The sequence below is a fragment of the Polynucleobacter rarus genome, assembly GCF_003072505.1.
Taxonomy (GTDB): domain Bacteria; phylum Pseudomonadota; class Gammaproteobacteria; order Burkholderiales; family Burkholderiaceae; genus Polynucleobacter; species Polynucleobacter rarus.
In genome coordinates this window covers 1,154,659-1,270,001 of the sequence record NZ_NTGB01000001.1, presented here as the reverse complement: position 1 = coordinate 1,270,001, position 115,343 = coordinate 1,154,659, and the positions used below count along the sequence as shown (strand labels likewise).

The following is a 115,343-nucleotide window of genomic DNA, read 5'->3' as shown; positions in this document are numbered from 1 at the left end:
TTCAGCCGACGAGGTGATGGACATCACACTAGGATGAACATACTTGTTAAAGTAAATGTAGAGTAGACCAGAAATCGCACCAAAAAAGCTTGACAGTACAAAGCTAATCCAGCGAATTTTCCATACGTTAAAGCCGAGCGCACTCATTCGTTTATCCTGATCTCTTGTGCCTTTTAAGCTAGCCCCAAAAGGTGAGTTCACAATCCGTGCAATAAAAAATAAGCAAACAATCGTAATGATTAAAGTAAACCAATAAAAATTAGTACTGTTCTCTAAATCCCAACCAAATGGAGTAGGGCGAGTTAAACCGGACAAACCATTATCGCCGTTGGTTAAACCTACCCAACGATAACCGATCCCCCAAACAATTTGAGATAGAGCTAGTGTCAGCATTAAAAAACTGAGACCAGAAGCGCGTAGAGAAATCCAACCAAAGATGGCTCCCACAAAAGTGGTAAAGGCAATCGCGATAATTGCGGTATAACCGTGATCTAAGCCTGTTTTCAAAAATAACCAAGCAGAGGTATAGGCAGATAAACCTAAATAGGTGGCATGACCTAAAGAGGTAAGACCACCGTAACCAACTAGGATGTTCAGACTTGCAGCAAAAACTGCTGCAATCATAATTTGGCTACCTAAGTTGACGTAATACTCCCCAAAAAACATTGGGGCAATCGTAAGGATTGCAGCAACCGCCAAATAAAAATAATTGTTTTTCAAAATCATGCTTTCATCGTCCCAAATAGCCCTGATGGTCTAAAGGCAATTACAAAAACCATCGGTAAAAATAAAATAACATAGGCAAGATCAGGAACTAGAGCAATCCCAAAGGTATATACGAAACCAATGATGAAACTCGCAACAAAAGTACCAATCAAACTACCAACACCACCCAGAATTACCACAATTAATGCAAGTGGCAACATATCAGCATCAAGCCCAGGGTAAGCATTTAACATCGGTCCGCCAACTGATCCACCGAGACCGGCTAGTAGAGCGCCTAGACAGAAAACTACAGTAAACAGTAGTGATGCAGGGATGCCAACTGCGCGAGCCATTTGCATATCATCGACCCCAGCACGAATCATAGCCCCTAAGCGTGTTCTTTCCATTAATAAATATAAGCCAATCGCAATCACAACCGAGATAGCTACTACTACTAATCTATAAGTTGGAAACATAAAGCCAAACATTTGAAGAGGGGAGCGAAACATTTCCGGAGCATTAATTGGAATCGGATCACCACCCCAAATCATTAAACAGGCATCAGCAGCAACAAATGAAAGGCCGAGTGTTGCTAAAACTTGCCCTTGGGAATTGTTACTCAGAGCACGTAAAATAAAGCGCTCAATTAAACCACCAATGATTGCAACTCCCACCATAGCAACGATAGCAGCAACCCAAAGACTATATCCTTCTCTTAAAGTCGCGGCGGCTAGATAAGCGCCGATCATAAATAACGAACCATGCGTCAGATTCGCGATACGCATTAACCCAAAAATCAACGCAAACCCAGAGGAAAGCATAAACAGCAATCCTCCGAGTGCGAGACTATTAAGGGTTTGAATTACCCAAAATTGCATAAAATTACCTAATTACCTATTGTGATGAACTGTGATGCTTAAGACTCTAAATTCTTCGCTGGTGGGAAGTCTCTTGAGTAAACCGGATTTGCTAAGAAGGCCTTTTGATCATATGTCCAAAACTGGCTTACGTTTGTATACGTTTTAGTAACAGTATTGACTAAACGACCATCCTTACGTTCTACTTTTCTGATATAAACGTCACCAACAATATTGCCAAGGCTATCAAACTTTACAGGTCCACGTGCAGTTGGTATGTTGGATTTTTTCAAAGCAGCCATTAAAGCTTCTTTATTTGCCACATTACCATTAACTGCTCTAATAGCTGCATCGAGAACAGCGGCATTTGTATAGGTAGCAGCGGCGTAGAAGCCTGGGTCATATTTATTAGCAGCGCGGAATGCAGGAGCGAATTTATTATTGATTGGGTTGTTAAGTTCAGCAGAATACCAGCAAGCAGTTTCAATACCTAAAGCTTCGTTACCCATATTCTTTAACACAGCTTCATCAATTGCTGTCATACCACCAACAATTGCCATTTTGCCATTCAATCCATATTCATTAAATTGGCGAATAAATCTAAAGCCATTTGAACCAGCAAAGCCCAAGAAAATAGCATCAACTTTTGGATTTAATTGAGCCAAGAAGCTACCGTAATCAGGCACTGCTAATGGTGAGAAAAGTTTTTGAACGATCTTGCCACCGTTTTCTTCGAATACACGCTGGAAACCAGCATTCATTTCATGGCCATAAGCGATATCGTCAGCAATCATGATCATCCGCTTGTAACCTTTTACCTTGGCACAATACTCAGCCATTGGGTGAGCACACTGTGAAGAAGTGGACGTTGCTCTTACGAACCATGGATTTGGTTTGCGTTGAGTCATGTCTTCTGCTGCGGCAACTGATAAGGTTGGGATTTTTTGAGCTTTGATGTAATCATCTACAGCTAGCGCCTCAAACGCAGCTAAAGGACCCATCACTGCATGTACTTTATTACGCTCGTATAGTTCTGAAATCTTGGTTTTGGTGTTGGCAGGAACTCCACCAGTATCAGCAACGGTTAGCTCAACTTTTCTACCGCCCATCATATTATTATTTTCAGCTAGCCATTGCTTCAAACCTAATTCCATATCGATTCCGCCGGACGCGAGAGGACCAGTTTTTACAGTTAATAAACCAATTCTTACTGGTTCATTCGTTTGTGCTCGCAGAATACTTGGGGCAGCTAATGTTAGACCTGCTGCAGCAGTGCCTTGTATAAAAGAACGACGATCTAAACTCATGGTGTCTCCTCCAATGTTAATTTAAAAGTAGTGCATTAAAAAAAGTAGTACATTAAAAACGCATAAATACTTCACTAATGATTAGTTGATCAGTAAAAAGTTTTAGACTTGGTTTAACAATTATATAAACATATTAATAATCACAACATGGAGATTAAAGGATTCTACGGCTTTAAAATATAAGGGTATTTACCTATTTTTAAAGAATTCAAATATTAGAGATACCCTCCTGGGAAACGAATAAGTACTAATACCTGATAAAAATAGGATTAATTCCTTGTTCTTTATTGATTATTTGATCACTACTAATTATTATTGGGAATTCAGCGATAATCGTTGATTGTGGGTAAACTTTTGTAAATATTATTTTTCGGAGATGATGATGAAACTTGGATTAATTGGTACCGGCAAAATGGGTAGTGCAATGGTAGAGCGCCTCATTGAATGTGGTCATGAATTGGTAATCTGGAATCGGTCAATAGAAAAAACCGTTCCTTTAGTTGCTCTTGGCGCAACCACAGCCAAATCACCAGCAGATGTCATTAGTCAAGTTGATGTCATGATTTCTATATTAACGGATGCCGCAGCGATTGATTCAGCTTATCGTGGGGAGCAAGGCGTGCTCAAAGCAAATATTGCTGGCAAATTGATGATTGAAATGAGTACTGTTCGTCCATCTACGTCAATTGCTTTAGCTGATGAAGTGAAAGCTTTAGGTGGTTCAATTGTGGATTGTCCGGTTGGCGGCACGGTAGCTCCTGCTAAAGCTGGTAAATTATTAGGACTAGTTGGTGGAGATGAAGCTGCAGTTGCTAGGGCTCGCCCAATTTTGGAACAATTATGTCGTCGGGTTGAGCACGTGGGTAAAAATGGTGCTGGGGCGACTTTAAAGTTAACGGTCAATTTACCATTGTTGGTATTTTGGCAATCCTTTAGTGAGGCATTATCAATTTCCTCAAAATTAGATATCTCTCCAGAGCGTTTGATGGATATTCTTTCTGATACATCAGGCGCTCCAAATATGATGAAGGCTCGCGTTCCAGCCTTAGTATCCTGCTTAAAAGGTGAACCACAACCCCCAGCGGCTTTTACTTTAGATAATATTCGTAAAGATTTAAGAACGATGATCGAAGAGGCTCAATCCCTAGGTTGGAACGTGCCTGTTACGCAAGCAGCACTTTCTGAACTGGATAAAACATCTGCTGCCGGTTTGGGCAATTCAGATGGCACCGCTGTTCCAGCTTGGTTTATTAACACCTATTGCAAGTAAATCTTATCAACTAATCTATTTACAAAAAACCTATTTTTCTAACTTATGTCAAACTCAACTCAATTTCAACTCAACGGAAAGTTATGCGAAGTAACGACCAATGAGAATACTCCCCTGTTATATGTACTCAGAAATGACCTGGACCAAAAAGGTTCCCGTTTTGGTTGTGGTACCGGTAACTGTGGTGCTTGTACTGTAATCGTCGACGGTACCGCGACACAGTCTTGCAACACCCCATTATGGTCTGTAAGTCAAAAGAATATCTGGACAGCAGAAGGGCTTGCTTTGGATCCGATTGGTAAGTTAGTTCAAGAGGCATTCGTTAGAGAACAAGCTGCCCAATGTGGTTATTGTATTAACGGCATCATGATGAGTATTACTGCGCTATTGAAGAAAAATCCGAATCCTAGTAGAGCTGAGCAAAATGCTGCTCTAGATGCTAATTTATGCCGTTGTGGCACCCATGTTCGAATTTTCAAAGCCCTTGCTAGTGTGGTTGAGACTCTGTCGAAGGAGGCAGTAGCATGAGTAACGTCCAAACAAATCCATTGCCAACTTATATTCAATCCCATCCAATGCTCAACCAATGGTTTGCATTGGATCAATTGCCTTTATTAACGGTATACAGTGGCAAAGTAGAACTAGGCCAAGGTATTCAAACTGCATTACAACAAATTGCTTGCCAAGAGCTGGGTATTACACTTGATCAAATTCATTGGGTTGCTGGTAATACTCAGCATTCACCGAATGAATGGTATACGGCAGGTAGTCAATCGATTGAAAATGGTGGCGCATCTTTACGCTGTGCACTCTCTCATGCGCGTTGGCTCTTTTTGAATGCTGCCGCAAAAGCCTTGAATGTCAATGTGCATGATGTGCAAATTAAAGCGGGCATTTTTTCCTGCTCAGGTGTATCAAAAACGGTGACATATGCAGAATTAGCCTCCCAAATTGATATTCATATTCCAATCGAGGCGCTCCCTGAAGCAGCAGCATCCTCATCTCAGGTAAAAGAAGCAATTATCGGTCAAAGTATTCCAAGAAAAGACCTACTTGATAAGTTATCTTCTGGTGCATTTATTCACGATGTGGTTTTACCTGAAATGTACCACGCTAGAATGCTGCGCCATAGTCATGCTCAATCAACGATCCAATCTGTCGACCTCGATGCAATCAAGGCATTAAACGGAGTAGAGCAGGTAGTTTTGAGCGGTAGTTTTTTGGCAATTCTTGGTAAAAATGAAGCAGCCTTAGTTGCTAGTTTGCCAAAGGCCCATCAATGTGTTCAGTGGCAGTTGCCCTCGTTTGTTGAACGTCAACGGCCCATCGAAGAAATCTTAACGACTCTTCCTGCCAGCGATAAGATCGTTTTTAACAAAGGTGAGGCAAGTGCTTCTGCGTCACAAATGACTGCGAGATACACAAGACCTTTTATCGCCCATGCCTCCATTGGTCCAGCTTGTGCTTTAGCTCAAATGGTTGATGGACATTTAACTGTGTGGTCCCACACCCAAGGTTCCCATTTATTGCGCGATCAAATTGCAGTTGGACTTCGTCAAGATGCATCCACAATTGATGTGATTCATTTGCACGGAGCAGGTTGTTATGGTCATAACAGTGCCGATGATGTTGCTTTTGATGCCGCTTTTATTACCCAACAAACAGGTTTGACTGTTCGCGTGCAGTGGACCCGTGAGGAAGAGTTATCAGCAACCCCATTCGGTTCAGCTAGTATGATGCAAATTGATGCAGGACTTGATGAAAATGGCAGAATTGTTTCCTGGCAATCTGAAGTTTGGTCTCCGACTCATATCGCAAGACCTGGTTGCTGGCAAGGTACTATTAATTTATTAGGTGCATGGATGATTGATCCACCGCATCCTGTCGATGCTACTCAGGATGTGCCACTGCCAAACGGTGGGGGATTACGCAATGCGGTTGCAATCTATGATTTTGCTCATCAAGAAATCCGTCACCATATGTTGCCTCAGGTACCTGTTAGAACTTCAGCTCTTCGTAGTTTAGGGGCTTACTTAAACGTCTATGCGATCGAATCCTTTTTGGATGAATTAGCGGAGTCTATTGGGCAAGATCCAATTGACTTGCGCCTGTCTTACTTATCCGATCCTCGCTCGATTGCTCTTATTCAGCGTGTTGCACAAATGTCGAATTGGGCTCAGCGTGATCAATTACCGGAAGGAACTGCTTTAGGGATTGGTTTTGGACGTTATAAGAACTTCGGGGCTTACTGCGCAGTCGTGGTTCAAGTACGCGTTGAAGAAAAAATTCATGTTGAGAAAGTTTGGTCAACTGCTGATGCAGGCAGAATTATCAATCCAGACGGTCTTCTTAACCAAATTGAAGGTGGGATTATTCAAGCAATTAGTTGGACTCTCAAAGAACAAGCGACTTGGGATGATCTCAACATTACTTCTAACACCTGGGATACTTATCCAATTCTGAATTTCTCCGAAGTTCCTGAAGTGATGGTGGAGTTACTGGATCAGCCGAATGCCCCAAGTCTGGGTGGCGGAGAGGCAGCAGCGGGCCCAACTGGTGCGGCGATTGCGAATGCACTGAATGCGGCGCTAGGTGTACGTGCAAGACACTTACCATTAAGTCCAGATCGTTTGGCTCAGCTCATCGCTAGTTAATTTGATGTCGATTTAAAGCAAAAAAGCCCTGAATTAGAAATAATTCAGGGCTTTTACAATGAAAAGGGTGACTTGTTTTTACTTGTCGCCGGTATCTGCAACTAAGCCAGCAGCGGTAATACCTGCTACCGCACAAATCTCGTCATTAATCGAAGTATCGCCAGTAATACCGACTGAACCAATAATTTGTCCCTCAGCATTACGAATGAGAACGCCGCCAGGTACAGGTACCATTTTTCCACCTGACATAGCGTTTAAGGCAACGAAGAAACTTGGCATCGCCTCAGCACGTCTTGCTAGTTCGCGACCACCAAAGCCCATACCAAGCGCACCCCATGCCTTACCCATGGCGATATCTTGTCTTAAGATACTGCAGTTGTCTTCACGCAATAGTGCTTTCATTTGACCGCCAGCATCTAAAACAATCACCGTTAGGGGGTGAAATTTCATTTCGCGGCCTTTTTCTAAGGATGTTTTTGCAATTAAAAGGGCTTGCTCTAAATTAACATTTGACATGGTGATCCTTCAAGATTGAGATATAAGTAATTGAGAAATAAGTGAAATATTATGCTGTATGATCTGCTGCTGAGTGATACTTTCCCTTCCAAAAGAAAAGTGGGGCAGTATTTTCAGAAGTGTTATAAGAATAGCTTAACACTTTTCCGATGAAGATTAAATGGTCACCACCTTCAACTTCATTTTCCTTGGTACAAACGAAATGGCCAAGGGTGCCATCCAAAATCGGAATGCCATGTTCATTTAAATGATGGGGAATGTCTTTAAATTTATCTTCACTAGGTCTTGCAAAGTGATTAGAAATATCCTTTTGATCTTCTGCCAATATATTGACAATAAAATAGGGCGATTCAATAAATGCTTGATGACTCGGTGCACCTCTCACCTGTGACCATAATACAAGAGGCGGGGAAAGAGAAACAGAATTAAAGGAACTTACGGTAACCCCGAATACCTTACCATTTTTATCAATAGTCGTAATTACGGTGACACCCGTTCCAAAGTGTCCTAAAGCGTTACGGAAATCTCTTGAGTCAAACTCTGGACTTTGTTCTTGGGTATCTTTTGCACGATCGACTGGGCTCATCTTTATCTCCATTAATTTTCTTAAATAGTAATCGCTTGATCATTAGAAGTCAATCTGAAGTGATAAAACATTTAATCAATTTGTTTCCTACCCATTTTTAAATTGATAAAAATTGATCTTTTATTAGGGAAAACCCATACTCTTGCTGTGGATTACCTTCATTATTGAGGTAGATACTTGCCAATTGAAGTTGAGTATATTAAAGTGATCAAACGATCCTTATTTTTAAAACAACATACATAAAGAGACAGTTATGACAATTACTTCATTTCAATTAGAAGGGTGTAGTAATGCACCAGTATTAGTGATCGGCAACTCCTTAGGAGCAAATTACTCCATGTGGGACGATCAGATTGAAGTCTGGAAAAAGCACTTTTTAGTTTTGCGTTACAACTACCGTGGCCATGGCGACACCCCTGCCATCGGCGCAGTTGCCTCAACAGAAGATTTAGCTAAAGACATTATTGAACTCACTGACCGATTAAATATTCAGAAATTTCACTGGTTAGGTTTATCACTTGGCGCAATGTTGGGCTTATATATGGCAGCGCATTATTCTGATCGGGTATTGAGCCTGTCAGCAGCTTGCTTTAGACATTCACAAACAGATGAAACAAAAGCGCAGTGGTTAACACGTATTGCAACCGTAAATGAAAAAGGTATACAAGCAATTGTGGATGGTACTGCTGATCGTTGGTTAACAGAAGGTTATCGTGTGGCAAACCCTGCCGATGATCAAAAATTACGCAAAATGATTGCCACCACAAGTAATGATGGTTATATGGCATGTGGTACGGCTGTGATGACCTATGATGCGAGACCGTATGCTGCAAAAATTCAATGTCCAACATTACTAATTAGTGGCGAGTTTGATATGGGTGCACCGACAGCTGAAGTTGCTTCTTTGACAAATGTGATTCCAAAAAGTCAACATGTGATGTTGCCAGCTGCGCATATTGCTAACGTTGAATGTAAAAGAGAGTTTGAATCATTAGTCGTGAATTTTATTAATACTATTTCTGCATAGAACGAGATAAAAATGAATCCTGTAAATGTTGCTGTTATTGGTTATGGTTGGTGGGGGAAAATTATTACTGCCACTTTGCAAGCGAGTGAGTTTTTAAATGTAGTGATGGTCATTGAAAATGATCCAAATGTTGCTTCTCAAGCTACTGCTGACGGCCTAAAAATGGGCTTTGAAGTGGCTAGAGAATTTACGAATGCCATTGAAAATCCCAAAGTTGAAGCGATTGTTTTATGTACGCCACATCAATTCCATGCTCAGCAGATTCAATTAGCTGCCAAGGCTGGTAAGCATGTGTTTTGTGAAAAGCCACTTTGCCTTACTTTTGCGGATGCGCAAGCTGCGATTGAGGCTTGCAACAACGCTGGTGTCAAATTAGGTATCGGTCACGAGCGTCGTTTTGAGCCCGCAATCGTTGCCTTAAGAGAGGAGATTGCAAAAGGAACTTTAGGTACTATTTTACAAATCGAGGCAAATTTCTCCCAGGATAAATTCTTTGCATTACCAAAGGATAATTGGCGTCTGTCGAATAAGTTTGCTCCGGTTGGACCTTTAACTGCAACGGGAATTCATTTAGTGGATCTCGCGATTGCTATTTTTGGACCAGCTAAAGAAGTTTGGGCAAGACTAGCTACTCGTGGAAGTGATTTTGAAAATGGCGATACATTGGGCATCATGCTTGCCTTTGAAGGTGGTGCAAATGCTTTGATTAGTGCAATTTTAGCCACTCCATTTGATGGTCGGTTTTGTGTTTATGGATCGCATGGTTGGATTGAAATCAGAGATAACACCCATCCTGAAAACCCAACTGGATGGAATGTAACAACCCAATTACGCGGTCAAGAGAGAACTACTCATTTCATGCCGCCAGCTCCAACGGTTCGTTTTAATCTTGAGGCCTTTGCAAAAGGGATTCGAGGCGTTAGTGACTATCCAGTGATGCAAGCTGAAATGCTTGCAAACGTCGCTGCACTCGAAGCGATTATGCGTTCTGTGGAGACCAAGCAATTAGAAATAGTGAAGCATTAATTTCTGAATAAGTGAGTCTTGAATGATGAAGTCGAATGATCTTGTAGTCAACAAACCTATCAATTCTGCACCTCGCAAGCGGCTGAAACGTGAAGAGCGTGATCGTGAGATCGCTGCTGCTGCTGTGGCGTTTTTTGCAGAGGTTGGGTTTGATGGTGATACCCGTGAGCTTGCTCGTCGCTTAGGAGTTACTCAATCCCTCATTTTTCGTTATTTCCCAAGTAAAGCAGCTTTAATCGAACGTGTCTATCAGGAAGTATATGTTGGTAGATGGAATCCTTACTGGGAAACCATTATTGCTGATCGCTCAGTACCTTTAAAAGATCGTCTTATTAGATTTTATAAAGACTACTCGAAAATTTCTCTAACCTATGACTGGGTTCGAATTTTCATGTTTTCGGGTTTAAAGGGTGAAGATATTAATACAAGGTATTTAAAGTTTTTGCGCAGCAGAATCCTCGAGCCGATCGCTATTGAGGTGAGAGCAGAACTTGGCTTGCCGACAATTCAAGAGATACCCCTTAAAGAAAGTGAAGTTGAATTGGCCTGGGGTATCAATTCACGGACTTTTTATTTAGGACAACGTCGGTGGATTTTTAATATTCCTTTATCTTTAGATATTGATGAGATTGTTGAACATACGATCATTACTTATTTGGCAGGAGCTAAAACAGTGGTGCCAATGTTGATTAAACAAGATTAAGTAATTGTTTTTATTGTGATTTTTATAATTTATTGATAGTTTTTTATAGTATCTTAATTTGTAAACATCCCCCTGAGTTAGGGTATTTACTGATTGAGTAGATCTTTTTTAAGTCTTATAAATGATCAAGTGATTACTTTGTTTTATAATTCATTAAATTAAATTGTTTTACAAACCACTTTATGCAGTTCAATTACAGATACGGACAAGCAAATGAAAATTAGTACCTTTATGATGCCGATTCACCCACCAGGAAGAAATTTGGTGGAGACTTTTAATGAAGATAGAGAAGCTGTCATCTTAGCTGATCAATTAGGTTACAGCGAAGCTTATGTTGGCGAGCACGTCACTGATGCTGCTGAAACCATTACCAATTCGATGATCTTTTTAGCGACCTTGATTCATGCGACAAAACAAATCAAATTAGGTACTGGAACGATTAACTTGCCGAACTCTCATCCAGCTGCCATCGCTGCTCAGGCTGCGATGATGGATCATATGTTAGAAGGTCGTTTCATTATGGGTATTAGTCCGGGTGGATTGATGTCTGATGCTGAAGTATTTGGTAACTTTAAATCAGATCGTAATGCAATGTTTGTAGAAAGCATTAATACGATTTTGAAAATTTGGGACGGCGAAGCACCTTACAACATTGAAGGTGAATATTGGAAAATCTCCACACAAAATACGATGATTCCAGAAATTGGTCAAGGTTACATCATGAAGCCTTTCCAAAAGCCTTATCCTTTGATCGTAGGTACTGCCGTAGCGCCATATTCTAAAGGTGTTACAGAAATGGCTAAGCGTGGCTGGCAACCAATTTCTGCAAACTTTTTAATGCCTGAGTGGGTTGCAACGCATTGGCCAAAGTATGTAGAAGGCCGTGAAGCTGTTGGTGCAGTAGCTCACCCCGATGAATGGCGTGTGGCAAAGAGTATTTTTGTGGCTGATGATGATGCTACTGCTCGTCGCTATGGTTTAGAAGAGGGTGGTCCTTATTACGCATACTTTAAATCGCTGAGTCGTAAATTAGTGAATGGTGGTCGTAGTAATTTGTTTAAAGTTGATCCAAACATGCCAGATTCTGAAGTGACTCCTGAGTTTGTGACGAATCGCTTAGTTCTCGCTGGAACTGTGAACTCTGTAGTTGATCAACTACTGAAGTTTAGAGAAGAAGTGGGTGATTTTGGTAACTTACTCTATGCATGTCACGACTGGATGGATCCAGCTCTTGCTAAGCGTTCGATGGAATTGATGGCAACTGAAGTGATGCCGCGAGTTAACGCTGCGATTGGTAAGTAAAACAGTTACTTGTTCATAACAAAAAGGCCGATAAATCATACGATTTATCGGCTTTTTCAATTTTGGCAATGATTCCTAATCATTTTTCAAGGTATTGCCTAGTTGAAATGCAATCTTAATGAAGATGTGGCTTTGCCATCAATTGGCTAAACGCTTGAGTATTGTTTGCCGTATTGGCTAGTTTTTGTAGACATGCTTCGGAGTCAATACAAGAGTTTGTTGGATTCGCTGTTTTAACCGAGCGATCATACACAATTTTGTCTTCCTTAATGGTTTTTAAGACTTTAATCTCTTCAATTTTTAGACGATCTATTGTGATGGGATTATCAGACAATATGGCAAAGTCAGCGAGTTTACCCACCTCAATGGATCCTTTGGATTTGCCTTCGTTGTATTGCATTGCAGGCCAAAGAGTAATTGCTTTAAGTCCAACGATAGGCTCTACACGTTGATTTGGGCCCAGAACTTGGCCGCTTCGCGTAACACGATTCACAGTTGCTGAGAGTACGCGCATCATATCAGGAAATGCCACGGGCGCATCATGATGAGAAGAAAAAGGTATACCTGCATCTTTTAGCCATTTGGTTGGAGAGATATTAGCAGCGCGCTCTGGACCTAGCACTGATTCACGGTGCCAATCACCCCAGTAGTAGGTGTGCATTGGAAAAACGGATGGGAAGATGCCTAACTTTTTAAGTTCTGGAATTTGATCAGCCCGCAGGGTTTGACCATGAATCATGACAGGTTTCATCTGTGAATTAGGGTATTTTTTTTCAGCTAAGGAAATCCCACGAATCAATTGATCGATGGCAGCGTCACCATTGGTGTGAGTAATGATTTGCCATTTTTTAGCATAAGCTTGTTTGATAAATAGATTAGCCATTTCATCAGTCATCGAAGGATAGCCATTGTAGTCATCTTTTTGACCTTCAGGAACTATAAAGTAAGGCTTTGATAACCAGGCTGTTTTACCCTGAGGTGAACCGTCGAGCACCAGTTTTACTCCACCAATCCGTAAGTGATTTTGATATTTTTTACCTACAAAAGGGCTTTCCATTCGTTTTTCAATACCTGGGAGCATGATGGGAGGATAGGCTACAACATCAATATCTAGCTTGTTATTTTTGGCAAGTTCGGTCAGGCCCAATAAAAACCCATCAATCGCTAAACCTTCTTGGGCGGTGGTATGTCCAAAACTTTTATATAACTCTTGTCCAGCTAAGGCTAAATTGACCATTTCTTCACTACCAACTTTAGGTAGGATTTTTGAATCCACTAACATCATTGCCGTTTCTTCAAAAACACCATTTGGTTCTTGGCTACCTTTTTTGCGCTGAATAATGCCACCAACAGGGCTCACAGTTTCGCTAGTAATTCCGGCTATTTCTAAGGCTTTACTGTTGTAGGAACGGATATGTCCACTTTGATGAAAACACATGATGGGGATGTCTTTTGAGACCTCATCTAGTTCTTCTTTCGTAGGATGACGTTGCTCTTTGAGTTGAGAGTCGTCATAACCAAAGCCAATAATCAGTCCATATTTTTTTGGAACTGGTGAGTTATCTACCCACTCTTTTAAGACTTTTTGCAAAGCGGGAATAGAGTCCACAGTACCGTCAGGAGGGGGAAGTAGGTTTGCTGAAATGGCTTGGAGGCCTACATTAACCATATGACCATGACCATCAATAAAACCAGGCACTAAAGTTTTTCCGTCCAAGGATACTTGTTTGGTTTTCATGCCCGTGAATTGTTTCATCGAATTCTCAGATCCAACCGCGATGATTTTGCCCTTTTTAACTGCTACAGCTTGGGCAGTTGGTTGCTTATCGTTCACCGTAACGATGGGACCATTGTAATAAATCGTATCGGCAGCTTTCGTGTCACTGACAAAAGTTGTTGCGAAGCTAGCTGAAGAAAACGTCATGACTAGAAGCGTTAAAGATGTTGCAATTTGGATACGCTTTGACATACTTACTCCCATCAAAATAAATTGTGATTTTTTAGTTTATTTACGAATTATGACAATTTGCTCTACTAGAAAATTTGAGAATTTAAACTTTTTGACAATTGTGCCGCCCAAATTGTGAAGCGCTTGTTTCTTGAGATTTACTAATCCTATCTTAGATAGTGATTTTCCCCGCTTGAATTACTTCTTTCCATCGCTCGGTATCTTCTTTAATCCATTTCATGGTTTCTTCAGGAGATTCACCGATGGGCTCAGCACCCATTTCAGCAAGTTTCTTTTGCATATCTGGTGTTTTTAAAATACTACCGATTGCAACGGAAATTTTATTGACGATACTTGATGGAGTTTTAGGTGGAGCGACCATGGCAAACCAAGTGGTTGCAATCATTCCCGGGATGAACTCATTGAGTGTAGGTGTGTTCGGAAATGATTTGTTTCTTTTTTGGGTTGTGAGAGCAATGAGTTTTAATTTGTCAGATTTGACATACTGCATTGTCGCGCCAATATTTCCAAACATAATATCGACGTGTCCAGCTAATAAATCAGTAATCGCTGGGGCGTCGCCTTTGTAGGGAACATGCAGCATTTTGAGACCAGTTTTAAGTTTAAAAAGTTCCGCAGTTAAATGCGCCGTTGAACCACTTCCTTGAGAGGCGTAAGTTAATTTATCCGGATTTGCTTTTAAATAATTTAAAAATTCAGGAACGGTATTAAATGGTAAAGATGGATGCACCATAAGGGCATTAGGTACTGCGGCCATCACGGTAATCGGGACAAATTGTGAAGCTTGATAATTTAACTTAGGATATAAATTAGCGTTAATTGAAAGGGCAGGTGGCGGAGAAGCAAATAGTGTGTAGCCATCAGCCTCAGCATTAAAAATGTATTCAGCGGCGATATTGCCAGCTGCTCCTGGTTTATTTTCAACAATAATGGATTGACCTAGAGCTTTGGATAGTGGCTCTGCAAGTAAACGCGGTAAGGCATCTGCCGTGCCACCAGCCGGGTTCGGAACTATTATCCGAATTGGCTTTTGTGGCCAATTGTTTTGAGAAAAAACAGATCCAGACATGACAAGGCCAGATAACGCCACCGACTGTTTAAGGAGAGTTCTGCGATCAATTTGTAGTTTTGACATAGGTTTTAAACTTCCTTAAATTGGAATAACAAGTAATGTTTCAATGGCTCTTGAGTCAAATACAAGATGTCTTCTTGTAAAAAGAATCGTTTGCTGATCAATCAATATTTCGTCTCTCGCTTGACCTGTGAAGATGATTTGAATTTGTCCATCTAATTCCATCGTTCTAATGATAGAAAAGTTTGACACTACTTCAAGAAGGTTATTTTCTTTCTTTAGTATTTGAATCCCCGAAATCATATGTCGATAGTGATGCGGTTCATAAATATTAGCGATACGCATGGATAAGATTCGATCTCTTAACTGCGCTGGGCTATGACAGTCAATGGAGCAATGCGGTAAGTTTCTATCAAGGTTGAAACGAGACTGTACTGTATATCGGCCATTGGGAACTAATAAATCAGCAATTTCTTCGACTCGATTTTCATCGATGCGACGGGCCCATTCAAAAATTAATTGTTCAACGAGACGGTAATCAGATTCGTTGGTATAAAAAGTATTCATGATTAAAATTCTTTGACTTAAAGGTTCATATCTTGGCGATAGTTATGCCAAAAATTACGAATTGCTCGTTCGGATAACTTACTAGATCCGCCGGAAGTCAAATCTGTCCCGCCCATTTCTATAAAGGAGTTACCGACCTGACCATCTGCAATGGCGCGGTAAGTCATTTCACATACCGCTGCATCCTCAACGGAAATCATGCCTGCCGAGCCGGCTAAGTTAATTTGGATTAGGCGTCTTTGGGTGGTTTGTTCATCGTCGTCGGCAAAACCAAAATACGTCCAAACTAAATCACATTGGTTTTGTCCTTTGGGCAGTAATTGTCTGGTGGCTAAGCTATTTGCGATTTGATGTAGCACGAAAGAAGGGTAAGCAGATAAAATTTGAACACTAACACCATCACCTATTTCATCGACCCACTTTAAGATGGAAGGATCTTCTAGCTTGAGTTGATCATTATGTGATCTTAACTCTGAGGTGGTATTTTGATAGTTGGCATCGTTCTTTTCTGTCCCCGCTTTAGTGTAGAAGCAAGAATGACGGCCCAACTTATCTAGCACCATCCCCGACTCTTGAGATTGTCTTGATAAGCCAAATGTCCCGTAAAAGGTATGCAAGATATTGGCATGATAGGAATCCCTGGGGTTTTCATGATAATTTTTCCAGTTCGATTTAATTCTCTGCGTGTCATAACCTAAGATTTTTAAGGGTCTTGTTAGCAATCGTTTAATACCGTAAGCAACATCACCAAGCCATTCTTCTAGAGGTTCGATTGTTTGGCTAAATGTAGCAAAAACGAGGCCACAAATAACCTCGGTACGAAGTTGGGTCAGACCATGGTTGGCTTTATCAAAATCTTTCGGTAAACCGCCTTCACCACGAATTCCACGGCTAAAGGCAGCATTTTTTAAATTTCCCTTAAGGTCATAGTTCCAAGCATGGTAGACGCAGTAGAGAGATTCAGCTTTACCGAAGGCATCCCTGCAAACCATGTTGCCCCGGTGAGCACAGCGGTTCACCATACCGTTAATTGAACCGTCCTCAGCCCTGACCATCAGAACAGAGGTATCACCAATATAGGTGGTTTTGTAGTCGCCAGTCTCAGGAACCTCGGCATCGATTCCTAAATAATGCCACGCGTTACCCCTGAAAATATTGGCTTGTTCTAATAAATAAATATCTGGATCAGTGTAGATCCAATAAGGAGCTCTGCTGATTCCTTCAATCGGCCAAGTTTTATCAGCTTTTGGGGAACTATCCAAGCCTTTTATCATTGAAACTGTTCGTGTTGTTATCATTTTTTGTTAGTTATTATGTCTTTATAGAATTTTAGCAGTGAACGTTGTTGATTTTTGTAGGTTGGGGTGGAAAGTAGGAGGCATATTAAAGATTCATACATTTAATTTTTTTTAAAAATTCTAATCAAATCAAAAAATTAAATTTACAGAAAATTCTGATTACGTAGTTCATGGAACAATTCTTTTTAATTTTTCTATGCTGTCAATCTGAAAATTTGAAGTTAAAAGATTATCTAAATCATCAAACAAAAAAAGACTGAAACTTTTTCCAGCCTGTAGATTGAGGGAAAGCCTCAATCTGTTCGTTGCAGATGAATCGATGAGTGATACAGATATATTAATTGGGTTGACAGCTATTGATTTGGATGAACCTTGATTAATATCTTTGAAAATAGAAATTTTCCCCTCTGAAGTTTCAAGGTCAAATTTATCAATTAATTTTGTGAGATTATACGCACTCAGTTGGGATTTCATTTGGTTTATATTTGCAAGATCCTTAAACAGGACTTTTTTGGAATTTTCTGTATAGTTTATGAAAGCATAAGTAAAAAAATAGCCAGGCATTATGGTCAAGGAAGACTTAATATCTTTACTAGGATTACTTTGGTTTTTCAATTGAATGCGATGAATTCCTGATGAAACAACGAAATAATCTGTGACATTCCCTGCTTTCAAGACTTGATTTTTTTTGATGCCGTCAATAAGCACTTCGTAAGTATCATTTGAGCCGACTTGAATCAGTCTTAAAAAAGAGGAGTTTAATGGAGGTTCCGGATCATATAATTCTCTATTGTCTGCTGCAAAAGTAATGGGACTTAGTACAAAATAAAAACCAATAATGCTTAAGCTTATGGGAGATTTTAAAAATATTTTTTTTATTGAAAAACTCATAAATCTTTCCTATATGTTTTTTTTGGTGCATTATTTATCTATTGTAATTAAATCATTAAAAATTAATCACAATAATTTAAACTCAATTTAATATATTTTGAAAATCACCTTTTAGTTAATTCTTGAATTTGATATTACTTTTGATAAATCATTATTTTATGATCATGAATAATAGTAATAAGTAAGATTTGGTGGCTCTAAAACACAACACATAAGCATTAATCAGTAAGTTGATATAAATATATTACTATCTATTTTTTTCGTGTTTTTAACAATAGTGAAATTTATTACGATGATCTTCAAATTTTTTCTCAGTATTCTGACTTTACTCTTATCATTTCAAGTTTATGCTGTAACAACTTCTATCGTGGGTAAGGAAGATTGGTTGTTTTACAAAAATGAGATTTTTGATAACTCTGCAAAACTAGATATTTCTCAAAACATAGACCTTGTTTCAAAAATTAATAAACTACTAAAAATGAATGAGATTGAATTGCTCGTTACTTTAGTTCCATTGAAGATGCGTATTTATTCTGAAAAATTAGAACCTAATCGAGATTTATTGAATCCCTTTATGGAGGATAACTATGAAAATGTGACACTTAAGTTTTCACAAGAGGGTATAAATTTCGCAAATCTTAATGAGGCCTTTTTAAAAAGTTCTGAAAAAAATAGTACTACACCTCTTTATTTTAAGTATGACACTCATTGGTCACCTTCAGGAGGTATGCTCGCAGCACAGACTCTGAAAAGTACGATTGAAAATACTCCAGCTTTAAAGGATGCTTTTGAAAAAACTGCAATTACTGAATATATTTTGTTCAAGGGAGGGATTATCAATTGGCCTAAAGGTGATTTGACTTCTGCTGAGTCATTGCCACCAGGTTATGTGTCAAACGGTATTGAGCGCGGGGAGAACTATTCAGCTGTTAGACGAGATAATAAAAAGGTAGGGTTATTTGACGGCGAAGATATTGCTGATTTAATAGAGGTTGGCTCAAGTTACAGCAAGCCATGGACTCTCTTTCCAGAAGCTCTACAATTTACTTTGCAACGCAATCCTGCGTTTTATGCAATTACCGCAGATAAAGGATCTTGGTACGCAATGCTTTCTATGTTGCAAGATAGTCCTTTTCAGAAACAGCGGCCGAAATTGGTGATTTGGGAAATACTTGAGCGCGAATTAAAAGTATTACCAGACTATCCTTACAGAGAGGATCGCTATAAATTTAATAATCAAGAATGGCTTTATCGAGCATCTGCTTTAATCGAAAAAAAATGCCGTCCATCAAACTTTGAACTTAGTGTAGTTAACAAAATCAATGGTAGGCAAAGTAAAGAAACAGATTTTGTCGAAGTTGTTTTCCCAAAAGGATCAAATAAGATGAATTACTTATCATTTTATGAAAAAGGCACATCCTTGATAAAAGTTCAGCTTTTTACATCAGAAAAAAATGTAGCTACGATGACATTTGAGTTACCAGCTAGCAAAGAAAGTATCGTTAAGGTTCCTCTTTACTCCACAAAAGGTTTCGTTTCAAAAATACGTATTTTCCCCGGAGTAACTCCAAGTTTCAAAGCTGAAAACTTCCAAATATGTAACCAGCCTGAGGCTATTTTCTAAAGATATTTCATTTCACAAGAAGTTGATAGGAGGGCTTTTTGTACTTTTAATTTAGCCTCACATGTTTTATTTAGTAATCTTTATAAGGTCTTTCAAATTATGTTGCTTGTTTTCTTTCGAACCGTAGCTAAACCATTACTATCATTAACTATTTTAACTATGTTAGTCGCAGCAACTTGCAAAGCACAAACTCTCCTAAATCCTATCGAATCGAATCCTCGCTTATTAATCGTTGAAGACTCTCTAGTCAGTATTTTTGAAAATAGTACATTAACTATTCAATATGAATTTATTGGTGACATTAATGATGGAAATGGCTTTACAGCAGGGCGTGCTGGTTTTACATCAAGGACAGGTGATATGTTGGAAGTATTACTTGAGTATGAGCGCTTGTCCCCAGATAATGTTCTAAAGCCTTATATCAAGCCTCTGCGAGGAGTATACGGATCTTCAAATACCAATCCGATTAAAGGTCTCAAAGAAGATTGGTCTCGCGTAGCGAAAGCTGATCCATTATTTCGGAAAGCTCAAGATAACGTAAATGACCGACTTTATAGGAAGCCAGCTCATCAATTAGCTAGAGAACTAGGATTGGTCCTGCCAATTTCTTATGTTGCATTATATGAAGCAGGAATCCAACATGGCTTTGGTGATACCTATGACTCTCTACCGACAATTGTTGATCGAGCAAATAAAAAAGTAGGTGGAACCCCTAAAAAAGGGATTAATGAAATTGAATGGCTAAAAACCTTTATTGCTGCTCGAGAAGATGATTTAAGGAATCCAAAAAATCTGGAATATAAAGAGCTTTTTCAATTTGCTTTAGACCGTCCTAAAGCAATACGGACAATCATTGATCAAGAAAATGAAAACTTAAACAAACAGATTAGTGTGAAAGTGTATGGAGATGTATTCACTTTCTGAGTTGGAATTCTACTAGTCCTCTACAAGAAAGCTCCCATGAGAGAAACTCGTGTATTTTAGTGCGAGATTTCTATTCGCTTCATTCTGAGTAACTTAAATATGTTAATCAAAAGTAACTTCATATTGATAATTTTCTGGACTCATTAAAGGGAAAAGAATTTTATACCGAAATGCATCTAATTTTTCTACTTTTGCCTTTGGAATTCCTACTTTTAAAGCATTTATACTTGGTGCTAAATCACGCTTAGGAACCATCATAATCACTGCAAAGTTATCAATTGCATCATTACCTGACACAGTTAAATTTAAAAGCATGTGTCTAGATTTAGCATTTGTGCTAATTGTCACACGAGATCGATCTAGCCACCACTGTGCAATTGCACCACTTGTTGCAATCCAAATTTGATCTTTCTTCTTGAATAAGGTATCTAAATAGGATTCGACTGCTCTCTCTAAGGGGGAGTTAGGGGTAAAGTTTTGACTATGAATATTTAAAACTCCGAGTCCACGATTGTTAATTACCATCTCTAAATCTTCTTTAAGCATGATTGTTAATTGTTCAGTTTGATCCTGATTATTATTTATCGACTCACTCAAAAGATTAAAATCATCACGTTGAGTTCGAGCGAGAACCACTAATCCACTGGATTTATCGAATATAGGTACTTGAGTTGTGGAGGGTAATCTAGATTTAGTGCTAGCTGGATCTACCAATTCATATAAAAAACCGCTTCTATAGAGTGCTTCTTCAGTAGATGAGTCATATTGCTCAAAAGGGGGACGAAAGCCTTTAACAACTTGATGTTTTTCTATAGTAATATCCAAATCTGAACGCATCACTTTAATTCGTTCAGATTGTTCTTTAAAGGTTTGTCCTTTAAAAGCAGTATGGATATCCCCATGAAAACCAAGCTCAAAATTACTATTTAAAACTTTTACAGTCTCTGGAAATTCTTTGGCCTGTGAAGTTAAGATAAAAAAAGTAGCAGGCATCTTTCGGTCTTGCAGAAGTTTAGCAAAGCCTAGAGATCCATTAAACCCTTGCTCTGTGTCCATGGAAAGTAGGTGAGCAGACTGCATTGCATTAGGCCATGCAGATCGTATAGTAATCGGGATTCTTTTTAACCAATTGAAGGTGTCGTCAAGAATTGGATAAAGAATTATTGGATTATGTTCCCAAACAGTTTCAGGGAAACCAAAACATACAACACGACCACTACCATTTTGTGGTTCATTGAAAACAACTACAGTGTCTCCAGGGCTTTTTCTATCTGCAATACGATCCCAATTTAAAAGCAATCCGGCTGAGGACTCAGAATTTTTAAACCGTAAAATTGGTTCATCACTTGAATGCAATTGAATACGAAATCCAGCAGGTAAGGAAGACGTAACGGGGGTTTCACCACGAGTTACAATGAACCCAGTTTTCTTTGAGGTACTTTCGCCAACATACTCTGCTCCCAAATCCCGCAGAAAGTCCCAACCAACCCATGATGCTTTCTCATCCAAGGTTGCAGTAGACCAACTAGTTAAAATTGATCCACCCGCTTTATGAAAGCGCATAATTTTGTCTCGGTCTGATTTGGTTAGCGATACTGCTGATGCTAAAACCAATACCGAGTTGGAGTTTACGTCTAGATTATTTAAGTTATCAGTTCTTTCATAAAGTAATTTGTTAACTCGAAAATAATCTATCCATGGCTTAAGCAGTATTTCGTAATTGCCACCTGAATCACTAAAATATTTAATGGTTTCTTTGGGCGCATAAAGAATAATCTTCGGGGGACGCACTCCAAATGATTTGGCTATTACATCTGATAAAAAACTCACTTTTTTTATCATTGGATAGGATGAGTAAATGCTAAAAATTAAGATAATACAACTCAAAAGTACCAATATATAAGATCTTGAATGGGACTTTTTAATACTATTGGAGTTATTCATATTTTGATTGAAGTTCATTTGCTAAAAAGTTCTAAACCATCTTGTACTTCATCAGATTAAGTTTGTTGAATATTATTTTCTGTTTTGTTCAAACCCATTGGACTAGAGTTCAATGAATGCAGAGAAAGAATATTTTGCTGTTCAGGTACATAAGGTTTTAGAAACATAAGTTCATCTACTGGATTATCATAGCCATGAACAATCGGCTTTGGACCGCGAGCTGAACGCACTTTAAATGCTATATAAGCTGCAACTCCAATCATTAATGTACCAATTGAAATTAACAAAATGACTATTGCAAATATTGAAACAATATCCATTACATTTTCCCTATTCTGATAAGCTTACCCCAAGTCATACTAAGGCCAAGAAATTCCTCTATGATTCCGAAAACTTTACAAATATCAATTACTGTACAGTAAACCATCCGAAATAATGGAACATAAAAAATCAATCTTAGATCTTCATCCTCAACTAAAATGCAATATAAGGCCGCAATAACATCCAAAATAGTCAATTGCAGCCACCAAAAAAAAAGTAGATTGACTAAACCATGTTGAAGACCAATATAAATGAAAAATATGGTTCCAAAAATAGAAGAAAATGGCCAAATTAATGTTTCAAAAGCCATGTACCACAAAATAAAGAAGTTTGTTTTGGACTGCTTTGGATTAAAAAGGTGCTTGGAATGTTTAATTAAAGCTTGCAACATACCACGAGTCCAACGATAACGTTGCTGAAGCAAATCTAATAGTTTGGCGGGTGATTCTACGTATGCAATCGAAGTTGGCTCATAAACAATGCGCCAACCGCTGAATAAAATCTTTAAAGTTAAATCACAATCCTCTGCATACGTATCATAGTCATACCCACCAACTTGCGATAAGAGTGATTTTCGAAACATGCCGAATGGACCTGGTACGATATTTACCATATGCATAAAACCTTGCGCAGAGCGTACCATCGCCAAACCTTCAATGTATTCCAAAGCTTGCAAATTAGTTAATGTGTTTTCACGGTTTAATACTTTAATATTTCCCGCCACAGCTCCTACTTTAGGATCATCAAAGTGTTTTATTGCATTGAGTAATGAATCTTTGGATAGTTTAGTATCACCATCCATATTTAATATAAATTCTCCGCGCGCAGCCGATGCCCCATAATTTAATGCACTGGCTTTACCTCCATTAGGTTTTTTGATGACCCTGATACGCTGATTTGGATCTTCTGCAGCAATGGCTAATATTTTTTTATGAGTATCATCCTTTGACCCATCGTCAACAACAATGATTTCAAAGTTTTTGTAATTAATTGTAAGTAGTGAAACCAAGGCAGACTCTATCACTAGACCCTCGTTATAGGCGGGCACAATAATTGAAACCATTGGGAGAGTAGATTGATCTAATTGAGTAGTAACGAAATATTCTTTATGCGTTAGAATTCGGTTGAAATGCTCAGACAGAGAAAAAAACAATAAACCAACATAACGAAAAATCAAAACAAACAAAAAGATCACCAAATAACCACCTAGTACAGCTAATATTGTGTTATCCAAAAAAAGTTTAAGAGAGAAATCATTAGAGTTAAGAATTGCTCTATTGGCAATAAAAGCACCTGTCAAGATAATGCTCATTCCCAAAATCAACCAAAAAAACTTAAATCGAACGATGGCTACCATAATTGCTCAATAGTTCCCATAATTGAACTATAGGTGTATTCCGGCCCATATGCACCACCAGCGGAATATGCAGCTGTAATACTAGCCGCAAAGTCATCTGTAACTTTTGTTCGGGCCTTAGTGAATACGCTGTAGTTACGAGCCCCATCACCATATAACTTCATACCATACTGTGCAGATATGCTCAAAGTTGTGACATTATTTGTCCATTCTGTTCTCAAACCGCCAAAATAAACTCCGTAACCTTCCATTGGTGACCAATAAACTGGAGAATATTGAGCTTGGTCTCTTGTTTGAATACCAATGAAGGGCTTGATATTTTTACCAATTGAAAAGCTAGGTGAAGCTTGAAAATATGAAGATGTGACGTGATTACCATCACTTATTGCAAAATAATCTACCCGCCCACTAACTGAGCCAAGACGACCGACATAGGATGATTCTAGAGCGGCATGACCAGCAGATAAATTTGCCGCAGCGGCATTTGCATTGAATGATAAAACGCCCCAATTAATACGATTCAGTACTAATTTAGTGGATTTGTTAATTTGTAATTCAACACCACCAAAGGCATTTGAATTGTCCTTCGTTTGCGCAGTAAGTTCAAAGGTAGGCGAAAGTGGCAAATTTATATTTTGATAACGAAAGGTCATACTTCGTTGATTTGCTATGGTCTCTTGAGAATTACCATTTGTATCTACAAGGCTGGGAGTTGTATCTCGAATACCTCTAATGGAGACTTCGAAAAACTCTCCTTTTTCGTTACGAAATTTATGAGATACCGAGGCTTCATTACGTTGCATAGTGTTAGAGTCACTTGAAGTCCCAAATGAATAGGTTGTCATGGCACGCATTGCCATAGTAGATAGTTTATAACCCTCATTAACATTTTCATCTTCAGGATTAGCTGCAATTAATTCCCGATAATATGGCATTGCCAAATCATCACGGCTTGTCCAACGATATGCATTTGCAAGGCCTAATTTTGACTCTTTTGCATATTCACTTGTTAGTAAAGTTTTATACAAAGCGATTGCTTCTTCGAAGCGGGGCGTACTCCACACCAGAGAGTTAGCTAATGCAAAACGCAAACGTGTTTCATTTGGGAAAACTTTGAGTAAAGGCACACCATCTTCAATTACCCCTGATGAATTTCCTTTTTCATACATTGTGTAAACATCATCTAATCTTTTTTTTAACAATACTTCATCGACGTCACTTATCTCAGTAGTTGTAATTAAACTAACAGAATCAGCTTTGATAAGCTTAGTATTCTCAGCAAACACTAATGGTGAATTTAAACAAGTGAATAAAATCAAAAATTGAAGAGAGGCTATCTCGAAATAACAAGAACCTTTACCTTTAAAACACATCCGAACTACTCCTTTTTAATTATTATGCGAAGAATATTTAACTTGACAGAAATTTTGATCGCAAAAGAAATTAATAGTTAATTATTATTAATTGGTGTACTAATTACTTGTTCTTGTGGCTGAATGGTTTGCTGGATTGATTCATTTTCAGTGGCTACAGCCGTTGGTAGTGGCTCAATAATATTATTTGTTAATGTTACATTCTCACAATAAGAGTGATCAAGACGTTCTGAGGGAAGGATTGCATCTATTTGATTAAAATTTGTTGGAATAAATTCAGCGCTTGTTATTTGAATTTTCTCTAATTCAGCAGTTATGTTTTCTGGTGAAGTCCAAAAGTTTGAGTTAATAAAAATTGAATCTAAAGAGACCGAACAAATACGATCAAAAATTTCTTTCAAATGATAAGAAGGACAGGATAATAAGAAAATATAGACTGATGAGCCGTCAAAGGCACAAAAATCACCCACTCGAGATAATCTAATCTCTTTCAAAACTTCTTGGGAGACTTGTGCAAGGTGGGTTGTCCCTTTAAAAAGAACAACAGGGATTTTATTTTCCTTAGTTATCTTGAGAATATTATCAACTTGATCAATAAACTCTTCAATGGTTAATAGTCCAGCTAGCTGAGTTGGTTCAACGCCAAGTATTAGTTTGTCAAAAGGTACATCTATGTCCCGATTAAATAAAGTATCTTCTAATGACTCTACTAAAAGGGGCAAACGCCAAACAGGTATTTCTTTGTGCATCACCACATTTGCACCGAGGGAAAGCAATAAGAGTTCACAACTATGTCTTAGGGACAAACTATCTTCGTGAACAATAATTTTTGCCCCTCGTCCGATTACTGTTCTTAAAGTATGTACTGTTTGTGCTAATTCTAAAATATCAGTTCCTAAACCAAAACGTAAGACGATAGTTGGCGAGGGGCTATCACGAAGGGTATGTATTAGTTTTAATGGCGAATCAAGAAAAATCCACTCGACTGTAGTTAATTCTAAACACTCAGCAACGCTTGGATCTAAATTAATATGTAAAGAGGATTTTTCAAGGACGTTGGAACTTGTCGGCAAACTGGTGCGATAAAAGCCAGAGTTGGACTCCTCAAGCGCGTAATTCTTATGAGCAATATCTCCCTCATGAGAATGCCAATGTAAAAACTTTGCTTCTAAGCCTCTGTTACCTCCACCAATTCGACAAAGTCCAGACAAGTGCTCTGACAAAAGATAAATATCGTGGGATTCGTGGGTGTTAAGTTTAGCAAAAACAAATACCGCAGTAACTTGCTTCATTTTGAGCCAGTCCACAATAACTTGGACTTGTTTCGCAGCAAAATTAATATCTTGAATAGTGAACAGTTGCTCAGCGAAGTCAAACCATATAAAACTGCCACTTGCTAGGTTGAGGAATTCTAAATCCTGAATAAACCGCTTGATACCATATCGAAAAATATTAGACCTAAAATGTTCATCATGTATGAATATTTTTAATGAACCACTCTCTACACCAGATTTTAAGAAACCACCCCAAAGTGTTTTGGCTGAGTTATTTTCAACATCAGAAATAGAACTTAAGATTAAAACTGATGAAATATTACTTTCAAGTGAAGACCTGAGACTGCCAATCATTAAACTGGTTTTAACAGAGGCGTTATCTAATATCAAAAAATAAGAACCTCCAATTTCCATCTCGTTTGCTACTCGAGATAGCCCAGAAATATTTAATTTAGGAAAATTAATATTCACGAATTTTCTTATTAATATTCACGAATTTTCTTATTATTAACTAACATTATCGAATTAATTTTTGTGTAGTAACTTTTGGTTGATATTAATTTTTATATTGTATTCAATATTAACATGAGTTCAAGAATTAATTAAATTAATTACAAGTGATCAAGTAATTAATCAACCAACAAAAAGGTTATGATTAATACCTCAACGCTGAAATTGTTCTTTCCTTAAAGTGGGTTGCAATCAAAGTCGAATCTATCTAATTAATTAAAAGTTTAAGTGGAAAATAAAGATAAAAAAATATTGGCAGTCGCCCCGATGATGGATTGGACTGATCGGCATTGCCGATCGTTTCATCGAATACTTTCTAAAAAAGCAATTCTTTACACGGAGATGATTAATACCGGTGCAATTATTTATGGTGATCGTCCTAAGCATTTAGATTTTGATCAAGATGAACATCCTGTTGTTTTGCAATTAGGGGGGAGTGAGCCCGCAGACCTAGCGCAGGCCGCCAAAATTGCTCAAGAGTGGGGGTACGATCAGATTGATTTAAATTGTGGCTGTCCTTCAGAGCGAGTTCAAAGAGGCTCCTTTGGTGCTTGTCTTATGGCCGAGCCGGATTTGGTTGCTGATTGTGTTAAAGCTATGAAAGATGCGGTAGATATTCCGATTAGTGTCAAACATCGTTTGGGTTTAAACGAGATGGATCCCACACAAGAACAAGACTATCAATTTGTCCTTGATTTTATGCTGAAGGTCTGTGACGCTGGAGCTTCACAACTCACTATTCATGCTCGTAATGCCATCCTAAAAGGTTTGTCACCAAAAGAAAATAGAACGATTCCTCCTTTAAGATATGAAGTCGCAAAGCAGCTTCGGCTAGATGTGAAAAATCAGTTTGCCCATGTTAATGTTTTACTCAATGGGGGGCTAGAAACCAATCAGGATATTGCCAACCATTGGGATGATTTTGATGGTTTTATGATCGGGCGAGCGGCTTACCATACCCCAGCCCACTTATTAGCCTGGGATCAAATGATTGAGAGTTCAGGCAAAAATTATGGTTATTTTTTAAATGCCCAAACATGGAAGGTTATCGAAGAACAGTTAATTGATTACTCAATTCGTTGGTTTAGATACTGTCAACAAAGTCAGGGTAAATCTATTTTTAATATCGCGGCGATTACTCGTCATGTTTTAGGCTTTGCGCATGGTATTGGAGGCTCAAGATATTGGCGACAGATTCTCTCAAATCATCATCTTCTCAATGATGTTCAAAACGAATCTCAGATTCGAGACTTTTTTATTTCGGCTAGTCAGACTTTAAGAATCTTCTCTGATCTAGAAAAAGAGTTTTCTTTTCAGGACGATTAAGTACTAAAAGTCTTTAAAAAGTATGAGGACAGTAATACCTGAGTTCCCATGCATATCTAGGGTGATTCCTTTGGCAAGGGTTGGATGACTTCTTCGTAACTCTTCCAATCCTGATAAACCTGGTTTTAGGACCTCACCGTAATAAACCTCAGCTATTGCATTGGTCCACTTCCCATAATCCATTGCATCCCGAAAAGCCTTTTTAATTTTTCCAGTTTGTCCAGTTGATCCTTGACCATGAATGACCTTAATTAGTCGAATACCCGTATTTTGTAGGCGAGTCAGATAATGCTCAAACCTTAAAAATGCCTCATCGATTGTAGGAAGGCCAGACTCTAAGTTAATCGTAAACGCTTTAACTTGTGCATCCGCATCCGAGAGAAAATCAGTTTCTCCGCAATAGGGACATTCTTTGAGAGTAAATTGGCGGGGGTTCCCGCACATCGAGCAAATGATTTGATGACTGTTCATGGTTTTTTTTAGCTAGTCAAAAAAGCAATGACTATTAGAGCTCCATGTTACTCCTTCAATAGTAGAGTAGTGGTTTTTGTAAGGCCTATTAACTTTCAAACTTAAGATTTATTCTCGCCTTTTCTACGTTGCTCTCTAAAATCCCATGGTGCTGTAGGATTTTCTTGGATCCATAAACCTTTTTTGGTTTTTTTTGCATATTCTTGAGCCAGATCATAACGTTTTGCTTCTTCAGCGGGTTGATCTTTTGCGTAATGTTTGTAATGCCATGCAACACCCTCGTGAATAAGATATTCATTAATATCTTCATCACCTAATCGAACGATTCCCAAAGTCCGATCATAACGATCGATTCCTCTAATTTCTACCCTAACCACATTACCAAAGACTTTTTCACTGAGTAAGCGTTTTGCTCGATTACCAAAAGCCTGATTTTTTTCTGGACAATCAATCCCTGCTAGTCGAATTTTTAATTGAGTATTATCTTCATTGAGAAGGGTGATGGTGTCACCATCTGAAATACCAATCACCTTGGCAATAATGATTTGGTGTTTCTGATATTTAGGAGATTCTTTTGCGGAGTTTTCCGCTGGTAAAAATGTCAGCGAAACACTCAAAAATAAACCCAATAATGCATTGATGCGAAATTTTGATGTCATGACATTTCTCGTTTGTTAAATGATCTAATTAAATTAGTAACATTGCATTAATTACTTATTCTTAAATCGGTATTTTTATTTTATCTTAAATCTTTAACAAATTTATAAGTTACATCGATTCAAGAAGAATATTTTTGTAATCATCAAATGTGGCAATTCTTGGATTGGTAAAGTGGCAATGATCCTTTAAAGCCCCTTGAATAATCTTCTCAAAATGATGATCTTCAATCCCTAAGTCTTTTAAACCCGTTGGTAGTCCTAGTCTTTTGGAAAGATTCAACATAGCCTCGGGCACAATGCTTTCATCTGAGACACCAATTTTCGTAGCAATGGTTCGCATCTTTTTTTGCTCAATCACTGATTCTGCTTTAGCATTAAAGCGCAATACAGCTGGTAAGAACACCGCATTCAACGTGCCATGATGAAGATTTGGCAATAAACCGCCTAGACTATGGCTAAGACTATGGATGCAACCCAAGCCTTTTTGAAAGGCCATTGCACCATGCATCGATGCGGTCATCATTTGTAGTCTCGCTTCTTGATGTTGGCCATTTTGAGTCGCCAACTCGATATTCTGCCAAGCTCGTTCAAGGCCGTCTAAAGCAATAGCATCAGCAGTTGGGTTAAAGGGTACATTTAAAAAGGTCTCTATGCAATGTGCAATTGCATCCATTCCAGTAGCTGCAGTGAGGTAAAGGGGTAAGTTTAGGGTAAGGTCTGGATCACAAATAGCTGATTTAGGTAGGATATGCCATGAGTGAAATCCCACTTTACGTTGATCGTCCAAAATTAAGATGGCGCCTCTGGCTACTTCACTACCTGTGCCACTAGTCGTTGGCACTGCTATCAAGGGGGTAACTTGGGCAGTAATTTTGTTAGATCCACCTTCAATCGTTGCGTAGTTTTTTAGTGGTTCTTGGTGGGTGGTAAGGATTGAGATTACTTTTGCACAATCAATCGATGAGCCTCCTCCAAGCGCAATTAAGCCGTCACAGAAATTTTTTTCATAAAGTTCTTTACCTTTTTCAGCTGCATGCTGAGTCGGATTTGATGGGGTTTGATCGAACACCACAAAGTCCATCCCCTGCAAAACCACTTCAATTTTCGATAAAATTCCTGCAGATTTAATGCCTTGATCGGTAACAACCAAGGGTTTTTTGATATTTAGTCTGATACATTCTGATGGGAGTCGTTGAATGGCGCCAGATTCGAGATAAATTTGAGTTAAATATTGAATATGTGACATTTAAATGGCCTCTTCAAAATAATGAATTTCCATTGATTTTTACATAAATCACAAAGCTATTATTTTTTTTAGATGAACTCAGGCAAATCTCCCACTTTTTTTTAAAAAGCGAAGTTAGGTCAAGCATGGGGATATTTCATCCCATAACGCCAAGTTGCTTTGCTAAGTGGTTTATTATTGTGTGCTTGAGACAAATTTTTTAAGGACGAATCATGAATTATGTGTTTAACCCAGAAGCCATTCCAAGTGTTCCTGTAAAAGGTACTGATGCTTCCTACGCAGTTTCTAGAATTTTTTGTGTTGGTCGTAATTATGCTGCGCATGCCAGAGAAATGGGCTTCGATCCAGATCGTGAACCACCTTTTTATTTTATGAAGCCTGCGAACGCTATTGTTTTGAGCCCAGCAACAACTCCTTATGCTCTGAGCACAAATAACTTACATTATGAAATGGAATTAGTAATTGCCATTGGTAAGCCTGCTTTTAGAGTGACAGTTGAGGATGCAGAAGATTGTGTTTATGGTTACGCTTGTGGCTTAGATATGACACGTCGTGACCTGCAAATTGCCAGCCGTGAAATGGGGCGTCCTTGGGATTTTGGTAAGGCTTTTGAAGACTCTGCAGTCATTACTGAAATTATTCCTAAATCGGTGACAGGGCCTCTGAATAACGGCAAAATTGAATTAACCGTAAATGGTCAAGTTAAGCAATCCTCTGATCTGAATGCCTTGATTTGGAGCGTTGCAGAAGTCATTTCTAACCTATCCCAGTTTTACCATCTTAAAGAGGGTGACTTAATTTATACAGGAACACCTGAAGGTGTTGGCAAAGTTGAGGTTGGTGATCATCTAGTTGGTACGATCGATCATTTACCAACCCTTGAACTTACTATTGGACCAAAACAATAAAAGATTTATATGATAAATAAAGTTTCAGTAGACATGGACCAGCTCTTTGCTGGTCTCAAAGATGGTGCGACCATTATGATTGGTGGTTTTGGTGGATCAGGTATCCCTCATGAATTGATTGAGGGTTTAGTTGGTCAAAATGCCAAAGACTTAGTCATTATTACCAATAATGCTGGTAGTGGTGAAACAGGTATCGCAGCTTTACTAAAGGCGCGTCGAGTCAGAAAAATTATCTGTTCTTATCCACGCATGGCAGATTCTTACGTATTTGATAATCTTTTTAAAGCTAAACAAATTGAGCTGGAATTAACCCCACAAGGTAATTTAGCAGAGCGAATCAGAGCGCAGGGTGCTGGTTTAGGTGGATTTTTTACCCAAACTGCTTACGGCACTTTACTCGCAGAGGGTAAAGAAACTAGAGTAATTAATGGTAAAAACTATGTCTTCGAAACGCCTTTAAGTGCTGATTTTGCCTTAATTAAAGGAAACAAAGGCGATCGTTGGGGTAACCTAGTTTATCGTAAAGCGTCTAGAAACTTTGGTCCTATTATGGCGATGGCTGCAAAAAATACGCTAGCTCAGGTGAATGAAGTGGTAGAGCTTGGCGAGCTTGATCCTGAAACTGTTGTAACACCCGGTATTTTTGTTAAATACGTTGTGCCAATGGGCAATCAAGGAGCGAAATAATGACTCAACCAACAGAACTTTCTTCATTAAAGCCAGTTACGCGTAATGAAGTTGCTGCCAAAATTGCTTCCTACATACCAGAGGGTGCGTATGTGAACTTAGGTATTGGGATGCCAACGATTGTTGCAAACTATTTACCTTCGGATAAAGAAATATTCTTACATTCTGAGAATGGTATTTTGGGGATGGGGCCAGCACCGGCAAAGGGTGATGAAGATTGGGATTTAATTAATGCGGGTAAACAACCAGTAACCTTGCTTACTGGTGGGTCTTACTTTCATCAGGCAGATTCCTTTGCAATTATGCGTGGCGGTCATTTAGATATTTGTGTATTAGGTGCTTATCAAGTTTCTGAGTCAGGGGATTTAGCTAATTGGCATACCGGTGATGCAGATGCTATTCCTGCTGTTGGCGGTGCAATGGATTTAGCCGTTGGCGCCAATAAGACCTTTGTGATGATGGATCACTTAACTAAAGAAGGTAGTAGTAAATTAGTCCAAAAATGTACCTATCCGCTTACAGGTGTTGCTTGTGTGGCGATGATTTTTACGGACTTAGGTGTTTTTGAAGTAGTCCCAGGGGGATTACTCGTCAAAGAAATTTTTAATGAGATGTCCTTTGAGTTGTTGCAATCGGTGACTGATGCAAAACTATTAAAGAATTAAGGGGAATTAAATTGTCAAATGAATTGAAACCAAATGTAGCTTATATCTGTGATGCGATTAGAACACCAATCGGCCGTTATGCCGGAGCATTATCGAGTGTGAGAACTGATGATTTAGGTGCTGTACCAATTAAGGCCCTAATGCAACGTAATCCTCAAGTAGATTGGACCCAAGTGGATGAGGTTGTTTACGGAAATGCTAATCAGGCTGGTGAGGATAATCGCAATGTCGCCAGAATGAGTTCTTTATTAGCTGGTTTACCAATTGATGTCCCAGGCTCAACGGTAAATCGCTTGTGTGGCTCAGGCATGGATGCTATCGGAGTTGTATCTCGCGGGATTATTTCTGGTCAAATCCATTTAGGTATCGCAGGCGGAGTGGAGAGTATGAGTCGGGCCCCATTTGTCATGCCTAAAGCCGATACGGCATTTTCTAGAAGCAATCAAGTATTTGATACAACAATTGGCTGGCGCTTTATTAATCCACTAATGAAGCAATTACACGGCGTTGATTCAATGCCTGAAACAGCAGAAAACGTTGCTGGCGACTTTAGTATTTCAAGAGCAGATCAAGATGCTTTTGCCTTAAGATCTCAGGCAAAGGCTTCGGAAGCGCAACAAAATGGTCGCTTTGCACTAGAAATTACTCCAGTAACGATTCCCTCAAAAAAAGGGGATCCGGTTATTGTTAGTCAAGATGAACATCCAAGAGCCACCACGATTGAGGCCTTACAAAAATTAAAGCCAATTGTCAAACCGGATGGTACGGTTACTGCAGGTAACGCATCTGGTGTCAATGATGGAGCTTGTGCCTTATTGATTGCCTCTGCTGATGCAGTCTCGCAATTTCAGTTAAAACCTAGAGCAAAGATTCTTGGTCTCGCCACAGCTGGTGTGCCTCCCCGTATTATGGGTATTGGTCCAGCGCCTGCAAGTAAAAAAGTCTTGAAGATGTTAGGCCTTGATATTTCACAGATGGATGTGATTGAACTCAACGAAGCATTTGCTTCACAAGGTCTTGCAACTTTGAGAGATTTAGGAGTTGCCGATGATGATGCTCGCGTCAATCCTAATGGCGGGGCAATTGCTTTAGGTCATCCTTTAGGTATGAGTGGAGCCAGGTTAGTGACTACAGCTTTATATGAACTTGAACGCAAGGGCGGTAGGTACGCGCTTTGCACAATGTGTATTGGGGTTGGTCAAGGTATCGCTATTGTGATTGAACGCGTTTAAGTAAAATTTTTATGATGGATACAACCCAAGTAACCAAAGTAGTTGATGAGGTAATGCAGTTACGGCGTTCGGTAAGGGGCTTTTTACCGACGCCGGTTCCGCGTCAAATGATTGAGGATATTCTAAGGGTATCCGCTAAAGCTCCTTCCGGCTCCAATATTCAACCGTGGAAGGTTTATGTCTTAACCGGTAATAAAAAACAACAAATCACGAATGCTGTTTTAGAAATTTTTAATGATCCTGAAAAGAATCTATTACATCGCCCCGAATACATTTACTATCCTAAAAATTGGACAGAACCTTTTTTAAGTCGCAGACGGAAAGTGGGTTATGATCTTTACGCTCTAGCCGGTATTGCCAGAGGAGAGCACCAAAAAATGCATGAATTGCATGCTAAAAATTACGAATTTTTCGGCGCACCCGTTGCCTTGATGTTAACTATTCCTAGAGTGATGGAACAAGGGAGTTGGCTTGACTATGGGATGTTTGTGCAAAATATTCTGATAGCAGCAACTGCTAGAGGTCTTGCTAGCTGCCCACAAGCTGCATTTATTTCCTACCATCAAGTCATTTCTGATATTTTGGAAATTCCATCGGATGAGCAGTATGTGATGGCAATCAGCCTCGGATATGAAGATACCTCTGTAACTGTCAATCAACTTGTTACGGAGCGAGCTGAACTCGATGAATTTGTAAAATTTTGCGATGAGACTTAATTTTTTGAAATTAATTTTTCTCGTTGGCTTTGGCGTCAAGACTTTTTAAAAATTGCATCTTTTCCTGAATTTGTTTCTCGAGACCTCTGTCAGTAGGTTGATACCAATTGGGTGCAGCCATATTTTCAGGAAGGTAGTTTTCGCCGGCTGCATAAGCATTCGGCTCATCATGGGCATACCGATAGGCATGACCATAACCTAATTCCTTCATTAATTTGGTTGGTGCGTTACGAAGATGGATTGGCACCTCTTTAGTCTGATCATTTTTAACAAATGATTTGGCAGCGTTAAAAGCTTTATAACCAGCATTACTTTTTGCGGCCATAGACAAATAAATGACGGCTTGTCCCAAAGCTAGTTCCCCCTCAGGTGAACCTAACCTTTCAAATGTGCTAATGGCATCATTGGCGATTTGAATTGCTCTTGGATCAGCTAGTCCAATATCTTCCCAAGCCATTCTGACAATGCGTCTCGCTAAATAGAGGGGGTCTGCTCCACCATCAAGCATTCTACAAAGCCAGTAAAGTGCCGCATCTGGATTTGATCCTCTGACTGATTTATGTAAGGCAGAAATTTGATCGTAAAAATATTCTCCACCATGATCAAATCGTCTACTTTTAGTACTGAGAAGATTTTCTGCAAAAGCTAAATTAATAACTTGTAGATTTTTAGTAACAGCTGCTTGGAGGATTTGTTCCAGAAGATTTAAAAAACGCCTAGCATCACCATCTGCAAAAGCGCTAATCATCGTCACGGCATCTTGATCCCATTCAATATTTTTATTGACGAAGGCTTTGACCTTTTCTAAAAGTTTTTGCAAATCGTCTTGATTTAGCGATTTTAAGACATAGGTTTGAGCACGAGAGAGTAGCGCAGAATTGACTTCAAAAGAAGGGTTTTCTGTTGTGGCTCCAATGAAAGTAATCAGACCTGACTCAACAAATGGTAGTAGGGCATCTTGCTGGCCTTTATTAAAGCGATGAATCTCGTCAACAAAAAGTAGGGTTCTAGTCCCGAATTGCGCTAGATTCTGTTCAGCCTGCTCAATCGCTTGACGAATTTCTTTTACCCCAGCCAGTACTGCTGATATCGAAATAAAGTCACAATCAAAAGATGCTGCCATTAACCTAGCGAGACTTGTTTTACCAACACCCGGAGGTCCCCATAAGATCATTGAGTGCGGTTGTCTGGATTCAAATGCAAGTTGGAGTGGCTTTCCTACACCGAGTAAATGTTCTTGTCCCACAACATCTGCGATTGATTTTGGACGAAGTGCCTCAGCAAGGGGAATTGCTGGCCATTGATTGGTTTGTGAGACGGCAGACTTCAGTATTTTAGACATGGGCTACTTAAAAAACCTTTGGATTTATAATACTAGAATATACGAACTTTTCTCCATTGTGAAAAGTAGGTGATTAGTAATGTCTTTAGACGTATTCAATGGTTTGATGGTCTTTTCTTTTTGTTTAAACTCTTTTAAAAATTCATGAATCAATCTACTTCAAATCTAACTTCTCAAAATTCCACATCCATCAGTGAAAATATTCATCATGCTGGCTATATCTTAACGATTTCCTGCCCTGATCGACCTGGAATTGTTCACGCAGTAAGTGAGTTTTTGCATTTGAAGGGTGCGAATATTCTTGACTCAGCCCAATTCAGTGATACTTTCACCGGACGTTTTTTTATGCGGGTTCATTTTATTGAAGCCGAACCGAGTGTTACCTTAGCTGGACTTGAGGAAGATTTTGCTGTTATTGCTAGACGTTTCTATATGGATAGTCATTTTTATGATGCGCAAAAAAAACCTAAAGTGCTCGTGATGGTATCGAAGTTTGGTCATTGTTTAAATGATTTATTGTTCAGAAGCAATAGCGGTAGTTTGCCAATTGATATTCAAGGAATCGGTTCTAATCACCATGACTTTGCAGATTTAGCAAAGTCCTACAAAGTTCCATTTCATTATTTTCCAATCAGCTCATCCCAAGACGAAAAAAAATCGGATCAAGAGGACCGTTTATTAGAGTTGATTGAACAAGAAAAATTTGATCTGGTTGTTTTAGCTAGGTATATGCAAATTTTGTCGACAAAATTATGTGAGAAATTAACTGGTAAAGTTATCAATATTCATCATTCATTTTTGCCCAGTTTCAAGGGTGCTAAGCCTTACTGGCAAGCTCACCAACGTGGGGTGAAATTAATCGGAGCGACAGCGCATTATGTTACTTCTGATTTAGACGAGGGGCCCATCATTGAACAGGAAGTGCAACGTGTCAATCATTCTATGGATCCGGACCAATTAGCTGCAGCAGGTCGTGATGCCGAATGTATGGCCTTAGCCAGAGCGGTAAGATGGCATGCCGAGCACCGAATTCTTCTGAATGGTAAAAGCACCATCATTTTTTAGAATTTACAATTAGCAAAAATGTGCTACCTTGGTAGTTGTAATACCCCCAACTTCATTATTTATAAAAAGTTTGGTATAAATTAACTATCTCCAAAATTTTAAAAATCATGCTTATAGTTCTATCACCTGCTAAAACTTTGGATTTCGAGTCGCCCATGCTCGATGTTCCCACAACATTACCTGGCTACATTGATCAGTCTGCTGTTTTGGTCAAGCAACTGAAAAAATTTTCACCGCTTGAAATCTCCAAGTTGATGGATATTTCAGATAAGCTCGCTACCTTAAATGCGGTGAGGTTCTCCTCTTGGCAAAAAAACTTTTCTAGTGAAAATAGTAGGCCTGCAATTTTTGCTTTTAATGGAGATGTGTATGAGGGTTTGAATGCAAGTTCTCTGAATAAAAAGCAACTTCAATTCGCTCAAGAGCACCTTAGGATCCTTTCAGGTTTGTATGGCATCCTAAAACCATTAGACTTAATGCAACCCTATCGATTAGAGATGGGTACTGCCCTTGTCAATAAAGCTGGAAAAGATTTATATGCCTTTTGGCGGAGCCAGTTAACTACTAATATGAAGAGTGAATTATCAGGCCATCAGCATCCTTTTTTAATTAATTTAGCATCTGAAGAATACTTTAAAGTGCTGGATATGAAAGAGTTAGGATATCCAGTTATTTCTCCTGTATTTCTAGATGAAAAAGACGGTAAATATAAGATTATTTCTTTTTATGCAAAAAAAGCCAGGGGTTTAATGGCTCGATTTATTATTGATCACCAAGTGAAGTCGCCAGCAAAGTTGATTGCCTTTGATTATGAGGGGTATCAATATTGTGAGTCAGAATCGACTCCGATACGTCCAGTTTTTAAGCGTAAAGCTACAGTCTAAGGGGCTAATGATGAGCACTTCAAGAATACGCACTAAAGCAAGAATTTCCCCAGAGGTTGAAAAGCTGGTTTCAGAGGTATTAGCTCTGGCATCATCCGGAAGCAAAGTAGAGGATATCTTTTGGGAGAGTAAGATTTTTGATAGGCTCTCAAGACTTCTTAAAGGACAGTATCAAAATGTAATTGATAGTGCGCTTGATATCACATTTAAAAGCCAAACAAGTGCTTTTGAAATCCTAGCGGATGCTGCCGAAACCGCTGCGGAGTCTTTTGTTTATGAGTTTGAAGGAAAGTCCTACGACGTTCTTTTAATCTCCCTACCGATTATTGCTCAAACCAAGTACAGTATCCCTTATGGGGCAATATCTACTTCAGTTGCAGCAACCATTGTTGATTGTTTAAATGAGTGTTTAATTGCAAATAATGTGAAGTTAAGTATTGCTCCATGGCTCTACAGTATTGATCAAATTCCACAATCACATTCCCAAACTCGTCAATTGCTTGAAAAAATGGCAACCTGCGCTGTCGAACAAACAGATTTATCTTATGACTTAAAGGAGATGCCAGATACTATTGCAGTATTGGCCGATCCACGCTTTATTTTATGCGCTATCGCCACCGAGAAAGGACAACCTTTCTTTGTCTGGCAGGAAGAAGAGGCGGAACGAAAAGAGCGCTCACAGAGCTTAAAGAGCCTCCAAGAAGCGATTCAACCAACACTGGTCAATTTACTCCCAGGCTGTGAATTTGAAGTGATGATACCAGATGCTTTTTATACCAATTGTCGCGATGCAGATAAGCGGGTAAGACCACTTAGTCTTAAAGCTGCAGTCAATTATTTAGAAACGACTTTAGGTTTAAAACCTTCAGAGTTGTCTTGTATAGTTGCCCCCTTTGGTTCTGAAATCGCAGATGAGTTCAGGATTTCATTTGCCATAAAAGGTCATCCAGACATTATTTATGGGGTTGTTTGGCCTTTATACGATCGCGAGTCGGTATCTAGTGAGGATATTGAAGCCGGTGGAGATCGAGATGTTACGATTCAACTGATTTCTTCTACCTTGGTTGAGGCTGGAGTAGGGGATGTGTTTAAACATGCAATGTTGTTTACACCAGAAATGTGTGAAGACTGTGGAGTACCCTTGTTCCCCAATCGATCAGCTGAAGTCGTACATGCTCAAATGCCGATTGACACTCCTGCTCAGCAAATATTATTTCACTAATTTACTTCATTAAATCTTCTTGATTTTGGTTCGGAGCCTGGGCAGCAAGTTCAGGAGTTTTGCAGTAATCAAGAACGCGCTGACCAAGTTTGAAGTTAAACAGCATGGCCTTATCAGGTATTTCAATCCAGTTGAGATGGAAGGTATCATTGGTGTAACGTTGAACACCTTTTAAAGCGTCAATCTTGTTCATGATATAGAGTTTGTTATTCCAAAGCATCAAATAACCCTGAGAAGATTCTGCTGTTTTAACGATAATATTGTTTTCACATCGCCAAATACTGGCATCAACCAATTTCAGTTCATCAAACTTATTGGCATCTGTTTTGACAAGCCCAGAATTATTTTTAAGAGGTTTCTTTTCGGCAGCTTGAGAGCTGCTATTAAAAATAAAAACCACACAAGTAACTAATATTAAAGTAAATAAAAGTTGAAAACTTTTTGATTTGCTAATGAATCGTTGTGAAACGTGCAATGTTGCTAAGTTCATTCAAACCATCCTAGATGTTCAATTGCGGTTAATTTTTTAATATCTGTCTGATGTGCTTTTTGTAAAATCATCCAATAATAACGAAAGCTTGCACGATCATGTAAGCGACCTTCATATTGAATTGGGCCCCACTTTGCATCAACTGCGCGAGTCAAAATATGAATGGCTTCAGAAATTTGTTCATCACTAGGGCTAAAAGCTTGGACAATGAGAGGAATCTGCATTGGATGAATACTCCACTTTCGAGTATATCCATAATGATTTTTGGCTTGTAAACTATCACTGGTTACTACATCAGCCGAGTGAATATTCGTACATACATTGTGAGATGGAATTTTTCCGTAGGTATGGCAGGCTGCTGAGATTTCACACATTGCCCTTTTTACTAAAGGGTGGTCAAACTGATCCTGTGCCATCGCACTACTTGGTATAGCGCCATAATGCCCTGACACAAAATCCATTAAGCCAAAACTTAAACATTCCACTTGCGGAATTGCGGCAATGTTGAAAACATCGGCGAGGGCTAAGTTTGTTTCGATCAAAACATGGATAGGGATTTTTTTACCAGACTCAAGATGTTGCGCATACTCGTTAATTTTTTCAATCAAATCAATTGTTTGATTGGCTGAATCAATTTTGGGTATAACGATGTAAGCTACTTTACTGCCCACGGCGTTGACAATCGTTTTTACATCATTAATAAAGTGTGGACTTTTTGGATCATGAACCCGTACACCGATTCGGTTGAATTGGTTTGCAGGGCTAGCAATTAATTGACAGACTAGGTTGGCATGTTCAGACTCCTGCCCAATTGGAGCCCCATCCTCTAAATCAAAAGTAATATCAAAGCAAGGTCCCATGTCATTCTGTAGTGTCATTGCCTTTTTCATGCGTAATTCAGTACCGCAGTAATGATCACAAACGGGAATTGTCTTTGGGACAATGCCGTCAAATAACACTTCAGAAGGAGTCATGGGGAACCTTTAATTAATTACAGTAAATCTTGAACGCCAGCTTTTTCTTCTAACAACTCATTTAAGGTGAAATCCATTCTTTCACGGGAGTATGCATCAATCTCGAGACCTTGAATCAATTGGTACTCGCCGTTTTCGCAAGTAACTGGCACGCCGTAGATAATACCTTCAGGAATACCGTATGAACCATCTGAAGGAATACCCATTGTGACCCATTTGCCATTTGTACCAACGTGCCAATCATGAATATGATCAATCGCCGCATTGGCCGCAGAAGCAGCTGAAGATAGACCACGAGCTTCAATAATGGCACCACCACGCTTACCAACAGTAGGTAAAAAGACAGTCTTGTTCCATTCTTCGTCGTTGATCATTTCTTTAATGGACTTACCTGCAACATTCGCAAAACGGTAATCTGGATACATTGTTGGGCTGTGGTTACCCCAAACTACTAATTTTTCAATATCTGCAACTGCAATGTTTGCTTTCGCTGCTAATTGAGATAGAGCTCTGTTATGGTCTAAACGTAACATTGCAGTAAAGTTTTTTGCTGGTAGGTCTGGCGCAGACTTCATGGCAATATAGGCGTTGGTATTGGCAGGATTACCAACAACCAAGGTTTTTACGGTTCTTTTCGCTACGGCATTCAAAGCTTTACCTTGAGCTGTAAAGATTTTTGCATTTGCTTGTAAAAGGTCTTTACGTTCCATTCCTGGACCGCGTGGACGTGCGCCGACGAGCACTGCGTAATCAATATCTTTAAATGCGGTCATCGCATCACCATGAGCACTCATGCTATTCAAGAGGGGGAATGCACAATCATCCAACTCCATCATGACACCTTTTAGTGCATTTTGAGCCTTTTCATCTGGAATTTCCAATAACTGAAGATTAACTGGTTGATCCTTACCTAGCATATCGCCATTGGCAATACGAAATAATAAAGAATATCCGATTTGACCGGCGGCTCCGGTGATTGCAACGTTTAAAGGTGCTTTTGCCATGAAATTAACTCCGTGTTGTCGATAAAAAAATTGTAATTCGTTCAATTATAGAGTTTTAAAAAAATTCTATAACCATTGATGATAAGCAATGTAACAAGACATGATTAAACTTTTTAATTTGTACATCATCATTTGGACAATTTATTTAGAAAAATGCCCCAAAAACTGCATTTTTATGAAAGAAAAGTCTTGAACTTCATACATTGGTAATAGTTTTTTTGATTTATTCAATCAATTTTCTGAATGAAATGTAATTTTATTTGCTATTTTGCTTTACATCGAGATGTCAGCCAGATTTACATCTGTATTAGGTTTACCTGTTGAAATAGGAACGGTTTTTAAGTGGTTTTTTTGATAGGCAAATGCGCTAATCTTTTTTGAATCTTCAAGACAGATTTTTCAAATCATTGATTTATTTAGATTATTTTTTTTTATTTGATTGAATTCCAAAAAATCAAAAGAGTATGACAAAATAGAGCCTAACAGTTCTTGATGATCAAATGATTTTTTAATTGGTATGTCAAAAAACTGCAATGTAATTAAATATTTACACCCCATGCTTAACACATAAGGTTATTTAATGTCTGAAAATATCAACTCTAGCGACCGTAAGTCGCGTCCCCAATTTAAGAATATTGGCTATGGACAAATTCTGACTTCTTACAAATTACCATGGTCTGGAAAAGTATCGATTTTGCACCGTGTAAGTGGTGCATTATTGTTTTTATCACTCCCTTTTATTTTGTATCTTTTTGATAAAAGCATTACCTCAGAGATTAGTTTCATCACTTTTTCAGAGATGGTGGCAAATCCGCTTATTAAGCTCTTTATCTTGGCGCTGATTTGGGGTTTTTTACATCACTTTTGTGCCGGTATTCGTTTCTTAATGCTTGACACACATCGTGGCATAGAAAAACATCAGATTCAAAAGTCGGCAATTACAGTTTTGGTTATTAGTCTGGCCTTAACACTAGTTCTTGGCGCTAAATTATTTAATTTGTTTTAAGGAAAATCATGGCTAATAACAACATTGGTTCTAAGCGCTTAGTAGTGGGTGCTCATTATGGATTGACTGAATGGCTACTACAAAGAGTAACTGCAGTCATCATGATTATTTTCACAGTGGTTCTGCTCGCGGTATATCTTATTTACGGGAATGCCAGCTATGAAGGTTGGGCATCATTATTTGCTAATCAATTAATGAAAATCCTGACCTTTTTAACCCTTACATCATTGTTTTACCATGCTTGGGTAGGTATCCGTGATATCTGGATGGACTATATTGGTTCCGCAGGTCTGCGCTTAACTTTACAAACACTTACTGTTTTGTGGTTAGTTGGTTGTACTGCATACGCGGCTCAAATTCTTTGGAGGGTTTAAATGGGTACGATAAATTCGGCAATTCCACGCCGTCGTTTTGATGTTGTTATTGTTGGTGCAGGTGGCGCAGGTATGCGTGCCTCTTTACAGTTAGCTGAAGCTGGATTGAACGTAGCGGTTCTCTCAAAAGTGTTCCCAACTCGTTCACATACGGTTGCTGCGCAGGGTGGTATTGGTGCTTCTTTAGGAAACATGAGTGAGGATAACTGGCATTATCACTTTTATGACACGATTAAAGGTTCTGATTGGTTAGGTGATCAAGATGCGATTGAATTTATGTGTCGTGAAGCGCCTAAGGTGGTTTATGAGTTAGAACATTTTGGTATGCCATTTGACCGTAACGCTGACGGCACTATTTATCAGCGTCCATTTGGTGGGCATACTGCAAATTATGGTGAAAAGCCAGTTCAACGCGCCTGTGCTGCTGCTGATAGAACAGGTCATGCAATGTTGCACACTTTATATCAAAGAAACGTTCGTGCTAAGACACAATTTTTTGTTGAGTGGATGGCACTTGATTTGATTCGTGATGCTGACGGCGATGTCGTTGGTGTGACTGCCATGGAAATGGAAACGGGTGAAATTCATATTTTAGAAGCAAAAATTACCATGTTTGCTACTGGCGGAGCTGGTCGTATTTGGCAAGCTTCCACCAATGCTTTCATTAACACTGGCGACGGTATGGGGATGACTGCCCGTGCTGGAATACCGCTCGAAGATATGGAGTTTTGGCAATTCCACCCAACTGGCGTAGCTGGGGCGGGAGTTTTGCTGACCGAAGGGTGTCGTGGTGAAGGTGGTATTTTAAGAAACAAAGATGGTGAGCGTTTTATGGAGCGTTATGCTCCAACCTTGAAAGATTTAGCGCCTAGAGATTTCGTATCTCGTTGTATGGATCAAGAAATCAAAGAAGGTCGTGGTTGTGGTCCTAATGGTGACTACGTAGTACTTGACTTAACGCATATTGGAGCCGAAACAATTCATAAGCGTCTACCATCAGTGTATGAAATTGGCATTAACTTTGCGAACGTTGACGTAACGAAAGAACCAATTCCTGTAGTACCAACGATTCATTATCAAATGGGTGGTATTCCGACGAATATTTATGGACAAGTCGTGGCGCCGAAGAACGGTAATCCAAATGAAGTTGTGAATGGCTTTTACGCTGTAGGTGAATGTTCGTGTGTTTCAGTTCATGGCGCTAATCGCCTAGGAACGAATTCACTTTTAGACTTATTAGTATTCGGTCGTGCAGCAGGTAATCATATTGTTGCTTCTGACATTAAGAAGAAAGAACATAAGCCGTTACCAGAAAATGCCGCTGATTACTCATTAGCTAGAGTCGCTAAACTCGATGATTCTTCATCTGGTGAATACACTCAAGATGTTGCTAATGAGATTCGTAACGCGATGCAAAAACACTGTGGTGTGTTTAGAACTCAAGCAATCATGGATGAAGGTGTTGCATTGATGGCTGAGCTGACAGAGCGCGCAAATAAGATTCATTTAAAAGATAAATCTAAGACATTTAACACGGCAAGAGTCGAAGCGTTAGAACTAGCTAATTTAGTTGAAGCAGCTAACTCCACGATGATTTCTGCAGCTGCTCGTAAAGAAAGCCGTGGTGCTCATGCCCATGATGACTGCCCAGAGCGTGATGATGTTAACTGGCTCAAACATACCTTATGGTTTAAGGATAACAATCGCCTTGAATACAAGCCAGTAAATCTGAAGCCTTTGACTGCTGAGTCTATTCCACCAAAAGTTAGAACATTCTAAGAGGAATTATTATGAGTGAAATTCGTATATTTGAAGTATATCGTTATGACCCAGATAAGGATGCGGCTCCACGCATGCAAACTTATGAATTAGAGTTAGATGGTAGTGAGAGAATGTTGCTAGATGCACTCATGAAGCTCAAGAAGTTAGATGAGACATTATCTTTCCGTCGCTCATGCCGTGAGGGTGTATGTGGCTCTGATGCGATGAACATCAACGGTAAGAATGGTTTAGCTTGCTTAACCAATATGCTTACTTTGCCAAAGAAGATTACCTTGCGCCCATTGCCTGGATTGCCAGTCGTGCGTGACATGATTGTCGATATGACTAATTTCTTCAAGCAATACCATTCAATCCGTCCTTACTTGGTTAATGAAACTCAACCTCCAGAAAAAGAGCGCTTACAGTCTCCTGAAGAAAGAGATGAGTTGAACGGTTTGTATGAGTGTATTTTATGTGCGTCTTGCTCAACTGCCTGTCCATCCTTCTGGTGGAATCCAGATAAGTTTGTCGGACCTGCAGGTTTATTGCAAGCGTATCGCTTTATTGCAGATAGTCGTGATGAAGTAACGAGTGAGCGCTTAGATAATTTAGAAGACCCATATCGATTATTCCGCTGCCATACCATTATGAATTGCGTTGATGTTTGTCCAAAAGGACTAAACCCGACTAAAGCAATTGGTAAAATTAAAGAGTTAATGGTTCGTCGCGCAATATGACGATTGATTCGGGTATTCTTTCAAGACTTCGATGGAGTGCTCGGCGGGGCTTGTTGGAAAACGATTTAATTATTGAAAGATTTTTTAATCGTTTTGCACAAGAATTGACCATGGATGATGTGTATTCCCTCGATCAACTATTTGATTTGAGTGATAATGATTTGTTGGATTTATTTTTGAGTCGTAAAGAACCGACAGGTCATCTAAATCAACCAAATGTATTAAAAGTATTGAAACAAATGCGTCAAGTGTAAAGATTCACGTTTAGGATAGAGATTTATAGTTTTAAATCTATCTTCAACTAAAATAAACAAAATTCAACGTAAGGACAAAACAATGACACCCTCTGATATTAAAGCCACCTTATCTTTTTCTGATGGTTCCCCAGCCATTGAGATGCCAATATACAAAGGTACCGTAGGTCCAGATGTAATTGACATTCGTAAGTTATATGGTCAAACCGGTAAATTTACTTATGATCCTGGTTTTATGTCTACTGCTTCTTGTAATTCGAAGATTACATTTATTGATGGTGACAAGGGTGAGTTGCTTTACAGAGGTTATCCAATTGAAGATCTTGCGGTAAATTGCGACTTCTTGGAAACTTGTTATTTGCTCATTAATGGTGATTTGCCTTCTAAAGAGGTAAAAAAGGAATTTGATGATTTAGTGATGCATCACACCATGGTTCACGAGCAAATGCAGTTTTTCTTGAGAGGCTTCCGTCGTGATGCACATCCTATGGCTGTGCTTACTGGCTTGGTTGGTGCCATGGCTGCTTTCTACCATGATGGTTTAGATTATTCAGAGCCTCGGATTCGTGAAATTGCGCAGATTCGTCTGATTGCTAAAATGCCTACCTTGGTTGCCATGTCTTATAAATATTCAATTGGTCAACCATTCATTTATCCAAAAAATGATTTGTCTTACACGGCTAACTTTATGCGCATGTTGTTTGCAACGCCATGTGAAGATTATGTCGTGAATGAAGTTTTAGTTAGAGCACTAGATAGAATTTTTATTTTGCATGCTGATCACGAGCAAAATGCTTCAACTTCAACAGTTCGTTTAGCTGGTTCTTCTGGTGCAAATCCATTTGCAGCAATTGCTGCTGGGGTTGCTTGTTTGTGGGGTCCTGCACATGGTGGTGCAAATGAAGCCTGCTTACAGATGCTTGAAGACATTCAAAAAAATGGTGGCGTTGAGAAAATTGGTGAGTTCATTGCTAAAGTGAAGGACAAGGACTCTGGAGTTCGTTTAATGGGCTTTGGACACCGTGTTTATAAGAACTTTGATCCAAGAGCAAAACTAATGCGTGAAACTTGCTATGAAGTGTTGAATGAACTTGGATTAGGTGATGATCCTCTCTTCAAATTAGCGATGACTTTAGAAAAAATTGCTCTAGAAGATGAGTATTTTGTAAGCCGTAAACTGTATCCAAACGTTGATTTTTACTCTGGTATTGTCCAACGTGCACTAGGTATTCCGACTGACATGTTTACTTGCGTATTTGCTTTAGCTAGAACAGTTGGTTGGATTGCGCAGTGGGAAGAAATGATTACAGATCCTGAATATAAAATTGGCCGTCCGCGTCAATTATTCAACGGTTATACTACTCGGACTATTGAAACTAAATAATTTTAAACAGGAGAATACATGGCACGGACCTTATACGATAAACTTTGGGACGACCATGTGGTGCATACAGAAGAGGATGGCACAGCCATCCTCTACATTGATCGCCATTTATTACATGAAGTAACGAGCCCTCAAGCATTTGAAGGACTTCAAATAGCGCATCGTCCTCTTTGGCGTAATTCCGCCAATTTGGCTGTATCTGACCATAATGTCCCTACAACCGATCGTTCCAACGGCATTACTGATGCTGTTTCTAAACTTCAAGTTGACACCCTAGACTCTAATTGTGACCGTTTAGGTATTACTCAATACAAGATGAATGACTTGCGTCAGGGTATTGTTCATGTGATTGGTCCTGAACAAGGTGCGGTTTTACCCGGAATGACCGTAGTTTGTGGCGACTCTCATACCAGTACTCACGGGGCATTTGGTGCTTTGGCATTTGGTATTGGTACTTCAGAAGTTGAGCATACATTAGCTACGCAAACGATTCTGATGAAGAAGAGTAAAAATATGCTGGTAAAGGTAGATGGTAAATTACCTTTAGGTTGTTCTGCTAAAGATATAGTTTTGGCGATTATTGGCAAGATTGGCACTGCAGGTGCAACGGGACACACTATTGAATTTGCTGGAGAAGCGATTTCTCAGCTATCAATGGAAGGTCGCATGACACTTTGCAATATGGCCATCGAAGCGGGGGCTAGAGCTGGTTTGGTGGCTGTAGATGAAAAGACGATTGAATATGTGCAAAATCGTCCTTATTCTCCAAATGGACAGGCTTGGAATCTTGCTATTCAATATTGGCGTAATTTACATACTGATGCTGGCGCAACTTTTGATCAGGTTGTGACTTTACGAGCTGAAGAAATTAAACCGCAGGTGACTTGGGGTACCTCTCCGGAGATGGTTTTAGCCATTGATGATCGTATTCCGGATCCTGATAAAGAAAAAGATGCGAATAAGAGATCTGCCATCGAGCGGGCACTTCTTTATATGGGGCTCCAACCGAATATGCCGATTGAGTCGATTCAAATTGACAAAGTCTTTATTGGATCATGTACTAACAGTCGTATAGAAGATATCAGAAGTGCAGCGAAAGTAGTTGAACGCATTGGTAAAAAAGTTGCTTCTAATGTCAAACTAGCCTTGGTTGTTCCTGGTTCAGGATTAGTCAAAGCGCAAGCTGAAAAAGAAGGTTTAGACAAAGTATTTAAAGCCGCAGGTTTTGAGTGGCGCGAACCAGGATGCTCGATGTGTTTGGCGATGAATGCCGACCGCTTAGAACCAGGAGAGCGTTGTGCCTCAACTTCAAATCGTAATTTTGAAGGACGTCAAGGTGCCGGTGGTCGTAGCCATTTAGTAAGTCCTGCAATGGCTGCAGCTGCGGCGATTGAAGGCCATTTTGTTGATGTTAGAAAAATTTCTTGATGATTCAAGATTTGGAAGGGATACATGAGAATTAATAATTTGCTACTGAAAATTTTAGGTCTTCAATTGGTATTTTCTTTCGCTTCCTGCTCAACCGTTGAAGGGCTTGGTAAAGATTTACAAGGGCTTGGTCGTGTATTTGAAAAATCCTCTTCATCAGCTACCGATAAAAAATCAACAACTCCTGTATCACCTTCAGAGAATAACCAGCCAGCATCTAACGGTGCTGTGGTTACACCTATTCGATAAGATAGAAAGATTTTTATGCAAGCTTTTACAGTTCATCAAGGTATTGTGATTCCCCTAGATCGGGAGAATGTAGATACAGACGCTATTATTCCGAAGCAATTTCTCAAATCGATAGCCAGAACTGGCTTCGGTCAAAACTTATTTGATGAATGGCGTTATCTTGACCAAGGTGAGCCAGGTCAAGATTGTTCAGCTCGTCCCATCAATCCTGATTTTGTATTAAATCAGCCTAGATATAAACAAGGCAGTATTCTGTTAGCTAAAAAAAACTTTGGCTGCGGTAGTTCGCGCGAGCATGCTCCTTGGGCTCTTGGACAATATGGTATTCGTGCTTTGATTGCGCCAAGTTTTGCAGACATTTTTATGAACAATTGTTTTAAAAATGGTATTTTGCCAATTGTTTTGGGAGATTCTGTAGTAGATCGTTTATTTAACGAAACCTTTGCTTTCAATGGTTTTCAATTGACGATTGACCTTGAAAAACAGTTAGTGATTGTGGGCGACGGTACCAGCTACCCATTTGACGTGACACCATTTAGAAAATATTGTTTACTCAATGGATTTGATGATATCGGACTTACGCTACGTCATTCCGAAAAGATCAAGTCTTATGAATCCGAGCGCATTTTAAAGATGCCATGGTTAGACACTAAATTACCATAAACATTGGTTTAGAGTACCTTTAAAAGTTTTAGAGAAAGTTGATATGAAAATTGCAGTGCTACCTGGTGATGGTATTGGTCCCGAAATTATTGCTGAGGCAAAGTTAGTATTAAATGCTTTAGGTGAGTCCTTTGAAATCGAAGAAGCGCCGGTTGGTGGTGCGGGTTATAAAGCTTCTGGTCATCCATTACCTGAAGCTACATTGCAACTAGCTAAAGATGCTGATGCAATTTTATTTGGCTCTGTGGGTGATTTTCAATATGATAATTTACCAAGAGAATTAAGACCTGAGCAAGCAATTTTAGGTTTGCGTAAACACTTGTCATTATTTGCTAATCTGCGTCCTGCGATTTGTTATAAAGAATTAACTGCGGCATCATCATTAAAACCTGAGATTGTTGCTGGTTTAGATATTTTGATCGTTCGAGAGTTAAATGGGGATGTCTATTTTGGTTCACCAAAAGGGCTTAGAACTTCTACTGATGGCTTGTTTCCTGGCACGAGAGAAGGTTTTGATACCATGCGATATAGTGAGCCTGAGGTCATTCGGATTGGTCATGTGGCTTTTAATGCAGCCAGAAAACGTCAACGTCGTCTATGCAGCGTTGATAAGTCCAACGTCCTAGAGACTTCACAATTGTGGCGTGATGTCATGACTGAGTTGGGTAAAGAATATCCAGATGTTGAACTAACCCATATGTATGTTGATAATGCTGCTATGCAACTTGTCAGAGCGCCAAAAGCTTTTGATGTGGTTGTTACTGGTAATTTGTTTGGAGATATCTTATCTGACGAAGCATCGATGTTAACTGGTTCGATTGGGATGTTACCTTCAGCTTCATTAGATGCGAACAATAAAGGTTTATATGAGCCAAGCCATGGTTCTGCTCCAGATATTGCTGGAAAAGGGATTGCTAATCCTTTAGCTACTATTTTATCTGCTGCCATGATGCTCAGGTATACCTTAGGCCTTGAAGAACAAGCTGCTCGAATTGAAAATGCTGTTCAAAAAGTGTTGGCCCAAGGTTATCGGACTGGCGATATTTATACAGAGGGTACCAAAAAGGTGGGTACTAGAGAAATGGGGCAAGCCGTTCTCGATGCGCTCGCAAATTAATCTGGGTTTAAACTTTTTAAGTACTTTGTAAGATCTAAATGTCCTAAATTGATCTATTTAGGACATCTCCCTTTAGTCTGTTCTATGACAAATTGGGTTAATTCATAGCGAATTTGTCGTTTTAATCTCTATTTACTTGGGGCAATTGTGTCTCAGGCGTTAAAATAGAAATTCTTTTTTCATTTTTTTTAAGGACTGTTGTTGTATGTCGATTCCATTATTAGGTCTTGTTGGTTGGCGCGGTATGGTTGGAAGCGTCCTCATGGAACGTATGATTGCTGAGAAGGACTTTGACCATGTCGAACCTATTTTCTTTAGCACGAGTAACGTTGGTGGAGATGTGCCATTAATTAATGGCCAAATCCTTACCAAAAATGAAAAAAAACTTAAAGATGCTTATGATATTTCAGCATTGAAACAATGTGATTACATCATCTCTTGCCAAGGTGGCGACTACACTAAAGAAGTTTTTGGTCAACTCAGAACTGCTGGTTGGCAAGGGCATTGGATTGACGCGGCGAGCACTTTACGCATGGTTGATGATGCTGTGATTGTTTTAGATCCGGTAAACCGCTCTGTAATTAATCAAGCAATCAAAGATGGTCGTAATAACTGGATTGGTGGCAATTGTACAGTGAGCTTGATGTTGATGGGCCTAGGTGGCTTATTTAATGCCAATTTAGTGGAGTGGGTCTCCGCCATGACTTATCAAGCTGCATCGGGTGCTGGTGCACAAAATATGCGTGAGTTATTAAATCAAATGGGAGCTTTATATCAGAGCGTTCAAGAAGATTTAAGTACACCGAGTTCCGCTATTTTAGAGATTGATCGTAAAGTTACCCAAACGATGCGTTCTGACTCTTTCCCTAAATCGAATTTTAGAAATACCGCTCTAGCCGGTAGCTTAATTCCGTGGATTGATGTTCCGGTTGAACATGGTCAAAGTAAGGAAGAGTGGAAAGGTGGGGCCGAGTGCAACAAGATTTTAGGCATGCCACCTTTTAGACAGCCAGGAAGTATTCCAATCGATGGCTTATGTGTTCGAGTTGGTGCAATGCGTTGCCATTCACAAGGCTTGACAATTAAGTTAAAAAAGCATGTCGCGATTCAAGATGTTGAACAGATTATTGCTTCGGCCAATGATTGGGTTCAAGTTGTGCCAAATGATCGTGAGCAATCTGAGAAATTTCTCACCCCTGCAGCCGTAAGCGGTACGATGCAAATACCTGTTGGTAGAATTCATCACCTTGCAATGGGACCAGAGTTTATTGGGGCATTCACTGTTGGTGATCAACTCCTTTGGGGCGCTGCTGAACCTCTTCGCAGAATTTTACGTATTTTGATAGAGGCTTAAATTGCATACTAAAACACAATGGTTCACTAGACTCATCCTTTTGCTAGGGATTTGTTTTAGCTCCAGTGTTTGGTCTTTAACTTTGGGTAATATCCAGGTTTTATCGAATGGTTCAGACCCATTTAAAGCAAAAATCGCGATTTTAGGAAATGAGCAAGAGTTGAGACAGTTATCTCAACTCAAAGTGAATTTCCCGGCTAAAGAAGTGTATGAGCAATATGGTTTAAAACAACCCATTGATATAGATAACTTTTCTTTATCAATCGAAAGAAACTCAAATCAACTGCCCACCGTCATTACAGTGAAAACGGCAAACCCTATTCCATTAGAAGAGTTATTCAATGAAATACTGATAGAACTCAGTTGGACGGGAGGGAAACTTGTGAGAGTTTATACAATTTTAAACTCGAATAAAACACCAGTTACTGTTAATCCAGGTGATAACCTTTCAAGAATAACCCAGTCTCTGATGCCGGAGTTGCCGCAGGCCTCTTTTGATCAAGCCCTGACTGCCATTTTCCGGTTGAATCCCAAAGCTTTTATTGCGGGTAATATCCATCGACTTAAAGTTGGTGCGCAATTAGAAATTCCAAGTCAATCCATGGTTGAATCCATTCCGATTAATGAAGCAAAAACTTTTAGTTCGAATATTCAGGAAAATTTCCAACTCAAATTGTGGCAGGAGCCCTCCGAAAAAATGCTGGACTCTGCCTCGATAAGCAAAGATAGATTATTGTTAAGTTCATCGGAAACCGTTTCTGATCAAACTTTACTAGAAACGAAGTTAGAAGAAGAATTGATCGCTCAGAAGAAGGTCATTGAACAAGCCCAAGCAAGAATTAATGAAATTAAAAAAAATATCGCTGATCTCAAAAAGCAATCGAATCAATCATCAACTTGGGATGAAATACTCGCCTTTTTTAATTCTCATATTAATTCAGCCTGGGAGTTCTTAGTAGTTTTTGGCTTATTCCTCGTATTTGTTTATGGCAATTTTTTCCACTATCGTAATTCAGGATCAAACGGACAATCTTCTTTAAGTAATTCTTCCCAAGAAGTACCTAGCTTTGCTAAGAACATTTTTGCAACGCTCGATTTGAATTTAGATTCGCCTTCTTCATTATCGACTGCTACAACTGCCAATCTTTTAAAAAACGAAGATCACGGTATTGCAATTAATAATGCCAAGCCTCATAGAAATATCCCGAGTGTTTCAGACCAAAAATTACGCTTGAACCTTGCTAAATCCTATATAAAAATTCATGACTATCCAACTGCAAAAATTCTATTACAAGAGATAGTTGGTTTAGGGGCGGATGGTAGTTCTGATGTTCTTCGTGAAGCAAAAAAATATTTGCTTCAAATTGCCTAAGCTGTTGAAGCTCGGATGGAAGAACATCTATATCGCATTGCCCTAGGCATTCAATATGACGGGACTGGTTTTTTGGGTTGGCAAAGTCAAACTCACAAAAATACCGTTCAGGATGTTCTGCAATCAGCAATTAGTAAATTTTTAGGTGGCAAGCTAGATGAGTCATTTCGAGTCACGGTTGCAGGTCGCACGGATTCTGGGGTGCACGCGTTGGGGCAAGTCGTGCACTTCGACACTTCCATTAATCGCCCAATGTGGTCGTGGATCAGAGGTATTAATACTTATTTGCCATCTACGGTAAGCATAGAGTGGGCAAAAGAAGTACCATTCGAATTCCATGCTAGGTTCAGCGCTTATGAGAGATCTTATGCCTACCTTTTAATTTCCTCTGCAGTCAAGACACCCTTATTAAATAAAAAAGCAGGCTATGTCATGTTACCTTATGGCAAAAGTTTAGATGTACAAGCGATGCGTGAGGGTGCTCAGTATTTAATTGGTGAACAAGATTTTAGTTGCTTTAGGTCATCGGAATGTCAGAGTAAAACGCCAATAAAAACCATGTATCAAGTAAATATTGTAGAAGAGGATAAAAGGATCTATTTTTTTCTAAGAGCTAATGCATTTTTACATCATATGGTCAGAAATATCGTAGGTAGTTTGATTGAAGTAGGTAAAGGTAAGCAATCGCCAGAGTGGATTGCTTTTTTAATAGAGCAACGTAGTCGCAAGATTGCAGCCCCCACTTTTTCTGCAGATGGGCTATATTTAGTAAAAGTGCAGTATCCTAATGACTTTGAAATACCAGCACCGAATTTTGGCTACAGTGTGATTCCGCCACACTTGTTAGATCAAGCATTTTCAAGCCGTTTTGATGATCCAAATCTAGAATAGAGAGCGTATTAGTGGGACTACTTCAACGTCAAAATGGTTATACCAATATCAAGATATGTGGCTTAAGTAAGCCACAGGATATGATGACTGCCAACACTCTTACCATTGAGGCGGTTGGCTTGGTTTTTTTTCCACCCAGTCCCCGGTACGTCACACCTCAACAAGCATTACAATTAACTTCTATATTGAATGATCAAATAGAAGTTGTTGCACTCGTGGTAGATCCGAGTGATGAGCTGGTTGCAGAGATTCGTTCTCAGGTACGGGTTGATATTTGGCAATTTCATGGCAATGAATCAGCAAAGCGTTGTGCTGAGATTGCTCAATCTACGCCATGGATGAAAGCTGCGAGAATTGATCATCAGTTTTCATTGCAAGATTTTTGCCTTGAATATAATGAATGTGCTGCCTGGATTCTCGATGCTGTAGTTGAGGGATATGGCGGCGGTGGACAAACCTTTAATTGGCAGTTAATACCAGAAATATGGATAAAAGAAAACGCGCATCGGGTCGTTTTGAGTGGTGGGTTGAACTCTCACAATGTAGCTGAGGCTATTGCTTATTTTCAACCCTTAGGTGTTGATATTTCGAGTGGTGTGGAAATCACCCGTGGAAATAAAGATCCTAATTTGATGCAGCAATTCGTAGATGCAGTTCGTTTAACAGATCAATTCAATTCATTTAAAGGCAGTTAATATGTACGATTTTCCAGATCAACGTGGTCATTTCGGTCCTTACGGTGGAGTATTTGTCTCCGAAACCTTGATGTTTGCCTTAGAAGAGTTAAAACAAACTTATGCAAAATATCAACATGACCCTGAGTTTGTTGCAGAGTTTAATAGTGAGCTGAAGCATTTTGTTGGCAGACCTAGTCCAATTTATCATGCCAAAAGATGGAGTGATGAAATTGGTGGTGCCCAAATTTATTTCAAAAGAGAAGATCTAAATCACACTGGCGCTCATAAAATCAATAATGTGATTGGTCAAGCCTTACTTGCCAAGCGGATGGGTAAGCCAAGAATTATTGCTGAAACAGGTGCAGGTCAACACGGGGTTGCAACTGCTACTATTTGTGCTCGTTTTGGTTTGGAATGTATTATTTATATGGGTAGTGTGGACGTTGAGCGGCAAGCACAAAATATTTATAGAATGCGTTTGTTAGGTGCAACCGTAGTGCCTGTAGAATCCGGTTCTAAAACCCTAAAAGATGCTTTAAATGAAGCAATGCGTGACTGGGTAACGAATGTAGAAAATACTTTCTATATCATCGGCACTGTTGCAGGGCCACATCCTTATCCTATGATGGTTCGAGATTTTCAAAGCGTTATTGGTACAGAGTGCATTACACAAATGCCTGAAATGACGGGTAGACAACCTGATTATGTTTTAGCCTGCGTGGGTGGTGGATCGAATGCAATGGGTATTTTTTACCCCTATATTAACTACCCTGAAGTGCAATTAATTGGTGTTGAAGCTGCCGGTGATGGTATTGCTACTGGTCGTCATGCTGCCGCGCTATGTGCTGGAACTCCTGGCGTATTGCATGGTAATCGTACCTATTTAATTCAAGATCAAAATGGTCAAATTATGGAAACACATTCTGTTTCTGCTGGCCTTGATTATCCTGGGGTGGGTCCTGAACATGCTTGGTTAAAAGACATTAATCGTGCTCAATATACTGCCGTAAGTGACGATGATGCTCTTGAAGCCTTTCATCAATGCTGTCGCATTGAAGGTATTATTCCAGCCTTGGAAACAAGTCATGCGATTGCTTATGCCTGTCAATTAGCCAAAACTTTGCCTAAAGATAAAACAATCTTAGTAAATCTTTCTGGGCGTGGTGATAAAGATATGCATACTGTCGCTCAACATACCAAAGTAAAACTGTAATTAATAAAAACGGAAATTGAAGTCCATGTCGAGAATAAAACAAGTTTTTGAAGATTTAGCAAAAAATAAAAAAAAGGGATTAATCCCATTCATAACGGCGGGCGATCCTGATCCAGGTCATACCGTTGAAATGATGCATGTTTTAGTTGATGCTGGGGCGGATGTAATAGAACTTGGTGTTCCATTCTCAGATCCAATGGCCGATGGTCCCGTTATCCAAAGAGCTTCTGAACGAGCTTTAGTAAAAGGTGTCAATCTAGAAAAATGTATTGGGATGGTCAAAGAGTTTCGTCTAAAAAACCATCACACGCCAGTTGTTTTAATGGGCTACGCTAATCCGATTGAAAGAATGGGGTGGGCTCATTTTGCAGATATAGCTTCTAAAGCTGGCGTCGATGGCGTTTTAATTGTCGACTATCCACCAGAGGAGTGTGTTGAATTTGCAGATGAACTGAAGAAAGTAGGGATTGATCCGATTTTCTTATTAGCTCCGACATCAAGTATGGGACGCATTGAACAGGTTGCGCAGGCTGCCCATGGCTATATTTATTATGTCTCCTTAAAAGGTGTTACAGGAGCGGCTAATTTAAATACAACGAGTATTACTTCCATTATTGGTGATATACGGGCAAAAACAAATACCCCTATAGCAGTTGGTTTTGGAATTCGTGATGCAGTAACAGCCAAAGCGGTTAGTCAAACGGCTGACGCAGTAGTAATTGGTAGTGCAATTGTGCAATTATTAGAGTCTGCTCCCCCTGAAACAGGGTTAAAATTACTCAAACAATTTCTAACAGAAATTCGTGTTGCGCTTGATGCATAACTTTATTTTAGGATGACCCAATGAGTTGGATCGATAAATTACTTCCACCCCAAATCCAACCAAGCAATCCTGCTAATCGGAAATCTGTGCCTGAGGGATTGTGGGTTAAATGTCCATCCTGTGAGGCTGTTTTATATAGAACTGATTTAGAGTCCAACCTGTCTGTTTGTCCTAAATGTAGTCATCACATGCGCATTAAAGCACGTGCACGGTTAGATTTCTTACTAGATCCTGAAGGCCGTTATGAAATTGGTCAAGAAATTTTGCCAGTAGATTCTTTAAAATTTAAAGATACCAAAAAATACCCTGATCGCCTCAAAGAAGCGATGGAAGCTAGTGGTGAAACCGATGCAATGGTGGTATTTGGTGGGACTATGCAAGGTTTGCCGGTTGTAATTGCCTGTTTTGAATTTGAGTTTATGGGTGGTTCAATGGGGTCAGTAGTCGGAGAGCGTTTTGCTCGAGGCGTTCAAATGGCAATTGAACAGAAGGTGCCATTTATTTGTGTATCTTCTACAGGTGGTGCCAGAATGCAGGAAAGCCTTTTGTCGTTGATGCAAATGGCTAAAACCAATTCCATGTTAACTTTATTATCAAAAGCAAAGCTACCTTATATTAGCGTTTTAACCGATCCTACGATGGGCGGTATTTCTGCTAGTTTTGCTTTTATGGGAGACGTTGTAATGGCTGAGCCGAAAGCTTTAATCGGTTTTGCTGGCCCACGAGTGATTGAACAAACTGTCCGCGAAAAGTTACCTGAAGGGTTTCAAAGAGCTGAATTTTTGTTACAAAAAGGTGGGATTGACATGATTGTTGACAGAAGAGAAATGCGGACAGAAATCGTTCAGCTTTTAGCACTTTTGCTTAAACAACCCCAAGAATTGATCGCATAAAGCACAATTTAAAATATAAATTGTCCTTAAATCTTTTATGAATGCTGTGACCCCGATGTACTTTGACGATTTAGATGCATGGCTCTCCTATTTGGAGTCAGCTCACCCAGTGGGGATTGATATGGGGCTTTCTCGTATTAATCAAGTAAAAGAAAAGTTAGACCTTCAATTTAAGATACCAGTGATTATTGTTGGTGGTACAAATGGCAAAGGCTCAACTTGTGCTTTTCTAGAAGCTATTTTTGCGAATGCTGGCTACAAGGTTGCCTGTCATACTTCGCCACATTTATCGGTATTTAATGAGCGTGCAAGAATCAATCTCGAAAATGTGAGTTCAGAGACTTTACTAAAGTATTTTCAGCTAGTAGAGCAAGCACGGGCAAGTATTGCACCCGAAGTAACGCTAACTTATTTTGAATTTACTACATTAGCTATCATGTTGTGCTTTTCCATGGCCCCAGTTGATGTGGTGATTTTAGAGGTTGGCCTTGGTGGTCGTTTGGATGCAGTCAATATTATTGATGCTGACTGTTCGATTGTGACCAGTATTGATATTGATCATCAACAATTTCTTGGCAATACCCGTGAAGAAATTGGCTTTGAAAAAGCCGGAATTTTCAGAACTGGCAAACCAGCCATTTGTGCTGATCCGATGCCTCCCAAAAGTTTAATTGAATATGCAAAATCGATTGGTGCTGACTTCTGGCAACCCGGCGTTGACTTTAATTTTCAGGGCGATCAGCAACAGTGGGCCTGGAATGGTCGTGGTAAAAGATTTTCAGGGCTTGGATATCCTGCGTTAAGAGGTGCAAACCAGCTTCTAAATGCTTCTGGGGTTTTAGCTGCCCTGTGTGCGTTACGAGATAAACTACCTGTCAGCGTTCAGTCCATTCGTAATGGGTTTGCAATGGTTGAGCTTCCTGGTAGATTTCAGATCATTCCCGGTCAGCCTACGATAGTTTTAGATGTTGCCCATAACCCACATGCGAGCGCAACGCTTTCGAAGAGTTTGGATAAGATGGGGTATTTCCCCTATACCTACGCAATCTTCGGGATGATGCAAGACAAAGACATTAATGCGGTGATTAAACCCATGCTAGAAATAGTGGATTTTTGGTATTGTGTTGATTTGCCAACCCCTCGGGCCGCTTCAGCAGTCTATTTATCTCAGCGTTTGAGAGACCTTGGTGTGAAAGATAGTGATATTTCAGGAGTAGAAGTATTTAACTCACCTGCAACAGCATACGCAAAAAGCCTTATTCAGGTCAGTCAAAATGATAGAATTGTAGTGTTCGGATCTTTCTTCACTGTATCAGGTGTTCTAGAGTTCCGAAAGAATAAAAAACATTAATTTACTAATAAGCTTTCAAATGAAGCTCTCTAAATAGGTATTGGAAAATTTTGTTAATCAATAAAAAACTTTGTGTTTGCCACAGTAAATACGATTATTTAACTGCATGATTTCACTGCCATCTTTTTTCAAAAAGAATCCCCCAGAGCCAGTGCAGGCAAAAATTGAGCCTGGTTTTCGGGCTCGTCAATCCAAAGTAGAGCTGGAAAAAGAAGATATTTTGACGGAAAATCCAGAAGTCCAAAGAGCGAGACATCGTCTGATTGGTGCTGGTTTTTTATTGTTAATAGCCGTAATTGGCCTGCCAAAATTGTTTGATGCCGAGCCTAAAAAAATTAACAATGATGTTGTTATTAAGGTGGTTCAGTCTGTTACAAATAGCCCCAACAGTTCGGATACCCAACAGGATGAGGGGAAGGTGGTCTCTAAAAATACGAACGACACAAATCCTCAAGATAATTCAACTAAGCAGAATCCAGTTGATCCAGTCAATGAAAAAGCATTGGCTCAAAAAAAATCTGCTGAGGATAAGCCTGACACAAACTCCATTACTGCTTCCCAGGAAAAGTTGAAACCAACAAATGATGGTAACGAATCTTCCAAAGCTGTTTCTAAAAAAGGTAGCCTTCAAACTGATCCGGGTGAGGTGATTGTCAATTCACCGACTCCTGCCGCGAAGGTAGATAACAAAAGTGCTAAATTTATCCTTCGCGTTGCTGCGTTATCGAGTAATGATCGTGTTAAAGAGGTGACGGCGAAAATTAAAGAGTTGAATATATCAACTAAAGTGGTTGAGAAAAAAAGAGAAGCGCCTGATTCTGGAGTGCTGTATTTTATTCAAGCTGGTCCCTTTGCTTCCAAAGAAGAAGCCGTTAGTGCTGAGAAAAAAATTAGTGCTCTAGCAGGCTTGAAGCTTTCCCCAACAATTGTTGAAATCAATAAATAAAGATTATGAGTAACATTGCCTTCACAACCATTGATTTTTTTGTTATTGGAATTGTACTTTTATCAATTCTAGTAGGCTTGGTTCGTGGCCTAATTCAAGAAGCGCTCTCTTTAGTTTTCTATGTGATTGCAATTTATGTGGCAGGAACTTATTACCAACTAGCGATTGATTATTTACTTAATACCTTAGCAATTAGCCATATGATTAAGGTTATTTTGGCATATTTATTGGTGTTTTTAGGAGCCTTGATTTTAGGGAAAATGCTGACTGGCTTTATTGGAAGATTAATCTCTTCAGTTGGGCTATCGTTATTTGATCGTTTGTTGGGAGGTGTTTTTGGTGCCTTTAGAGGTGTTTTAATCGTGGTTGTCATTTCAGCTTTAGTTGCTTTAACTGAACTTCCAAAAACAATTGAATGGCAAGATGCTATAACCAGACCAGCAATTGAAACGCTTGTTGGAGTTTTTCATAGTTGGCTTCCCGAGGATTGGGCTAGTCAATTATTAAAAGCTACCGATATTCGAAAATCCAAATAAATCTGAAAGTTAATTATGTGTGGAATTGTCGGTTTTGTTGCAAATGAACCAGTTAACCAATTAATCTATGATGCTTTATTACTATTACAGCATCGTGGGCAGGATGCCGCCGGAATAGCGACAACCAATGGTCGATCTTTTTATATGCATAAAGCAAACGGTTTAGTCAGGGACGTTTTCCGAACTAGAAATATGCGTAGCCTCATAGGCAAAGCTGGGATTGGCCAGGTTCGTTATCCCACAGCCGGCTCAGCAAGCAGTGAAGAAGAGGCTCAGCCTTTTTATGTTAATGCACCTTTTGGAATCGTATTAGCTCATAACGGAAACTTGACTAATGCTGCCACTCTTCGGGATGAGATGTTTTATCGTGATCGTAGGCATATTAATACCAGCTCTGACACAGAGGTACTGCTAAATGTTCTAGCTGATGAAATCCAGCATTCTACAGAGGGCATTGCATTAGATGCAAACTCTGCATTTACAGCTCTAGAAAAAGTTTATAGTCGTCTTCAGGGATCTTTTGCGGTCGTCAGCATGATTGCTGGTTATGGTTTACTTGCTTTTCGTGATGCCAATGGCATACGCCCCTTATGCATTGGCAGAATGGATATTGGCCAAGGTAAAACCCAATGGATGGTTAGTTCAGAGTCTGTTGCAATTGAAGGTATTGGGTACGAGTTCGTCAGAGATATTGCTCCCGGTGAGGCGATTTTTGTTGATTTAGATGGCAATTTTGCAAGCCGTCAAATTGTGGCTGATGCTGAATTAAATCCTTGTATTTTTGAATATGTTTATTTGGCAAGACCAGATTCTTGTATTGATGGGGTGTCAGTATTTGATGTGCGTATGAAGATGGGTGATTACCTTGCCAAAAAAATCAGTCGTGAAACAGATGTAAGCGATATCGATGTAGTTATGCCTATACCAGATTCAAGTAGACCAGCAGCTATGCAAGTTGCTAAACATCTAGGAATTGAATATCGAGAGGGATTTTTTAAGAACCGTTATATCGGTAGAACTTTTATCATGCCTGGTCAAGCTGTTCGTAAAAAATCCGTACGTCAAAAATTAAATGCTATGCGTGTAGAGTTTCATAACAAATCTGTCTTAATTGTTGATGATTCTATCGTTCGCGGAACTACTTCTTATGAAATTGTGCAAATGGCTAGGATGGCAGGAGCTAGAAAAGTTATTTTTGCTTCAGCAGCGCCACCGGTTCGTTTTCCAAATGTCTACGGTATCGATATGCCGACCCGCAGTGAGTTAGTCGCTTATGGTCGTACTACCGAGGAAATCAATGACATGATTGGTTCTGATCAATTAATTTATCAAGATGTTGAAGATTTAAAACAAGCTATCCGAGATATTAACCCTATTATCAACAATTTTGATGCGTCCTGTTTTGATGGTGTTTATGTTGCTGGAAACATTAGCCCGTCTTACTTGGATGCTCTTGAGGCTTCTAGAATCAATCCAGAATCAATGGCGGATCGTGCTAGTGATAGCTCTGATTTTTCGAGATCACAATTACATCTTCAATTAACCCAAAAAGATTAATCAAAGCGAAGTTCCATGACCACAGATTCCTTTTCTTCTAAGCCTCTCCATCCTGAGACATTAGCTGTTCGCTCAGGTACATTAAGATCTAATTTTAATGAGCATTCAGAGGCAATATTTCTGACATCGAGTTTTGTCTATGCAAACTCTGCGGAGGCTGCAGAAAAATTTGCTAACGCTGAAACAGGCTTTATTTACTCTAGATTTACTAATCCAACCGTTTCGATGTTTCAGGATCGTCTAGCTGCCTTAGAAGAAGCGGAAGCTTGTATTGCAACCTCTTCTGGGATGTCAGCTATTTTTGCTATTACGGCTGCACATCTCAAGACGGGTGATCATATTGTTTGTTCCAGAGCCGTCTTCGGATCAACGATCCAACAATTTAGTAATATTTTCTCTCGGTTTGGTATCGAAACGAGTTATGTGGATTTAGTTGATTTACAGGCATTTGAAAATGCAATGCGTCCGAATACCAAGATGGTATTTATTGAGAGTCCCTCGAATCCATTGACTGAAATTGCTGACATATCTGGTATTTCTAAGATTGCTAAAAAGCATGATGCATTATTTGTAGTTGATAACTGTTTTTGCTCACCAGTATTACAAAAACCTTTAAAACTCGGAGCAGATGTTGTAACCCATTCCGCTACAAAGTTTTTAGATGGTCAAGGGCGTGTTCTTGGTGGGGCGATTTTAGGATCAAAAGAATTTATTTCTAAAGTATTTACCCTCAATCGTAGCGCTGGATTTACGATGTCAGCCTTTAATGCTTGGGTTTTACTAAAAGGCCTTGAAACTCTAAGCTTGCGCGTTGAGAAGCAAAGTCAAAACGCTTTGGAGCTCGCTAAATGGCTAGAAAGTCAGCCTGCTGTTGAGCGTGTTTTGCATCCTGGACTTGAGTCGCACCCACAACATGCACTTGCCATGAAACAGCAAAAGATGGGCGGGGCAGTGATTTCATTTATTGTCAAAGGTGGACGACAAAATGCTTGGACAGTGATTGATCAAACGAAAATCTGCTCGATTACGGCAAATTTAGGAGATACCAGAACGACGATTACCCATCCTGCTACAACCACCCACGGTAGAATGCCGCCACTTGATCGTGAAAAGGCTGGTATTGTTGAAGGTTTGGTGCGTTTGTCTGTTGGACTTGAACATGTTGATGATTTAATCAACGACTTGGCTCAAGGTCTATCTCAGATTCAGTAATTGTTTGACAGTATTAATCCAATAACTTAAAACCCACTTTATACAAAGGAAATCACATGTCAGTATCAATCATTTCACACAATAGTCAATTTGGAACTGCTGGTCAGATTTTTGCTGAAGATATTCCAGAAATTGCTGCTGCAGGCTATAAAACTGTGATCGATAACAGACCTGATTTTGAAGGAGGGACTGACCAACCTCTGCATACCGATATTGAACAAGTAGTTAAAGCCGCTGGTTTATCTTTTGCCTATCTTCCAGTCATTAGCGGTCAAATTACTCAAGCTCAGGTACAGCAAATGTCAGAACTTTTGGATGCTTTACCAAAACCTATTTTGGCTTTTTGTAGAAGTGGTGCCAGATCAACGCATCTTTATCAATTAGCCTTGCAACTCGGCTAAAGGACCAGAATCAGTGCTTAAACTTTGGCCTATTGGCTTTTTGATATGTTGTAGTTTTATAAGATTTGCAACGGCCAATCCCACTCTGGAAAATGAGCTTTTAAAGTTAGATCAAATTCAAGAACAGTTAGACTTAAAAAGAGATTGGGTAAAATTTCGCTTTGATTCGGATGTGCAAGCGTGTAAAGATTTATTTTTTACGACCAATTGCACGACCAAAGCAAAAAAACAATTACAACGAGAAGAAAAAGATCTTTTTGAGCAGGAAAATTTACTACATACTCGTCAAAGAGAGGTAAAGAAAGCGATTAAAGACGAAGAAGATCAGCAAAGAATAGCCGAAAGAGCTGATCCTAAGCAAGTGCAAATCAGAGCCAACAACCGTGCCAGTTTTGAGGAAAAGCAACGTGAAAAAGCACTGCGAGAGGCGGAAGTTGTGGAGCGTCGAAATGATGCGGCTAAACGTGCTCAAGAAAACCGCAACACTTCTCCTTTTTGATCATGGCTAAAAATAAAACACAATATGTTTGTAATGCCTGTGGAGCGGACTTTCCTAAGTGGCAAGGGCAATGCCCTGCATGTAATGAGTGGAACTCTCTAGAAGAAACTATCGAGCAAAAGACACAGCATCGCTATGCCAGTATTGCTAAAACTACCCCTAACCAAAAGCTCTCAGAAATTGCGCTTGAGGACTTTGGGAGAATCTCAACTGGGATTTCGGAGTTTGACCGGGTTTTGGGCGGTGGTCTTGTTGATGCTGGAGTGGTACTCATTGGCGGGGATCCAGGGATTGGAAAATCCACTTTGTTATTACAAACGCTAGCAAATCTAAGTCTTGAATCCATCCCAGTAATGTATGTAAGTGGAGAGGAGTCTGCTGCTCAAATTGCACTGAGAGCAAAAAGGATCGATAGTGACGCGCCTGATTTAGTCGTATATCCTGAGATTCAGTTGGATAAAATATTACACTCTCTGGAATCAGCTAGACCTAAGGTCGCTGTCATTGACTCGATTCAAACTGTTTATTCTGATCAACTAACTTCTGCCCCAGGTTCTGTAGCGCAAGTTCGTGAATGTGCCGCGCAACTAACTCGCTTAGCTAAATCGACTGGTATTTCCTTAATCCTAGTCGGTCATGTGACTAAAGAAGGAAATATTGCTGGACCACGTGTATTGGAACATATTGTCGATACTGTTTTGTACTTTGAAGGGGATACGCAGTCTTCTTTTAGACTAGTAAGAGCCATTAAAAATCGTTTTGGAGCCGTTAATGAGTTAGGCGTTTTTGCGATGACAGAAAAAGGCTTAAAGGGCGTTAATAATCCATCGGCACTTTTCCTATCCCAAAGTAGTGACTCGGTTCCTGGTGCTTGTGTGCTCGTTACGCAAGAGGGGAGTCGGCCAATTTTAGTAGAAATTCAAGCTTTAGTGGACAGTTCTCATATTCCTAACCCTAGACGACTAGCGGTTGGTCTTGAACAAAATCGTTTGGCCATGTTACTAGCTGTGATGAATCGTCACGCCGGTATTTCATGCTTTGATCAAGATGTATTTTTAAATGCGGTGGGGGGTGTGAAAATTTCGGAACCTGCAGCAGACTTAGCAGTATTACTTGCTATTCAATCCTCTCTAAAAAACAAAGCACTTCCTAAAGATTTAGTCGTCTTTGGTGAAGTTGGTCTTGCTGGTGAGATTAGAGCTTGTCCAAGGGGGCAAGAACGCCTGCGAGAAGCAGCTAAGTTAGGCTTCAAAAAAGCGATTATTCCCAAGGCTAATATGCCTAAAGGAGTTCAGTTTGATTCAATGGAAATTCATGCTGTTGAAAGAATTGAAGTCGCTTTACAGTTAGTTCGTGATTTTTAGTATTTAGAATCTTTCAATGCCTAAAGTTCCTCACCTCACTCGCGATGACTTTCCGAAAATTGTCAGAATCTCTACCCGTTGGTCGGATAACGATGTTTATCAGCACGTGAATAATGTTGTCTATTTTTCTTTTTTTGACACAGCCGTTAATTTAAACTTGGTAGAACAAGGTTTCATTGATTTTCAAGAGAGTAAAGTTGTTGGTCTTGTAGTTGATAACCATTGTCAATTTTTTTCCTCAATCACTTTTCCTGATGAGGTTTTTGTGGGAATTGCCGTTGAAAAAATAGGTAATTCAAGCGTTGTTTATCGTTTAGGTATTTTTAAAAATGATGACCCAGCGCTATGTGCCTTAGGTCGATTTACCCATGTTTATGTGAATCGAAATGATCAAAAACCGACTCCAATTCCACCTGAAATTCGTACGATGTTAACAAATCTAATTCGACAATTTGATATCAGTTAGATTGACACTTAAAAAGATTCGAATTTTTACTGAGGAAGGTTCTCTTCTAAGATAAGTAAAACTTGACGATTAGAACTTGAAACCTCAAGCCACTGGACTTCTAATTCTGGAAAAGCATTAATAAAGTTATCGTATTCGTTTCCAATTTCGATGACTAGAGCCCCTCTTTCATTCAAATAGTTTTTCGCATCTTGAATAATTTTACGAATGAGTGTCATCCCATCTTCACCACCATCTAATGCCAACCAGGGCTCTTTTAAATACTCTGCAGGTAATTTTTGCATCGTCGTTTGATTGACATAAGGGGGATTACAAATAATTAAATCAAATCGATTCTCTTCATTTGGTTCAGGTAAATCAATCCATAAATCACTATGGATAATTTCAATTACTTCTGATAATTCGTAGCTAAGAATATTTTTTTGGGCAAGGGCGAGGGCATTTAAATCGATATCACTGGCACAAACTTGGATATCTGGATAGTTCAATGAAAGGAGAATGGCTAAAGAGCCATTACCAGTGCATAAATCTAAGGCTTTCCCATCCGGTGGTAAGAAATCATCCAGATCACCTTGAGTAATCAATTCTGCAATAAAAGATCTGGGAATAATACTACGCTCATCACATTCAAAACAGTGACCCATCAACCAAGCTTCTTTTAGAAGATAAGCAAGGGGAGTTCTGGTTTTAATTCTTTCCTCGACAATTTTCAATGCTTTTGCAAAAGCCACTGCATCATAAGGTTCATCCAAATGATCGAGAGCTTGCACTGGTGAAATGCCAACACAATGAGCAATCAGCCACAAGGCTTCGCTAGGTGCCTCGGGTGCACCATGACCAAAATAGACATTTGAGCCATTTAAAATTTCAGTAATTTGATCAATGGCTTGATCAAAACTTTGCGGGTCTTCTTCCAAGGATATACAGTTGTCTCTAATAAAGATTGCTTATTGAATCATTAATTTTTTTAATACGGTAAAGTAAATATCTTTAAGAGATTCTATATCATCTACTTTGATATTTTCGTTTACTTGGTGAATTGTGGCATTGATGGGGCCAAATTCAACCACTTGCGGACAAATTTTTGCAATAAAGCGACCATCACTCGTTCCGCCTGTTGTAGACAACTCTGCATCTACACCGGTTGTCTCTTTAATTGCAGATTGTAAAACATCACACAATTCTCCCCGCGGGGTCAAGAAGGGCTCGCCCCCTTGGTTCCAAGATATTTCATATTCCAACTGATGTTTATTGAGAATATCTTCTACTTGTTTAGCCAAGCTAGATGCGGTACTTACTGAAGCAAATCGGAAGTTAAAGTCAATCACAGCCTCACCAGGAATTACATTCGTTGCGCCAGTACCTGCATGAAAATTGGAGGTTTGCCAAGTTGTTGGTGGGAAATATTCATTACCCTTATCCCATTGAATTTGTGCTAATTCAGCTAATACGGGAGCAACTTGATGGATTGGATTACGCCCTAAATGAGGGTAGGCTACATGACCTTGAATTCCCTTAACACTTAATTTAGCTGATAGCGAGCCACGTCTACCATTTTTGATGGTATCTCCAAAAACTTTACTACTCGTTGGTTCACCAACGATACAGTAATCCAGTTTCACTTGTCTCTCTTTTAATTTATTAACCACAACAACGGTGCCATCTGTATTTTTAGGACCTTCTTCATCACTGGTCAATAAAAACGCAATCGAACCTGCATGCATAGGATATTGTTGGACAAACTCTTCCGTTGCCACAACGAACGCTGCTAAAGAGCTTTTCATATCAGCTGCTCCGCGACCGTACAAAATGCCGTCTTTAATCACTGGCACAAAGGGGTTAGTATTCCATTTATCCATGGGGCCAGGCGGTACTACATCGGTATGTCCGGCAAAGACCAGACACTTAGCTTGAGCTCCGTCAGTGCCTCTGCGAATAGCCCATAAGTTGGTAACTAAAAAATCGTCTGGACCGCTCATGATTGTCTCGCAACTAAAATTGAGTTGTTTTAAGCGACTCGCAATTAACTGTTGAATCCCACCATCCATTGGTGTTACAGAGGGATGGGCAATCAGACCTTGTGCTAATTGTTGGGTAGTTGTTAATTGATTTTCAGGCATAAGCTTTATTTAAAAAAGTTGGCGTATTTGACTTCATCAAATCCCAACATCATTTCATCTCCAGATTGTAGTACCGGACGTTTAATCACAGATGGTTTGGAAACCATTAAGGCGATTGCCCCATCCTGCGTTTGCGCTAATAGTTGCTGTTCTTCAGATAGGGAACGCCAAGTGGTGCCCTTGCGATTGATTAACTGGTCAAGTTCAACTTTTGCCAACCAACCTAGCACTTGAGGCTCGGTTGGTATTTGTTTTTTGAAATCAATAAATTCATAGGAAATGTCATTGCTTGTCAGCCAATCTCGTGCTTTTTTGACAGTATTGCAATTGGGGATTCCAAAAATTTTGATCGACATGGAACTCATTAATCTCTTAATAAATCGTTAATCGCTGTTTTAGCACGAGTTTGAGCGTCAACTTTTTTAACGATAATTGCGGCGTACAAGCTATATTTGCCATCTTTCGAGGGAATTGAACCGGGAACCACAACAGAGCCGGCAGGTACTCTGCCATAATGCACTTCGCCAGTTTCTCTGTCATAAATTTTGGTGCTTTGACCAATATAAACACCCATCGATAAAACGCTATTTTCTTCAATAATGACGCCTTCCACAACTTCGGAACGGGCACCAATAAAGCAGTTGTCTTCAATAATGACTGGCCCAGCCTGAACAGGTTCTAAAACACCACCAATCCCAACGCCACCTGACAGGTGAACGTTTTTACCGATTTGAGCGCAAGATCCAACAGTTGCCCATGTATCAACCATCGAATTTTCATCTACATAAGCACCGATGTTGACGTAGGATGGCATTAATACAACGCTTTTACCGATAAACGATCCACGTCTAGCAATGGCTGGTGGAACAACTCTAAATCCGCCTGCGGCAAAATCTGCGGCCGTGTAATCTGCAAATTTACTAGGTACCTTGTCATAAAACTGCGTAAAACCTCCTGCAGGCATCACTTCGTTATCTTGTAATTTGAATGACAGCAGAACTGCTTTTTTAACCCATTGATTCACTGTCCAGTTACCCACACTGACCCTAGTGGCAACTCTTAAACTACCGTTATTTAAGCCATCGATAACGCTTGCGACAGCATTTTTTAATTCTGCAGTAACGTTTTGTTGATTGATATTGGCACGATCGTCCCAAGCAAGATTGATGAGGTTTTCTAATGGCTGGTTATTTGTGTTTGTCATAGTTAATTGAATGTTGTAATTTCAGTAGGAAAATAAGCACTATTTTATATCGTGAAGACTTTTTATTGATAAAAGTCAGAGAAAATTGCTTACTCTTGATATTATCTTAATTTATTTGACTGAAAATGAATTGCTGTGAGACTTAGATCAATCAAACTTGCTGGTTTTAAATCTTTTGTAGATCCTACTAACTTTGACCTGCCTGGCCAATTAATTGGCGTTGTCGGTCCGAATGGTTGCGGGAAGTCGAATATTATCGACGCAGTCCGTTGGGTATTGGGCGAGTCAAGGGCTAGTGAATTGCGTGGAGAGTCCATGCAAGACGTTATTTTCAATGGCTCCGGTCTCAGAAAGCCCTCAGGCAGAGCCAGCGTTGAACTCGTTTTTGATAATACTGACGGTAAGGCACAAGGCCAATGGGCAGCCTTTGGCGAAATTTCTGTGAAACGTGTTTTGACTCGAGATGGCACTTCTAACTATTTGATTAATCAACAAAATGTTAGAAGAAAAGACATTCAAGATATGTTTCTTGGAACGGGCTTAGGTCCGCGTGCCTATGCCATTATTGGCCAAGGCATGATTTCTAGAATTATTGAGGCTAAGCCCGAAGAATTAAGAATCTTTCTCGAAGAAGCCGCAGGCGTGTCTAAATATAAAGAACGTCGCCGAGAAACGGAATCTCGTATTGAAAGCACTCAAGAAAATCTTACGCGTGTCAGGGATGTCTTGCGGGAATTGGACAGTCAGTTAGTAAAACTTGAATCACAAGCTGAGGTTGCTGAGAAGTTCCAAACTTATCAAAAAAACATGACAGAAAAGCAACATTTGTTATGGTTAATGAGAAAAATAGAAGGCGAGCAAGAACAAAACACCCAAGCAATGGTGATTCGTGAACAACAATTAGCTTTCGAAGAACTCACGGCAAAGTTAAGATCCGTTGAATCGGAACTAGAGTCCAAGCGTAGTCTTCAGTTCGATTTACAAAATGAAGTCAATGATGCCCAAGGTAAGCTGTATGAAGTCAACGCACTTATTTCTCAAATAGAGTCAGAAATACGTTTTAATGACAACTCAAAACAGCGGCTTACTGAACAATTAGCCGATTTAGCCAATCAACAAACCCGCTGGGATACTCAACTTCAACTTGCTCAAGAGCAAATTGGTCTAATTTTGGAAGAAATAGAAGAAGCTCTTGAAAAAGAAGCAACTTATCAGGAGTTATTAGCCCAGCACTTATCAGAAATGTCTTTGATTGAGGAACAGTGGAATACTTCTAAGGGCAAGGTTGAATCAACCCGCCAAGCGATTAATCATCAAGAAAAAGAAATCGCTCGATTAAGTGCTGTATCGCAAGGAATATCTAATCAAACGCAACAAACACAACAACGCATTGCCCGTCTAAAAATTGATTTAGATCAGTTAATTAAACCGGATGAAGAAGCACTTGGAATGGCGATTGATCGTAATGAAAATGCCATTAAAAAAAGAGATGAAGCCCAATTAAAGCAACAGCAAGCAGAGGCAAATATTCCTCAAGCTGAAGAAGCTAGCGCAAAGGCCCAGGAAGTTTTATTAAAAGCAAATGCGGCGATTAGTCAGACACAAGCAAAATTAAACGCTTTAAAAAATATCCAGGCGCAAATTCAAGCGCAAGGAAAATTAAAACCTTGGTTGGATAAAAATAATTTAGCGAATCTACCGAGACTATGGCAAAAAATTCAAGTAGAAACAGGGTGGGAGCCTGCTATTGAGGCTATTTTGCATGAGCGATTGGGCGCGATTGAGTCATCCCAGCTTGAGGCCGTCCTTACTTTTGTGGATCAAAAACCACCTGGACGGGTCGCCTGGTTTGAGCACAACACCCAAAATGAATCAATCAAATCACCACAACTTAGTCAGTTCACACCATTTGCTAGTCGCGTCAAAGTCAAAGATTTAGGACTGACTCAGGTTTTAAACGAGTGGTTAAATAACATCTATGTGATGGATACAGTCAGTGAAGCATTGTCAAAACGTAAAGAGCTCCCCAACGGCGGAATTTTTGTTACCAAGTCAGGGCACATTGTTTCTCGGGTTGGCGTTCAGGTCTATGCTGAAGATAATGAACAAGCTGGCTTGATTGCAAGAGCGAAAGAAATTGAAGATTTAGAAAAACAACTTAAATCTGACCTCATGATGCTCGAAGAAGCACAGCTGGAAAATAGTTCTGCGAAATCGAACTATCAAGCCGCCTATGCTCAGGCTCAAGAGGATCGTTTGTATGCCCAGCAAGCGGTGAAGGATGCTCATCGATTTGAGGTTGAAACGATGCAGTTACGTCAGGCTGAGATTGATTACTTTTCAAAAGCTGAACAGTTAAACATTAGCTTACAAGAAGCTCAAAATACATTAGAAGAACATGCCGGTTCTTTATTAGAGAATGCTGCGTTGTCTGAGGAAATTACTGCTCAACTAGACGAATTAGCTAGCACTTATGAAATTTTGCAAAACGAAAATCAGGCCCTGATTGCGAGTCGCGAAATGGGTATGCAAAAGCGTCAAGATATGATGACCTCAGTGCAGGAAGCAAGTTTCACGTTGCGTTCATTAAAGCAACGCCAAGTTGACCTTACCAAAGATATTCAAACTGCTCAAGAACAACTTGAAATTGTGCAACAAAAGACCTTGCAAAATCAGTTGGAATTAGAACAAGTGAGTAGTATCCAAAACCAGGATCGACTACAAGATTTATTGGAACAACGCTCTGAATCGGAAGAAAGTCTTACCCAAGCAAGGACTATTTTTGATGGTTTAATGTTCGACATTAAAGCCTTTGATGAAAATAGATTGACCACTGAAAGAGATATTAATCCCATCCGCGAACGGATTACTGCTGCACAGTTAAAAGAACAAGCAGCTAGATTGACGGTTGAGCAATTTGCGGCTTTATTGGAAGAGGCGCAAGCCAATATTGATGCGATTTCTCAACTCATGAATGAGGGGGTCAAGGTCAATCAATTGCAATCCCAAGTCAATGATATTCAGCGTAGCATTCAGTCTTTAGGTCCTGTGAATATGGCCGCTTTGGATGAGTTAAAGTCATCTAGAGAGAGAAAAGGATTTTTAGATGCACAGTCTGCGGATTTAAATGAGGCAATTCAGACTTTAACGGATGCGATTTTAAAAATTGATGGTGAAACGCGTGAACTCTTACAAGGTACTTTTGATGAGGTGAATAAACATTTTGCGCTTTTATTCCCCGCCTTATTCGGAGGTGGTAACGCGAAACTTGTCATGACTGGTGATGAAATACTAGACTCTGGTGTGCAGGTAATGGCTCAACCCCCTGGTAAGAAAAACTCTACCATTCATTTATTGTCCGGTGGTGAAAAGGCACTAACAGCGATTGCTTTAATTTTCTCAATGTTTCAGCTCAATCCAGCTCCGTTTTGTTTGTTAGATGAGGTGGATGCGCCATTGGATGATGCCAATACTGCCAGGTATGCTGATATTGTTGCCAAAATGTCAAAAAATACGCAATTTTTATTTATTTCACACAATAAGATTACGATGGAAATAGCCAACCAATTAATCGGTGTTACCATGCAAGAGCAGGGGGTTTCAAGGGTTGTGGCGGTTGATCTACAATCCGCAACGAACTTGCTACAAATTGCTTAATTTTAGAATGATGTAACCAGTGAACACTTTCATTTTTACTGATCAAATTGATTTACAACTTGCCCTAGTATTTATTGGGGTAATCATTATCATTTCGATTATTATTTATAACTTGGTACGTGCTCAAAAATCCAAGTTAAAAAAAGAAGCCCAAGCTTCTATTCAAAGCGCCTACAGCTCCGAAGGGATCAGTAATGACTCCCCACGAAATTCATCTTTTTCCGAAGATAGTCTTACTGATAGAAATATAGATACGCAACGTAAAGAACCATCATTAGGTATCTTGCCAGGGTCTTCAACGACTACTTCAGTTAGTTCTGAGTTAAATTCGCAAACTGAATCTGACTCGAATGGAAGTCCATTGCAAATTTTTAAAGCAAGCAGTTATGTGTCAAGAATTGACCCTAACATTGATTGTGTAGTCGCTTTTCGATTTTCTTTACCTATCAGCGGAGCCGAAGTCATTGAATGTGTTCAAAAGCTTTCAAAGGATCATTTACGAGTCGTGTTTGAGGGGCTGAACGAAGGGTCTGCAATGACTGGTTCGGTCAATTCTTCCTGGGAGTTATTGCAGTTCAACAACACCTATCAAGAATTACAGGCAGGTCTTCAGCTTGCTAACCGGCGGGGACCGATTGGGAACGAACAGTTAGCAGAGTTTTTTGGCCTCGTCCAACATCTTTCACAAGAGCTTGAAGCAGAAATTGATATTCCGCCATTAACCGATGTTTTGAATGATGCGACAGATTTAGATCAGTTTGCGATTCAATGTGATATCCAATTAGGTTTTAACTTAACTTCGAATATGTTGAGCTGGCAATGTTCAGAGATTCAGAGCAAACTGTTGAGCCACGGTTTTAACCTATCACGAGAAGGGTCTTCATTTAACTACATGTTAGATGATGTCTTATTATTTAAAGCTCAGGTAGGTACTTTAAACTTTTTAAGAGATGACCTTCAAACAATGCGAATCGATCAAATTTACTTTAGTTTTGATGTGCCCCTCATTCCAATAGAATTAAATCCTTTTATTAAAATGCTCGAGGTAGGACAACTACTAGCTAAAGAACTAGAAGGCCGACTGCTAGATGATAATGGCCAAGCTTTAAGTATTTTATTGACGCAGAATATTGAAAACCAACTTGAACCCATTTACCAATTAATGAAGGAACGTCAAATAGAGCCTGGTAGTGCGACTGCCTTAAGACTTTTTAACTAAGTTTGATACTTTCATGTCAGATTTAATCAAAGCTAGGTATACGAGGTTAAAAGAAGAGATTGCAAAGCATGATCAAGCCTATTATTTGAATGATGCTCCGCAAATTCCTGATGCTGATTATGATCAGTTATTTCGGGAATTACTTGAAATTGAAAAAGAATATCCAACTTGGATTTCAAACGACTCCCCGTCACAAAAAGTAAGTGGATATGCCAATGCTGTTTTTTCCCCAGTAGTTCACGGCACTCCCATGCTTTCCCTCAATAATGCCTTGACTGAAGAAGAAGCAATTGCTTTTGATAAACGCTGTCATGAAGGCTTATTGAGCCAATCATTCGAATATTCTTGCGAATTAAAATTTGATGGGTTGGCAATTTCTATTCTGTATGAATATGGCAGATTAGTAAGAGCCGCAACGCGAGGTGATGGTAGTACTGGTGAAAACGTGACTGACAACATCAAGACCATTGCATCTATTCCTAAACAATTACTGGGGTCAGATATCCCAGACAGAATCGAAGTGCGCGGGGAAGTATTCATGCGCCATTCTGATTTTTATGAATTGAATCAACTTCAAAGGGAACTTGGTGCAAAAGAATTTGCTAATCCAAGAAATGCTGCAGCTGGAAGCTTAAGGCAGTTAGATCCTCTAATTACCGCTAGTCGCAAGTTATCCTTTTTTGCTTATGGCATTGGTGAGTTAAGTCCTGTAACTTGGCTACCAATATCCCATAGCCAATTAATGGCTAGCTATCAAAAGATGGGGATTCCCGTTTGCGATGAACACTGTATCGCTAACGACGTATCTGAATTAATGGCATTTTTTAAGCAGATCGGTGATAAAAGATTATCCCTACCTTATGACATTGATGGGGTGGTTTATAAAGTGAATAACTACGCCTTTCAAAATCAACTAGGCTATGTTTCTAGAGCGCCACGATTTGCGATTGCGCATAAATTTCCACCCCAAGAAGCTTTTACCACCGTACTAGCAATTGAAGTGCAAGTCGGTAGAACGGGAGCGATTACGCCTGTAGCAAGGCTTGATCCAGTCTTGGTAGGTGGGGTTACGGTCACGAATGCGACCTTGCATAATCAAGATGAAATTTCACGAAAAGATATTCGAGTTGGTGACCACGTGATTGTTCGCAGAGCAGGTGATGTGATTCCAGAAATCGTCAGCGTTGATTTACAGCAACGCCCTCAAAACACTCAACCTTATCACTTTCCATTAACCTGCCCAATTTGTCATTCACATATTGAAAAACTTGCTGGAGAAGCCATCGCAAGATGCTCAGGAGGATTATTTTGTCCTGCCCAAAGAAAGCAAGCAATCATTCATTTTGCGCATCGTCGAGCGATGAATATTGATGGTTTAGGTGAGAAAATTGTAGATAAACTCGTGGCAGAAAAGATCATCTCTAACCCTGCTGATTTATATAAGTTGCAACATAGTCTGAATAAATTAGTCCAACTTTTTTACGTCAATGCAAATGATTCTAGTAAGCAAAAAAAAGGCCAAGATTTAGCTGAAGGAAAACAAATTCAAAATTTATTGAGTGCAATTGACGGATCAAAATCTGCCTCATTAGCCAGGTTTATTTTCGCTTTAGGAATTCGCCATGTGGGCGAAACTACTGCCAAAGATTTAGCAAAATCCTATAGAAAAATTGAAGCGCTAATGGATGCTTCATTGGAGGACCTATTAAAGGTTAGAGATGTCGGACCTGTTGTAGCACAATCTATTGTTAGCTTCATGTCAGAAAGTCATAACCGTGAGGTGATTGAACAGCTTTTAGCAAGTGGCGTTAATCCAGTAGAAGTGTCTGAGCTAGTCCTTGAATCGCCTTTTCAGGATAAGACCGTTGTGATTACTGGAACTTTGCCAACGATGTCCAGAGACGAGGCAAAACTCTTGTTAGAAAAACATGGTGCCAAGGTTTCAAGTGCCGTTTCTTCAAAGACCAGTTATTTGCTTGCGGGAGCAGATGCCGGGAGTAAACTGGAGAAGGCAATAGCTCTCAACATCACTGTGATTGACGAGGCAATGATGATGAGCATGATAGACCAAGCGCAGTAGGAACCTTCGTTTTGCTTATTGTAGGATTTCAAACACCAAGTACTTCAAACAACTCAGTTTCTAATTGAATTTGTAACTTAGGATTGAGCTTTAATCTTTCGCCATCAAGTAATAAGGTGTCTTCTACTCGTTCCCCAAGCGTATTGATGCGAGCTGATTTAAGGGAAATTTGGTGTTTGGCCAGTACCTTTGAAATGCCATAAAGTAATCCGACACGATCACTAGCCGACAATGACAGAATAAATGAGTCACCTCTTTCATCCGGGACTAAACTAACTAGCGGTTGAACAGGGAAAGTTCTTGATTGTCTTGAAATTCTTCCTTTTAAGGCCTCGGGTAAAGCCAAGTTTCTAGTAATGATTTCTGTTAGATCATGTTCAATCATTTGAATTAAATCTCTATATGCAGCAATTTCAGAGCCATCAAGATAACTTATTTGAAAGGTATCTAAAGCATAGTGATGTTTAGTCGTTTGAATATTGGCATCTAAGATATTAAATTTACTCTTGTCAAAATAGGAACAAATTCTAGCGAACAAATCAACTTGATCGGGGGTGTAGACAAAGACTTGTAGGCCTTCTCCAATTGGAGAAATTCGAGCACAGACAATCGATTTGTTTGAGTTGACTTGATTAAAGAGATGTCTTGTGACCCAAGCTATATCATCTGGATCGTGCTTTAAGAAAAATCCGATATCTATTTGCTGCCAAAATTCAACATGAGAATCGCTTCTTAAACCATGTAATCTTAAAATTTCTTGGGCTTTTTGCTGACACTGTTCTAGTTGAGAGTGAGTATCGTACTTTGCCCCACCTAAAAATTTAAGCGTGATTCTATAAAGATCTTCTAGTAATTTAGCTTTCCACGCATTCCAAACTTTGGGACTTGTCCCTCGAATATCAGCGACAGTCAGTAAATAAAGTGCGGTAAGGTGTTTTTCATCTTTTACCTTATTCGCAAAAGCCTGGACAACTTCAGGGTCACTAATATCTTGTTTTTGGGCAATTTGACTCATCGATAAATGTTCAGCAACTAAAAAAGAGACTAGCTCTGTCTCTTCAGGAGTTAATTGATGCTGTTTAGCAAAAATACGAACATCTTTTTTGCCTAAATCTGAATGATCTCCCCCTCGACCCTTAGCAATATCATGAAAGAGTGCTCCGAGAACTAATAACCAGGGCTTGTCAAAATTCGCGGCTAACTGAGAGCAAAAAGGGAACTCATGAGCTAGTTCAGGCACAAAGAATCGGCGTACATTTTTAAGTACGGTCAATATATGTTGATCGACAGTGTAAACATGGAATAAATCATGCTGCATTTGACCAACAATTTTTCGAAATGGTGGCAGATATCGACCTAGTACACTCGTTTGATTCATTAATTGCAGAGTACGTGTGATACCTCTTGGCTGCTTAATGATTTCAATAAATTGAGCTCTATTTTGAGGATCTTCTCGCCATTTTTTATCCATTAACTCCCTTGAGTTATATAAAGATCTTAGGGCTTGGCTGGAAAATCCGTCCAGTGATGAATGTTGGGAGAATGTAAAAAATGCCAAAAAAATAGACTCTGGATGACGCTCAAAAAACAATGGGTCAATAATATCTAATTGATTATTTTTTTCTACAAAATGCTCTGAAATGGGCAAGGAATGCGAAGCTTCTCTGGGGAAAATTAACGCCTTGATATTTTGAATGAGAATTTCATTCAATTGATTTACTGCTTTCGCTGCCCAGTAGTATCTGCGCATGATTTGTTCACTAGCTCTTTTGGCTGAGGTGGTTTCAAGACCAAAGCATGCCGCCAAAGGAGTTTGTGCTTCAAATATTAATTGGTCCTGGCGACGATTCGAAATGAGATGTAAATGCGCTCTGATGGTTTGTAAGAGTTTATAGTTCTTATTTAATTCCCTAGTCTCCCGAGGGGTTAATATGCCTCTAATACTCAAGTCATTGATTGTTGAACCAAAGCCAGCAGCACGGGTCATCCATAAGATTGCTTGAATATCTCTTAATCCACCGGGACTTTCTTTGCAATTGGGCTCCAAAGAGTAGGGGGTGTTTTGGTATTTTTGATGCCGTTGACGTAACTCTAAAAGCTTTTCCAAAAAAAATGACTTCGGGTCCATCTCAGCGTCATACCTAGCTGTAAAAGATTGGTAAAGTTTACGGTTGCCACAGAGAAATCTAGACTCTAAAAGTGCGGTTCGGATCGTAATATCTTTGTTCGATTCTTCGATACACTCATCTACAGTTCGTACTGAAGACCCAATTTCTAATCCATAATCCCAACAAAGAGTAATGAACTTTTCAAACTTATCCTTATACAGGTTGAATTCGGGTTGATCGATACCAAAATTGAGTAGAACTAAAATATCAACATCTGAATAAGGAAATAATTCATCTCTTCCAAAGCCTCCTACAGCAACCAAACAGGGAGACACTGGCATTGGAAAGTCAGAGAGTCCAGCTTCAACCCAAGCTTCTTCTAAAATATTTTGGGCGGCACGGCTGAGTTGTTTTGTCAGAAGGTTTACCTTCCCATTAGAACTAAACTCTTTAAAGATAAAACTCTTTAGGGTTGCAAACTTGTTCATGACGGTAAGCCCTTTTAGCCTAGGTTGATTTTGTTCTTCACAATCTCTGGAGGCAAAGGAGAACCCTCAGACTTGGTTAAGACTTCAACACCTGTTGCTGTAACCAAGACTGTATGCTCCCACTGAGCGGACAAACTTCGATCTTTCGTCTTCACTGTCCACATATCAGGCATCGTCCGAATATCTCTTCGGCCTGCATTAATCATGGGCTCAATCGTAAATGTCATCCCTTCAACTAGTTCTTCTCCTTGACCGGGACGACCATAGTGAAGAATTTGTGGGTCTTGGTGAAAAACTTTACCAATACCGTGTCCACAATACTCTCTAACAATCGAATAACCTGCTTTTTCAGCATGGTTTTGAATAGCGTATCCAATATCACCTAAGCGAGCTCCAGGTTTTACAACAGCAATACCTAACCACATGCATTCATAAGTTACTTGGCAAAGACGCTTGGATAATATGGATGGTTCACCAATTAAAAACATCCGACTCGTATCACCATAAAATCCTGCCTCGGTAATGACGGTAATATCTAAATTGACAATATCCCCAGATTTTAGGACTCGATCACTAGGAATGCCGTGACAAATGACATCATTTACTGAAGTACAAATCGACTTCGGAAAAGGCGGGTAACCAGGAGGTTGGTAATTGAGTGGTGCTGGAATCGTTTTTTGCACATCCCGCATGTATTCATGGCACAAGCGGTCTATTGACTCGGTGCTAATGCCAATTTGTAGATGTGGAGTAATGAAATCAAGAACTTCACTCGCTAAGCGTCCAGCTTCTCGCATGCCGTCGAGATCTTTTGTGTTGGTAAACAAGGGTTTCATTATCTAGTAATTATCTCAAAAATATCTTATAATATTGAAACTTTGATTAACGGTCTAATAGTTTATTAATTATTCCATATCAAAGAATCGCGAGCCAAACCATCCGGGGTGACGTTATTTAGCGTAATCAGGATTTGGCTTTAGTTTAAACCCTTAGGAGAAAAAAATGTCAGTATCCATGCGCGAAATGATCGAGGCTGGTTGCCACTTTGGCCATCAAACCCGTTTCTGGTCCCCAAAAATGGCCCCATATATTTATGGCCATCGCAACAAAATCCATATTATCAATTTAGAAAAGACGCTACCTTTATTCCAAGATGCTCTGAAGTTTGCTAAATCTATTTCAGCAAATCGCGGAACAATTCTTTTTGTTGGTACAAAGCGTCAATCAAAAGAAATTATTGCTGAAGAAGCTACTCGTGCTGGCATGCCTTACGTTGATGCTCGCTGGTTAGGCGGTACTTTAACGAACTTTAAAACAGTTAAAGGCTCAATTAAGCGTTTAAAAGAAATGACTGCTGCGCGTGAAGCCGGTGATTGGGAACGTCTATCTAAAAAAGAAGCACTAATGAATGAGCGTGATGTTGAAAAATTAGCTAAATCATTAGGTGGTATTCAAGATATGGCTGGTATTCCAGACGCTATTTTCGTGGTCGACATCGGTTACCACAAGATTGCTTTAACTGAAGCTAAAAAGCTTGGTATTCCTGTCATAGCAGTAGTGGATACTAATCATTCACCTGAAGGAGTTGATTACATTATTCCTGGAAACGATGACTCAAGTAAAGCTGTTGCTTTATATGTTCGTGAAATGGCTGATGTAATTCTTGAAGGGAAGGCAAGCGCTGTAACACAAGTGCTTAATTCTATTAAAGAAAATGAAGTAGAGACCGAAGAAGGGAAGGAATAATGGCGGCAATTACAGCAGCGATGGTGGGCGAGTTAAGAGCAAAAACTGACGCACCAATGATGGAATGCAAAAAAGCTTTAACTGAAGCAGAAGGTGATTTAGTTAGAGCGGAAGAGATTTTAAGAGTTAAATTAGGCAGTAAAGCTAGTAAGGCAGCTTCTAGAGTTACCGCTGAGGGAGTTATTGCCTCATTTATTGACGGTAATTCTGGTGTTTTAATTGAAATTAATTGCGAAACAGATTTCGTTTCTAAAAATGATGATTTCTTGAAATTCACTAAGGACTGTGCAGAATTAGTTGTCAAGAACAGTATTGCGAACGATGATATTGCCACTTTATCTGCATTAACCATTGATGGTAAAACAATTGAAGAAATTCGTGCCGAATTAATTGGTCGTATTGGCGAGAACATTTCAATTCGTCGTTTTAAGAGAATTACTGGTGAAAACCAATTAGTTTCTTACATTCACGGTACCCGTATCGGTGTTCTAGTAGAGTTCAAAGGTAATGAAGTTGCGGCTAAAGATGTTGCGATGCATATTGCAGCAATGAAGCCAGTAGCACTTTCAACTGCTGATGTTCCTGCTGATAAGATCGCAACGGAAAGAAGTGTTGCTGAGCTAAAGGCTGCTGAATCAGGCAAACCTGCTGAGATCGTAGCGAAGATGGTTGAAGGTTCTGTTCAGAAGTTCTTAAAAGAAGTATCCCTTTTAAATCAAACTTTTGTAAAGAATGACAAACAAACTGTTGAGCAAATGTTGAAAGCAAATGACACAGCAGTGCAATCTTTTACGATGTATATTGTTGGTGAAGGAATTGAGAAGCGTCAGGATGATTTTGCTGCAGAAGTTGCAGCGCAAGTTGCGGCGGCTAAAAACGCATCTTAAATTGTTGCTTATAGTAGGTTAAAAATAGGCGCTTTTTATAGCGCCTATTTTTTAGGGATTTATAATAATGGATATCTGTATCGTTAAAGAAAAGGGAGTTTATGCCAGCTTATCAAAGTGTCTTATTAAAACTATCTGGTGAAGCCTTAATGGGCGAAGACTCTTACGGGATTAATCCCTCAACGATTGAAGCGATGGTTTCAGAAATTGCTGAAGTCGTCAAATCAGGTATCAAATTAGCGATTGTGATTGGCGGGGGAAATATTTTCCGTGGAGTAGTAGGTGGTGCGGCTGGAATGGATCGCGCAACAGCTGACTATATGGGAATGTTAGCGACAATGATGAATTCTTTAGCTTTACAAGATTCACTTCGTCAAAAGGGGGTAGAAGCAAGGGTACAATCCGCATTAAGAATGGATCAAGTTCTTGAACCTTATATTCGTCCCAAAGCGATTCGTTACTTGAATGAAGGTAAAGTAGTTATATTTGCAGCAGGTACAGGAAATCCATTTTTTACTACCGACACTGCCGCGGCCCTACGAGGAGCTGAAATGAATGTTGATATTGTGCTTAAAGCAACAAAAGTGGATGGCATTTATTCAAGTGATCCTAAAAAAGATCCAAATGCGACGCGTTACGATACGATTTCGTTTGATGAGGCCATAGTGAAAAATTTACAAGTGATGGACGCTACTGCTTTTGCCTTATGCCGCGATCGTGAATTACCAATTAAAGTATTTTCAATTTTAAAACCAGGCGCATTAATGCGAGTGGTCAATGGGGAGCCCGAGGGTACCCTAGTACATGTCTAATGAAGGAGTAGTCAATGTCATCAAGTGAAATTATCTCAAATGCAGACCAAAAAATGATCAAATCGATCGACTCCTTTAAGGGGTCTTTGGCGAAGATTCGTACTGGAAGAGCTCATACTGGAATTCTCGAACATATCCAAATCGACTATTATGGCAATCCAACGCCTATTTCTCAAGTTGCAGCATTAGGTCTAGCTGATGCGCGTACGATTACAGTAACTCCTTGGGAAAAACCAATGTTACAAGTCGTTGAAAAAGCAATCCGAGATTCAGACTTAGGGCTAAACCCTGCCACTCAAGGTAATGTGATTCGCGTTCCCATGCCAGCTCTCACTGAAGAGAGACGAAAAGATTTGGCTAAACTAGTCAAGTCAGAAGGGGAAGATGCCAAAATTGCAATACGTAATTTGCGTCGTGAAGCAAATGAATCCTTAAAGAAATTAACGAAAGATAAATTGATTTCAGAAGATGAAGAGCGACGTAGCCAAGATGATGTTCAAAAAAGAACTGACAAATTTGTGGCTGAAGTTGATAAACTAGTTCAAGATAAAGAAAAAGAAATTATGACTGTTTAGAGTTTTTCTCAAATAGTCCAAATTATGACGACAACCATTCAGAGTTCTACGCTCGCAGTCCCTCCGCCAAAAGCGATTCCGTCGCATGTTGCCATCATTATGGATGGTAATGGGCGTTGGGCGAATCAACGTTTTTTACCAAGAGTTGCTGGGCACTCAAAAGGTGTTGATACTGTCAAGACAATCGTCCAAGAATGCGCTTCCTACGGTATCAAGTATTTAACTTTATTTGCTTTTAGTACCGAAAATTGGCGCCGACCTTCACACGAAGTAACTTTTCTAATGAGATTGTTTTTTAAGGTCTTAAAGCTTCAAGTTTCTCTGATTCACAAAAATAACGTGAAGCTGGTCATTGTAGGGGATTTATCGGCCTTTCCAGAACCAATTCGTAAAAATGCAGCCCAAGCTCAACAGTTAACTGAAAATAATACCGGTCTTGTTTTGACCATTGCCGCTAATTATGGTGGTCGCTGGGATATTTTGAATGCGATGCGTCTAGCCTATGAAAATAACCCAGATATTCTTCCAGAAAACATGACAGAAGAATGGTTAAGTCCTTATTTGTCGATGTCATATGCCCCAGAGCCAGATTTGTTCATTCGGACTGGTGGTGAGCAGCGTGTCAGTAATTTCTTAATTTGGCAGTTAGCTTATACCGAAATGTATTACACACCAATATTTTGGCCTGACTTTGATCAACAAGCCTTTGCAGATGCTTTAACCTGGTATCGCTTCCGTGAGAGAAGATTTGGGCAAACGGGCCATCAACTATTGGAAAGTCAAATTGTAAAAAATGCTTAAAGCAAGAGTTTTGACTGCCCTTGTACTTTTGATTCTATTTGCTCCAATCTTTCTCTTATTACCAGCGTTGGATTTGTATCTCTCTTTTATCGTTATTTTATCGATTGCGGCTTGGGAGTGGGGGAGGTTTCTATGGCCCGCTAAGAAATCGATGCCCATTGCCTATGCATTTCTTATTTTTGTTTGTTTAGTTTTTTTACTTGGCCAACATCAAGGTTTATTCCAATCCTCTGTTCTTTTCTCGAAGGGGGAACTTTTTCAATATCCAATCTATCTCGCTGCATTTGTTTGGATATTTACCGTGCCCTTTTTTTTAAAAATGAGTTTGAGCGTTGCGTTGACAAAATGGGTTACCTTTTTATCTATTCTAGGTTTTATTATTTTTATTGGTGCATTTTGTGCAGCAATGGTTCTCCGAGATGAAGGCCGTTGGTTGTTTCTAGGCGTAATCGGGATTGTTTGGTGTGCTGATATAGGCGCCTATTTTGTAGGCAGAAAATTTGGTAGAAATAAATTAGCCTCGAATATTAGTCCAGGTAAATCATGGGAAGGATTAGTAGGCGGTGTCCTGATTGCTTGCCTATTTGTACTGCTAATCGTTTTACTTGTAAAAGATCCTAGATTTTCTCTTTTTAGCGTAATTCTTGTAACTATGTTCTTGGCATTAATGAGCGTAATGGGGGATTTGTTTGAATCCTTAATAAAAAGAATTGCCAAGGTAAAAGACAGTAGTAACTTGTTACCAGGTCATGGAGGGGTACTAGATCGAATAGATGCCATCTTACCTGTTTTGCCAATTGCGGCACTCTTATTGAAGGTGAGTTTATGAGGCATCTTTGTATCTTAGGATCAACGGGATCGATTGGTGAAAACACTTTGGATGTTGTTCGTCAACATCCTGATCAGTTTTGTATTGCATCATTATCTGCCAATACCCAAATAGAAAAATTAGCAGTTCAATGTATCGAGTTTAAACCCTCGATTGCTGTGGTTAGTACTCTCGATTTAGCAAACCAGTTAAGGAACTTAATCGGTTCGACAAAAACCACGGTACTGCACGGACCAGATGGACTCCTAGAAGCAGTAAGACTATCTCAGGTAGATACAGTAATGGCCGCAATCGTAGGGGCTGCTGGTTTGTTACCCACCCTAGAAGCAGCCAAATTGGGTAAAAGAATATTACTGGCTAACAAAGAAGCCTTAGTCATGTCGGGCGAGTTAATGATTAATCTAGTTCGAAAAACTGGGGCAGAGTTATTGCCTATTGATAGCGAACATAATGCAATCTTTCAATGTTTACCCCAAAAAGAAATTGGTCAAGACTCAACGCAACAGCATCTTGCTGTAAAAGAATTATTACTGACTGCCTCTGGCGGGCCTTTCTTGCACCGAGACTTGAGTAGTTTTCAGGATATTTCACCTGCGGAGGCTTGCAAACATCCGAACTGGGCGATGGGGCGAAAAATTTCCGTTGACTCTGCGACGATGATGAATAAAGGATTAGAGTTAATTGAAGCGATGTGGTTGTTTGATACGCCACCGGAAAAAATTAGAGTAGTGATACATCCGCAAAGTATTATCCATTCAATGGTTCGCTACATTGATGGTTCAATTATTGCCCAAATGGGCGCACCTGATATGCGTACACCAATTGCTTATGGGCTAGGGTGGCCGAATAGAATATCTTCTGGAGTGCGGGAGTTGGATTTTGAAATGCTCTCGAACTTAACTTTTCATGCATTGGATGATCAAAGATTCCCACTCTTGAAACTTGCAAGATTCGTAGCAGGACAAGGTGGCACTGCACCTACGATCATGAATGCCGCTAATGAAATTGCCGTGGCTGCTTTTTTAAACTTGCAAATCAAGTTTACCCAAATTAATGAAGTAGTTGATTCTGTCTTAAATACACTCGAGATTAGTAATGTTGAAAATCTTGAAACAATTTTAGAGGCAGATAAAATGGTCAGAGACTTTACTTCCAACTATATCCAAAGAACTTATTAACTATGTCACTATTGGCTTTCCTGATTGCCATTTTTATTTTGGTGGGATTTCACGAATTTGGTCACTATATTACTGCCAAATGGTGCGGTATTGCTGTTGAACGTTTTTCAATTGGTTTTGGTCCAGTGCTATGGCGCAAAAAACCCAAGAATATCTACGATACAGAATTTGTTTTATCCGCAATTCCCCTTGGTGGTTATGTCAAAATGCTCGACAATCGAAACGGTGAGATATTAACTGATGATCAAAAGCTTCGTGCTTTTAACCATCAAGTGCTTTGGAAGCGCTCTCTTGTCGTGATTGCTGGACCTATGGCTAATTTTATTCTTGCTTGGTTGTTATTGACAGCCTTGTTTCTGAGTTCTCCGATTCAGTTAAGGCCCATATTAAGTGAGCCTAGCGTCAATTCTATCGCTGCTGAATTAGGTATTGTTGAAGGGGATGAGGTCAGGGGGTTTGCTGAACTGGATTCAACAACAGAACAGATCATTCAAACCGACTCGATAAAAAGTTGGAACCGATTACGTTGGAAGCTGTTAAGAACAGTATTCGAAAAAAAAGGTTTCGTATTAGAGTTAGATCATGAGGGTAAAGGTTTATATCGTGTGCAATTCTCGGCTGAACAAATACAGAAAATTAATTTTCAAGGTGATTTATTCGGTCAATTAGGTTTAATTCCTTCGAAAACTGATATGGATTTGCTTTTTAAATTAGAAGTTGATGTTCCAACGGCGCTTTTACTCTCATCCGAGCGAGTCTATGATATTTCATACGTTTCTTTGATGAGTATTAAGGCATTAATTTCTGGTGATGCTTCGATTCGTCAAATCACTGGTCCAATCGGCATCGCTGGAATGGCGGGTAAGTCCGCTCAATCCGGAGTTATTGCGTATTTTGGTTTTTTATCCCTCATCAGCATTAGCCTTGGACTGATGAATTTACTGCCTTTACCAATGTTGGATGGTGGACAATTACTTTTTGATGCTTGGGAATTTGTGACAGGCAGTCCTGTTTCTGAGCAGTTTAGAGCCTTCGCTATTAAACTTGGCTTATTCGGCATCATTTCAGTCACCTGTATCGCCTTTTATAATGATTTCTTAAAATTTTTTAATGGATAATTAGCTTAGTTTTTTTATATCAACCCATTAACCTTATACAATATTGAATTAACCAAATGATTCCTAATGAATTGAAGAGCTCCCCGTTGAATACCAAAATTAACTTAAAAAATATCGTTGTGCTTTGGGCATGTTTTATGTGCTCTTTATTCTCTATTTCATCTGCTATTGCAGCTGAACCTTTTGTTGTTAAAGATATTCGAGTTGAAGGCCTGCAAAGGGTTGAGGCAGGAACCATTTTTAGTTATTTACCAGTTAAGGTCGGTGAAACATTTAATGATTCAAAAGGTTCTGATGCCATTAGAAGCTTGTTCAATACTGGTTTTTTTAAAGATGTTCAAATTAGAAACGACAATAGTGTCTTAGTTGTGATTGTTGAAGAGAGACCAACCATCTCGAAGATTGACTTCACTGGCATGAAAGAGTTTGATAAAGAGGCGATCTTAAAAGCATTACGTGCTATTGGCCTTGCTGAAGCGCGCTATTATGATAAGTCCATGGTGGATCGTGCTGAGCAGGAAATCAAACGCCAATACGTCAGTAAAGGTTTTTACGATTCTGAAATCGTGACAACTGTGACTCCTGGTGAACGTAATCAAGTTTCAGTTTTTATGAATATTGAAGAGGGTTTAGTATCTAAGATTGCTCAAATCAATATTATCGGTAATAAAGTTTTTCCTGAAAGTCGTTTAAGAGAAGAAATGTTGTTGTCGGTAGGGAATTGGGTTTCCTGGTATACCAAGAATAACCTTTACTCTAAGCAAAAATTGACTGCTGATTTGGAAACCTTAAGGTCCTTTTATCTAAACCAAGGTTATCTTGAGTTTAATATTGAATCAACTCAGGTATCAATTTCTCCAGATAAAAAAGGTGTTTTCCTAACGATTAAAATTTTTGAAGGCGAACAATACACCGTTAAAAATATCAAATTGGGTGGAGAAATGTACGGTAAAGAGGATGAGTTAATCAAACTAATTCCTCTTAAAGCAGGTGATATTTATTCTGCAACCAAATTAAATATGGGTACGAAAGCAATTGCTGATGTTTTAGGTAGCTACGGATATGCCTTTGCTTTGATTAATCCTCAGCCAGACCTCAGAAAAGAAGATAAGACGGTCGATTTGTTATTAGTTGTTGATCCAGGCAAACGTGCTTACGTTCGCAATATTAACGTTGTCGGTAACTCAAAAACTAGAGATACTGTGATCCGTCGTGAAATGAGACAATTTGAAAGTTCTTGGTACGATGGTGAAAAAATTAAACTATCTAAGGACCGTATCAATCGTCTAGGGTACTTTACCGAGGTAGATGTAGCAACGCAAGAGATTCCTGGTTTGAATGACCAAGTCGATTTGAATGTGAAAGTTGCGGAAAAGCCAACGGGTTCTTTCACGCTAGGAGCTGGTTTCTCATCCATGGAGGGGGTGGTTTTGAGTGCTGGTATCAATCAAGAAAATGCTTTTGGTACAGGGACAAGTGTTGGTTTTAACGTAAATACCGGTTCAATTAATCGAACTTTAGTGGTCTCTCAATTTGACCCCTATTTTACGGAGGATGGCATTAGTAGATATACGGATGTGTACTACAGAACCTCAAGACCACTTTATTATTTAGGTGATTCTGACTATACGATCGTAACTGCTGGTACCACGACTCGCCTAGGTATTCCATACTCTGAAACCGGTAGAATTTTCGTCGGTTTAGGCGTTGAAAATCTGAGTTTGAATACCACAGCTAATTCGCCAATTCAGTATCAAAAATATGCAGCTCAATTATCAGGTTTTGATCCTTCATTAGTAGACGGTACGGCTAATGACCCAAATTTAGGGATTTATTCAGCAAGCTCTTGGAACGTGCCATTATCTTTAGGTTGGTCGAAAGATCGCAGAGACAGTGCCTTAATTCCAACTAACGGCCTTTATCAACAAACGAGTTTTGAAGTAGGCTTGCCTGTTGCTGATTTGAGATATTACCGCGCTTTTTACCAAGCGCAATATTTCTATCCTATTACTAAGACCAATGTGCTTTCTTTCAACGGTATCTTTGGTTATGGAGCTTCTTATGGAGTTAATCCTTTCCCAATCACCAAGAACTACTACGTTGGCGGTATTGGATCAGTAAGGGGTTATACTCCCGGATCTCTAGGACCACAAACATACAATCAGACTCTCGGAATCTATCAGCCAATCGGCGGTCCATCCAAAATGATTGGTAATTTTGAATACACATTCCCAGTTCCTGGATCAGGAACTGATAAAACACTCAGATTTTTTGGGTTTTTTGATGCCGGAAACGTTTATGAGGGGCTTCCAAACTTCAGTGGGTTAAGATATTCCTACGGATTAGGGATTGCATGGATTTCACCTCTAGGTCCTTTGAAGTTTAGTTACGCATTCCCGTTGAATACGACTGATCAAGACCATATTCAAAACTTCCAATTCCAAATCGGTACAACCTTTTAATTTTCAAGGAAATTTTCATGAACCAGCTTAAAATTCAAACCTTATTTCGTTTATTAGGATTTTCTCTCTTAATTCTTTTACCTTCCTTTGGTAATGCTCAAGAAACGTCCGCTAAGATTGCATTTGTTAGTCTTGAGCGGATTTTAAACGAATCAAAAATTGCAAAAGAAGCTCAAAGCAAAATGCAAACTGAGTTTGGCCAACGTGAGAAAGAAGTACGTGATGGTATTGCAAAAATCAAAACGGAAGCTGCTCAGCTAGATAAAGACGCAGCCATTTTGCCCGAGGCAGATCGAATTCGTAAACAACGTGAGCTAGCGGATCATGACCGTGAACTTCAGCGTAAACAAAGGGAATTGATCGAGGATTCACAACGTCGTGGTGCTGAGGAAAGAGCGAAGATTTTTGAAAAAGCTAACCAAGTTTTGAAGACAATTGTTGAACAGAAGAAATTAGATTTAGTTGTTCAAGATGCTGCTTATGTAAATCCAAGAATTGATATTACTAATGATGTCTTGGCTGCATTGAATAAGTAATCACTTTATCTTTGCAAGCCATTTAAAAGTATGTCGCGTTCATTAAATCTTGCCCATCTTTCTAGTCAGTTTGATTTTGTTTTACATGGGCAAGGAGATTTCTCTATCAAAGGGTTAGCCCCTTTATCGTCTGCAAATGAAACGCAGCTTTCTTTTTTAGTTAATCCTATTTATCGTTCTCAAGCTGTTACGAGTTCGGCTGGAGCACTCATATTAAATGAGGCAGATTATCAATTTGTTACCTCACAGTCCAACAAAAATCGTCAATATTTAGTTGCCAAGAATCCCTATGCTCTTTTTGCAAGGATTGCTCAAGAATTTGAGCTTTTAGGTAAACAGGATGAGCCTGGATCAATTCATCCGACTGCAGTAGTTGAAGCCGGGGCAATTGTTTCCTCCAGCGCTATCATTGGTCCTTTTTGTACCATTAAATCCGGTGCTGAAATTGGCGATTGTGTTAAGTTGGAAGGCCATGTTCATATTGGGAAAAATGTAAAAGTTGGCTCTCATACCAAAATTTTCCCAATGACCGTCATTTATGACGAGTGCCAAATAGGTCAACGTTGTATTTTGCACGGTGGAGTTGTAATTGGCTCAGATGGGTTTGGGTTTGCTCCTGACTTTACTGCAAAGGGTGGAGAATGGGTGAAAATTCCCCAAACCGGCAAAGTCATAGTCGGGAATGATGTAGAAATGGGAGCCTCAACTACGGTTGATCGTGGTGCAATGGCTGATACGGTGATTGGAGATGGTTGTAAGTTTGATAATCAAGTTCAGATTGGTCACAATGTCAAGATGGGTAGTCATTGCGTGATGGCGGGTTGTTCGGGTGTGGCCGGAAGTACTGAGTTAGGTAATCTTTGTATTATTGGTGGGTATTCGAATTTTTCAGGTCATCTGCAGATTGCAGACCGAACCACTGTTTCAGGTGGAACCTCTATTACAAAATCCATTACCACACCTGGACTTCATTTCACGGGAGTGTTTCCCTATACACAGCATGCACAATGGGAAAAAAATGCAGCTATATTACGTGGTTTAGATAAGTTGCGTCAACAAGTAAGACAGTTAATAAAAGGGTAAACAAATCATGACAGATAACCTGAATATGAACATTAATCGTATTCTCAAACTTTTACCCCATCGCTATCCCATTCTTCTGGTTGATAGAGTAATTGAGCTTGAGCCAAGCAAACGAATTAAGGCCTTGAAAAATGTTTCAGTGAATGAGCCCTATTTTCAAGGGCACTTTCCAGAGTTTCCAGTGATGCCAGGGGTACTCATTTTAGAGTCTCTAGCCCAAGCCTCTGCTCTCCTAGCATTTTCTCAAGAGCAAAAGAAAGATACGGTTTATTATTTTGCAGGGATTGATAATGCCAGATTTAAAAAGCCTGTTACACCCGGCGATCAACTCATATTAAATGCTGAAGTCCTTCGGAACAAAGCTGGTATTTGGAAATTTAATGCCTTTGCTACCGTTGATAATGAGATAGTTGCCCAAGCAGACTTACTCTGTGCTGTTCGTCAAAAAGGTGAGTGAAATGTCACTAATTCATCCTACCGCAATTATTGACCCCTCTGCAATAGTTGATTCCTCAGTACAAATTGGCCCTTACGCAATTATTGGCGCTAAAGTTAAAATCGGCGCTCGAACACAAATTGGCTCTCACACTGTTATTGAGGGTAAGACAACGATTGGTGAAGATAATAAGATTAGCCATTTTGCAGCAATCGGTGGTGTTCCTCAAGATATGAAATATCAAGGCGAAGATACTGAGTTAATTATTGGCGATCGAAATACGATTCGTGAATTTACAACTATTCATACTGGTACTACCCAAGACCTCGGTAAAACAGTTATTGGCAATGATAATTGGATCATGGCCTATGTTCACATTGCTCACGATTGCCAGGTCGGAAATCACACTATCTTTTCCAGTAACGCCCAAATTGCAGGTCATGTAATTGTTGAGGATTGGGCTATTTTGGGCGGTATGTCAGGCGTACATCAATTTGTTCGTATTGGCCAACATTCCATGTTAGGTGGTGCATCTGCTCTAGTTCAAGATATTCCCCCCTTTGTGATTGCTGCAGGCGATAAAGCTGCTCCTCATGGACTCAATGCTGAAGGTCTTAAAAGACGTGGGTTTTCTCCTGAAACTATTACTGCCTTAAGACAGGCTTATAAACTTTTGTACAAAGATGGTTTAACTTTTGAAGATGCAAAAATGGCTATTCAAGAGATGATTACAACTGATCCGCAAGTTGAATCGATTTCTCCGGAAACAAAAGAAAAACTCCAAGAATTTTTAAATTTTATTACTGCCTCAAAGCGCGGCATTATCCGGTAACTTATGTCCAAACAAATTATCACCTGCGTAGCAGGGGAACCATCTGGCGATTTGCTTGGTGCAGAATTAGTCTCAGGTTTACAGTCAAATCCTTATACAGCCCAATTTCAATTAAACGGAATTGGTGGTGCTCATATGGCTTCGGTTGGGTTTGAATCAAACTGGGATATGTCTACTTTGAGTGTCCGGGGTTATGTTGAAGCTTTAAAACAACTCCCCGCCATTCTAAAAATTCGTAGTGAACTCATTCGTAACATGCGAGCAAATCCGCCGAGTGTCTATGTTGGCATTGATGCGCCTGACTTTAATTTGTTTGTTGAGAAAAAGTGTAAAGAGTGGAAAATTCCTACCGTTCACTATATTGGTCCTTCCATTTGGGCTTGGCGTAGTAATCGCCTCAATAAGATTAAAAAAGCAGTAGATCACATGCTTTGTATTTTCCCTTTTGAACCTGGAATTTATCATCAAGCAGGGATGAAAGCCACTTATGTCGGACATCCTTTAGCTCATAAAATTCCATTAAAACCAGACCCTGATAGTGCAAGAAAGTTTTTATTCCAAAATAATTCCTTACAATTTGGCGAAATTGCTCAAGATGAAACAATTATTGCTGTTTTGCCAGGAAGCCGTGAGTCAGAAATTGAATATATTGGTAAGGGTTTTTTTGAGGCGATTGGTCACATGTACCAAATGCACCAAGGATCTATCCGTTTTTTAGTGCCAGTGGCAACACCCCCGTTGATGGATATGTTGGTTCATTTGAAAAATGATTTATTGATTACTTATCCCAACGCCAAAATTGAGTTAGTGAATGGTCAATCTAGTAAGATTTTAGAAGCGGCTGATTCTGTCCTGATCGCAAGTGGTACTGCAACCTTAGAGGCGGCTTTATGGAAAAAGCCGATGGTCATTTCTTACACAGTACCATGGTTGACAGCCCAAATTATGAAACGCCAAGGATACTTACCTTATATTGGTTTGCCAAATATTTTGTGTCAAAATTTTGTGGTTCCAGAGTTATTGCAAGATCAAGCTGACCCAAAAGTGATGGCTAAAGCAACTCTTGAATGGCTTGATCGTCCTGCACAAGTAGCACAATTAGTGGATATTTTCGAAGAGTTGCACCATATTCTGATGAAACCCAGTGGTGAAATCTCCGCTCAAGTGATTGAAGATACCATTAAGAATTCTAAGTAAAAGTTCGTTATGGAAATTATCTGTGGCATTGATGAAGTAGGTAGAGGTCCACTTGTCGGTAATGTTGTTGCTGCTGCAGTCATACTGCCTATAAACTATGATTTGCCGGGGTTAAATGACTCCAAAAAACTGACAAGTAAACAGCGCGAAGAACTTAATTTACAAATCAAAAGTACGGCTTTGGCATGGGGTATCGGTCAAGCCAGTCCAGCAGAAATTGATCAGATTAACATTTTATACGCCTCTTTATTGGCAATGACTCGGGCTTTTCATGAAATGCTAAATAACTTTAGTGTTGAACCTAATATGGTTTTGATAGACGGCAATCGTTGTCCCGAATTAAGTTATCCCACTCAGGCAATCATTAAAGGTGACAGTAAAATTCCGCAAATATCTGCCGCTTCTATTATTGCGAAAGTGTATCGTGATCAACAAATGATGGAATTACATGAGAAATATCCAGAGTATGGTTTTCATCATCATATGGGCTATCCGACGAAGCAACATCTTGAGAAAATCAAGAATTATGGGGTTACACCTGAATACAGAAAAACCTTTAAACCCGTGAAAGCAATCTTGCTTGGGAGTAATCAATGAGTTATGACTTATATTCTTTTTTTAAAGAAATTCAATCCAAATCCAATGACTCAGTCAAAGAACTCATCATTCATCAAGAGGGTGGTTCTAAAGCAAATAAATTAAGAAAAGAAAGTGGGCTAGCATTAATTGAAGGTATTCATCTATTAGATAGTTGGATGAAATCGAATCAACTAAATCAAATTGAAGCCATCTTTACTACTGCCAAGGGTTTAGAGCAGCCAGAAATCAGCGCACTATTGGTTCGAGTCATTGATTATTTTCAAGATGCAGGATTAAGGTTCCCAGAACTTGTAATGTTAGATGAGAGCCTGCAAAAATTGGTTAGCTTCATGCCCGAAGCGCCACTTTTGCAATGCCTAATTAAGATTCCAACGACGGTCACGATTGATTACGGCGCAGATCTTGTCATACTCGATGCGATTCAAGATGCTGGTAATGTTGGAACTATTTTAAGGACTTGTGCTGCAGCTGGCTTTGAGCAAGTCATTTGTATCAAAGGTACCGCTGCAGTTTGGTCGAATAAGGTTCTAAGAGCTGGGATGGGTGCTCAGGCCTCCCTGAAGATGATTGAAGGGATAACGCCATACCAATTATTATCTGATCTTGAAATCCCTTTGTTGTGTTCACAGCTGGATGAGGCGAAGAGTCTTTACGAGATTGCTGATAAGTTAGAAAAACCAGTAGCCTGGGTATTTGGCAATGAGGGCCAGGGTATTTGCTCGGAACTACGCCAAGATGGCTTGGGAGTCAAAATTCCGCAAGTAGAAACGGTTGAATCTCTTAACGTTTCTGCTGCAGCAGCGATTGCTTTGTTTGAGACCAGAAGAGTTCGCTTAAAGTCCCTTCATTAATTTAATTGGTTTTGATCGAGAGTTTTATTTATCTAATTTGATGTCTTGCAAGATGGTCGTGGCAATTTCCTCAATCGACTTATGCGTCGACGATAACCATGAAATATTTTCTCTTTTCATCATGGCTTCTGCTTCATTCACTTCATAGCGACAATTATCTAAACTAGCGTATTTGCTACCTGGACGTCTTTCATTGCGAATTTCTGATAATCGGTTTGCCTGAATGGTTAGTCCAAATAATTTACTTTGGTATTTTTTAAGCTCTGAAGGGAGTACTCCACGTTCAAAATCATCAGGAATCAAGGGATAATTTGCGGACTTAACACCGTATTGCATCGCAAGATACAAGCAGGTAGGTGTCTTGCCACTTCTTGATACTCCAACCAGGATGACATCTGCCATTTCTAAATTTTTATGAGATTGCCCATCATCATGGGCTAAGGAAAAGTTAATCGCCTCAATCCGGTTCCGGTAACTTTCCGTATCAATATTTTGGTGAAACTGGCCTATTGCATGGGTCGACTTTTCATTAAATTCAACTTCTAATGGGGCGACGAAGGTATGAAACATATCCATCACCATGGCATTAGCTTGATTAATCACAGAATTAATTTCTTCGTTTACTAAAGTAGTAAAAACAATGGGTTTGACACCTGTTGTTTGAGCTATTTGATTGATTTCTGATAAAGCGTGATGTGCTTTATCCAGAGTATTGATAAAAGGTAAGCGAATTTGTTTAAATCTAATTTCAAACTGGGCGAGGATAGAGTGGCTAAATGTTTCGGCCGTGATTCCTGTTCCGTCTGAAATGATAAATACTGTGCGAACTTGAGGATTCATGAGATGTTTGGCTGATAGAATGAATAGATTATATATCGTGCAGATTTTTTATTTTTAGAGAGTGTTTAATATGACTAACTTAACGCATGCCACGGCATACGTGATTCCTTTTGAAGATTTAAGGATGACAGACGTAGAAATTGTAGGTGGTAAAAATGCCTCACTGGGTGAAATGATTTCCCAACTCCATGCAAAAGGCGTTCGAGTCCCGACCGGATTTGCGACAACAGCCCATGCATTTCGGGAATTTCTTGACCATAATCAATTAACGCAAAGAATCATTGAGCGTCTCAAAGATTTAAATATTGATGATGTGAAGGCCTTGGCGCAAGCAGGCGAAGAAATTCGCAAGTGGATTATTGAAAGCCCACTCCAACCCAAATTGGAAGAACAGATTCGAGTTGCTTTTAAAACACTAGACAGTGATGGACTTGGTTCCTTCGCAGTGCGCTCTTCAGCGACTGCGGAAGACTTACCCGATGCGTCATTTGCCGGACAACAAGAAAGCTTTTTAAATGTGGTGGGGATTGAAGATGTTCTCATTCGCTTAAAAGAAGTATTTGCATCTTTGTATAACGACCGTGCGATTTCCTACCGTGTACACAAAGGTTTTTTACACGCAGAGGTAGCACTTTCTGCTGGCGTTCAACGCATGGTACGCTCTGACAAAGCTGCTTCTGGCGTCATGTTTACTCTTGATACCGAGTCTGGATTTAAAGAAGCAGTTTTCATCACTTCGAGTTACGGACTTGGTGAGACAGTAGTGCAAGGAGCTGTAAACCCAGATGAGTTTTACGTCTTTAAGCCGTCTTTAAAAACAAATCATTATCCAATTATTCGTCGTAACCTTGGCTCAAAGTTAATTCAAATGCGCTTCACGGAAGAGGGTGAAGAAGGCCGAGTGAAAACGATAGACGTTCCTTTAGAAGCAAGAAATCGTTACTCATTAGAAGATCCTGACATTATTGAGTTAGCTAAGTACGCATTAATTATTGAAGAGCATTATGGTCGTCCGATGGATATCGAATGGGGTAAAGACGGCGTTGATCAAAAAATCTATATTCTGCAAGCAAGACCAGAAACAGTAAAAAGCCAAGCAGTTGGGCAAGTAGAATTGAAATATCAACTGAAGGGAAGTTCAACGGTACTGACCCATGGTCGAGCCATTGGCCAAAAAATTGGTGCTGGTCCAGTGCGTATTATTCGCGACCCCTCTGAAATGGACCGAGTCCAGCCTGGTGATGTTCTAGTTGCTGATATGACCGACCCGAACTGGGAGCCTGTGATGAAGCGTGCTTCTGCCATCGTCACGAATCGGGGGGGGAGAACCTGTCATGCAGCGATTATTGCCAGAGAGTTAGGTGTTCCAGCGGTGGTTGGCTGTGGGGATGCGACAGATGTTTTGATGGATGGGGCAATGGTAACCGTATCCTGCGCTGAAGGGGATGAAGGCAAGATCTATGACGGGCTTCTAGATACTGATGTGAGTGAAGTTCACCGTGGTGTTTTACCTGATATTCCAATCAAAATCATGATGAACGTAGGTAATCCACAACTAGCATTTAATTTCTGCCAGTTACCGAATCAAGGAGTGGGCCTAGCGCGCTTGGAATTTATTATCAATAATAATATCGGTGTGCATCCTAGTGCTATTTTGCAATACCCCAATATTGATGCTGACTTGAAAGTGGCAATTGAAAGTATTGCCAGAGGTCACTCCAGTCCACAGGCCTTCTATGTTGATAAATTAGCCGAGGGAATTGCAACGATTGGTGCAGCGTTTTATCCAAAGTCGGTTATTGTTCGACTTTCAGACTTCAAATCCAATGAATATAAAAAATTGATTGGTGGTACAAGGTATGAGCCGGATGAAGAAAACCCAATGTTAGGTTTCAGAGGTGCTTCACGTTATATCTCTGCTGATTTTGCCAAAGCTTTTGAAATGGAATGCGAAGCAATTAAGCGGGTCCGGAATGAAATGGGACTTACGAATGTAGAAATCATGATTCCGTTTGTGAGAACCGTTAAGCAAGCTGCCAAAGTGATTGATTTACTTGCTAAAAATCAATTAGTCCGTGGAGAAAATGGTCTTCGTATTGTGATGATGTGCGAAATTCCTTCAAATGCTATTTTGGCTGAGGAATTCCTTGAATACTTTGATGGCTTCTCCATTGGTTCTAATGATTTAACGCAATTATCTCTTGGCTTAGATCGCGACTCCGGTATGGAGTTACTGGCAATTGATTTTGATGAACGAGACCCCGCCGTCTTATTCTTAATCGAAAGAGCAATTAATGCCTGTAACGCCAAAGGGAAGTACATCGGTATTTGTGGGCAAGGACCTTCAGATCATCCTGATTTTGCTAGATGGTTGATGGATAAAGGCATTGCCTCCATTTCATTAAATCCAGATACGGTCGTTAAAACTTGGGAAGAACTCGCTAAATAGTTCCTATCCCAATGAATAAAGGCCTTGATTGATGATCAAGGCCTTTATTTTTTGAGTATTTAGAAAGAGGCAAATTAATTTTCTATAGTGGGTATAGGTCCTAAGCGATGTGAATGTGTGGCAATTTTAGACTTGTCATCTTGCTCAGACCATTTTGGATCTTCAACGCTCATAATGATCTCAGTAAGTTTTTGTCCCCAAAGACTTCTCAGCATACTGAAATAAGGATTTTGTTCATCAATCGAAATAGCGAGATGCTTTTCGATTGAATCTTTCTGATAAACCATTAAATCGAGCGGTAAACCAACAGAAATATTACTTTTAAGGGTCGAGTCCATCGAGATTAAAGCGCATTTGGTAGCTAGCTCTAAACTGGTTTGGTAATTAATTACCCGGTCGAGGATCGGTTTGCCATATTTAGCTTCACCAATTTGAAAATAACAAGTTTCTGGAGTGGACTCCACAAAATTGCCGGCAGAGTAAATGTTAAATAAGCGATGTTTCTCGCCTTTAATTTGGCCGCCAAAAATAAAATTACAATTGAAATCAATATTTGAACTACTTAGTGCAGCTTCATCGCGTGCTTTTACTTCTCGAATCGCTTTACCAACCACAAGGGCCGCGTCATAAGAATTTTTTGCGTTCCAAAGGTTAATACCGTCAAACTTTTGTCCTTGGATCAGCATTTCTTTGACGGATTGGGTAATAGCTAAATTACCTGAACTCATCATCGTAAATAAACGATTTTTATCTTTTTCGAAAATCACCATCTTTCTGAAGGTGCCGATGGCATCTACTCCAGCATTGGTCCTTGTATCAGATAAAAATACCATGCCTTTTTCTAGGCAAAGGGCAACGCAATAAGTCATATATGTAATCTCATTTTTTTCTGAAGAGATTAATTTAACATTCTTTTAGTGAAATATTGGTTAATAGAGTTTCTTCGCCACCACCAAATCGAACCCCTTTAACGGGAGCGATGTGATCATGATCGCGTCCAACTGCCAAACGAACATGGCAGTCATTGGTCAAACATTGGTTCGTAATGTCTATACTCAGCCACTCCGCCTGATCAATGTTTAAGCACACGTCAATCCAAGCATGGGTTGATTCAACAGGCTTCATCGCATCGTAAACATAGCCACTGACGTATCTTGCTGGAATACCATTAAATCGACAAAAACTTAACATTAGATGAGCTTGATCTTGACAGACCCCTTTACCTAGTGCAAAAGCCTCAGAAGCTAAGGTTTTAGAATGAGTTATTCCCGCAACATATTGAATTTTATCGCCAATATTTTTTGTCAGCTCTACTAAGCTAAGCTCATTCCAGACCGAAGGAGTGATTTTTTTAAAGTACTCAAGCATTGCTTCATTTGGATTTGTCAGATCTGTCTGTTGCAATAAATAATAGGGAGAAACCGATTTCGCTTGGTCAACAATTAAATACTCATTTCTTGTTTCAACTTCACCCTTCGCCTCAATGATGAGTTCCGAGTAATTCTTCTCCACCACAAAACTTTGCATGGCATTACCAAAAGCATCAATAGACTCAAATACTTTGCTGGGTGCATTGACCCGCCAACGCATAATTTCTTGGGTTGAGTGATTTTGTGGTGTTAAGCGTAGTTCGTGAATCGAATGGTGGACAGGACGGTCGTAGCGAAACTCGGTTTGATGATGGACTTGTAGTTTCATTATGAGACCGAGAGTGGGATGAGATAACTATTACTAAATTCATCAGCAATATGATTGATTTTTTCTAAAAAGCGTTGAATAAAATTATCAAGACCTTCAGCAAAAACATCATCCACATCCGAGTAATCTAGTTCTGATTTTAATTTGCTGACTAAATGTTCAATATCCCTTGATTGATGGGCCTTTAAATCGCCAAGGAGACTCAACAAGGTATTGATACACTTGGTTAATGATCTTGGTAGCAAAGGATTGAAGACTAATAGATCAACAATTCGTTCTGGTGTAATTTGATCAGCATAAGTCTGCCTGTAAATTTCAAATGCAGAGACCGACCTCAATAATGAAACCCAGTGATAGAAATCAAAGATCTCATTAGACTGTATCGGACTTGGTCGAGTCGTACTAGATTGACTTTGCGACATACTACCTACATTCATTTGACTCGATTGTTGCTGTCCAGCCCGGTGAACTTGATATTTGGCTTTTAAAATTCGTGCTGTGTTATCGGCTCTTTCTAAATAAGTACCGATTTCTAAGAACTTAAAAGACTCATTCACCAACATGGTGCCAATCACTACACCATGAAACAAATGGCAACGGTATTTGACCCACTCAAAAAAGGCTGAAGGATCATCTTCTGGTGTGTTGGGTAGAAATTTTTGAACGTTTAAGTAGGTTAAATTTTGGGTTTCCCAAACTTCAGAAGGAATTTTTCCTCGAATAATTCGGGCATTAACCCTTGCAGAATTCAAACAAGTAAGAATACTAGAGGGATTATCTAAATCTGAAATCATGAATTGCAAAACATTTTCACGGGTATATTCAGAATATTTAGATTCAAATAAATTCTCAAGTAATGAAACATTGAGGATTTTTCTCCAAGTTTCTTCCATGGTGCTATTGGGATGGGGCATGAGTGACGTTTGATAAGCAACATCGAGCATTCTGGCTGTGTTTTCAGCTCTCTCGTTATAACGTGACATCCAATAGAGACAATCAGCGGTTCTACTTAACATATTTATGCCTCCAAAACCCAAGTGTCTTTTGTGCCACCACCTTGAGAGGAGTTGACTACTAAAGAACCTTCTTTTAAAGCAACTCTCGTGAGTCCACCTTGAACCATTTTAATTTGTTTACCTGAGAGCACTAGAGGACGTAAGTCGATATGTCTTGGCGCAACTCCCGACTCAACAAAGGTAGGGCAGGTAGATAAGGATAGCGTAGGTTGTGCTATGTATTTTTCAGGGTTGCTGGTGATGAGTTTGCGGAAAATCTCGATTTCTTCCTTTGTCGCTACCGGACCAATTAACATTCCGTAACCACCGGCGCCGTGCGTTTCTTTAACGACTAATTCGTTTAAGTGGGCTAGGGTATATTTCAGGTCATCTGGTTTACGACATTGGAAAGTAGGTACGTTTTTCAGGATCGGCTTTTCGCCAAGATAGAATTCAATCATATCGGGTACATAGGGATAAATTGACTTATCATCCGCAATGCCAGTTCCCACAGCGTTAGCAATACCAACGTTACCAGCCCGATAAGCCGATAAGATACCGGGTACTCCTAAGGTTGAATCGGATCGGAGTGCTAAAGGATCTAAAAAATCATCATCGATTCGTCGGTAGATGACATCAACCACTTGAGGTCCTTCGGTAGTTCTTAGAAACACTTGTTCATTTTTAACAAATAAATCGTTTCCTTCAACGAGCTCCACACCCATCTGTTGAGCAAGATAAGAGTGTTCAAAATAAGCGGAGTTATACATTCCTGGAGTCAAAACAACGACATTCGATTTTTTCTTTGTTCCAGTTGGCGATCCGGTTTTTAAACACTCTAATAAGAGGTCTGGATAATGTGCGACCGGAGCAACGCGATACTTTTCGAAGAGTTCAGGGAATAAGCGCATCATCATCTTACGGTTTTCAACCATGTAAGATACGCCAGAAGGCACCCTTAAGTTATCCTCTAAAACAAAATATTCACCAGCATTTGCTCTAACGATATCAATACCAGCGATATGAGCATAAATATCTCTTGGGAGGTTCACAAACCGCATTTCGGGACGATATTGTGAGTTGTTATAAATCTGTTGGCGGGGAATGATACCCGCTTTTAAAATTTTCTCATCGTGATAAATATCTTGTAAAAAAAGATTTAAGGCACTGACCCGTTGTCTCAGACCATCTTCCAGTACCTGCCACTCAGATGCAGGGATGATTCTTGGTATTTGATCAAAAGGAATGGTGCGTTCAGTTCCTTTTTCGTCACCATACACAGCAAATGTAATGCCAATTCGTCTAAAAATAAGCTCTGCTTCTGCCCGTTTATAAGACATTTCAACATCATTTTGTTTTTTGAGCCAATGATCAAAAATCTCATAATGTGAACGAGATTTTCCAGAATCATGGTGCATTTCATTAAAAGGAGTATCCATAACAATAAGATACAAGATAAATATGAAATTTCACATAACTAATGTACGAAAAAGAACAATATAAGCACTATTTAGGTGCTTAATATTTATTTTGGACAGTTAGCTGTATTTGCCACGACTAATTTGTGCTTTTTCTCTTTGCCAATCGCGCTGTTTCTCGGTCTCTCTCTTATCGAACTGCTTCTTACCTTTTGCAAGACCTACTTCACATTTCACTCTACCTTTTGAGTAATGTAAGTTCAATGGAACTAAGGTAAAACCTTTTTGCTCTGCTTTACCAATCAGCTTACTAATTTCTGCAGCGTGTAACAGGAGTTTTCGGGTACGGGTTGGTTCAGGATAAATATGGGTTGATGCCTCAGGCAGTGGACTGATGTGACTACCAATCAAATACAGTTCAGCATCGCGAATAACCACGTATGCTTCTTTGATGTTGGCTCTACCTGCACGAATTGCTTTTACTTCCCAACCTTGTAAAACGATACCAGCTTCGTACCGATCTTCAATGAAATAGTCAAAGAACGCTTTTTTATTGTCAATAATGCTCATCTGACTATTATATTTTCAAACTCCTATCTGGCATAGATAATTTTTTCCCATCAGCCATAAAAAACAGAATCGTGGATAATAATGAGGTACAGGAGAGCTATGGCGGACATTCAAAAATCTTTATTAATCGGACATTCTGCAGAAAGAATGTATGGTCTTGTTACGGATGTTGAGAAATATCCTGAGTTTTTACCATGGTGTGGGGGCGTTGAAGTCTTCGCTTCTAACGACCAAATGATGGAAGCAAAGATCCACATCAATTTCAAAGGGGTTAAACAGTTTTTTCATACCCGTAATGTGCAGCAGTTTCCTCATACTATCGACATGCAATTTATCGATGGTCCCTTTAAAGCCTTTTCCGGTAAATGGGTTTTTACTCCTTTGGAGGAAAACGCTTGCAAAATTGAATTTCATTTGAAATATGAATTTTCGAATTTCCTTTTGGATAAATTAATTGGGCCTGTTTTTGGCATGATTGCTAATACCTTTGTGAACAGTTTCGTCACTAGAGCGAATGATTTATATGGTGAGTAATGGGTGAATTTAAGGTAGAACTGGCTGATACCCGTAAAAAAAACTGGCAGATTCAAGAGTTTTTACTTAACGAGCCCTCAGATAAAGATAGCTATCTCCTGAAAGAAGTACTTTTCAACATAGGGTTTAATGGTGTCGAAATTGACCTTTTATTTGCGCAGAAAGGTTTAATTGGTGTATTCGGTGTGGTTTTATTGGCTGATTCTCCCATTTATAACGGTGATAGGATTGAACTGTATACCCCAATATTGATTGATCCAAAGAATGCTCGCAGAAAAAAAGCCAATCAAAATAAAGATGCACAACTCAAAGCCAAAGCAAAACAAAAATCAGAGGAAAAGGCTTTGAGAGAAACTTAATCGTTTTTTTAGTAAACATTTATAATATTGTTTTGCTTCTAGGGGGTTGTATGCGTTTATTGAAAAAAGCACTTACCTTTGACGATGTCCTGTTAGTTCCGGCTTATTCCTCAGTTTTACCAAGAGATACGCAACTAGGGACGAAACTTACCCGTCAGATTTCGTTGAATATTCCACTTGTATCTGCAGCGATGGATACGGTGACTGAAGGTCGCCTTGCTATTGCCATGGCCTCAGAGGGTGGTATCGGTATTATTCATAAGAACTTAAAGCCTGCTGAACAAGCCAGAGAAGTTCTGAAAGTGAAACGTTATGAATCGGGAGTCTTAAGAGACCCGATCACGATTGACCCAAGCATGACAGTGCGCAGAGTGATCGCTTTGTCGAAAGAACACGGCTTTTCGGGGTTCCCAGTATTAGAGGGAAAAAAGGTTGTTGGTATTATTACGAACCGTGACTTGCGCTTTGAAGAAGATTTAGACGCCACCGTAAGTAAAAAAATGACCCCAAAAGAGCGCTTGGTCACTGTTAGTGAAAATGCTAGCTTGGATGAAGCCAAGCGTCTCATGAATAAACATCGTTTAGAGCGAGTGTTAGTTGTCAATGATGACTTTGAGCTCAGAGGGCTTGTAACGGTCAAAGATATTATGAAAGCAACCGAACATCCTAACGCATCCAAAGATGAATTAGGGCGTTTGATTGTTGGGGCTGCGGTAGGCGTTGGTGCTGAAAATGATGAGCGTATTGAATTACTGATAGAAGCCGGGGTCGATGTATTAGTCGTCGATACAGCCCATGGCCATAGTCAGGGTGTTCTCAACCGAGTTAAATGGATTAAAGATAACTATCCCAATATTCAGGTAATTGGCGGCAATATTGCAACGGGCGCAGCCGCACTTGATCTCGTGAAACATGGTGCTGATGGGGTCAAAGTTGGTATTGGTCCTGGATCAATTTGCACAACGAGAATTGTGGCTGGTGTTGGTGTTCCGCAAATTACTGCAATTGAAAATGTCGCAACTGCTTTATTAGGTACTGGTGTGCCATTGATTGCTGATGGCGGGGTTAGATACTCAGGAGATATTTCTAAGGCCTTAGCAGCCGGAGCACATACTGTCATGATGGGAGGAATGTTTGCTGGAACTGAAGAAGGTCCTGGTGAAGTATTCTTGTACCAAGGAAGATCCTATAAGAGTTATCGCGGTATGGGATCAGTTGGCGCTATGAAGGATGGTGCTGCTGACCGGTATTTCCAAGAAGATAATAGTGCTAACGTTGATAAATTAGTTCCTGAGGGGATTGAAGGTCAAGTGCCATTTAAAGGCAGTGTTATTCCAATTTTGCATCAATTAACCGGTGGGGTGCGTTCTTCGATGGGGTATTGTGGTTGTAAAACAATCGATGAGTTGCATGAAAAAGCTGAGTTTGTAGAAATTACTTCTGCAGGTGTAAGAGAATCTCACGTGCATGATGTCATGATTACCAAAGAAGCTCCAAACTATCATATTGATTAACCGTTAAAGAAAAAGATTCCCTCAGTGCACGATAAGATACTCATTCTAGATTTTGGTTCACAAGTTACTCAGTTAATAGCAAGAAGGGTGAGGGACTCTAAAGTTCTCTCGGAAATTTATCCCTATGACATTGATGAGGCACGCTTGTCTCAAATTGTTAAAAATGAGAACGTTAAGGGGATTATTCTTTCGGGTGGTCCTAGTTCGGTTACAGAAGGCGACACCCCAAGAGCGCCGCAAATTGTATTTGAACTTGGCTTGCCTGTACTGGGTATTTGCTATGGGATGCAAACCATGGCTGAACAATTAGGTGGTGCTGTAAAAACAGCGGAGTCATTGGGTAAATCAAGAGAGTTTGGTTATGCCGAGGTTCGTGCTCGTGGTCATACTCAGTTACTGAACGGAATTATGGATTTTGAAACCCCCGAAGGTCATGGGATGCTCAAAGTTTGGATGAGTCATGGTGACTCAGTCACCTTGATGCCAGAGGGTTTCAAATTAATGGCTTCAACAGAATCCTGTCCTATTGCAGGGATGGCTGATGAGGCACGTCATTTTTATGCAGTTCAGTTTCATCCAGAAGTAACCCATACGGTTCAAGGTACTGCCATCTTAGAAAAGTTTGTGCATGGAATTTGTGCTTGCAAGCCTGATTGGGAAATGGGGGACTACATTTCAGAGGCTGTTGCCACGATTAAGGCACAAGTTGGCAGTGATGAAGTGATTTTAGGTCTTTCAGGTGGAGTTGACTCTTCTGTAGCAGCAGCACTCATTCACCGTGCAATTGGTAATCAACTTACTTGTGTGTTTGTTGATCATGGATTACTTCGTCTGAATGAAGGTCAGATGGTCATGGATATGTTTGCTAAAAATCTAGGTGTGAAGGTAATCCACGTTCAAGCTGAAAATCAGTTTATGGGTAAACTCGCAGGCATGAGTGATCCTGAACAAAAACGTAAGATTATTGGTCGTGAGTTTGTTGAAGTGTTCCAAGCAGAATCAGCAAAAATTGCAAATGCCAAATGGCTTGCTCAAGGCACGATTTACCCAGATGTGATTGAATCTGCCGGTAAAGGGAAGAAGGGTACTCATACGATTAAGAGCCACCATAATGTTGGTGGTTTACCAGAGGATATGCATTTAAAACTTCTCGAACCTCTTAGAGAGCTTTTTAAAGATGAGGTAAGAGAACTTGGCATTTCTTTGGGTTTGCCTAAAGAAATGGTCTATCGTCATCCTTTCCCAGGTCCTGGTTTAGCTGTAAGAATTTTAGGTGAGGTTAAACAAAATTTTGCTCACTTGCTTCAAAGAGCAGATGCTATTTTCATTGAAGAGCTTCGAAACACCATTGACCCTTCGACAGAGAAATCCTGGTATGACTTAACGAGCCAAGCTTTTGCGGTATTTTTGCCAGTCAAATCGGTTGGCGTGATGGGTGATGGTCGAACTTACGAATATGTTGTTGCCCTTCGAGCTGTTCAAACGCTTGATTTTATGACCGCTCACTGGGCGCACTTGCCACATGATTTATTAGGCAAAGTGTCAAATCGAATTATCAATGAAGTCAGAGGTATAAATAGAGTGGTTTACGATATTTCTGGTAAACCTCCAGCCACGATTGAGTGGGAGTAGGATTTATTTGTAAGTCGTTGATTTATAACGATATTTTACTTACACAAAAGTTTCACACAATCAAATAAGTGCTTGTTTTTATTAGCGTTTGAATTTATAGTTACACAGAAACCTACACAAACGTGTAGCTACTCAAAACTATAGTCACGTTAAGCACAAATGGCACTCAAAAAAACTAAGTTTGAAGAGAACGAAGAAGCAATATTTGACGGCGCTGTTATCTACACACGCGGCGCATATTGGCAATTCAGAATGTGGCTTACTAAGGAACACAAGTACGCTCGTTTTAGTCTTAAATCAACAAGTAAAAGCACAGCATTAGACTTAGCTAAGCAACACTATCACGAGCTAATGGCTAACCAATTAGCTGGCAAAAGCTACTACTCAATTACAACTAAAGCGGGGCCATCAATAATACTGATTGAATGAAAATTTAAATCTGACGTAATTTGTAAGTATGAATTAATTTAAAGGAGGTATAGATGACTAAAAGCGTGGCGTTTAATGTTGATTACAGTCGAAGTAATCTCGCTTCGATAATACGTTGGACTGATTCTAAAAATAAAATTGAAAATTGCGAAGCATCAATAGATTTTATTCGGTGTGATGATGGCGATGAGTTTCAATTTTTGCATGTTGATAAGGGTGAAATAATTAATCATTCTTTGTTCATGTTTGAAGCAGTAAAAAATGCAGGTAAAAAAGATGAATATTTACTTTGCTATTCAGCAGACTTTGAAATCGCAGACTATAACAGTCATGTCAGTTTTTTGAAGGCTTTAAAGCATAGTAAAAATCAAATAGAGATAGTGCTTTGTTTTAAAGATGCTAAAGGAAAGAATTTAGAAAATTGTTTTGAAGAAAGTGATAATAGAACGGCTAAATTAATGAAATCGTAAAGTTTTATGTTTTCTAATCTTAAGATTTCTAGAACTGGAATTGAGCAATATATCCGTTGCCCAAAATGTTTTTTTCTTCAAAGAAAATTAGGATTAAAGCCTCCATCAATGGTTCCACTTACGCTTGCCGTTGCAACAGATGCGTTGCTTAAAAATGAATTTGATGTTGTTCGTGAATCAGGTGCTTGTCACCCTTTGTGGAAACGAGAAGGGCTAAATGTCCGTGCTTTTAACCACTCTGATATTGATTTATGGCGTAACAACTTTAAAGGTATACGAATTAAGCACCCAACAGGTACTGAAATCTATGGTGCTATTGATGATATTTGGGAAAACTTAGACACATCAGAATTGCATATAGTCGACTATAAAAGCAATAGCAAAAAGGATGAGCCAACTATAGAAACAGGCTTTGGAGATAGCTACAAAAGGCAGATGGAAATTTATCAATGGTTATTTCGAAAGTCGGGATTTAAAGTTAGCTCTATTGGCTATTTTTTATACGTAAATGGCAGCAAGTTAGGAAAATTTTATGAGAATGGTATTGATGGAGTTATGCACTTTGAGACAACCTTAATCTCACACAATAGTAATGATACATGGGTTGAGGATGCAGTTGAACGAGCAATTACATGTTTACAATCAGATGTAATGCCTGATAGTGGTGTTGAATGCGACAACTGTCGTTATTATTCCGATAGGCTTGGAATTAACTCGAAGTTATGATATGGCTACACGATAGATTACTTCAAATGAGATATTTATATGTCAAAAACTGAGAAAAAAATAATCAATGGTGAAACACTTAATTTTTACCAACAAGATTTTCCAATCGATAAAATAAAAGACTCCAAAGACTTGTTCAATAAAATAAGAAGTTTTTCATGCAGGAGTTATGAAAATAAAGAAACACACTTTTCAAATCCTACTTGGAATTTTAATAGTAATACAAAACTCAATGAGTCATTGAATGGCGATTTTATTATTCGACCAGACTCTAAAAATATTAGATTTATTCATTTTATTTTAAAGGCTGACGGAGGATATGATGTCACATTTAAATCGGATTCTGATATAAGTATCGTTTATAAATCATTTAATGGACGAAAAATATTAGATTCTGTTAAGCAGTCAAGTAAGGAAGTTAAGTTTGAATTAAATGGTGATGGAGAGGGAATTACTGAATGCATTGGATATGTATTGAGTGACGAAAAACAGAATTATGAAAAATCTTTTATAGAAGGATTGACCTTGCCCCTGAAAAACGTACCTCTTAACTATATGAAAAAATGATATAAATATAGTGATGGAGGTGTCAAATGGTGGTGAAACGAACAAGGGCTAGATATACCCTAGAGTTTAAGATGGAAGCTGTCAGGCTGGTTAGAAATGGCCAGTCATCAGCGGATGTTGCTAAGATTCTTGGCGTTCCCAAAGGATCATTAGAAAATTGGATTCGCTGGGATGAACAAGGGCAGCTGACGGGTGGTAAATCCCAGGTAATTAGTGAAGAACAGATGGAGTTAGCGCGACTACGAGCTGAGTTAGCTCGGGTGAAGATGGAGCGTGATATCTTAAAAAAGGCGACAGCGTACTTCGCGAAAGAGTCTTTGTGAAGTACGCTTGGATTGCTCGAAATAAGATGCAATGGCCGATAGGTTTGGCTTGCGAGGTGCTGGGTGTGAGTGCGAGTGGGTATTTCCAACATCAACGTAAGAAAGTGTTGGAGCAACCCAAGAAGGTCGTGCAACCTGAAAACCTGAGTAATGAGGTGCTGTTGGCTCATATCAAGTCGATTCATGCCGAAGTGAAGCAGGAGTATGGTTGGCCTAGGATCACCAAAGAGCTGCATGCTCGAGGCTTTAAGGTTGGAAAAGAAAGAGTTAGAAAGCTGATGCAGTTGCATGGTATCAAAGCCAAGGGTAAACGTAAGTTTGTGGTGACTACCGACAGCAATCATCGATTTGAGGTGGCCGATAATTTGGTAAGTAGAGAGTTTCATGTTGAGCAGCCCAATCAAGTTTGGACAGGTGATATCACGTATTTACCTACCGATGAAGGTTGGGTATTTCTAGCTGTGGTCATTGACTTATTTAATCGACAGATTGTTGGTTGGAGTATGAAGCCTAAGATGGAAAGTAACTTAGTAGTAGATGCTTTAAAAATGGCTTGGTTTAGAAGAAATCCGTCATGTGGATTAATATTCCACTCCGATAGAGGGACGCAGTACTGTAGCGAGGATTTCCAAAGAGTAATATCTGCGTTCAACATGAGAAGTTCGATGAGTCGCAAAGGGGATTGTTGGGACAACGCTCCCACTGAAAGTCTTTGGGGTAAATTGAAAGTCGCCCGTATTGATGGAAAGCGGTTTGCAACAAGGCGAGAGATGATGGATGAAGTCATTGACTGGATCAGTTTCTATAATTATAAAAGACTACACTCCACTTTAGGTTATGTAAGTCCAATGGAGTTTGAGAAACGATGGTATGCAACTCAGAAAAAGGTTGCATAATTAAAGCTGTTAAGAAGTACGTTTAACTAGGGCAAGGTCAGATATTTCGAATTTGAAGAAAGCGAAATTGATAAATCTGCTGATAAAAAACTTGAAAAAATAACTCACGATATATTTGTCAAAATATTTAACGGGACTGTAAATAAAAGCTATTCAAAAGAACAAGCTAAGACAGCTATTGGAGAGCACATAGAGATTGTATTTGCCTCTGAAAAATATTTAAATGAGTGTAAGAAGTGGCTAAAAGACAGCTGGAAAAAAGAATCTAAAAATATGACTATAAATGGAAATATTATGCTTATTCATTCAGACAGTAAAACCTTAAAGATATTTGAATCATTGATTGATAGTGATGACGATTATGGTTGCCCTAAATGCACAATTAAAAGTTAGATGAGTTTTTGAATGTCCATAGATATACCTGTTTTAGATGGAGAAGATTGGTGGGCGAGCGAAGTTATCGATGATACTGATTCTGTAATTAAGAGCCTATTGAATTTAACAAAATCTTGTATTGAATTAAATATTATGCTAGAAGACTCTAAGCAATTACATTCAGAATTAAGCTTACACAATGCTACGCACAATATTGAACTTGAAACTGATAAATGGTTTACGTTTTGTGCTAGTTTGAGAGATACTGAGATTTCTAAAGTGGCTGATAATGTTGAAAATAAGCTTAAAGCTTATGTGTCTAAACATCTAAAAAATAGGGATTGATATGAAAGTCGATGCAAAAGAAATGACGGTTACTCATTTAAGAGAGGTATCTAGACTATTTTTAGAAAAAAATAATGTTTCAGAACATAAATTGGCTAGGTTTAGCTTAGACATATATTTCCCTGAAGATAAAATTGCATTCGAATATGATGGTCCCGATCATTACGATAAAGTTTCGAATCATGAACGCGATTTAAGGAAGAATCAACTTTGCCTTACTGAGGGAATTAGGCTTGTACGTTGGCCTTATTATTTTCAACTTACTAAAGATGTAGCTCGTTATCTGTTCCCCAACAACTATACTGACAACAAATATCAAGAAGCTATTAGGATAGTTTATGGTGTTTCTGATGAATCTCAAATACTAGCGCCTGGCTTACATGGTTCTAAATTTACTCCAGCTAATTTCACAAGTTTAGGCATTAAGAGATTCATTAATGATCTAAATAATGCTCCAATTAGTCTTAGATCTCAGGTTATTCATTCATTTCATCTATATGAAAAAATGATTGAAAGTAAGCATGGTAAGGACTTTTTATGGTTACTTTATCCTCAAGATAATGCTCTCTTTGATGAATTTATGCAGTTTAAACCTGATCCTAAGTATTTAAATTTAGTGTTCAATAATAAAAAATACTTGTCACATTCTGTGTAAGTTAAGCGCCACTTAAGCGTTGAAAACGAATAGGATTTTGCTTTGTTAAAAACAGCGCCAACTCAGTCAAGTTACACAAAAGTTACACGCACTCTTATTGGTGACTGTAACTACATGATTTATAATAGTTTTTTAACCGAGTAACTATTGAGTGGGGATTTTTCCAACATTCCCAGCAATTTCAAATTTGAAGTTAATTTTCCAGAAAAATAATCAAGATTCATTTAATAAGATGATTATTCTCATAGGCTCGCAGTTACGCCTGCAACCATCCTAGGTCCTCTAATTTTGGTAGTTCAAAATCAATAGGCTCATGCTATGAGCTTCAGAGTTTTTAGAATAGATATATTAAATAAGCTAAGATAAAAATCTGGATTTTTCTAAAATTCAGCAGATTAGAAGTAATTTTTAAAATACAGGGATAAATTAATATGGGCGAATTAAAAAATACTGAAAAATTATCAGAGTTCATCATTCTAGTAAATGAAAAAACTAACCGAATAGACGCTAATGTCGTTTATGAAAAGGTTGGTAAGAATTATGTTGGAGTTTATTTTGGCTATGAGGGAGGGGGTATCTCATCGGATGGCTTTTTTTTCCTGGATTCGAAATTTAAAGGAGTCGTGACAAAAGATGAAACAGATATTCCAAGCGAATATACGGAAAAGCTTTACGAGCTTCAGAGAATTAGGGCGGAGTTTAGTGATTGGGAGGTAAATGATGATGGGAGTCAAGCATCTCATTATGCGATGCAGTACAAGCCAGATAATGAGGGATTAATACCGCTTTTCGATCACTCGGATGATGACAATGATAATTGGGAATATTCATCGAAGAATTGGGATTCTCGTGTCTGGAATTCCCTATATGAGCAGTGGAGCCTCATTGTCTAGAAATTCCTTTTGGCTAAGAAATGAAGATCGTCTTCAATATGACTTATTTAGAACAGGGTGGGTATGATGGTTAGTCATGTTATTAATGATTATGGCTTAAAAAATCCGCATATAAAAACTGTAAAAAAATCTACAAAAAAGATGAGGCTACTATTGGTAAACCTAAGAAGGCTGCCCCCAAATCTATTTTTAAAAGCTCAAGCGCTAAGCAAGTAGGAGATTTCTTAACAAAGAATTTTAATTATCTCCAAATAGCTAGGGATATTTAACGTGAGTAAAAAGAAGAAAGCTGTAACTGAGAATGACGAGTCTGAGCATAGGCTCGGAGTATCCGTTCAAGTTGAAGATGAGGGTTCTGGTGATGAGGGTGGGATTGACCAGCATGGGTTAGAGAGCGGTGATGAGTTTTATCGACTCAGCTTATTCAATCCCCTCCAGAGGGCGCTCTTGATGTTAAGCCGGCGACATATGCACTTATGACTTGGTGGAAAGCCCGCATGGGCAATAAAGATACGATAGATATTTCCAGTGACTCTAATGATTCAATGCTGAGATTTGAGTCTACTTATATTGGCGGGGAGTTTAAAGATGGGGGTTTGAGCATAAAGGATAAGGTTGAAATTGATCACATCATTGAGGTTAATGAACCTAGTATGCTTGTATCTCTTTACTCTTATATCCCCAAAGCCATTCCGGATGATATTGCCAATTAGTTAGCAGTTTCCTTGATGAATCTAAATCCAAAACTTCAGTATGGAAGCATTGAGGTTTATACAACGGATACTGAAGATGGTGAATTTCAGCACTTTTTGAGATATAAGGCTTCAACATGTCTTAAGGGTATAAAGGTTGGCAAGGTGAATGTAGTTGAAAATATGATAGAGCTAGCACAGTCTAACCATGGATGGGTATTGGATTACATTAGTCAAAACCTCAAATATAAGAAGTGGTTATTAAGTTAAAGTTTCAGTAGAAAGTTTAGAAATTACCGGGGATTGCGCAATGTCAAGTGATGAAATTCGCTTTAAATTCTCTAATTGCTTTCAGAGTAGCTCAACCATCTAAAGTTGTATAATTTTTTCAATAACCTCATCATGGAAAAAAGTTTCAATAGTTTTCTTAAAATAACCCAGAAAAATAATGACGATGTGCATGTAAATATTTTACTTTTTTGGGATCATTTTCATTCACCAAGGATTTAGCTATGACAACCAATAAAATACTTGCGAGCATTTACATCGGCTCTAATCGAACTCCTACCCCTGAGGAGATGGCTGATTTTGTAGATTATTGCTCAAGAGAAATAGAAAATACTCTCGATCCTAGGGAAATTAAAATCCCAGGTAGTTCTGAAACTAGGTTTTCAGTTTCAGAGGTAAGTTACTCAAAAGATGAGTCTCTATTGACTATGGTTATAGGATGCGATGCTTCTGTAAGTCTTAAGGAAGTACATGATAAATTTTTAGATGTATTTGATTCTTTAGCATCAGATCTTATTGATCCAGAGAATAACGAGTATGGTTTCAAAGCAGATCTAGTTGACTTTACTAATTTGAAATACCAGAGTTATAGTGAGGGAAATTTTGACGAGGGTAATTTCTCAGATTCTGATGATTATGATTCTGTAATTGAAGATTTTAAAAATGAAATTGAAGAGAAAAATGCATCCATAATTAAAAAATGCTTAGCATCCTAGTAATTGCCCTCGCTAACTTGATGTAATCTGTTTGCATGGATTTCCTTGGGTTCTGGGCCTTACTTAAAGTAACGTTCGCTCACCCAAAAGTACTTTGGAGCAATGAAGTGCTAAACGGTTGTTCCAAAATTCCTTTGGTTTTCAAAACCAAAGGGTGAGTCAGTAGTTCTTCTAATTAAACTAAATGCACTACACAAAACGCTACACACCGATATTTAGGATGCGTAAGCTCTTGAAATACCATTGATTTAAGTGCTTATGAGGTTGTACAGTGTGCAACCATTGCTAGCGTACAATGTGCATCCATATAGAGTTTTAATCTATCGTCTAGAAGTGTATGCGTCCGGTGAACACATGTCGTACTTTGATGGATTTGTGTTATGGCTAAGAAGGTTGCCAGCGATGGGGTAATAATTCTTCGATCTGGTTGTTCTTTTGGGTAGGCAACCTTGTTAGAACATCTTTCATATAGGCATATGGATCATGACCGTTCATCTTCGCTGATTGGATCAAACTCATGACGGCAGCAGCACGTTTGCCTGCGCGTAACGAGCCGGCAAACAACCAGTTTGAGCGTCCAATAGCGATGGGGCGTATTTGATTTTCAATCCAATTATTGTCAATCGGCAACTGACCATCATCGA

114 protein-coding genes and 2 pseudogenes (1 of these 116 running past the window's edge) are annotated in these 115,343 nt (G+C 39.4%); 80 read left to right on the top strand and 36 right to left on the bottom strand.

Annotated features, from left to right (window positions below):
- The 3 genes in view from AOC35_RS05960 to AOC35_RS05950 are tightly spaced (at most 38 nt apart) and all read right to left on the bottom strand, a layout consistent with a single transcriptional unit that may run on beyond the window.
- Positions 1-726, bottom strand: partial view of a branched-chain amino acid ABC transporter permease gene (locus AOC35_RS05960; protein WP_108646225.1) — the 5' portion only. Its footprint begins 219 nt before the window's first position; the window shows 726 of its 945 coding nt (coding positions 1-726); its start codon is at positions 724-726; its stop codon lies beyond the left edge, outside the window.
- On the bottom strand, positions 723-1,583 hold the full coding sequence (locus AOC35_RS05955; RefSeq protein ID WP_108646224.1) for a branched-chain amino acid ABC transporter permease: 861 nt from the start codon (positions 1,581-1,583) through the stop codon (positions 723-725). The genes AOC35_RS05960 and AOC35_RS05955 overlap by 4 nt, the downstream gene beginning before the upstream one ends.
- Before the next feature lie 38 nt (positions 1,584-1,621).
- Positions 1,622-2,869, bottom strand: coding sequence for an ABC transporter substrate-binding protein (locus AOC35_RS05950; protein ID WP_108646223.1), 1,248 nt, complete (start codon positions 2,867-2,869; stop codon positions 1,622-1,624).
- Positions 2,870-3,251: 382 nt separating this feature from the next.
- On the opposite strand from AOC35_RS05950, the gene AOC35_RS05945 reads away from it, so the two are divergent.
- The 3 genes from AOC35_RS05945 to AOC35_RS05935 are packed head-to-tail and all read left to right on the top strand — an operon-like array spanning position 3,252 to position 6,793.
- Positions 3,252-4,139, top strand: coding sequence for an NAD(P)-dependent oxidoreductase (locus AOC35_RS05945; protein WP_159077495.1), 888 nt, complete (start codon positions 3,252-3,254; stop codon positions 4,137-4,139).
- Between the two features lie 45 nt (positions 4,140-4,184).
- Positions 4,185-4,667 (top strand): (2Fe-2S)-binding protein, encoded by a 483-nt coding sequence (locus AOC35_RS05940; RefSeq protein WP_108646221.1) that lies wholly within the window; start codon positions 4,185-4,187, stop codon positions 4,665-4,667.
- A complete protein-coding gene (locus AOC35_RS05935) occupies positions 4,664-6,793 on the top strand; it encodes a xanthine dehydrogenase family protein molybdopterin-binding subunit (RefSeq protein WP_108646220.1) in 2,130 nt (709 codons plus the stop codon). Before AOC35_RS05940 ends, AOC35_RS05935 begins: the two co-directional genes overlap by 4 nt.
- A 78-nt stretch (positions 6,794-6,871) precedes the next feature.
- Here AOC35_RS05935 and AOC35_RS05930 read toward each other — a convergent pair whose 3' ends face one another.
- Positions 6,872-7,309 carry a GlcG/HbpS family heme-binding protein gene (locus AOC35_RS05930; RefSeq protein WP_108646219.1) on the bottom strand — a complete coding sequence of 146 codons (438 nt, stop codon included), beginning with the start codon at positions 7,307-7,309 and terminating at the stop codon, positions 6,872-6,874.
- Between the two features lie 49 nt (positions 7,310-7,358).
- Complete coding sequence (locus tag AOC35_RS05925; RefSeq protein WP_108646218.1) at positions 7,359-7,895, bottom strand: flavin reductase family protein; 537 nt, start codon at positions 7,893-7,895, stop codon at positions 7,359-7,361.
- Between the two features lie 253 nt (positions 7,896-8,148).
- Here AOC35_RS05925 and AOC35_RS05920 point away from each other — a divergent pair, with 253 nt between their 5' ends.
- From AOC35_RS05920 to AOC35_RS05905, 4 genes are all read left to right on the top strand, one after another.
- A complete protein-coding gene (locus AOC35_RS05920; protein ID WP_108646217.1) occupies positions 8,149-8,922 on the top strand; it encodes an alpha/beta fold hydrolase in 774 nt (257 codons plus the stop codon).
- Between the two features lie 12 nt (positions 8,923-8,934).
- Complete coding sequence (locus AOC35_RS05915; RefSeq protein ID WP_108646216.1) at positions 8,935-9,948, top strand: Gfo/Idh/MocA family protein; 1,014 nt, start codon at positions 8,935-8,937, stop codon at positions 9,946-9,948.
- Positions 9,949-9,970: 22 nt separating this feature from the next.
- Positions 9,971-10,651 (top strand): TetR/AcrR family transcriptional regulator, encoded by a 681-nt coding sequence (locus tag AOC35_RS05910; protein ID WP_211307484.1) that lies wholly within the window; start codon positions 9,971-9,973, stop codon positions 10,649-10,651.
- Between the two features lie 213 nt (positions 10,652-10,864).
- Positions 10,865-11,953 carry an LLM class flavin-dependent oxidoreductase gene (locus AOC35_RS05905; protein ID WP_108646214.1) on the top strand — a complete coding sequence of 363 codons (1,089 nt, stop codon included), beginning with the start codon at positions 10,865-10,867 and terminating at the stop codon, positions 11,951-11,953.
- 115 nt (positions 11,954-12,068) lie between these two features.
- Here the strand turns inward: AOC35_RS05905 and AOC35_RS05900 are convergent, their stop codons facing one another.
- From AOC35_RS05900 to AOC35_RS05880, 5 genes are all read right to left on the bottom strand, one after another.
- Positions 12,069-13,922, bottom strand: coding sequence for an amidohydrolase (locus tag AOC35_RS05900; RefSeq protein ID WP_159077494.1), 1,854 nt, complete (start codon positions 13,920-13,922; stop codon positions 12,069-12,071).
- A 151-nt stretch (positions 13,923-14,073) separates the two neighbouring features.
- Positions 14,074-15,057: a Bug family tripartite tricarboxylate transporter substrate binding protein gene (locus tag AOC35_RS05895; RefSeq protein ID WP_108646212.1), complete on the bottom strand. Its 984-nt coding sequence runs from the start codon at positions 15,055-15,057 to the stop codon at positions 14,074-14,076.
- 15 nt (positions 15,058-15,072) lie between these two features.
- On the bottom strand, positions 15,073-15,561 hold the full coding sequence (locus AOC35_RS05890) for a nuclear transport factor 2 family protein (protein ID WP_108646211.1): 489 nt from the start codon (positions 15,559-15,561) through the stop codon (positions 15,073-15,075).
- A gap of 17 nt (positions 15,562-15,578) precedes the next feature.
- A complete protein-coding gene (locus tag AOC35_RS05885; protein ID WP_108646210.1) occupies positions 15,579-16,859 on the bottom strand; it encodes an SRPBCC family protein in 1,281 nt (426 codons plus the stop codon).
- A 168-nt stretch (positions 16,860-17,027) separates the two neighbouring features.
- On the bottom strand, positions 17,028-17,750 hold the full coding sequence (locus AOC35_RS05880; protein WP_108646209.1) for an alginate O-acetyltransferase AlgF: 723 nt from the start codon (positions 17,748-17,750) through the stop codon (positions 17,028-17,030).
- Between the two features lie 367 nt (positions 17,751-18,117).
- Between AOC35_RS05880 and AOC35_RS05875 the strand changes: the two genes are divergently transcribed.
- Both AOC35_RS05875 and AOC35_RS05870 read left to right on the top strand, forming a co-directional pair.
- A complete protein-coding gene (locus AOC35_RS05875) occupies positions 18,118-19,374 on the top strand; it encodes an alginate O-acetyltransferase AlgX-related protein (RefSeq protein ID WP_159077493.1) in 1,257 nt (418 codons plus the stop codon).
- Between the two features lie 159 nt (positions 19,375-19,533).
- Entirely contained in the window at positions 19,534-20,298 is a 765-nt protein-coding gene (locus tag AOC35_RS05870; protein WP_211307483.1) for a chitosanase, read from the top strand.
- 102 nt (positions 20,299-20,400) lie between these two features.
- Here AOC35_RS05870 and AOC35_RS05865 read toward each other — a convergent pair whose 3' ends face one another.
- The 5 genes from AOC35_RS05865 to AOC35_RS05845 all read right to left on the bottom strand — a co-directional run bounded on the left by AOC35_RS05865 (position 20,401) and on the right by AOC35_RS05845 (position 27,038).
- Complete coding sequence (locus tag AOC35_RS05865) at positions 20,401-22,128, bottom strand: polysaccharide deacetylase family protein (RefSeq protein ID WP_159077492.1); 1,728 nt, start codon at positions 22,126-22,128, stop codon at positions 20,401-20,403.
- Positions 22,129-22,298: 170 nt separating this feature from the next.
- Positions 22,299-22,562, bottom strand: coding sequence for a hypothetical protein (locus AOC35_RS05860; RefSeq protein ID WP_108646205.1), 264 nt, complete (start codon positions 22,560-22,562; stop codon positions 22,299-22,301).
- Positions 22,562-23,626, bottom strand: a complete 1,065-nt coding sequence (locus AOC35_RS05855) for a glycosyltransferase family 2 protein (RefSeq protein WP_281259304.1) — start codon at positions 23,624-23,626, stop codon at positions 22,562-22,564. Before AOC35_RS05855 ends, AOC35_RS05860 begins: the two co-directional genes overlap by 1 nt.
- Before the next feature lie 287 nt (positions 23,627-23,913).
- Positions 23,914-25,293 carry a tetratricopeptide repeat protein gene (locus AOC35_RS05850; RefSeq protein ID WP_108646203.1) on the bottom strand — a complete coding sequence of 460 codons (1,380 nt, stop codon included), beginning with the start codon at positions 25,291-25,293 and terminating at the stop codon, positions 23,914-23,916.
- A 77-nt stretch (positions 25,294-25,370) separates the two neighbouring features.
- A complete protein-coding gene (locus tag AOC35_RS05845; protein ID WP_108646202.1) occupies positions 25,371-27,038 on the bottom strand; it encodes a BcsE family c-di-GMP-binding protein in 1,668 nt (555 codons plus the stop codon).
- 267 nt (positions 27,039-27,305) lie between these two features.
- Here AOC35_RS05845 and dusA point away from each other — a divergent pair, with 267 nt between their 5' ends.
- Complete coding sequence (gene dusA / locus AOC35_RS05840; protein ID WP_245898439.1) at positions 27,306-28,403, top strand: tRNA dihydrouridine(20/20a) synthase DusA; 1,098 nt, start codon at positions 27,306-27,308, stop codon at positions 28,401-28,403.
- A gap of 3 nt (positions 28,404-28,406) precedes the next feature.
- Here dusA and AOC35_RS05835 read toward each other — a convergent pair whose 3' ends face one another.
- The 3 genes from AOC35_RS05835 to AOC35_RS05825 all read right to left on the bottom strand — a co-directional run bounded on the left by AOC35_RS05835 (position 28,407) and on the right by AOC35_RS05825 (position 30,779).
- Positions 28,407-28,874, bottom strand: coding sequence for a Smr/MutS family protein (locus AOC35_RS05835; protein ID WP_108646201.1), 468 nt, complete (start codon positions 28,872-28,874; stop codon positions 28,407-28,409).
- A 101-nt stretch (positions 28,875-28,975) separates the two neighbouring features.
- On the bottom strand, positions 28,976-29,533 hold the full coding sequence (locus tag AOC35_RS05830) for a thermonuclease family protein (protein WP_108646200.1): 558 nt from the start codon (positions 29,531-29,533) through the stop codon (positions 28,976-28,978).
- Positions 29,534-29,642: 109 nt separating this feature from the next.
- On the bottom strand, positions 29,643-30,779 hold the full coding sequence (locus tag AOC35_RS05825; RefSeq protein WP_108646199.1) for an iron-containing alcohol dehydrogenase: 1,137 nt from the start codon (positions 30,777-30,779) through the stop codon (positions 29,643-29,645).
- Positions 30,780-30,991: 212 nt separating this feature from the next.
- Here AOC35_RS05825 and AOC35_RS05820 point away from each other — a divergent pair, with 212 nt between their 5' ends.
- Genes AOC35_RS05820 through AOC35_RS05800 form a run of 5 tightly spaced genes read left to right on the top strand, consistent with a single transcriptional unit; the run spans position 30,992 to position 34,987 of the window.
- Complete coding sequence (locus tag AOC35_RS05820) at positions 30,992-31,687, top strand: fumarylacetoacetate hydrolase family protein (protein WP_108646198.1); 696 nt, start codon at positions 30,992-30,994, stop codon at positions 31,685-31,687.
- 9 nt (positions 31,688-31,696) lie between these two features.
- On the top strand, positions 31,697-32,374 hold the full coding sequence (locus AOC35_RS05815) for a 3-oxoacid CoA-transferase subunit A (protein WP_108646197.1): 678 nt from the start codon (positions 31,697-31,699) through the stop codon (positions 32,372-32,374).
- A complete protein-coding gene (locus tag AOC35_RS05810) occupies positions 32,374-33,039 on the top strand; it encodes a 3-oxoacid CoA-transferase subunit B (protein WP_108646196.1) in 666 nt (221 codons plus the stop codon). The genes AOC35_RS05815 and AOC35_RS05810 overlap by 1 nt, the downstream gene beginning before the upstream one ends.
- 11 nt (positions 33,040-33,050) lie before the next feature.
- The gene (pcaF, locus tag AOC35_RS05805; protein ID WP_245898438.1) at positions 33,051-34,271 is read left to right on the top strand and encodes a 3-oxoadipyl-CoA thiolase; all 1,221 of its coding nucleotides are present in this window, start codon (positions 33,051-33,053) and stop codon (positions 34,269-34,271) included.
- Positions 34,272-34,285: 14 nt separating this feature from the next.
- Positions 34,286-34,987 (top strand): nitroreductase, encoded by a 702-nt coding sequence (locus tag AOC35_RS05800; protein ID WP_108646195.1) that lies wholly within the window; start codon positions 34,286-34,288, stop codon positions 34,985-34,987.
- Between the two features lie 10 nt (positions 34,988-34,997).
- On the opposite strand, the pseudogene AOC35_RS15915 reads toward AOC35_RS05800, so the two are convergent.
- Together AOC35_RS15915 and AOC35_RS15910 are read right to left on the bottom strand one after the other, a co-directional pair.
- A pseudogene (locus AOC35_RS15915) lies at positions 34,998-35,759 on the bottom strand (AAA family ATPase); the annotation flags it as partial.
- A gap of 50 nt (positions 35,760-35,809) precedes the next feature.
- A pseudogene (locus AOC35_RS15910) lies at positions 35,810-36,329 on the bottom strand (AAA family ATPase); the annotation flags it as partial.
- 201 nt (positions 36,330-36,530) lie between these two features.
- Between AOC35_RS15910 and purU the strand changes: the two are divergent.
- From purU to AOC35_RS05780, 3 genes are all read left to right on the top strand, one after another.
- Positions 36,531-37,394, top strand: coding sequence for a formyltetrahydrofolate deformylase (gene purU / locus AOC35_RS05790; protein WP_108648734.1), 864 nt, complete (start codon positions 36,531-36,533; stop codon positions 37,392-37,394).
- A 107-nt stretch (positions 37,395-37,501) separates the two neighbouring features.
- On the top strand, positions 37,502-38,278 hold the full coding sequence (gene yaaA, locus AOC35_RS05785) for a peroxide stress protein YaaA (RefSeq protein ID WP_108646193.1): 777 nt from the start codon (positions 37,502-37,504) through the stop codon (positions 38,276-38,278).
- A 10-nt stretch (positions 38,279-38,288) separates the two neighbouring features.
- On the top strand, positions 38,289-39,500 hold the full coding sequence (locus tag AOC35_RS05780; RefSeq protein ID WP_108646192.1) for a DUF2863 family protein: 1,212 nt from the start codon (positions 38,289-38,291) through the stop codon (positions 39,498-39,500).
- 1 nt (position 39,501) lies between these two features.
- Here the strand turns inward: AOC35_RS05780 and AOC35_RS05775 are convergent, their stop codons facing one another.
- Genes AOC35_RS05775 through AOC35_RS05765 form a run of 3 tightly spaced genes read right to left on the bottom strand, consistent with a single transcriptional unit; the run spans position 39,502 to position 41,968 of the window.
- Positions 39,502-39,990 (bottom strand): hypothetical protein, encoded by a 489-nt coding sequence (locus tag AOC35_RS05775; protein ID WP_108646191.1) that lies wholly within the window; start codon positions 39,988-39,990, stop codon positions 39,502-39,504.
- A complete protein-coding gene (locus AOC35_RS05770) occupies positions 39,987-40,964 on the bottom strand; it encodes an HpcH/HpaI aldolase/citrate lyase family protein (RefSeq protein WP_108646190.1) in 978 nt (325 codons plus the stop codon). The genes AOC35_RS05775 and AOC35_RS05770 overlap by 4 nt, the downstream gene beginning before the upstream one ends.
- 17 nt (positions 40,965-40,981) lie before the next feature.
- On the bottom strand, positions 40,982-41,968 hold the full coding sequence (locus tag AOC35_RS05765; RefSeq protein WP_108646189.1) for a malate dehydrogenase: 987 nt from the start codon (positions 41,966-41,968) through the stop codon (positions 40,982-40,984).
- Between the two features lie 580 nt (positions 41,969-42,548).
- Here AOC35_RS05765 and sdhC point away from each other — a divergent pair.
- The 26 genes from sdhC to AOC35_RS05635 all read left to right on the top strand — a co-directional run bounded on the left by sdhC (position 42,549) and on the right by AOC35_RS05635 (position 66,496).
- On the top strand, positions 42,549-42,974 hold the full coding sequence (gene sdhC, locus AOC35_RS05760) for a succinate dehydrogenase, cytochrome b556 subunit (protein WP_108646188.1): 426 nt from the start codon (positions 42,549-42,551) through the stop codon (positions 42,972-42,974).
- A gap of 8 nt (positions 42,975-42,982) precedes the next feature.
- Entirely contained in the window at positions 42,983-43,348 is a 366-nt protein-coding gene (sdhD, locus tag AOC35_RS05755) for a succinate dehydrogenase, hydrophobic membrane anchor protein (RefSeq protein WP_108646187.1), read from the top strand.
- Positions 43,349-45,127, top strand: coding sequence for a succinate dehydrogenase flavoprotein subunit (gene sdhA, locus AOC35_RS05750; RefSeq protein WP_108646186.1), 1,779 nt, complete (start codon positions 43,349-43,351; stop codon positions 45,125-45,127).
- Positions 45,128-45,138: 11 nt separating this feature from the next.
- Entirely contained in the window at positions 45,139-45,846 is a 708-nt protein-coding gene (locus AOC35_RS05745; protein ID WP_108646185.1) for a succinate dehydrogenase iron-sulfur subunit, read from the top strand.
- On the top strand, positions 45,843-46,100 hold the full coding sequence (locus tag AOC35_RS05740) for a succinate dehydrogenase assembly factor 2 (protein ID WP_108646184.1): 258 nt from the start codon (positions 45,843-45,845) through the stop codon (positions 46,098-46,100). The genes AOC35_RS05745 and AOC35_RS05740 overlap by 4 nt, the downstream gene beginning before the upstream one ends.
- Before the next feature lie 82 nt (positions 46,101-46,182).
- Complete coding sequence (gltA, locus tag AOC35_RS05735; protein ID WP_108646183.1) at positions 46,183-47,484, top strand: citrate synthase; 1,302 nt, start codon at positions 46,183-46,185, stop codon at positions 47,482-47,484.
- Between the two features lie 18 nt (positions 47,485-47,502).
- On the top strand, positions 47,503-48,912 hold the full coding sequence (gene leuC, locus AOC35_RS05730; RefSeq protein ID WP_108646182.1) for a 3-isopropylmalate dehydratase large subunit: 1,410 nt from the start codon (positions 47,503-47,505) through the stop codon (positions 48,910-48,912).
- A 24-nt stretch (positions 48,913-48,936) separates the two neighbouring features.
- Entirely contained in the window at positions 48,937-49,161 is a 225-nt protein-coding gene (locus AOC35_RS05725) for a hypothetical protein (protein WP_108646181.1), read from the top strand.
- A 15-nt stretch (positions 49,162-49,176) separates the two neighbouring features.
- Positions 49,177-49,824, top strand: coding sequence for a 3-isopropylmalate dehydratase small subunit (leuD, locus tag AOC35_RS05720; RefSeq protein WP_108646180.1), 648 nt, complete (start codon positions 49,177-49,179; stop codon positions 49,822-49,824).
- A gap of 43 nt (positions 49,825-49,867) precedes the next feature.
- Entirely contained in the window at positions 49,868-50,941 is a 1,074-nt protein-coding gene (gene leuB, locus AOC35_RS05715; protein WP_108646179.1) for a 3-isopropylmalate dehydrogenase, read from the top strand.
- Positions 50,942-51,146: 205 nt separating this feature from the next.
- Entirely contained in the window at positions 51,147-52,295 is a 1,149-nt protein-coding gene (gene asd / locus AOC35_RS05710; RefSeq protein WP_211307481.1) for an aspartate-semialdehyde dehydrogenase, read from the top strand.
- A 1-nt stretch (position 52,296) separates the two neighbouring features.
- A complete protein-coding gene (locus tag AOC35_RS05705; RefSeq protein WP_108646178.1) occupies positions 52,297-53,667 on the top strand; it encodes a FimV/HubP family polar landmark protein in 1,371 nt (456 codons plus the stop codon).
- A gap of 15 nt (positions 53,668-53,682) precedes the next feature.
- Positions 53,683-54,558 (top strand): tRNA pseudouridine(38-40) synthase TruA, encoded by an 876-nt coding sequence (truA, locus tag AOC35_RS05700; protein ID WP_108646177.1) that lies wholly within the window; start codon positions 53,683-53,685, stop codon positions 54,556-54,558.
- A gap of 11 nt (positions 54,559-54,569) precedes the next feature.
- Entirely contained in the window at positions 54,570-55,253 is a 684-nt protein-coding gene (locus tag AOC35_RS05695) for a phosphoribosylanthranilate isomerase (RefSeq protein ID WP_108646176.1), read from the top strand.
- 1 nt (position 55,254) lies between these two features.
- The gene (gene trpB, locus AOC35_RS05690) at positions 55,255-56,448 is read left to right on the top strand and encodes a tryptophan synthase subunit beta (RefSeq protein WP_108646175.1); all 1,194 of its coding nucleotides are present in this window, start codon (positions 55,255-55,257) and stop codon (positions 56,446-56,448) included.
- Positions 56,449-56,473: 25 nt separating this feature from the next.
- Positions 56,474-57,271: a tryptophan synthase subunit alpha gene (gene trpA, locus AOC35_RS05685; RefSeq protein WP_108646174.1), complete on the top strand. Its 798-nt coding sequence runs from the start codon at positions 56,474-56,476 to the stop codon at positions 57,269-57,271.
- A 20-nt stretch (positions 57,272-57,291) separates the two neighbouring features.
- Entirely contained in the window at positions 57,292-58,164 is an 873-nt protein-coding gene (accD, locus tag AOC35_RS05680; RefSeq protein ID WP_108646173.1) for an acetyl-CoA carboxylase, carboxyltransferase subunit beta, read from the top strand.
- A 37-nt stretch (positions 58,165-58,201) separates the two neighbouring features.
- The gene (gene folC / locus AOC35_RS05675) at positions 58,202-59,515 is read left to right on the top strand and encodes a bifunctional tetrahydrofolate synthase/dihydrofolate synthase (RefSeq protein ID WP_245898437.1); all 1,314 of its coding nucleotides are present in this window, start codon (positions 58,202-58,204) and stop codon (positions 59,513-59,515) included.
- A 106-nt stretch (positions 59,516-59,621) separates the two neighbouring features.
- Positions 59,622-60,461, top strand: a complete 840-nt coding sequence (locus tag AOC35_RS05670) for an SPOR domain-containing protein (RefSeq protein ID WP_108646172.1) — start codon at positions 59,622-59,624, stop codon at positions 60,459-60,461.
- Between the two features lie 5 nt (positions 60,462-60,466).
- Positions 60,467-60,997, top strand: coding sequence for a CvpA family protein (locus AOC35_RS05665; protein ID WP_108646171.1), 531 nt, complete (start codon positions 60,467-60,469; stop codon positions 60,995-60,997).
- 15 nt (positions 60,998-61,012) lie between these two features.
- Positions 61,013-62,554 carry an amidophosphoribosyltransferase gene (purF, locus tag AOC35_RS05660; protein ID WP_108646170.1) on the top strand — a complete coding sequence of 514 codons (1,542 nt, stop codon included), beginning with the start codon at positions 61,013-61,015 and terminating at the stop codon, positions 62,552-62,554.
- Between the two features lie 15 nt (positions 62,555-62,569).
- Positions 62,570-63,766: an O-succinylhomoserine sulfhydrylase gene (locus AOC35_RS05655; protein WP_108646169.1), complete on the top strand. Its 1,197-nt coding sequence runs from the start codon at positions 62,570-62,572 to the stop codon at positions 63,764-63,766.
- A gap of 56 nt (positions 63,767-63,822) precedes the next feature.
- Positions 63,823-64,167 (top strand): protein tyrosine phosphatase family protein, encoded by a 345-nt coding sequence (locus tag AOC35_RS05650; RefSeq protein ID WP_108646168.1) that lies wholly within the window; start codon positions 63,823-63,825, stop codon positions 64,165-64,167.
- Between the two features lie 13 nt (positions 64,168-64,180).
- Positions 64,181-64,666, top strand: coding sequence for a hypothetical protein (locus tag AOC35_RS05645; protein WP_108646167.1), 486 nt, complete (start codon positions 64,181-64,183; stop codon positions 64,664-64,666).
- A 2-nt stretch (positions 64,667-64,668) separates the two neighbouring features.
- The gene (gene radA, locus AOC35_RS05640) at positions 64,669-66,030 is read left to right on the top strand and encodes a DNA repair protein RadA (RefSeq protein ID WP_108646166.1); all 1,362 of its coding nucleotides are present in this window, start codon (positions 64,669-64,671) and stop codon (positions 66,028-66,030) included.
- 16 nt (positions 66,031-66,046) lie between these two features.
- Positions 66,047-66,496: an acyl-CoA thioesterase gene (locus AOC35_RS05635; RefSeq protein WP_108646165.1), complete on the top strand. Its 450-nt coding sequence runs from the start codon at positions 66,047-66,049 to the stop codon at positions 66,494-66,496.
- A gap of 26 nt (positions 66,497-66,522) precedes the next feature.
- Here AOC35_RS05635 and prmB read toward each other — a convergent pair whose 3' ends face one another.
- The 4 genes from prmB to dapD are packed head-to-tail and all read right to left on the bottom strand — an operon-like array spanning position 66,523 to position 69,820.
- Positions 66,523-67,413 carry a 50S ribosomal protein L3 N(5)-glutamine methyltransferase gene (gene prmB / locus AOC35_RS05630; protein WP_108646164.1) on the bottom strand — a complete coding sequence of 297 codons (891 nt, stop codon included), beginning with the start codon at positions 67,411-67,413 and terminating at the stop codon, positions 66,523-66,525.
- Between the two features lie 30 nt (positions 67,414-67,443).
- Positions 67,444-68,616, bottom strand: coding sequence for a succinyl-diaminopimelate desuccinylase (dapE, locus tag AOC35_RS05625; protein ID WP_108646163.1), 1,173 nt, complete (start codon positions 68,614-68,616; stop codon positions 67,444-67,446).
- Positions 68,617-68,621: 5 nt separating this feature from the next.
- Positions 68,622-68,972: an arsenate reductase gene (locus AOC35_RS05620; RefSeq protein WP_211307480.1), complete on the bottom strand. Its 351-nt coding sequence runs from the start codon at positions 68,970-68,972 to the stop codon at positions 68,622-68,624.
- Between the two features lie 8 nt (positions 68,973-68,980).
- Positions 68,981-69,820 carry a 2,3,4,5-tetrahydropyridine-2,6-dicarboxylate N-succinyltransferase gene (dapD, locus tag AOC35_RS05615; protein WP_108646161.1) on the bottom strand — a complete coding sequence of 280 codons (840 nt, stop codon included), beginning with the start codon at positions 69,818-69,820 and terminating at the stop codon, positions 68,981-68,983.
- Positions 69,821-69,955: 135 nt separating this feature from the next.
- Here dapD and smc point away from each other — a divergent pair, with 135 nt between their 5' ends.
- From smc to ligA, 3 genes are read left to right on the top strand one after another with little or no spacing between them, the layout of a single operon-like run.
- A complete protein-coding gene (smc, locus tag AOC35_RS05610; RefSeq protein ID WP_108646160.1) occupies positions 69,956-73,477 on the top strand; it encodes a chromosome segregation protein SMC in 3,522 nt (1,173 codons plus the stop codon).
- A 19-nt stretch (positions 73,478-73,496) separates the two neighbouring features.
- Complete coding sequence (locus tag AOC35_RS05605) at positions 73,497-74,696, top strand: cell division protein ZipA C-terminal FtsZ-binding domain-containing protein (RefSeq protein WP_108646159.1); 1,200 nt, start codon at positions 73,497-73,499, stop codon at positions 74,694-74,696.
- A gap of 13 nt (positions 74,697-74,709) precedes the next feature.
- Positions 74,710-76,776, top strand: coding sequence for an NAD-dependent DNA ligase LigA (gene ligA, locus AOC35_RS05600; protein ID WP_108646158.1), 2,067 nt, complete (start codon positions 74,710-74,712; stop codon positions 76,774-76,776).
- Positions 76,777-76,804: 28 nt separating this feature from the next.
- On the opposite strand, the gene AOC35_RS05595 is transcribed toward ligA, so the two are convergent.
- Together AOC35_RS05595 and map are read right to left on the bottom strand one after the other, a co-directional pair.
- Positions 76,805-79,372 carry a [protein-PII] uridylyltransferase gene (locus AOC35_RS05595; protein ID WP_108646157.1) on the bottom strand — a complete coding sequence of 856 codons (2,568 nt, stop codon included), beginning with the start codon at positions 79,370-79,372 and terminating at the stop codon, positions 76,805-76,807.
- 14 nt (positions 79,373-79,386) lie between these two features.
- Positions 79,387-80,208, bottom strand: a complete 822-nt coding sequence (map, locus tag AOC35_RS05590; RefSeq protein ID WP_108646156.1) for a type I methionyl aminopeptidase — start codon at positions 80,206-80,208, stop codon at positions 79,387-79,389.
- 166 nt (positions 80,209-80,374) lie between these two features.
- Here map and rpsB point away from each other — a divergent pair, with 166 nt between their 5' ends.
- From rpsB to AOC35_RS05510, 16 genes are all read left to right on the top strand, one after another.
- Complete coding sequence (gene rpsB / locus AOC35_RS05585; RefSeq protein WP_108646155.1) at positions 80,375-81,118, top strand: 30S ribosomal protein S2; 744 nt, start codon at positions 80,375-80,377, stop codon at positions 81,116-81,118.
- Positions 81,118-82,005: a translation elongation factor Ts gene (gene tsf, locus AOC35_RS05580; RefSeq protein ID WP_108646154.1), complete on the top strand. Its 888-nt coding sequence runs from the start codon at positions 81,118-81,120 to the stop codon at positions 82,003-82,005. The genes rpsB and tsf overlap by 1 nt, the downstream gene beginning before the upstream one ends.
- Positions 82,006-82,106: 101 nt before the next feature.
- Positions 82,107-82,817 carry a UMP kinase gene (gene pyrH / locus AOC35_RS05575; RefSeq protein ID WP_108646153.1) on the top strand — a complete coding sequence of 237 codons (711 nt, stop codon included), beginning with the start codon at positions 82,107-82,109 and terminating at the stop codon, positions 82,815-82,817.
- A 14-nt stretch (positions 82,818-82,831) separates the two neighbouring features.
- Entirely contained in the window at positions 82,832-83,392 is a 561-nt protein-coding gene (gene frr, locus AOC35_RS05570; protein WP_108646152.1) for a ribosome recycling factor, read from the top strand.
- Positions 83,393-83,416: 24 nt separating this feature from the next.
- Positions 83,417-84,193 carry a polyprenyl diphosphate synthase gene (gene uppS, locus AOC35_RS05565; protein WP_108646151.1) on the top strand — a complete coding sequence of 259 codons (777 nt, stop codon included), beginning with the start codon at positions 83,417-83,419 and terminating at the stop codon, positions 84,191-84,193.
- Positions 84,186-85,022, top strand: a complete 837-nt coding sequence (locus tag AOC35_RS05560; RefSeq protein WP_108646150.1) for a phosphatidate cytidylyltransferase — start codon at positions 84,186-84,188, stop codon at positions 85,020-85,022. The genes uppS and AOC35_RS05560 overlap by 8 nt, the downstream gene beginning before the upstream one ends.
- Positions 85,019-86,200 (top strand): 1-deoxy-D-xylulose-5-phosphate reductoisomerase, encoded by a 1,182-nt coding sequence (gene ispC / locus AOC35_RS05555; protein ID WP_108646149.1) that lies wholly within the window; start codon positions 85,019-85,021, stop codon positions 86,198-86,200. Before AOC35_RS05560 ends, ispC begins: the two co-directional genes overlap by 4 nt.
- Positions 86,201-86,202: 2 nt before the next feature.
- The gene (locus AOC35_RS05550) at positions 86,203-87,318 is read left to right on the top strand and encodes a M50 family metallopeptidase (protein ID WP_108646148.1); all 1,116 of its coding nucleotides are present in this window, start codon (positions 86,203-86,205) and stop codon (positions 87,316-87,318) included.
- A gap of 137 nt (positions 87,319-87,455) precedes the next feature.
- On the top strand, positions 87,456-89,780 hold the full coding sequence (gene bamA / locus AOC35_RS05545; protein ID WP_108648731.1) for an outer membrane protein assembly factor BamA: 2,325 nt from the start codon (positions 87,456-87,458) through the stop codon (positions 89,778-89,780).
- A 17-nt stretch (positions 89,781-89,797) separates the two neighbouring features.
- Positions 89,798-90,316, top strand: a complete 519-nt coding sequence (locus tag AOC35_RS05540; RefSeq protein ID WP_108646147.1) for an OmpH/Skp family outer membrane protein — start codon at positions 89,798-89,800, stop codon at positions 90,314-90,316.
- 30 nt (positions 90,317-90,346) lie between these two features.
- On the top strand, positions 90,347-91,399 hold the full coding sequence (lpxD, locus tag AOC35_RS05535; protein ID WP_108646146.1) for a UDP-3-O-(3-hydroxymyristoyl)glucosamine N-acyltransferase: 1,053 nt from the start codon (positions 90,347-90,349) through the stop codon (positions 91,397-91,399).
- Positions 91,400-91,406: 7 nt separating this feature from the next.
- Positions 91,407-91,856: a 3-hydroxyacyl-ACP dehydratase FabZ gene (fabZ, locus tag AOC35_RS05530; protein ID WP_108646145.1), complete on the top strand. Its 450-nt coding sequence runs from the start codon at positions 91,407-91,409 to the stop codon at positions 91,854-91,856.
- 1 nt (position 91,857) lies between these two features.
- Complete coding sequence (gene lpxA, locus AOC35_RS05525) at positions 91,858-92,667, top strand: acyl-ACP--UDP-N-acetylglucosamine O-acyltransferase (RefSeq protein ID WP_108646144.1); 810 nt, start codon at positions 91,858-91,860, stop codon at positions 92,665-92,667.
- A gap of 3 nt (positions 92,668-92,670) precedes the next feature.
- Complete coding sequence (gene lpxB / locus AOC35_RS05520; protein ID WP_108646143.1) at positions 92,671-93,864, top strand: lipid-A-disaccharide synthase; 1,194 nt, start codon at positions 92,671-92,673, stop codon at positions 93,862-93,864.
- Between the two features lie 9 nt (positions 93,865-93,873).
- Positions 93,874-94,461, top strand: coding sequence for a ribonuclease HII (rnhB, locus tag AOC35_RS05515; RefSeq protein WP_108646142.1), 588 nt, complete (start codon positions 93,874-93,876; stop codon positions 94,459-94,461).
- Entirely contained in the window at positions 94,458-95,315 is an 858-nt protein-coding gene (locus AOC35_RS05510; RefSeq protein WP_108646141.1) for a TrmH family RNA methyltransferase, read from the top strand. Before rnhB ends, AOC35_RS05510 begins: the two co-directional genes overlap by 4 nt.
- Before the next feature lie 24 nt (positions 95,316-95,339).
- Here the strand turns inward: AOC35_RS05510 and ppsR are convergent, their stop codons facing one another.
- Positions 95,340-96,155, bottom strand: coding sequence for a posphoenolpyruvate synthetase regulatory kinase/phosphorylase PpsR (ppsR, locus tag AOC35_RS05505; RefSeq protein WP_108646140.1), 816 nt, complete (start codon positions 96,153-96,155; stop codon positions 95,340-95,342).
- A gap of 70 nt (positions 96,156-96,225) precedes the next feature.
- Between ppsR and ppsA the strand changes: the two genes are divergently transcribed.
- Positions 96,226-98,604 carry a phosphoenolpyruvate synthase gene (gene ppsA / locus AOC35_RS05500; protein WP_108646139.1) on the top strand — a complete coding sequence of 793 codons (2,379 nt, stop codon included), beginning with the start codon at positions 96,226-96,228 and terminating at the stop codon, positions 98,602-98,604.
- A gap of 74 nt (positions 98,605-98,678) precedes the next feature.
- Here ppsA and AOC35_RS05495 read toward each other — a convergent pair whose 3' ends face one another.
- The 5 genes from AOC35_RS05495 to smpB all read right to left on the bottom strand — a co-directional run bounded on the left by AOC35_RS05495 (position 98,679) and on the right by smpB (position 103,285).
- Positions 98,679-99,473, bottom strand: coding sequence for a proteasome-type protease (locus tag AOC35_RS05495; protein WP_211307479.1), 795 nt, complete (start codon positions 99,471-99,473; stop codon positions 98,679-98,681).
- A 34-nt stretch (positions 99,474-99,507) separates the two neighbouring features.
- Complete coding sequence (locus tag AOC35_RS05490; RefSeq protein ID WP_108646138.1) at positions 99,508-100,302, bottom strand: transglutaminase family protein; 795 nt, start codon at positions 100,300-100,302, stop codon at positions 99,508-99,510.
- Entirely contained in the window at positions 100,302-101,318 is a 1,017-nt protein-coding gene (locus AOC35_RS05485) for an alpha-E domain-containing protein (RefSeq protein ID WP_108646137.1), read from the bottom strand. The genes AOC35_RS05490 and AOC35_RS05485 overlap by 1 nt, the downstream gene beginning before the upstream one ends.
- A gap of 2 nt (positions 101,319-101,320) precedes the next feature.
- Complete coding sequence (locus AOC35_RS05480; RefSeq protein ID WP_108646136.1) at positions 101,321-102,736, bottom strand: circularly permuted type 2 ATP-grasp protein; 1,416 nt, start codon at positions 102,734-102,736, stop codon at positions 101,321-101,323.
- A gap of 99 nt (positions 102,737-102,835) precedes the next feature.
- Positions 102,836-103,285 carry an SsrA-binding protein SmpB gene (smpB, locus tag AOC35_RS05475; RefSeq protein WP_108646135.1) on the bottom strand — a complete coding sequence of 150 codons (450 nt, stop codon included), beginning with the start codon at positions 103,283-103,285 and terminating at the stop codon, positions 102,836-102,838.
- A 99-nt stretch (positions 103,286-103,384) separates the two neighbouring features.
- On the opposite strand from smpB, the gene AOC35_RS05470 reads away from it, so the two are divergent.
- From AOC35_RS05470 to AOC35_RS05395, 16 genes are all read left to right on the top strand, one after another.
- A complete protein-coding gene (locus AOC35_RS05470; RefSeq protein WP_108646134.1) occupies positions 103,385-103,819 on the top strand; it encodes a type II toxin-antitoxin system RatA family toxin in 435 nt (144 codons plus the stop codon).
- Entirely contained in the window at positions 103,819-104,178 is a 360-nt protein-coding gene (locus tag AOC35_RS05465) for an RnfH family protein (protein WP_108646133.1), read from the top strand. Before AOC35_RS05470 ends, AOC35_RS05465 begins: the two co-directional genes overlap by 1 nt.
- Positions 104,179-104,228: 50 nt before the next feature.
- Positions 104,229-105,692: an IMP dehydrogenase gene (gene guaB / locus AOC35_RS05460; protein ID WP_108646132.1), complete on the top strand. Its 1,464-nt coding sequence runs from the start codon at positions 104,229-104,231 to the stop codon at positions 105,690-105,692.
- A 24-nt stretch (positions 105,693-105,716) separates the two neighbouring features.
- Complete coding sequence (gene guaA / locus AOC35_RS05455; RefSeq protein WP_108646131.1) at positions 105,717-107,324, top strand: glutamine-hydrolyzing GMP synthase; 1,608 nt, start codon at positions 105,717-105,719, stop codon at positions 107,322-107,324.
- A 159-nt stretch (positions 107,325-107,483) separates the two neighbouring features.
- On the top strand, positions 107,484-107,753 hold the full coding sequence (locus AOC35_RS05450) for a hypothetical protein (protein WP_108646130.1): 270 nt from the start codon (positions 107,484-107,486) through the stop codon (positions 107,751-107,753).
- A gap of 53 nt (positions 107,754-107,806) precedes the next feature.
- Positions 107,807-108,223: a hypothetical protein gene (locus tag AOC35_RS05445; protein WP_108646129.1), complete on the top strand. Its 417-nt coding sequence runs from the start codon at positions 107,807-107,809 to the stop codon at positions 108,221-108,223.
- 6 nt (positions 108,224-108,229) lie between these two features.
- On the top strand, positions 108,230-108,949 hold the full coding sequence (locus AOC35_RS05440; protein WP_108646128.1) for a PD-(D/E)XK nuclease family protein: 720 nt from the start codon (positions 108,230-108,232) through the stop codon (positions 108,947-108,949).
- 39 nt (positions 108,950-108,988) lie between these two features.
- Positions 108,989-109,516, top strand: a complete 528-nt coding sequence (locus AOC35_RS05435; RefSeq protein ID WP_108646127.1) for a hypothetical protein — start codon at positions 108,989-108,991, stop codon at positions 109,514-109,516.
- A gap of 26 nt (positions 109,517-109,542) precedes the next feature.
- Positions 109,543-110,735 (top strand): IS3 family transposase gene (locus AOC35_RS05430; protein ID WP_108646126.1). Its coding sequence is split into 2 segments (ribosomal slippage): positions 109,543-109,810 and positions 109,810-110,735, totalling 1,194 coding nucleotides; the frame shifts between segments, so codons are not numbered across the junction.
- A 405-nt stretch (positions 110,736-111,140) separates the two neighbouring features.
- Positions 111,141-111,455, top strand: coding sequence for a hypothetical protein (locus tag AOC35_RS05425; RefSeq protein WP_108646125.1), 315 nt, complete (start codon positions 111,141-111,143; stop codon positions 111,453-111,455).
- A gap of 1 nt (position 111,456) precedes the next feature.
- Positions 111,457-112,110: a PDDEXK family nuclease gene (locus AOC35_RS05420; protein WP_108646124.1), complete on the top strand. Its 654-nt coding sequence runs from the start codon at positions 111,457-111,459 to the stop codon at positions 112,108-112,110.
- Between the two features lie 431 nt (positions 112,111-112,541).
- Positions 112,542-113,003, top strand: coding sequence for a hypothetical protein (locus AOC35_RS05415; RefSeq protein WP_108646123.1), 462 nt, complete (start codon positions 112,542-112,544; stop codon positions 113,001-113,003).
- Between the two features lie 270 nt (positions 113,004-113,273).
- Entirely contained in the window at positions 113,274-113,483 is a 210-nt protein-coding gene (locus tag AOC35_RS05410) for a hypothetical protein (protein WP_108646122.1), read from the top strand.
- A 17-nt stretch (positions 113,484-113,500) separates the two neighbouring features.
- Entirely contained in the window at positions 113,501-113,716 is a 216-nt protein-coding gene (locus AOC35_RS05405) for a hypothetical protein (RefSeq protein ID WP_108646121.1), read from the top strand.
- 15 nt (positions 113,717-113,731) lie between these two features.
- Positions 113,732-113,965: a hypothetical protein gene (locus AOC35_RS05400; protein WP_108646120.1), complete on the top strand. Its 234-nt coding sequence runs from the start codon at positions 113,732-113,734 to the stop codon at positions 113,963-113,965.
- Between the two features lie 242 nt (positions 113,966-114,207).
- The gene (locus tag AOC35_RS05395) at positions 114,208-114,699 is read left to right on the top strand and encodes a hypothetical protein (RefSeq protein ID WP_108646119.1); all 492 of its coding nucleotides are present in this window, start codon (positions 114,208-114,210) and stop codon (positions 114,697-114,699) included.
- Positions 114,700-115,083: 384 nt separating this feature from the next.
- On the opposite strand, the gene AOC35_RS05390 is transcribed toward AOC35_RS05395, so the two are convergent.
- Positions 115,084-115,343: transposase domain-containing protein (locus AOC35_RS05390; RefSeq protein ID WP_159077490.1), on the bottom strand; the 260-nt coding region annotated here is incomplete at its 5' end.

Coding starts and splice junctions, on each gene's coding strand:
- AOC35_RS05405 (WP_108646121.1), top strand. CDS start 113,501: ATGGGCAATAAAGATACGATAGATATTTCCAGTGACTCTAATGATTCA.
- AOC35_RS05465 (WP_108646133.1), top strand. CDS start 103,819: ATGGGTGAATTTAAGGTAGAACTGGCTGATACCCGTAAAAAAAACTGG.
- AOC35_RS05620 (WP_211307480.1), bottom strand. CDS start 68,972: ATGTCGATCAAAATTTTTGGAATCCCCAATTGCAATACTGTCAAAAAA.
- lpxD (WP_108646146.1), top strand. CDS start 90,347: ATGTCGCGTTCATTAAATCTTGCCCATCTTTCTAGTCAGTTTGATTTT.
- AOC35_RS05810 (WP_108646196.1), top strand. CDS start 32,374: ATGACTCAACCAACAGAACTTTCTTCATTAAAGCCAGTTACGCGTAAT.
- dapD (WP_108646161.1), bottom strand. CDS start 69,820: ATGACAAACACAAATAACCAGCCATTAGAAAACCTCATCAATCTTGCT.
- AOC35_RS05740 (WP_108646184.1), top strand. CDS start 45,843: ATGACGATTGATTCGGGTATTCTTTCAAGACTTCGATGGAGTGCTCGG.
- AOC35_RS05770 (WP_108646190.1), bottom strand. CDS start 40,964: ATGACTCCTTCTGAAGTGTTATTTGACGGCATTGTCCCAAAGACAATT.
- accD (WP_108646173.1), top strand. CDS start 57,292: ATGAGTTGGATCGATAAATTACTTCCACCCCAAATCCAACCAAGCAAT.
- tsf (WP_108646154.1), top strand. CDS start 81,118: ATGGCGGCAATTACAGCAGCGATGGTGGGCGAGTTAAGAGCAAAAACT.
- AOC35_RS05495 (WP_211307479.1), bottom strand. CDS start 99,473: ATGACTTATTGCGTTGCCCTTTGCCTAGAAAAAGGCATGGTATTTTTA.
- AOC35_RS05860 (WP_108646205.1), bottom strand. CDS start 22,562: ATGGATATTGTTTCAATATTTGCAATAGTCATTTTGTTAATTTCAATT.
- AOC35_RS05665 (WP_108646171.1), top strand. CDS start 60,467: ATGAGTAACATTGCCTTCACAACCATTGATTTTTTTGTTATTGGAATT.
- AOC35_RS05835 (WP_108646201.1), bottom strand. CDS start 28,874: ATGAACAGTCATCAAATCATTTGCTCGATGTGCGGGAACCCCCGCCAA.
- guaB (WP_108646132.1), top strand. CDS start 104,229: ATGCGTTTATTGAAAAAAGCACTTACCTTTGACGATGTCCTGTTAGTT.
- rpsB (WP_108646155.1), top strand. CDS start 80,375: ATGTCAGTATCCATGCGCGAAATGATCGAGGCTGGTTGCCACTTTGGC.
- AOC35_RS05880 (WP_108646209.1), bottom strand. CDS start 17,750: ATGAGTTTTTCAATAAAAAAAATATTTTTAAAATCTCCCATAAGCTTA.
- AOC35_RS05800 (WP_108646195.1), top strand. CDS start 34,286: ATGGATACAACCCAAGTAACCAAAGTAGTTGATGAGGTAATGCAGTTA.
- AOC35_RS05635 (WP_108646165.1), top strand. CDS start 66,047: ATGCCTAAAGTTCCTCACCTCACTCGCGATGACTTTCCGAAAATTGTC.
- AOC35_RS05855 (WP_281259304.1), bottom strand. CDS start 23,626: ATGGTTTCAATTATTGTGCCCGCCTATAACGAGGGTCTAGTGATAGAG.
- purF (WP_108646170.1), top strand. CDS start 61,013: ATGTGTGGAATTGTCGGTTTTGTTGCAAATGAACCAGTTAACCAATTA.
- smpB (WP_108646135.1), bottom strand. CDS start 103,285: ATGAGCATTATTGACAATAAAAAAGCGTTCTTTGACTATTTCATTGAA.
- sdhA (WP_108646186.1), top strand. CDS start 43,349: ATGGGTACGATAAATTCGGCAATTCCACGCCGTCGTTTTGATGTTGTT.
- AOC35_RS05655 (WP_108646169.1), top strand. CDS start 62,570: ATGACCACAGATTCCTTTTCTTCTAAGCCTCTCCATCCTGAGACATTA.
- AOC35_RS05560 (WP_108646150.1), top strand. CDS start 84,186: ATGCTTAAAGCAAGAGTTTTGACTGCCCTTGTACTTTTGATTCTATTT.
- AOC35_RS05420 (WP_108646124.1), top strand. CDS start 111,457: ATGAAAGTCGATGCAAAAGAAATGACGGTTACTCATTTAAGAGAGGTA.
- AOC35_RS05900 (WP_159077494.1), bottom strand. CDS start 13,922: ATGTCAAAGCGTATCCAAATTGCAACATCTTTAACGCTTCTAGTCATG.
- AOC35_RS05945 (WP_159077495.1), top strand. CDS start 3,252: ATGAAACTTGGATTAATTGGTACCGGCAAAATGGGTAGTGCAATGGTA.
- uppS (WP_108646151.1), top strand. CDS start 83,417: ATGACGACAACCATTCAGAGTTCTACGCTCGCAGTCCCTCCGCCAAAA.
- AOC35_RS05850 (WP_108646203.1), bottom strand. CDS start 25,293: ATGTGTTTTAAAGGTAAAGGTTCTTGTTATTTCGAGATAGCCTCTCTT.
- AOC35_RS05895 (WP_108646212.1), bottom strand. CDS start 15,057: ATGTCAAAACTACAAATTGATCGCAGAACTCTCCTTAAACAGTCGGTG.
- ppsA (WP_108646139.1), top strand. CDS start 96,226: ATGACTAACTTAACGCATGCCACGGCATACGTGATTCCTTTTGAAGAT.
- AOC35_RS05425 (WP_108646125.1), top strand. CDS start 111,141: ATGTCCATAGATATACCTGTTTTAGATGGAGAAGATTGGTGGGCGAGC.
- lpxA (WP_108646144.1), top strand. CDS start 91,858: ATGTCACTAATTCATCCTACCGCAATTATTGACCCCTCTGCAATAGTT.
- AOC35_RS05725 (WP_108646181.1), top strand. CDS start 48,937: ATGAGAATTAATAATTTGCTACTGAAAATTTTAGGTCTTCAATTGGTA.
- trpB (WP_108646175.1), top strand. CDS start 55,255: ATGTACGATTTTCCAGATCAACGTGGTCATTTCGGTCCTTACGGTGGA.
- AOC35_RS05400 (WP_108646120.1), top strand. CDS start 113,732: ATGAATCTAAATCCAAAACTTCAGTATGGAAGCATTGAGGTTTATACA.
- AOC35_RS05955 (WP_108646224.1), bottom strand. CDS start 1,583: ATGCAATTTTGGGTAATTCAAACCCTTAATAGTCTCGCACTCGGAGGA.
- AOC35_RS05890 (WP_108646211.1), bottom strand. CDS start 15,561: ATGAATACTTTTTATACCAACGAATCTGATTACCGTCTCGTTGAACAA.
- AOC35_RS05940 (WP_108646221.1), top strand. CDS start 4,185: ATGTCAAACTCAACTCAATTTCAACTCAACGGAAAGTTATGCGAAGTA.
- AOC35_RS05870 (WP_211307483.1), top strand. CDS start 19,534: ATGTTAGTCGCAGCAACTTGCAAAGCACAAACTCTCCTAAATCCTATC.
- leuD (WP_108646180.1), top strand. CDS start 49,177: ATGCAAGCTTTTACAGTTCATCAAGGTATTGTGATTCCCCTAGATCGG.
- AOC35_RS05820 (WP_108646198.1), top strand. CDS start 30,992: ATGAATTATGTGTTTAACCCAGAAGCCATTCCAAGTGTTCCTGTAAAA.
- bamA (WP_108648731.1), top strand. CDS start 87,456: ATGTGCTCTTTATTCTCTATTTCATCTGCTATTGCAGCTGAACCTTTT.
- AOC35_RS05490 (WP_108646138.1), bottom strand. CDS start 100,302: ATGAAACTACAAGTCCATCATCAAACCGAGTTTCGCTACGACCGTCCT.
- lpxB (WP_108646143.1), top strand. CDS start 92,671: ATGTCCAAACAAATTATCACCTGCGTAGCAGGGGAACCATCTGGCGAT.
- AOC35_RS05775 (WP_108646191.1), bottom strand. CDS start 39,990: ATGAACTTAGCAACATTGCACGTTTCACAACGATTCATTAGCAAATCA.
- AOC35_RS05825 (WP_108646199.1), bottom strand. CDS start 30,779: ATGTCACATATTCAATATTTAACTCAAATTTATCTCGAATCTGGCGCC.
- AOC35_RS05435 (WP_108646127.1), top strand. CDS start 108,989: ATGTCAAAAACTGAGAAAAAAATAATCAATGGTGAAACACTTAATTTT.
- gltA (WP_108646183.1), top strand. CDS start 46,183: ATGACACCCTCTGATATTAAAGCCACCTTATCTTTTTCTGATGGTTCC.
- map (WP_108646156.1), bottom strand. CDS start 80,208: ATGAAACCCTTGTTTACCAACACAAAAGATCTCGACGGCATGCGAGAA.
- sdhD (WP_108646187.1), top strand. CDS start 42,983: ATGGCTAATAACAACATTGGTTCTAAGCGCTTAGTAGTGGGTGCTCAT.
- dapE (WP_108646163.1), bottom strand. CDS start 68,616: ATGCCTGAAAATCAATTAACAACTACCCAACAATTAGCACAAGGTCTG.
- asd (WP_211307481.1), top strand. CDS start 51,147: ATGTCGATTCCATTATTAGGTCTTGTTGGTTGGCGCGGTATGGTTGGA.
- AOC35_RS05595 (WP_108646157.1), bottom strand. CDS start 79,372: ATGAACAAGTTTGCAACCCTAAAGAGTTTTATCTTTAAAGAGTTTAGT.
- AOC35_RS05395 (WP_108646119.1), top strand. CDS start 114,208: ATGACAACCAATAAAATACTTGCGAGCATTTACATCGGCTCTAATCGA.
- ligA (WP_108646158.1), top strand. CDS start 74,710: ATGTCAGATTTAATCAAAGCTAGGTATACGAGGTTAAAAGAAGAGATT.
- AOC35_RS05910 (WP_211307484.1), top strand. CDS start 9,971: ATGATGAAGTCGAATGATCTTGTAGTCAACAAACCTATCAATTCTGCA.
- AOC35_RS05920 (WP_108646217.1), top strand. CDS start 8,149: ATGACAATTACTTCATTTCAATTAGAAGGGTGTAGTAATGCACCAGTA.
- AOC35_RS05905 (WP_108646214.1), top strand. CDS start 10,865: ATGAAAATTAGTACCTTTATGATGCCGATTCACCCACCAGGAAGAAAT.
- AOC35_RS05445 (WP_108646129.1), top strand. CDS start 107,807: ATGACTAAAAGCGTGGCGTTTAATGTTGATTACAGTCGAAGTAATCTC.
- truA (WP_108646177.1), top strand. CDS start 53,683: ATGGAAGAACATCTATATCGCATTGCCCTAGGCATTCAATATGACGGG.
- AOC35_RS05480 (WP_108646136.1), bottom strand. CDS start 102,736: ATGGATACTCCTTTTAATGAAATGCACCATGATTCTGGAAAATCTCGT.
- AOC35_RS05780 (WP_108646192.1), top strand. CDS start 38,289: ATGAGCACTTCAAGAATACGCACTAAAGCAAGAATTTCCCCAGAGGTT.
- AOC35_RS05450 (WP_108646130.1), top strand. CDS start 107,484: ATGGCACTCAAAAAAACTAAGTTTGAAGAGAACGAAGAAGCAATATTT.
- AOC35_RS05815 (WP_108646197.1), top strand. CDS start 31,697: ATGATAAATAAAGTTTCAGTAGACATGGACCAGCTCTTTGCTGGTCTC.
- AOC35_RS05550 (WP_108646148.1), top strand. CDS start 86,203: ATGTCACTATTGGCTTTCCTGATTGCCATTTTTATTTTGGTGGGATTT.
- radA (WP_108646166.1), top strand. CDS start 64,669: ATGGCTAAAAATAAAACACAATATGTTTGTAATGCCTGTGGAGCGGAC.
- folC (WP_245898437.1), top strand. CDS start 58,202: ATGAATGCTGTGACCCCGATGTACTTTGACGATTTAGATGCATGGCTC.
- sdhC (WP_108646188.1), top strand. CDS start 42,549: ATGTCTGAAAATATCAACTCTAGCGACCGTAAGTCGCGTCCCCAATTT.
- rnhB (WP_108646142.1), top strand. CDS start 93,874: ATGGAAATTATCTGTGGCATTGATGAAGTAGGTAGAGGTCCACTTGTC.
- AOC35_RS05935 (WP_108646220.1), top strand. CDS start 4,664: ATGAGTAACGTCCAAACAAATCCATTGCCAACTTATATTCAATCCCAT.
- AOC35_RS05765 (WP_108646189.1), bottom strand. CDS start 41,968: ATGGCAAAAGCACCTTTAAACGTTGCAATCACCGGAGCCGCCGGTCAA.
- yaaA (WP_108646193.1), top strand. CDS start 37,502: ATGCTTATAGTTCTATCACCTGCTAAAACTTTGGATTTCGAGTCGCCC.
- AOC35_RS05830 (WP_108646200.1), bottom strand. CDS start 29,533: ATGACATCAAAATTTCGCATCAATGCATTATTGGGTTTATTTTTGAGT.
- AOC35_RS05745 (WP_108646185.1), top strand. CDS start 45,139: ATGAGTGAAATTCGTATATTTGAAGTATATCGTTATGACCCAGATAAG.
- AOC35_RS05415 (WP_108646123.1), top strand. CDS start 112,542: ATGGGCGAATTAAAAAATACTGAAAAATTATCAGAGTTCATCATTCTA.
- leuB (WP_108646179.1), top strand. CDS start 49,868: ATGAAAATTGCAGTGCTACCTGGTGATGGTATTGGTCCCGAAATTATT.
- AOC35_RS05915 (WP_108646216.1), top strand. CDS start 8,935: ATGAATCCTGTAAATGTTGCTGTTATTGGTTATGGTTGGTGGGGGAAA.
- AOC35_RS05440 (WP_108646128.1), top strand. CDS start 108,230: ATGTTTTCTAATCTTAAGATTTCTAGAACTGGAATTGAGCAATATATC.
- AOC35_RS05950 (WP_108646223.1), bottom strand. CDS start 2,869: ATGAGTTTAGATCGTCGTTCTTTTATACAAGGCACTGCTGCAGCAGGT.
- pyrH (WP_108646153.1), top strand. CDS start 82,107: ATGCCAGCTTATCAAAGTGTCTTATTAAAACTATCTGGTGAAGCCTTA.
- AOC35_RS05510 (WP_108646141.1), top strand. CDS start 94,458: ATGAGTTATGACTTATATTCTTTTTTTAAAGAAATTCAATCCAAATCC.
- AOC35_RS05540 (WP_108646147.1), top strand. CDS start 89,798: ATGAACCAGCTTAAAATTCAAACCTTATTTCGTTTATTAGGATTTTCT.
- ppsR (WP_108646140.1), bottom strand. CDS start 96,155: ATGAATCCTCAAGTTCGCACAGTATTTATCATTTCAGACGGAACAGGA.
- AOC35_RS05650 (WP_108646168.1), top strand. CDS start 63,823: ATGTCAGTATCAATCATTTCACACAATAGTCAATTTGGAACTGCTGGT.
- AOC35_RS05470 (WP_108646134.1), top strand. CDS start 103,385: ATGGCGGACATTCAAAAATCTTTATTAATCGGACATTCTGCAGAAAGA.
- fabZ (WP_108646145.1), top strand. CDS start 91,407: ATGACAGATAACCTGAATATGAACATTAATCGTATTCTCAAACTTTTA.
- AOC35_RS05930 (WP_108646219.1), bottom strand. CDS start 7,309: ATGTCAAATGTTAATTTAGAGCAAGCCCTTTTAATTGCAAAAACATCC.
- AOC35_RS05925 (WP_108646218.1), bottom strand. CDS start 7,895: ATGAGCCCAGTCGATCGTGCAAAAGATACCCAAGAACAAAGTCCAGAG.
- AOC35_RS05885 (WP_108646210.1), bottom strand. CDS start 16,859: ATGATAACAACACGAACAGTTTCAATGATAAAAGGCTTGGATAGTTCC.
- AOC35_RS05670 (WP_108646172.1), top strand. CDS start 59,622: ATGATTTCACTGCCATCTTTTTTCAAAAAGAATCCCCCAGAGCCAGTG.
- ispC (WP_108646149.1), top strand. CDS start 85,019: ATGAGGCATCTTTGTATCTTAGGATCAACGGGATCGATTGGTGAAAAC.
- leuC (WP_108646182.1), top strand. CDS start 47,503: ATGGCACGGACCTTATACGATAAACTTTGGGACGACCATGTGGTGCAT.
- frr (WP_108646152.1), top strand. CDS start 82,832: ATGTCATCAAGTGAAATTATCTCAAATGCAGACCAAAAAATGATCAAA.
- AOC35_RS05485 (WP_108646137.1), bottom strand. CDS start 101,318: ATGTTAAGTAGAACCGCTGATTGTCTCTATTGGATGTCACGTTATAAC.
- trpA (WP_108646174.1), top strand. CDS start 56,474: ATGTCGAGAATAAAACAAGTTTTTGAAGATTTAGCAAAAAATAAAAAA.